This is a genomic window from Paenibacillus sp. Y301 (assembly GCF_059445505.1).
The window spans coordinates 57,672-173,014 of the sequence record NZ_JCAIUL010000005.1 but is presented as its reverse complement, the minus strand read 5'-3'; the positions used below and the strand labels follow the sequence as shown (position 1 = coordinate 173,014).

General features: G+C 40.5%; 107 protein-coding genes, 1 riboswitch and 1 other annotated feature (2 of these 109 cut by a window edge). Of the genes, 88 read left to right on the top strand and 19 right to left on the bottom strand.

The window, feature by feature from the left end:
- The 47 genes from AC1D69_RS11095 to AC1D69_RS10865 form a co-directional block, all read left to right on the top strand.
- Positions 1–888 carry the 3' portion of a DHH family phosphoesterase gene (locus AC1D69_RS11095; RefSeq protein WP_495456221.1) on the top strand. The gene continues 90 nt to the left of window position 1, outside the view, so only the last 888 of its 978 coding nucleotides appear in the window; its start codon lies off the left edge, out of view; the stop codon is at positions 886–888.
- Positions 885–1,805 carry a tRNA pseudouridine(55) synthase TruB gene (gene truB / locus AC1D69_RS11090; RefSeq protein WP_495456220.1) on the top strand — a complete coding sequence of 307 codons (921 nt, stop codon included), beginning with the start codon at positions 885–887 and terminating at the stop codon, positions 1,803–1,805. The genes AC1D69_RS11095 and truB overlap by 4 nt, the downstream gene beginning before the upstream one ends.
- Before the next feature lie 41 nt (positions 1,806–1,846).
- On the top strand, positions 1,847–2,791 hold the full coding sequence (locus AC1D69_RS11085) for a bifunctional riboflavin kinase/FAD synthetase (RefSeq protein WP_495456219.1): 945 nt from the start codon (positions 1,847–1,849) through the stop codon (positions 2,789–2,791).
- Between the two features lie 152 nt (positions 2,792–2,943).
- Entirely contained in the window at positions 2,944–3,213 is a 270-nt protein-coding gene (rpsO, locus tag AC1D69_RS11080) for a 30S ribosomal protein S15 (RefSeq protein ID WP_495456218.1), read from the top strand.
- Between the two features lie 284 nt (positions 3,214–3,497).
- Positions 3,498–5,582, top strand: a complete 2,085-nt coding sequence (gene pnp, locus AC1D69_RS11075) for a polyribonucleotide nucleotidyltransferase (RefSeq protein ID WP_495456217.1) — start codon at positions 3,498–3,500, stop codon at positions 5,580–5,582.
- Between the two features lie 157 nt (positions 5,583–5,739).
- Complete coding sequence (locus tag AC1D69_RS11070; protein WP_495456216.1) at positions 5,740–6,729, top strand: polysaccharide deacetylase family protein; 990 nt, start codon at positions 5,740–5,742, stop codon at positions 6,727–6,729.
- 74 nt (positions 6,730–6,803) lie between these two features.
- Positions 6,804–8,072: a M16 family metallopeptidase gene (locus tag AC1D69_RS11065; protein ID WP_495456215.1), complete on the top strand. Its 1,269-nt coding sequence runs from the start codon at positions 6,804–6,806 to the stop codon at positions 8,070–8,072.
- Positions 8,047–8,493: a dUTP diphosphatase gene (gene dut, locus AC1D69_RS11060; protein ID WP_495456214.1), complete on the top strand. Its 447-nt coding sequence runs from the start codon at positions 8,047–8,049 to the stop codon at positions 8,491–8,493. Before AC1D69_RS11065 ends, dut begins: the two co-directional genes overlap by 26 nt.
- A 157-nt stretch (positions 8,494–8,650) precedes the next feature.
- Positions 8,651–9,550, top strand: a complete 900-nt coding sequence (dpsA, locus tag AC1D69_RS11055; RefSeq protein WP_495456213.1) for a dipicolinate synthase subunit DpsA — start codon at positions 8,651–8,653, stop codon at positions 9,548–9,550.
- Entirely contained in the window at positions 9,547–10,143 is a 597-nt protein-coding gene (locus AC1D69_RS11050; RefSeq protein WP_495456212.1) for a dipicolinate synthase subunit B, read from the top strand. Before dpsA ends, AC1D69_RS11050 begins: the two co-directional genes overlap by 4 nt.
- 53 nt (positions 10,144–10,196) lie before the next feature.
- On the top strand, positions 10,197–11,243 hold the full coding sequence (locus tag AC1D69_RS11045; protein WP_495456211.1) for an aspartate-semialdehyde dehydrogenase: 1,047 nt from the start codon (positions 10,197–10,199) through the stop codon (positions 11,241–11,243).
- A 25-nt stretch (positions 11,244–11,268) separates the two neighbouring features.
- Positions 11,269–12,486, top strand: coding sequence for an aspartate kinase (gene dapG, locus AC1D69_RS11040; protein WP_495456210.1), 1,218 nt, complete (start codon positions 11,269–11,271; stop codon positions 12,484–12,486).
- 91 nt (positions 12,487–12,577) lie between these two features.
- The gene (gene dapA / locus AC1D69_RS11035) at positions 12,578–13,459 is read left to right on the top strand and encodes a 4-hydroxy-tetrahydrodipicolinate synthase (RefSeq protein ID WP_495456209.1); all 882 of its coding nucleotides are present in this window, start codon (positions 12,578–12,580) and stop codon (positions 13,457–13,459) included.
- 232 nt (positions 13,460–13,691) lie between these two features.
- The gene (locus AC1D69_RS11030) at positions 13,692–15,371 is read left to right on the top strand and encodes a ribonuclease J (RefSeq protein ID WP_495456208.1); all 1,680 of its coding nucleotides are present in this window, start codon (positions 13,692–13,694) and stop codon (positions 15,369–15,371) included.
- Between the two features lie 225 nt (positions 15,372–15,596).
- Positions 15,597–16,358 carry a ClpP family protease gene (locus tag AC1D69_RS11025; RefSeq protein WP_495456207.1) on the top strand — a complete coding sequence of 254 codons (762 nt, stop codon included), beginning with the start codon at positions 15,597–15,599 and terminating at the stop codon, positions 16,356–16,358.
- A complete protein-coding gene (locus AC1D69_RS11020) occupies positions 16,358–16,585 on the top strand; it encodes a YlzJ-like family protein (RefSeq protein ID WP_495456206.1) in 228 nt (75 codons plus the stop codon). Before AC1D69_RS11025 ends, AC1D69_RS11020 begins: the two co-directional genes overlap by 1 nt.
- A 74-nt stretch (positions 16,586–16,659) precedes the next feature.
- The gene (locus AC1D69_RS11015) at positions 16,660–19,344 is read left to right on the top strand and encodes an FtsK/SpoIIIE family DNA translocase (protein WP_495456205.1); all 2,685 of its coding nucleotides are present in this window, start codon (positions 16,660–16,662) and stop codon (positions 19,342–19,344) included.
- 218 nt (positions 19,345–19,562) lie between these two features.
- A complete protein-coding gene (gene sleB / locus AC1D69_RS11010) occupies positions 19,563–20,378 on the top strand; it encodes a spore cortex-lytic enzyme (protein ID WP_495456204.1) in 816 nt (271 codons plus the stop codon).
- A 120-nt stretch (positions 20,379–20,498) separates the two neighbouring features.
- A complete protein-coding gene (gene yfmF / locus AC1D69_RS11005; protein ID WP_495456203.1) occupies positions 20,499–21,779 on the top strand; it encodes an EF-P 5-aminopentanol modification-associated protein YfmF in 1,281 nt (426 codons plus the stop codon).
- 3 nt (positions 21,780–21,782) lie between these two features.
- Entirely contained in the window at positions 21,783–23,063 is a 1,281-nt protein-coding gene (gene yfmH, locus AC1D69_RS11000) for an EF-P 5-aminopentanol modification-associated protein YfmH (RefSeq protein WP_495456202.1), read from the top strand.
- A gap of 41 nt (positions 23,064–23,104) precedes the next feature.
- Positions 23,105–23,833, top strand: coding sequence for an elongation factor P 5-aminopentanone reductase (gene ymfI / locus AC1D69_RS10995; protein ID WP_495456201.1), 729 nt, complete (start codon positions 23,105–23,107; stop codon positions 23,831–23,833).
- Positions 23,834–23,933: 100 nt separating this feature from the next.
- Positions 23,934–24,191: a DUF3243 domain-containing protein gene (locus AC1D69_RS10990; RefSeq protein WP_495456200.1), complete on the top strand. Its 258-nt coding sequence runs from the start codon at positions 23,934–23,936 to the stop codon at positions 24,189–24,191.
- A 185-nt stretch (positions 24,192–24,376) separates the two neighbouring features.
- On the top strand, positions 24,377–25,153 hold the full coding sequence (locus tag AC1D69_RS10985; protein WP_495456199.1) for a DUF3388 domain-containing protein: 777 nt from the start codon (positions 24,377–24,379) through the stop codon (positions 25,151–25,153).
- Positions 25,154–25,196: 43 nt separating this feature from the next.
- Positions 25,197–26,195: a helix-turn-helix domain-containing protein gene (locus tag AC1D69_RS10980; protein WP_495456198.1), complete on the top strand. Its 999-nt coding sequence runs from the start codon at positions 25,197–25,199 to the stop codon at positions 26,193–26,195.
- 87 nt (positions 26,196–26,282) lie between these two features.
- On the top strand, positions 26,283–26,444 hold the full coding sequence (locus tag AC1D69_RS10975; RefSeq protein ID WP_495456197.1) for a hypothetical protein: 162 nt from the start codon (positions 26,283–26,285) through the stop codon (positions 26,442–26,444).
- Between the two features lie 132 nt (positions 26,445–26,576).
- Positions 26,577–27,068 (top strand): YajQ family cyclic di-GMP-binding protein, encoded by a 492-nt coding sequence (locus tag AC1D69_RS10970; RefSeq protein ID WP_495456389.1) that lies wholly within the window; start codon positions 26,577–26,579, stop codon positions 27,066–27,068.
- Positions 27,069–27,316: 248 nt separating this feature from the next.
- Positions 27,317–27,904, top strand: coding sequence for a CDP-diacylglycerol--glycerol-3-phosphate 3-phosphatidyltransferase (pgsA, locus tag AC1D69_RS10965; protein WP_495456196.1), 588 nt, complete (start codon positions 27,317–27,319; stop codon positions 27,902–27,904).
- A gap of 139 nt (positions 27,905–28,043) precedes the next feature.
- Entirely contained in the window at positions 28,044–29,318 is a 1,275-nt protein-coding gene (locus AC1D69_RS10960; protein ID WP_495456195.1) for a competence/damage-inducible protein A, read from the top strand.
- Positions 29,319–29,534: 216 nt separating this feature from the next.
- Complete coding sequence (gene recA / locus AC1D69_RS10955; RefSeq protein ID WP_495456194.1) at positions 29,535–30,596, top strand: recombinase RecA; 1,062 nt, start codon at positions 29,535–29,537, stop codon at positions 30,594–30,596.
- A 109-nt stretch (positions 30,597–30,705) separates the two neighbouring features.
- Positions 30,706–31,431 carry a regulatory protein RecX gene (locus AC1D69_RS10950; RefSeq protein ID WP_495456193.1) on the top strand — a complete coding sequence of 242 codons (726 nt, stop codon included), beginning with the start codon at positions 30,706–30,708 and terminating at the stop codon, positions 31,429–31,431.
- Positions 31,432–31,735: 304 nt separating this feature from the next.
- Complete coding sequence (gene rny, locus AC1D69_RS10945) at positions 31,736–33,277, top strand: ribonuclease Y (RefSeq protein WP_495456192.1); 1,542 nt, start codon at positions 31,736–31,738, stop codon at positions 33,275–33,277.
- Between the two features lie 70 nt (positions 33,278–33,347).
- On the top strand, positions 33,348–34,142 hold the full coding sequence (locus AC1D69_RS10940) for a TIGR00282 family metallophosphoesterase (RefSeq protein ID WP_495456388.1): 795 nt from the start codon (positions 33,348–33,350) through the stop codon (positions 34,140–34,142).
- An 87-nt stretch (positions 34,143–34,229) separates the two neighbouring features.
- Positions 34,230–34,490, top strand: a complete 261-nt coding sequence (locus AC1D69_RS10935) for a stage V sporulation protein S (RefSeq protein ID WP_068534754.1) — start codon at positions 34,230–34,232, stop codon at positions 34,488–34,490.
- A gap of 133 nt (positions 34,491–34,623) precedes the next feature.
- On the top strand, positions 34,624–35,583 hold the full coding sequence (locus tag AC1D69_RS10930) for a dipeptidase (protein ID WP_495456191.1): 960 nt from the start codon (positions 34,624–34,626) through the stop codon (positions 35,581–35,583).
- A 184-nt stretch (positions 35,584–35,767) separates the two neighbouring features.
- Positions 35,768–36,340 (top strand): phosphate propanoyltransferase, encoded by a 573-nt coding sequence (pduL, locus tag AC1D69_RS10925; protein WP_495456190.1) that lies wholly within the window; start codon positions 35,768–35,770, stop codon positions 36,338–36,340.
- Between the two features lie 197 nt (positions 36,341–36,537).
- Positions 36,538–36,864, top strand: a complete 327-nt coding sequence (locus AC1D69_RS10920) for an ArsR/SmtB family transcription factor (RefSeq protein WP_495456189.1) — start codon at positions 36,538–36,540, stop codon at positions 36,862–36,864.
- Between the two features lie 171 nt (positions 36,865–37,035).
- Positions 37,036–38,802, top strand: a complete 1,767-nt coding sequence (locus AC1D69_RS10915) for a SulP family inorganic anion transporter (RefSeq protein WP_495456188.1) — start codon at positions 37,036–37,038, stop codon at positions 38,800–38,802.
- A gap of 146 nt (positions 38,803–38,948) precedes the next feature.
- Entirely contained in the window at positions 38,949–40,541 is a 1,593-nt protein-coding gene (gene miaB, locus AC1D69_RS10910) for a tRNA (N6-isopentenyl adenosine(37)-C2)-methylthiotransferase MiaB (protein WP_495456187.1), read from the top strand.
- Between the two features lie 52 nt (positions 40,542–40,593).
- Positions 40,594–41,007, top strand: coding sequence for a YlbF/YmcA family competence regulator (locus tag AC1D69_RS10905; protein WP_495456387.1), 414 nt, complete (start codon positions 40,594–40,596; stop codon positions 41,005–41,007).
- A 90-nt stretch (positions 41,008–41,097) separates the two neighbouring features.
- A complete protein-coding gene (locus tag AC1D69_RS10900) occupies positions 41,098–41,499 on the top strand; it encodes a PaaI family thioesterase (RefSeq protein WP_495456186.1) in 402 nt (133 codons plus the stop codon).
- An 88-nt stretch (positions 41,500–41,587) separates the two neighbouring features.
- Positions 41,588–42,364 carry an NUDIX domain-containing protein gene (locus tag AC1D69_RS10895; RefSeq protein WP_495456185.1) on the top strand — a complete coding sequence of 259 codons (777 nt, stop codon included), beginning with the start codon at positions 41,588–41,590 and terminating at the stop codon, positions 42,362–42,364.
- A gap of 48 nt (positions 42,365–42,412) precedes the next feature.
- Positions 42,413–42,955, top strand: a complete 543-nt coding sequence (locus tag AC1D69_RS10890; RefSeq protein WP_495456386.1) for a cysteine hydrolase family protein — start codon at positions 42,413–42,415, stop codon at positions 42,953–42,955.
- A gap of 60 nt (positions 42,956–43,015) precedes the next feature.
- Positions 43,016–44,470, top strand: coding sequence for a nicotinate phosphoribosyltransferase (locus AC1D69_RS10885; RefSeq protein ID WP_495456184.1), 1,455 nt, complete (start codon positions 43,016–43,018; stop codon positions 44,468–44,470).
- A 464-nt stretch (positions 44,471–44,934) separates the two neighbouring features.
- Complete coding sequence (locus AC1D69_RS10880) at positions 44,935–45,936, top strand: 2-oxoacid:acceptor oxidoreductase family protein (RefSeq protein ID WP_495456183.1); 1,002 nt, start codon at positions 44,935–44,937, stop codon at positions 45,934–45,936.
- 27 nt (positions 45,937–45,963) lie between these two features.
- The gene (locus tag AC1D69_RS10875; RefSeq protein WP_495456182.1) at positions 45,964–48,270 is read left to right on the top strand and encodes a thiamine pyrophosphate-dependent enzyme; all 2,307 of its coding nucleotides are present in this window, start codon (positions 45,964–45,966) and stop codon (positions 48,268–48,270) included.
- Between the two features lie 149 nt (positions 48,271–48,419).
- Positions 48,420–49,415 carry an acrylyl-CoA reductase family protein gene (locus AC1D69_RS10870; RefSeq protein WP_495456181.1) on the top strand — a complete coding sequence of 332 codons (996 nt, stop codon included), beginning with the start codon at positions 48,420–48,422 and terminating at the stop codon, positions 49,413–49,415.
- 172 nt (positions 49,416–49,587) lie between these two features.
- Positions 49,588–50,493: a copper amine oxidase N-terminal domain-containing protein gene (locus AC1D69_RS10865; RefSeq protein ID WP_495456180.1), complete on the top strand. Its 906-nt coding sequence runs from the start codon at positions 49,588–49,590 to the stop codon at positions 50,491–50,493.
- Between the two features lie 69 nt (positions 50,494–50,562).
- Here AC1D69_RS10865 and AC1D69_RS10860 read toward each other — a convergent pair whose 3' ends face one another.
- The 3 genes from AC1D69_RS10860 to AC1D69_RS10850 form a co-directional block, all read right to left on the bottom strand.
- Positions 50,563–50,691, bottom strand: a complete 129-nt coding sequence (locus tag AC1D69_RS10860; RefSeq protein ID WP_495456385.1) for an IS3 family transposase — start codon at positions 50,689–50,691, stop codon at positions 50,563–50,565.
- Positions 50,692–50,710: 19 nt separating this feature from the next.
- A complete protein-coding gene (locus AC1D69_RS10855) occupies positions 50,711–51,004 on the bottom strand; it encodes an HTH domain-containing protein (protein WP_495456179.1) in 294 nt (97 codons plus the stop codon).
- 131 nt (positions 51,005–51,135) lie between these two features.
- Entirely contained in the window at positions 51,136–51,645 is a 510-nt protein-coding gene (locus tag AC1D69_RS10850; RefSeq protein WP_495456178.1) for a MogA/MoaB family molybdenum cofactor biosynthesis protein, read from the bottom strand.
- Positions 51,646–51,903: 258 nt separating this feature from the next.
- Here AC1D69_RS10850 and AC1D69_RS10845 point away from each other — a divergent pair, with 258 nt between their 5' ends.
- The 3 genes from AC1D69_RS10845 to AC1D69_RS10835 all read left to right on the top strand — a co-directional run bounded on the left by AC1D69_RS10845 (position 51,904) and on the right by AC1D69_RS10835 (position 55,677).
- Complete coding sequence (locus AC1D69_RS10845; protein WP_495456177.1) at positions 51,904–52,950, top strand: CobW family GTP-binding protein; 1,047 nt, start codon at positions 51,904–51,906, stop codon at positions 52,948–52,950.
- 81 nt (positions 52,951–53,031) lie between these two features.
- Positions 53,032–53,305, top strand: a binding site (T-box leader).
- A gap of 62 nt (positions 53,306–53,367) precedes the next feature.
- Positions 53,368–55,074 (top strand): arginine--tRNA ligase, encoded by a 1,707-nt coding sequence (argS, locus tag AC1D69_RS10840; protein WP_495456384.1) that lies wholly within the window; start codon positions 53,368–53,370, stop codon positions 55,072–55,074.
- Positions 55,075–55,194: 120 nt separating this feature from the next.
- On the top strand, positions 55,195–55,677 hold the full coding sequence (locus AC1D69_RS10835; protein WP_495456176.1) for a hypothetical protein: 483 nt from the start codon (positions 55,195–55,197) through the stop codon (positions 55,675–55,677).
- 127 nt (positions 55,678–55,804) lie between these two features.
- Here AC1D69_RS10835 and AC1D69_RS10830 read toward each other — a convergent pair whose 3' ends face one another.
- Together AC1D69_RS10830 and AC1D69_RS10825 are read right to left on the bottom strand one after the other, a co-directional pair.
- A complete protein-coding gene (locus AC1D69_RS10830; protein ID WP_495456383.1) occupies positions 55,805–57,814 on the bottom strand; it encodes an ABC transporter ATP-binding protein in 2,010 nt (669 codons plus the stop codon).
- A 48-nt stretch (positions 57,815–57,862) separates the two neighbouring features.
- Complete coding sequence (locus AC1D69_RS10825; RefSeq protein ID WP_495456175.1) at positions 57,863–59,620, bottom strand: ABC transporter ATP-binding protein; 1,758 nt, start codon at positions 59,618–59,620, stop codon at positions 57,863–57,865.
- A gap of 480 nt (positions 59,621–60,100) precedes the next feature.
- Between AC1D69_RS10825 and AC1D69_RS10820 the strand changes: the two genes are divergently transcribed.
- On the top strand, positions 60,101–60,400 hold the full coding sequence (locus AC1D69_RS10820; RefSeq protein ID WP_495456174.1) for a HesB/YadR/YfhF family protein: 300 nt from the start codon (positions 60,101–60,103) through the stop codon (positions 60,398–60,400).
- Positions 60,401–60,520: 120 nt separating this feature from the next.
- Here the strand turns inward: AC1D69_RS10820 and AC1D69_RS10815 are convergent, their stop codons facing one another.
- Positions 60,521–61,036, bottom strand: a complete 516-nt coding sequence (locus AC1D69_RS10815) for an ADP-heptose synthase (protein WP_495456173.1) — start codon at positions 61,034–61,036, stop codon at positions 60,521–60,523.
- A 216-nt stretch (positions 61,037–61,252) separates the two neighbouring features.
- Between AC1D69_RS10815 and AC1D69_RS10810 the strand changes: the two genes are divergently transcribed.
- The gene (locus tag AC1D69_RS10810; protein ID WP_495456172.1) at positions 61,253–63,001 is read left to right on the top strand and encodes an ABC transporter ATP-binding protein; all 1,749 of its coding nucleotides are present in this window, start codon (positions 61,253–61,255) and stop codon (positions 62,999–63,001) included.
- A 201-nt stretch (positions 63,002–63,202) separates the two neighbouring features.
- Here AC1D69_RS10810 and AC1D69_RS10805 read toward each other — a convergent pair whose 3' ends face one another.
- Positions 63,203–63,646 carry a DUF441 domain-containing protein gene (locus AC1D69_RS10805; RefSeq protein WP_495456171.1) on the bottom strand — a complete coding sequence of 148 codons (444 nt, stop codon included), beginning with the start codon at positions 63,644–63,646 and terminating at the stop codon, positions 63,203–63,205.
- Positions 63,647–63,667: 21 nt separating this feature from the next.
- Entirely contained in the window at positions 63,668–64,678 is a 1,011-nt protein-coding gene (locus AC1D69_RS10800) for a YpdA family putative bacillithiol disulfide reductase (RefSeq protein ID WP_495456382.1), read from the bottom strand.
- Between the two features lie 206 nt (positions 64,679–64,884).
- Here AC1D69_RS10800 and AC1D69_RS10795 point away from each other — a divergent pair, with 206 nt between their 5' ends.
- The gene (locus AC1D69_RS10795; protein ID WP_495456170.1) at positions 64,885–65,553 is read left to right on the top strand and encodes an HAD family hydrolase; all 669 of its coding nucleotides are present in this window, start codon (positions 64,885–64,887) and stop codon (positions 65,551–65,553) included.
- A gap of 492 nt (positions 65,554–66,045) precedes the next feature.
- A complete protein-coding gene (rsgA, locus tag AC1D69_RS10790; RefSeq protein ID WP_495456169.1) occupies positions 66,046–66,912 on the top strand; it encodes a ribosome small subunit-dependent GTPase A in 867 nt (288 codons plus the stop codon).
- A gap of 71 nt (positions 66,913–66,983) precedes the next feature.
- Here rsgA and AC1D69_RS10785 read toward each other — a convergent pair whose 3' ends face one another.
- The 4 genes from AC1D69_RS10785 to AC1D69_RS10770 form a co-directional block, all read right to left on the bottom strand.
- Positions 66,984–67,610, bottom strand: coding sequence for an FMN-dependent NADH-azoreductase (locus AC1D69_RS10785; RefSeq protein ID WP_495456168.1), 627 nt, complete (start codon positions 67,608–67,610; stop codon positions 66,984–66,986).
- 122 nt (positions 67,611–67,732) lie between these two features.
- Positions 67,733–68,593: a DUF4097 family beta strand repeat-containing protein gene (locus AC1D69_RS10780; protein WP_495456167.1), complete on the bottom strand. Its 861-nt coding sequence runs from the start codon at positions 68,591–68,593 to the stop codon at positions 67,733–67,735.
- Complete coding sequence (locus AC1D69_RS10775) at positions 68,590–69,156, bottom strand: DUF1700 domain-containing protein (RefSeq protein ID WP_495456166.1); 567 nt, start codon at positions 69,154–69,156, stop codon at positions 68,590–68,592. The genes AC1D69_RS10780 and AC1D69_RS10775 overlap by 4 nt, the downstream gene beginning before the upstream one ends.
- Positions 69,157–69,571: 415 nt before the next feature.
- A complete protein-coding gene (locus AC1D69_RS10770) occupies positions 69,572–69,811 on the bottom strand; it encodes a hypothetical protein (protein WP_495456165.1) in 240 nt (79 codons plus the stop codon).
- A gap of 741 nt (positions 69,812–70,552) precedes the next feature.
- Between AC1D69_RS10770 and AC1D69_RS10765 the strand changes: the two genes are divergently transcribed.
- The 9 genes from AC1D69_RS10765 (at position 70,553) to AC1D69_RS10725 (ending at position 80,689) form a co-directional block, all read left to right on the top strand.
- Positions 70,553–71,392, top strand: a complete 840-nt coding sequence (locus AC1D69_RS10765; protein WP_495456164.1) for a hypothetical protein — start codon at positions 70,553–70,555, stop codon at positions 71,390–71,392.
- 484 nt (positions 71,393–71,876) lie between these two features.
- Positions 71,877–72,662, top strand: coding sequence for a hypothetical protein (locus AC1D69_RS10760; RefSeq protein WP_495456163.1), 786 nt, complete (start codon positions 71,877–71,879; stop codon positions 72,660–72,662).
- A gap of 168 nt (positions 72,663–72,830) precedes the next feature.
- On the top strand, positions 72,831–73,637 hold the full coding sequence (locus tag AC1D69_RS10755) for an SDR family oxidoreductase (protein ID WP_495456162.1): 807 nt from the start codon (positions 72,831–72,833) through the stop codon (positions 73,635–73,637).
- 219 nt (positions 73,638–73,856) lie between these two features.
- Complete coding sequence (gene hrpB, locus AC1D69_RS10750; protein ID WP_495456161.1) at positions 73,857–76,370, top strand: ATP-dependent helicase HrpB; 2,514 nt, start codon at positions 73,857–73,859, stop codon at positions 76,368–76,370.
- Between the two features lie 148 nt (positions 76,371–76,518).
- On the top strand, positions 76,519–77,064 hold the full coding sequence (locus AC1D69_RS10745) for a general stress protein (protein ID WP_495456160.1): 546 nt from the start codon (positions 76,519–76,521) through the stop codon (positions 77,062–77,064).
- A 215-nt stretch (positions 77,065–77,279) separates the two neighbouring features.
- Positions 77,280–77,810, top strand: coding sequence for a GNAT family N-acetyltransferase (locus tag AC1D69_RS10740; protein ID WP_495456159.1), 531 nt, complete (start codon positions 77,280–77,282; stop codon positions 77,808–77,810).
- 13 nt (positions 77,811–77,823) lie between these two features.
- A complete protein-coding gene (locus tag AC1D69_RS10735) occupies positions 77,824–78,987 on the top strand; it encodes an acyltransferase (protein ID WP_495456158.1) in 1,164 nt (387 codons plus the stop codon).
- A 313-nt stretch (positions 78,988–79,300) separates the two neighbouring features.
- A complete protein-coding gene (locus AC1D69_RS10730) occupies positions 79,301–79,660 on the top strand; it encodes a replication termination protein (RefSeq protein WP_495456157.1) in 360 nt (119 codons plus the stop codon).
- Positions 79,661–79,687: 27 nt separating this feature from the next.
- On the top strand, positions 79,688–80,689 hold the full coding sequence (locus AC1D69_RS10725; RefSeq protein WP_495456156.1) for a Gfo/Idh/MocA family protein: 1,002 nt from the start codon (positions 79,688–79,690) through the stop codon (positions 80,687–80,689).
- Between the two features lie 86 nt (positions 80,690–80,775).
- On the opposite strand, the gene AC1D69_RS10720 is transcribed toward AC1D69_RS10725, so the two are convergent.
- A complete protein-coding gene (locus AC1D69_RS10720; protein WP_495456155.1) occupies positions 80,776–81,000 on the bottom strand; it encodes a hypothetical protein in 225 nt (74 codons plus the stop codon).
- Between the two features lie 139 nt (positions 81,001–81,139).
- Here AC1D69_RS10720 and AC1D69_RS10715 point away from each other — a divergent pair, with 139 nt between their 5' ends.
- The 3 genes from AC1D69_RS10715 (at position 81,140) to AC1D69_RS10705 (ending at position 83,045) form a co-directional block, all read left to right on the top strand.
- Positions 81,140–81,520: a DivIVA domain-containing protein gene (locus AC1D69_RS10715; protein ID WP_495456154.1), complete on the top strand. Its 381-nt coding sequence runs from the start codon at positions 81,140–81,142 to the stop codon at positions 81,518–81,520.
- A gap of 297 nt (positions 81,521–81,817) precedes the next feature.
- On the top strand, positions 81,818–82,447 hold the full coding sequence (locus AC1D69_RS10710; protein WP_495456153.1) for an NUDIX hydrolase: 630 nt from the start codon (positions 81,818–81,820) through the stop codon (positions 82,445–82,447).
- Positions 82,448–82,703: 256 nt separating this feature from the next.
- Entirely contained in the window at positions 82,704–83,045 is a 342-nt protein-coding gene (locus AC1D69_RS10705; RefSeq protein ID WP_495456152.1) for a cupin domain-containing protein, read from the top strand.
- Between the two features lie 115 nt (positions 83,046–83,160).
- On the opposite strand, the gene AC1D69_RS10700 is transcribed toward AC1D69_RS10705, so the two are convergent.
- Complete coding sequence (locus tag AC1D69_RS10700; protein ID WP_495456151.1) at positions 83,161–85,533, bottom strand: YcdB/YcdC domain-containing protein; 2,373 nt, start codon at positions 85,531–85,533, stop codon at positions 83,161–83,163.
- 302 nt (positions 85,534–85,835) lie between these two features.
- Between AC1D69_RS10700 and AC1D69_RS10695 the strand changes: the two genes are divergently transcribed.
- Positions 85,836–87,530, top strand: a complete 1,695-nt coding sequence (locus AC1D69_RS10695) for a M3 family oligoendopeptidase (protein ID WP_495456150.1) — start codon at positions 85,836–85,838, stop codon at positions 87,528–87,530.
- Positions 87,531–87,973: 443 nt separating this feature from the next.
- Positions 87,974–88,132, bottom strand: a riboswitch (cyclic di-AMP (ydaO/yuaA leader).
- Between the two features lie 343 nt (positions 88,133–88,475).
- On the opposite strand, the gene AC1D69_RS10690 is transcribed toward AC1D69_RS10695, so the two are convergent.
- Positions 88,476–88,802: a DUF3889 domain-containing protein gene (locus AC1D69_RS10690; protein WP_495456149.1), complete on the bottom strand. Its 327-nt coding sequence runs from the start codon at positions 88,800–88,802 to the stop codon at positions 88,476–88,478.
- Between the two features lie 318 nt (positions 88,803–89,120).
- Between AC1D69_RS10690 and AC1D69_RS10685 the strand changes: the two genes are divergently transcribed.
- The 8 genes from AC1D69_RS10685 (at position 89,121) to AC1D69_RS10650 (ending at position 99,025) form a co-directional block, all read left to right on the top strand.
- A complete protein-coding gene (locus AC1D69_RS10685) occupies positions 89,121–90,950 on the top strand; it encodes a sensor histidine kinase (RefSeq protein WP_495456148.1) in 1,830 nt (609 codons plus the stop codon).
- A complete protein-coding gene (locus tag AC1D69_RS10680; protein ID WP_495456147.1) occupies positions 90,928–92,517 on the top strand; it encodes a response regulator in 1,590 nt (529 codons plus the stop codon). Before AC1D69_RS10685 ends, AC1D69_RS10680 begins: the two co-directional genes overlap by 23 nt.
- Before the next feature lie 109 nt (positions 92,518–92,626).
- Positions 92,627–93,970: an ABC transporter substrate-binding protein gene (locus tag AC1D69_RS10675; RefSeq protein WP_495456146.1), complete on the top strand. Its 1,344-nt coding sequence runs from the start codon at positions 92,627–92,629 to the stop codon at positions 93,968–93,970.
- Between the two features lie 106 nt (positions 93,971–94,076).
- Positions 94,077–94,958: a carbohydrate ABC transporter permease gene (locus AC1D69_RS10670; RefSeq protein ID WP_495456145.1), complete on the top strand. Its 882-nt coding sequence runs from the start codon at positions 94,077–94,079 to the stop codon at positions 94,956–94,958.
- A 15-nt stretch (positions 94,959–94,973) separates the two neighbouring features.
- The gene (locus AC1D69_RS10665; RefSeq protein WP_495456144.1) at positions 94,974–95,816 is read left to right on the top strand and encodes a carbohydrate ABC transporter permease; all 843 of its coding nucleotides are present in this window, start codon (positions 94,974–94,976) and stop codon (positions 95,814–95,816) included.
- A 349-nt stretch (positions 95,817–96,165) separates the two neighbouring features.
- Positions 96,166–97,215 carry an ABC transporter substrate-binding protein gene (locus AC1D69_RS10660; protein WP_495456143.1) on the top strand — a complete coding sequence of 350 codons (1,050 nt, stop codon included), beginning with the start codon at positions 96,166–96,168 and terminating at the stop codon, positions 97,213–97,215.
- A 98-nt stretch (positions 97,216–97,313) separates the two neighbouring features.
- A complete protein-coding gene (locus AC1D69_RS10655; RefSeq protein ID WP_495456142.1) occupies positions 97,314–98,231 on the top strand; it encodes an ABC transporter permease in 918 nt (305 codons plus the stop codon).
- Positions 98,231–99,025 carry an ABC transporter ATP-binding protein gene (locus tag AC1D69_RS10650; protein WP_495456141.1) on the top strand — a complete coding sequence of 265 codons (795 nt, stop codon included), beginning with the start codon at positions 98,231–98,233 and terminating at the stop codon, positions 99,023–99,025. The genes AC1D69_RS10655 and AC1D69_RS10650 overlap by 1 nt, the downstream gene beginning before the upstream one ends.
- Positions 99,026–99,095: 70 nt before the next feature.
- Here the strand turns inward: AC1D69_RS10650 and AC1D69_RS10645 are convergent, their stop codons facing one another.
- Positions 99,096–99,998: an ATP-dependent DNA ligase gene (locus AC1D69_RS10645; RefSeq protein ID WP_495456140.1), complete on the bottom strand. Its 903-nt coding sequence runs from the start codon at positions 99,996–99,998 to the stop codon at positions 99,096–99,098.
- A 153-nt stretch (positions 99,999–100,151) separates the two neighbouring features.
- Between AC1D69_RS10645 and AC1D69_RS10640 the strand changes: the two genes are divergently transcribed.
- Complete coding sequence (locus tag AC1D69_RS10640) at positions 100,152–100,796, top strand: SGNH/GDSL hydrolase family protein (protein ID WP_495456139.1); 645 nt, start codon at positions 100,152–100,154, stop codon at positions 100,794–100,796.
- Between the two features lie 83 nt (positions 100,797–100,879).
- Here AC1D69_RS10640 and AC1D69_RS10635 read toward each other — a convergent pair whose 3' ends face one another.
- Positions 100,880–101,056 carry a hypothetical protein gene (locus tag AC1D69_RS10635; protein WP_495456138.1) on the bottom strand — a complete coding sequence of 59 codons (177 nt, stop codon included), beginning with the start codon at positions 101,054–101,056 and terminating at the stop codon, positions 100,880–100,882.
- Positions 101,057–101,213: 157 nt separating this feature from the next.
- Here AC1D69_RS10635 and AC1D69_RS10630 point away from each other — a divergent pair, with 157 nt between their 5' ends.
- The 6 genes from AC1D69_RS10630 to AC1D69_RS10605 all read left to right on the top strand — a co-directional run bounded on the left by AC1D69_RS10630 (position 101,214) and on the right by AC1D69_RS10605 (position 107,059).
- Entirely contained in the window at positions 101,214–102,299 is a 1,086-nt protein-coding gene (locus AC1D69_RS10630) for a LacI family DNA-binding transcriptional regulator (protein WP_495456137.1), read from the top strand.
- A 2-nt stretch (positions 102,300–102,301) separates the two neighbouring features.
- Positions 102,302–103,465 (top strand): Gfo/Idh/MocA family protein, encoded by a 1,164-nt coding sequence (locus AC1D69_RS10625; RefSeq protein WP_495456136.1) that lies wholly within the window; start codon positions 102,302–102,304, stop codon positions 103,463–103,465.
- Positions 103,466–103,490: 25 nt separating this feature from the next.
- Positions 103,491–104,228, top strand: a complete 738-nt coding sequence (locus tag AC1D69_RS10620) for a ThuA domain-containing protein (RefSeq protein ID WP_495456135.1) — start codon at positions 103,491–103,493, stop codon at positions 104,226–104,228.
- A gap of 23 nt (positions 104,229–104,251) precedes the next feature.
- Positions 104,252–105,358, top strand: coding sequence for a Gfo/Idh/MocA family protein (locus AC1D69_RS10615; protein ID WP_495456134.1), 1,107 nt, complete (start codon positions 104,252–104,254; stop codon positions 105,356–105,358).
- A 190-nt stretch (positions 105,359–105,548) separates the two neighbouring features.
- Positions 105,549–106,388 (top strand): sensor histidine kinase, encoded by an 840-nt coding sequence (locus AC1D69_RS10610; RefSeq protein ID WP_495456133.1) that lies wholly within the window; start codon positions 105,549–105,551, stop codon positions 106,386–106,388.
- Complete coding sequence (locus tag AC1D69_RS10605) at positions 106,385–107,059, top strand: response regulator (RefSeq protein ID WP_495456132.1); 675 nt, start codon at positions 106,385–106,387, stop codon at positions 107,057–107,059. The genes AC1D69_RS10610 and AC1D69_RS10605 overlap by 4 nt, the downstream gene beginning before the upstream one ends.
- A gap of 144 nt (positions 107,060–107,203) precedes the next feature.
- On the opposite strand, the gene AC1D69_RS10600 is transcribed toward AC1D69_RS10605, so the two are convergent.
- Positions 107,204–108,565 carry a TrkH family potassium uptake protein gene (locus AC1D69_RS10600; RefSeq protein ID WP_495456131.1) on the bottom strand — a complete coding sequence of 454 codons (1,362 nt, stop codon included), beginning with the start codon at positions 108,563–108,565 and terminating at the stop codon, positions 107,204–107,206.
- Positions 108,566–108,697: 132 nt separating this feature from the next.
- Here AC1D69_RS10600 and AC1D69_RS10595 point away from each other — a divergent pair, with 132 nt between their 5' ends.
- The 3 genes from AC1D69_RS10595 to AC1D69_RS10585 all read left to right on the top strand — a co-directional run bounded on the left by AC1D69_RS10595 (position 108,698) and on the right by AC1D69_RS10585 (position 111,592).
- A complete protein-coding gene (locus AC1D69_RS10595) occupies positions 108,698–109,255 on the top strand; it encodes a GNAT family N-acetyltransferase (protein ID WP_495456130.1) in 558 nt (185 codons plus the stop codon).
- Between the two features lie 36 nt (positions 109,256–109,291).
- Positions 109,292–111,094, top strand: a complete 1,803-nt coding sequence (gene pepF / locus AC1D69_RS10590) for an oligoendopeptidase F (RefSeq protein ID WP_495456129.1) — start codon at positions 109,292–109,294, stop codon at positions 111,092–111,094.
- Between the two features lie 90 nt (positions 111,095–111,184).
- Positions 111,185–111,592, top strand: a complete 408-nt coding sequence (locus AC1D69_RS10585; protein ID WP_495456128.1) for a hypothetical protein — start codon at positions 111,185–111,187, stop codon at positions 111,590–111,592.
- A 148-nt stretch (positions 111,593–111,740) separates the two neighbouring features.
- On the opposite strand, the gene AC1D69_RS10580 is transcribed toward AC1D69_RS10585, so the two are convergent.
- Positions 111,741–112,454 (bottom strand): GT-D fold domain-containing glycosyltransferase, encoded by a 714-nt coding sequence (locus AC1D69_RS10580; RefSeq protein ID WP_495456127.1) that lies wholly within the window; start codon positions 112,452–112,454, stop codon positions 111,741–111,743.
- Between the two features lie 195 nt (positions 112,455–112,649).
- On the opposite strand from AC1D69_RS10580, the gene AC1D69_RS10575 reads away from it, so the two are divergent.
- The 3 genes from AC1D69_RS10575 to AC1D69_RS10565 form a co-directional block, all read left to right on the top strand.
- Positions 112,650–113,954, top strand: coding sequence for a nucleotide sugar dehydrogenase (locus AC1D69_RS10575; RefSeq protein WP_495456126.1), 1,305 nt, complete (start codon positions 112,650–112,652; stop codon positions 113,952–113,954).
- 48 nt (positions 113,955–114,002) lie between these two features.
- A complete protein-coding gene (locus tag AC1D69_RS10570) occupies positions 114,003–115,103 on the top strand; it encodes a glycosyltransferase (protein ID WP_495456125.1) in 1,101 nt (366 codons plus the stop codon).
- 138 nt (positions 115,104–115,241) lie between these two features.
- Positions 115,242–115,343, top strand: the start of a protein-coding gene (locus AC1D69_RS10565) for an S-layer homology domain-containing protein (protein WP_495456124.1). 1,470 nt of this gene lie beyond the right edge of the window; the window shows 102 of its 1,572 coding nt (coding positions 1–102); it begins with the start codon at positions 115,242–115,244; its stop codon lies beyond the right edge, outside the window.

Below are 115,343 nucleotides of genomic sequence, written 5' to 3'. Positions count from 1 at the left end.
GGAGATGCAGTCAGTTCCACGGTAGCCGTGGGCTGGCTTCTCTCATGTCTAGGGAAGAAATTCACACTGCTTAATGAAGGTCCCATTCCACAACGTATGCATTTTCTAACGCTGTCAGATACGATTCTTAATATGGAGATTAATCCTCCTACACGTATGTTTCAGCATATTATTTGTGTGGATTGCGCTGATTTTGAAAGGGTAGGTTTAACGAAGCAATTTTTTGCTGAGGATGCCCTAATGCTAAATGTGGATCATCATCCAACCAACGATGGTTATGGACATGTGAATCTAATAAAAACGGATGCAGCTGCAACAGCAGAGATTTTATTTGATTTAATCAATCGATTTGATTTCGATTGGACACAAGAGGTTGCTACAGCTATATATACAGGGATGCTCACCGATACAGGTGGATTCCGTTATTCAAATACATCCCCCAAAGTGATGGCAATTGCTTCGGAATTACTTACTTATGGTGTGAATGGTCCAGAACTTTCTGAGAACTTATTAGAAGAAATGACTCCTTCTCAAATGAAAGTATTGATTAAGGCGCTTAGTACACTTGAAATGACACCAGATGGTCGCATTAGTTGGGTTCACGTTACACCTGAACATATGATGGAATGTGAAGCGATTAATGAAGATTTAGAAGGTATTGTGAACTATCCTCGAAATATTCGAGGGGTAGAAGTGGGAATTCTATTTAAGGTGATCAACGAGAATGCTGTTAAGGTGAGCTTACGATCCGCTGGAAATGTTGATGTTGCAGCATTTGCACAAAGTTTTGGTGGTGGAGGTCACGTGCGGGCAGCTGGGTGTCGCATAGAAGGTACTTTGGATACGATTATTCCACAAGTCATAGAACGGGTGAAACAATTATTATGAGTAATCTAGAGGGTATATTAGCTGTTTATAAACCAGCTGGGTTCACATCACATGATGTGGTAGCAAAAGTTCGACGTATTGTGAAGATGAAGCGAATCGGACATACAGGGACGTTAGATCCTGAAGTAACCGGTGTATTACCACTTTGTCTGGGTCGAGCTACACGTGTGGTTGAATATATGCAAGAGCTTCCTAAGGAGTATCACGCTACGCTACGTCTTGGCATGGCTACCGATACCGAGGACATGACAGGTAAGGTTATCGAACAAGTCGATTCTGTTTCTGTTACTAAGGAAGATGTAATACAGGTATTGAATTCTTTTAAAGGAGTTATATCTCAGGTTCCTCCAATGTACTCAGCTGTGAAAGTAGACGGTAAAAGGTTATATGAATTGGCACGAGAAGGTAAGACGGTGGAACGTAAGAGTCGTGAGGTTACAATTTATGAAATTGAAATGACTGACACTTCATGGGATGGCCCTTACCCTGAACTTTCTTTTCGAGCTTTATGTTCAAAAGGAACGTATATCCGAACGCTTTGTGTAGATATTGGTCGTGCTCTGGGACTACCTTCTGTTATGGTCAAGTTAGAGAGAACGAAGTCAGCAGGAATTGATGCAGAACACTGTTTAACTTTTGAAGACATTGAGCGATGTATGGAAGAGGGAACACTTGACTCGCATTTAATACCCGTTGATCAGGCCATACCTCAATTGCCAGCACATACGGTCTCTGAAGAGAAAACATCAGCAGCGATCCAAGGTCAACGACTTTCATATAAATCTGTAACACCTGATGTGACTAGTGAAACCCCGATTCGTCTGTATGATGTTAAGGGAAGATTTCTAGGTATATATCAGAAACAAGAAGAGACGGGGGCTATCGCTCCTGTGAAAGTGTTCTTACAGGAATCATAATCGGAAATTAGGCTATCTAACGGAATTGCAGGTGAATAGTTGTGAAAACTGTTATGTTATCTTATCCACTCTCGTCCGAAATGCTGTGTGATCGTCCAGGTTCACAGGTTGTGGCTATAGGACAATTTGATGGAGTTCATGTAGGACATACAAGTGTCATTTCGTCTGCTGTTTCCTTAGCGAAAGAGAAGGGGATTCCATCGGCTGTAGTAACCTTTAATCCACATCCTAAAGATGTAATGGGTAAAGGGGACTATGAAGGTTATTTAACACCCCTTAGAATCAAACAGGAATTACTTGCAGATATGGGTGTCGATACGATGTATGTTGCACAGTTTAATGAAGTTTTTTCTCGCGTAAGCCCACAGGAGTTCTTCACGGATGTACTTATTCAACTACATATCGATACGGTTGTTGTTGGCTTCGATTTCCATTTCGGGTACAAAGGATTAGGAGATGTGGAATTGCTTCGTGAATTGGGGCAGGGAGTAATGGAGGTAGAAGTTATTCCAGCTTTCCTGTTAAAAGGTGAGAAGGTGAGTAGCTCATCCATACGTAAGGCACTTCAGGTAGGGGATTTACAACAAGCCAATGATTGGTTCGGACGTTATTATCAATTGCGAGGTACTGTGATTGATGGTGAGAAGCGAGGTCGCACAATCGGATTTCCTACAGCAAATTTGAAATTGGATGACCGATATGTCGTTCCAGTCAAAGGCGTGTATGCTATTCGTGCATTCTTCCAGGATAGATGGATTCCTGGGGTTATGAATTTAGGCGTTAAACCAACTTTTCATGAAAAAGTAATTGCTCCTAGTTATGAAGTGCATCTATTTAATTTTGACGAAACTCTGTATGGTGAGCAATTGACTGTAGAACTTGTACATTATTTGCGTGAAGAACGGAAGTTCTCTTCTGTACAGGAATTAATTACTCAGATCCAGTTAGATGCAAAACAAGCTGAGCAATTATTAGCGTCGGAATAAGTTAGGGGTACAAGACATTTACTTTTTGCAAACAGGTGTGCTATACTAATTAACGTCATTGGAGACAGTGATATCTAACCTTAGCTTGGTTACGCGATCTCACCAACGGTAACGAGGCTAACGGCGATTATAATTGAAGGAGGTGAATAGCAATGGCATTAACTCAAGAACGTAAGCACCAATTGATTGCAGAGCACAAAACTCATGAGTCCGATACTGGATCACCAGAAGTGCAAATCGCTATTCTTACGGAGAACATTACGAACCTAATTAGCCATTTTCAGACACACAAGAAGGATCATCATTCTCGTCGTGGATTGTTGAAGATGGTTGGTCAACGTCGTAAGTTGTTGAAATACCTTAAGAATAAGGATGTTAGACGTTATAGTGCGTTGATCGAGAAACTAGGATTGCGCCGTTAATAATCCAATAATCTTACTAAATGCAGCCTGGTTGTTTACCGTATGTCCTTTTAGGAGTGACTGCGGGGCAGCCGGGTTGCTTTTAAAATATAAGGAAATACAAGTCTTTTACAGTAATGTTTTCTTATATTGATCACAGAAACGGAAACCTGAAGTGATACATTGTATCACTGGCATCAAAAGTTCAAACTTTTGATGAAGAAAGGTGTGGCCGTTTCTTCTTGTGTATTGTTATATGAAATATCAATAATAGGAAATACTGATAGAAAAAAAGGAGGGATTTCATGGAAAATCGTGTTGAAATGCAATTAGGCGGAAGAACCTTGATTTTAGAAACAGGACGTTTTGCCAAACAAGCGAATGCAGCAGTCATGGTTCGTTATGGAGAAACAGTCGTTCTGTGTACAGTAACGGCTTCAAATGAACCAAAGGATTTAGACTTTTTCCCACTTACGGTGAACTATGAGGAAAGACTATATGCTGTAGGTAAAATCCCAGGTGGATTCATTAAACGTGAAGGTAGACCAAGTGAAAAGGCTATTCTTTCTAGTCGTTTAACGGATCGCCCTATTCGTCCATTGTTTCCAGAAGGTTTCCGTAATGATGTACAAGTTGCTAATCTAGTGATGAGCGTAGATCAAGATTGTGCTCCTGATATTGCTGCGATGATCGGTACTTCAGCAGCGCTTAGCATATCTGATGTTCCTTTTAGTGGTCCTATTGGTGGAGTTGCAGTTGGTCGTAAAGACGGGCAGTTCATCATTAACCCTAACGTAGCAGATCAAGAAGTAAGTGATCTATACTTGGTTGTTGCTGGAACAAAAGATGCCATTATGATGGTTGAAGCTGAAGCAAATGAAATGCCTGAAGAAGTTATGCTTGAAGCGATCATGTTTGGTCACGATGAGATTAAGAAAATTGTTGCAACAATCAATGAATTGACAGAAAAAGCTGGTAAACCGAAAATGGCAGTTAAGCTTCATGCCGTGAACGACAGCGTTAATCAAGAAGTTCGTGAATATGCTGCAGCACAACTTAAAGATGCTGTCAAAATATCGGAAAAACATGCGCGTCAGGATGCCATTGATCAAATCAATGAAGCAACGGTAACTTTCTTTGAACAAAAGTACATAGAGACACCGGAACTGATGAAAGATGTTAAAGAAATTCTGCATGATATCGTAAAAGAAGAAGTTCGCCGTTTGATTACGCATGATAAAGTGCGTCCAGATGGACGGAAATTGGAAGAAATTCGACCTATTGAATGTGACACCAATATTCTACCTCGTACACACGGAACAGGTCTGTTCACACGTGGACAAACACAAGCACTTAGTATATGTACTCTTGGTGCGCTTGGTGATGTTCAAATTCTTGATGGTATTGATCCACAGGAATCCAAACGTTTCATGCACCATTACAACTTCCCTCCATTCAGCGTAGGAGAAGCACGTCCTCTACGTCCACCAGGTCGTCGCGAAATCGGACATGGCGCATTGGGTGAACGTGCGATGGCTAAGGTCCTTCCTTCAGAAGTTGAATTCCCTTATGCAATCCGACTTGTATCCGAAGTACTTGAATCTAATGGTTCGACTTCACAAGCGAGTATTTGTGCAGGTATTCTTGCTATGATGGATGCTGGTGTTCCTATTAAAGCACCTGTTGCTGGTATCGCTATGGGTCTAATTAAAGATGATGAACATGTTTCAATCCTATCGGATATTCAGGGAATGGAAGATCACCTAGGTGATATGGACTTTAAGGTTGCAGGTACCGCAGCTGGTGTTACAGCTATTCAAATGGATATCAAGATTGATGGAATTAGCCGTGAAATCTTGCAAGATGCTTTGAATCAAGCTAGAGAAGGACGTTTGTTCATTCTAGGCAAAATGGTAGCAGCTATTGCTGAACCAAGAACAAGTCTATCTCAGTACGCTCCAAAAATTATGACGTTGAATATTAATCCTGAACGTATTCGTGATGTTATTGGTGCTGGTGGTAAAATCATCAACAAAATCATTGAAGAAACGGGCGTTAAGATTGATATTGAACAAGATGGCCGAGTGTTCATCGCTTCTACTAACGAAGAAATGAATCAAAAAGCACGTGCTATCATTGAAGGTATTGTTCGCCAAGTTGAAGTGGGCGAAATCTATGTAGGTACGGTTAAACGTATTGAGAAGTTTGGTGCATTCGTTGAAATTCTTCCGAATAAGGAAGGTCTTGTGCATATTTCTCAATTGTCAACGGAACGCGTTGCTAAATGTGAGGATGTTATTGCTATTGGTGACTCCATCACGGTTAAAGTAACCGAAATTGATCAACAAGGACGAATTAACTTGTCACGTAAAGCAACATTGACTGTTTAATCGTTGATCACAAATAGGTTCATACATGTTTTAAATGAGAGAAAAGAGACAGAAAGCTTTATATTCTGGCTCTTTTTTTAAATTCATCTCTCTATTCATATTCCATTTGTTCTGTTCATATGATGGGACAAAGGTGACAAGGGAGATGAAATATTTCATGAATACGAGAAAGTTCGCTATTCTGCTTGCTTGTTTTACGATTGTGATCGGAATTACTCAGTTGGGTAGCGTTAAACAATTTATACAAAATGGACGAGATGGCACACCATCACAAGAGGTGTCGCTACGGTTAGACAATAGTCCAGAAGAAGATCCCTTATATCTTGAAATCAAGAAAAAAGCTGAGAGTACAAAGATAGAGCCAGTAGATGCTATCGTTGATCGGGTATGGAAGGCCATTCCTGGATATAATGGAGTGGAAGTAGACGTGGATGAAACGTACAAGCTGGCCAAAACTGCAGGGAATTCAAATTCGATTACATACAAATATCGTCAACTGATTCCGAAGGTTGGGCTTAGTGATCTTGAAGTACAACCCATTTATCGAGGTAACCCATCTAAACCGATGGTATCTTTAATGATCAACGTGGCCTGGGGTAATGAATTTATTGTACCGATGCTAAATACACTAGATCAGGAAAAAGTAAAAGCGACTTTCTTTTTTGACGGGAAATGGTTAAAGAGTAATATAGAACTGGCCAAAGAAATTCAAAAAAGAGGCCATGAATTATCCAATCACGCCTATTCTCATGCAAACATGAGTCAGTTGAGTGAAGAAAAAGCTGTTCAAGAAATAAGTAAAACTCAGAAAATTCTAGAGGATGAATTAGGTGTAGAAAAGAAATGGTTTGCACCACCTTCAGGAGATTTCGATAGTGATACGGTCCGAATTGCAAAGGGGCTAGGCATGTTTACTGTTTTGTGGACGTTGGATACTGTCGATTGGCAAAATCCCTCGCCGCAGTCCGTTGTGAAGAAAATATCTAGTAAGGTTGAACCAGGGTATCTAATTTTGATGCATCCTACATCCTCCTCCTCTCAGGCGTTACAAGGGATGATCCAAGGCATTAGAGCTAAAGGTCTGAGTTTAGGGACGATAAGCGAGACGCTCTCTTCAGATCGAGTATTAGAGCGGTTAGTTGAGTGAAGCTGATTTTTTTGGTACGATAAGGAATGCATTTATACGAAGTATCTTAGGTTGCATAATAGGAGGGCCATCGGATGGAAAAAATAAAACTTAGTAACGGCCTGAGAGTAGTCATGGAGAAAATTCCAACATGCCGTTCCGTTTCTTTCGGGATATGGGTGAAAACAGGTTCGAGGTATGAGAATCTCCAGAATAATGGTGTTTCTCATTTCATTGAGCATATGCTTTTTAAGGGAACAGAACGTTTCGATGCAAAAGATATAGCGGAACAATTTGATGCCATTGGTGGCAATGTGAATGCCTTCACATCTAAAGAATACACATGTTATTATGCCAAAGTACTAGATGAACATTTGCCTATTGCGGTAGACGTCCTTGCAGATATGTTCTTTCGCTCTAACATCGATGATCAAGAATTATCGAAAGAAAAGAATGTTATTCTCGAAGAGATTTCGATGTATGAAGATACACCAGATGACATTGTACACGACCTGATGGCGAAAGCAGTGTATGGTGATCATCCATTGGCGTACCCTATTTTAGGAACAAGGGAACTTCTTGAAGGAATGAATTCAAGTCATCTTCGCTCATATATGGATCAGCACTATACGATCGAGAACACCGTAATAAGCGTAGCGGGGAACATTGATGAACATCTTGTGGAGTTATTAGAACGCCACTTTGGTGACTTTCAGGTTCATGGAAAAGAGACTGAAATCGCTGTTCCTAAGTTCCACAGTAATGTTGTATTCCATAAGAAGAAAACGGAACAGAATCATATATGTATGTCGTTCCCAGGCTGCTCAATTGAAGATCCAAGACAATATGCTATGGTGTTGTTAAATAACGTCATAGGTGGTGGAATGAGCTCTCGCTTATTTCAAGAAATACGTGAGAAACGTGGATTGGCGTATGCTGTTTATTCTTATCACAGTTCCCATGCGGATAATGGTCTATTCACGATCTATGCGGGGACAGCTCCTAAACAAACGAAAGAGGTCATGGACCTTACGAAAGAAGTTCTATTCGATATCGCAACAAAGGGTATAAGTGATGATGAGTTGCGTAAAGGAAAAGAGCAACTGAAAGGTAGTCTAATTCTGAGTCTAGAAGGTACGGGCAGTCGTATGAATAGACTAGGGAAAAATGAGCTCATGCTTGGTAAACATCATTCACTTGATGAGATGATTGCTAAAATTGAGAAGGTATCGATGGATGATGTAGAGTCAGTGTTAGATTTAATGTTTGCTGAACCTACCTCAATAGCCATGGTTGGAGCATCAGATAAAAGTATTACAGGTATAGGGAGAGATGATTTTGTTGCATTACGTTCAAATAAATAAGTTACCAGGAAATGAAGATATTCAACTTCCTGAAAAAATGTCTCGATTAGCTTCAGGGTATGATCTGTATGCTGCAGTTCCAGAAAATGTGGTATTGCAGCCAGGTGAACGAAAATTAATACCTACTGGGTTTGCGATTGCGATGCCAGAAGGTCTAGAAGCACAAATTCGTCCACGTAGTGGACTAGCACTTAAGCATGGAATCACATGTTTGAACACGCCAGGAACGATCGATGCGGACTATCGTGGGGAAATTAGAGTTCTTCTGATTAATCATGGTGATGAGCCGTTCACGATTGTTAGGAACGAACGTATTGCTCAGATGGTGTTTCAGATTGTTCCACAAGTGGAATTGGAAATGGTTGATGAACTATCGGAGACCGTACGTGGTGACGGTGGATTCGGACATACAGGTAAATAATAATTATCAATTAAAATTTTATACCTGAAAATGAGCTTACGAATACCCTTGAGAGGGTATTCGTAAGCTTTTTTTGTCCTCACATCCATCACCCCTCCTTAGGCTTTCGCATATCATGCTGATATAGTACTGGAATTGTGAAAGGAGCGACATCCTAATGCTCACTGGAGTTAGAGTTGTGTTCCTAGGCGGGGATGCAAGACAGATTGAAGTAATTCGCAAGTGTTCACAGATGGATGCCTTAGTCTCCATGGTAGGTTTTGATGAGCTCACAGATCAGCTAGTAGACATCACAAGAGATCAATTATCTACTGAGCTATTAGAGTCAGCGGATGTACTTGTACTGCCTGTCGTGGGCTGTGACGCGGATGGGAGGGTCATGACGCTGTTCTCCTCTGAGCCATTACATCTTCTTGAGGAGCATATAGCAGCATTATCGAAGGAATGCACAGTATATACGGGAATAGCAAAACCACATTTGAGAACGATGTGTGCCGAACAAGAGATTAATCTTGTGGAACTGCTCAATCGAGATGATGTGGCCATCTATAATTCTATTCCTACTGCTGAAGGTGCTTTGATGATGGCCATTCAGCAAACCGACTTCACAATACACGGATCGACTTGTATGGTTCTGGGAATGGGACGTACGGGATTTACAATGGCCAGAAGTCTACAAGGATTAGGTGCGAAAGTAAGGGTAGGAGTACGGAGTAAAGAGCACTTTGCAAGGGCAGAAGAGATGGGCTGGGATCCTTTCATGACAAGGGATTTGGGGGAAAATGTGGGCAATATCAACTTGCTTTTTAATACGATTCCGACTATGATAGTCACAGCACAAATCCTGTCCCAGATGCCCCAAACCGCAGTTATTATTGACCTTGCTTCAGCCCCTGGAGGGTGCGATTTCCGTTATGCGGAGAAGCGAGGAATTAAGGCGGTTCTTGCTCCTGGTCTGCCCGGAATCGTTGCTCCCAAAACGGCGGGTATTATCATCGCCAATGCGTTGGTACAGTTGATTTCGGAAGAAGTCAAGATTCGGGGGGATGCAGAATGAAGTGGCAGGGAAAAACGGTAGGTTACGCAATTACAGGATCACATTGTACGCTTGAAGAAGTGATGCCACAAATATCACGATTTGTAGACGAAGGTGCTAACGTAGTGCCGATTGTTTCAAATACGGTACAAAATACAGATACGCGCTTCGGATCTTCTGAAAATTGGCTAAAACAGTTGAAAGATATAACAGGGAATGATATCATTTCTACAATTGTTGGAGCGGAGCCACTTGGACCATCTAAATTATTAGATATACTTGTTATCGGGCCTTGCACGGGTACTACGACAAGCAAGCTTGCGAATGCTATGACCGATTCACCGGTGTTAATGGCAGCGAAAGCCCAGATGCGTAACTGTCGTCCATTGGTGTTAGCTATTTCAACCAATGATGGTTTAGGTCTGAACGCAGCGAACATTGCAAAGCTGTTGGTAACAAAAAATATTTATTTTGTTCCATTTGGTCAAGATAATCCTATACAGAAGCCAAATTCCCTTGTAGCAAAGATGGATCTTATTCCTGAGACATGTTATGCCGCACTTACTGGAACACAGCTACAACCTATGATTATCGAACGGTTTCAATTTGCTTAAGCACTTATAATGAATTAGAAAATGTCATAATGAGATAAGGGGAGATACGGCAAATGAGCAATCAAAAGTTTAATGTTGCTGTTGTAGGAGCGACTGGAGCAGTAGGAGAGCAGATTATAGGCCTTTTGGAGAAACGTAATTTTCCAATTGCCAAGTTGAAGCTGTTGTCATCTGCACGTTCTGCAGGCACTGTCATTAACTTTAAGGGCCAAGATATAGTAGTGGAAGAAGCTACCCCTGATAGTTTTGAAGGAATTGATATCGCATTATTTAGTGCGGGCGGAGATGTAACAAAGGAGTTTGCTCCACATGCGGTACGTCATGGTGCTGTCTGCATAGACAATACTAATGCTTATCGAATGGACCCAACTACACCGTTGGTTGTTCCTGAAGTTAATGCGGAGAAGATTGACGAGCATGTTGGAATCATAGCGAACCCGAACTGCTCTACGATTCAAATGGTAGCTGCATTGAAACCATTGCAAGATACTTACGGTATCGATCGTATTATTGTGTCTACGTATCAGGCAGTCTCCGGAGCAGGAAGTAAAGCTATTGACGAATTGCTTCGCCAAAGCAAGTCTGTATTGAATGGCGATCAGGTTGACCCGCAGATTTTACCTGTAGGCTCACTTCCGGTTAAACACCAAATTGCATTCAATGCAATTCCTCAAATTGATAAATTTCAAGATAATGGCTATACCCTTGAAGAAATGAAAATGGTCAATGAAACTAAAAAAATCATGGGTGATGACAACATAAACGTGACTGCAACTTGTGTACGTATTCCAGTTGTGTATGGTCATTCAGAGTCTGTATATGTGGAATTAAAACAGGATTATGATATAGATGCAGTTAAAACCCTTCTTGAGAACTCCCCGGGAATTACTTTAGTTGATGATCCTTCAACTCAATCCTATCCGCTCGCTACGGATGCGGCAGGTAAACCAGACGTGTTTGTAGGACGCCTACGACGGGATTTAGGACATCAACGGGGACTGAACATGTGGATCGTTTCCGATAACCTCTTAAAAGGTGCGGCTTGGAATGCTGTACAAATTGCTGAGATTATCGTATCTAAACATTCCGCACGCTCATAAGGTATAGATATATGGAGGAATGGAAATGCGCATCTTAGTTCAGAAGTTCGGCGGTACATCTTTATCCTCTCCACAGGCGAGAGAACATGTTATTTCACATATCAAAAGAGAATTAGATGGAAATTATAATCTAGTAGTTGTTGTTTCTGCTATGGGCAGACGTGGGGAACCCTACGCAACAGATACGTTGCTCGATTGGATTGTTCAGAATGGTGATGCACTACCTGATCGTGAGAAAGATCTACTGTTGTGCTGCGGTGAGATTATCTCAGCAACAACGTTGTGTAGCTTGTTAGAACGTGAAGGAATCTCTTCAACTGTTCTCACAGGGGCACAAGCAGGTTTTGAGACAGATGATCATCACGGTAATGCTAGAATTATGGATGTTCGTCCTGCTCGTATTATTGAAGAGTTCAAAAGTCATAAAGTGGTCATCGTAACAGGCTTTCAGGGGCAGACTACTTCCGGTGATTTCACGACACTTGGAAGAGGAGGTAGTGACACCTCTGCAACAGCTTTAGGTGCTGCTCTTCACGCAGAAATGGTAGATATCTATACGGATGTAAATGGTGTGTTAACTGCAGATCCGCGTATTGTTGAAGATGCGAAACCTTTAACCTATGTTAGTTATGCTGAAATATGTAATATGGCTTATCAAGGAGCTAAAGTGATACATCCAAGAGCCGTTGAGATTGCGATGCAAGCCCAAATTCCGGTTCGTATTCGCTCGACATTCTCTGAGGATGAAGGGACACTCGTGACCCATCCTGAAGGATTCCATGATGTTCAATCTGGGGTTGTGGACCGATTTGTTACAGGTATAGCTTATGTGAGTAATGTTACTCAAATTACGGTTGACTGTAGTGATGGACCTAGCAATCTTCAATTGAAAGTATTTAAATCAATGGCAGAGAATTCAATCAGCGTTGATTTTATTAACGTTACGCCTGCGGGTGCGGTATACACTGTATTTGACCAAGAGTCAGAACGTGCGCTGACTGTACTTCAAGAAATGGGTCTTAAACCGAAGAGTTTATCAGGATGCGCAAAGGTATCTGTTATCGGCGGTGGAATTAACGGCGTTCCTGGGATCATGGCCAAAATCGTTGAATCTTTAAGTGAAGAAAATATACAAATACTGCAATCAGCAGATTCAAATACAACCATTTGGGTGCTAGTTAAGAAGGAAGACATGGTTCAATCTTTACGCTCCCTTCATACGAAGTTTGAGCTGAATCGGTAGATAATGCTTACAAAGTCAAGTTTCCTACAGAAACTTAAGGATTACGCTTACGAAGTCAAGTTTCATATTGAAACTTTTAGGAGGAACGACATTGGAATTTGGAAGATTAATTACAGCTATGGTAACCCCCTTTGATGATCAGGGCCGTATTAACTGGGATGAAACCTCCAGACTAATGGATTATCTTATTGACGAACAAAAATCAGATTCCTTGGTCATTGCTGGAACGACGGGAGAATCACCTACGTTAAGTGACGAAGAGAAACTTGAGTTATTTCGGTTTGCCGTTGATAAAGCGGGAGATCGGTGCAAAATCATTGCGGGGACAGGCAGCAATAATACTCAACATTCGATTCATTTGACACAAGAGGCTGAGAAGCTTGGCGTTGATGGGGTCCTATTAGTAGTTCCTTATTATAACAGACCTAATCAAGAAGGAATGTTTCGCCATTTTGAAGCGATTGCTAAGGGTACCCAACTTCCAGTCATATTGTACAATGTGCCAAGTAGGACGGTTGCTAGTCTCTCCGTCAAGACAACCCTACGCCTAGCAGAGATCCCTAATATTGTAGCGACAAAAGAATGTGCCTCGTTAGAACAAATTACGCTGCTTGCTTCATCAGCACCTGCGGATTTCAGAGTATATTCTGGTGATGACTCTTCAGCACTTCCAACACTTGCTGTTGGTGGTTATGGAATTGTTAGTGTAGCTAGTCATATTATTGGTTCCGACATGAAGAATATGATTGATTCTTATCTCGAAGGTAATGTAAGAAAAGCAGCTGATCTACATCAGAAATTGTTCCCTATCTTCAAGGGCTTATTTGAATGTCCGGATCCACTACCTAACCCTTCGGCTGTTAAGTATGCTTTACAGTTGCTAGGACATGATGTGGGAGGAGTTCGACTACCTCTTATTACTCCTAATGAAGATGAAGCATTATTCATCAGAAACCTTATTACTAATCTGTAATTCCCAAGAAAGAGGGATTATTTATAGGTTGGATGAGCACCTCTTTAGAGGTGCTCATTTTTTAAATAAAGGTTTATAGAATAGGGAAGCTTAACACTTACATGTAAGATGACTTGTTTTTTCACTTTTTAATCATGTATAATGGGAGCAAGTGACTGGGTGCGGTATATTTTTGAAATATAATATAAATAATGGTACACGTCCAAAACCATACAAGGAGGGTAAGATTCAATTGTCTAAGAAACTAAATAACGATAAATTGACGATATTTGCTTTGGGCGGCGTCGGTGAAATCGGAAAGAATATGTATGTCATTCAATATGCAAATGACATTGTTGTAGTGGATTCTGGATTGAAGTTTCCAGAAGAGGATATGCTCGGAATCGATATAGTTATTCCAGATATTTCTTATTTAACAGAGAATCGTGATAAAGTGAGAGGCATTTTGCTAACACATGGACATGAGGATCACATCGGTGGATTACCTTACGTGTTGAAACACCTTAACGTTCCTGTATACGGAACCAAGCTTACGCTTGGATTGGTGGAGAATAAGTTAAAAGAAGCTAATTTGCTTGGCGAAACGAAACGAATTCTTATTGATGAAGATTCCGAAGTGCAAATTGGCTCAACTATGAAAGCTACGTTCTTCAGTACGAATCACAGTATTCCTGATTCTGTAGGTATTTGCATAGCGACTCCAGAGGGGAATGTGGTTCATACCGGAGATTTCAAATTTGATCATACTCCTGTAAATGGACAATTTGCTAATTTACAGCGCATGGCAGCTATTGGACAAGAAGGTGTACTTGCACTTCTTTCGGATAGTACAAATGCTGAGAAACCTGGATTTACACCATCAGAACGTAATGTAGGTGTTGTACTCGAGGATATTTTCCGCAAAGCTTCACAACGTGTTGTCATTGCAACATTTGCTTCTAACGTACACCGTATTCAACAAGTGGTTAACGCTGCTGAAGCTACAGGACGTAAGATAACCGTTATCGGTCGTAGTATGGTCAATGTAGTATCTATCGCTTCGGAACTTGGTTATTTGATCATACCAGACGGTATGTTAATTGAACCAGAAGAAGTGAACAAGATGGCTGCTGATCGTGTTGTTATTTTGTGTACAGGTAGTCAAGGGGAGCCAATGTCTGCGTTAACACGTATGGCTCGCTCTACACATCGTAAAGTTGATATCTTACCTGGAGACACAGTAATTATTGCGGCAACGCCGGTTCCTGGTAATGAGAAATTTGTAGGTCGTACGATCGATGAGTTGTTCAAACTTGGTGCTGATGTCATTTATAGCGGTTCCAATTCTGGGGTTCACGTTTCTGGTCATGGTAGTCAGGAAGAATTGAAGCTTATGCTTAATCTGATGAAACCGAAATTTTTCATTCCAATTCATGGTGAATTCCGTATGCAACGTAAACATGCTTTGTTGGCTGAATCTGTAGGCGTGGAATCAGAGAACATTTTCATTACAGAGCTTGGAGAAATCGTTGAAATCGTGAATGGTTCAGCTCGTAAAGCTGGAAAAGTAACGGCAGGAAACGTGTTGATTGATGGATTAGGCGTAGGAGACGTTGGTAATATCGTTCTTCGTGACCGTAAACTACTTTCACAAGATGGTATACTAGTTGTAGTTGTCACACTTAGTAAACAGGATGGAAGCATCATGTCAGGACCTGACATTATCTCAAGAGGATTCGTATATGTACGTGAGTCTGAAGGACTTCTAGATGAAGCTAATCGTATTGTTTCGAGTACGCTTCAGAAGTTGATGAGTGAAAAGGTTAATGAATGGGCATCACTGAAAACAGGTGTGAAAGATGCGTTGGGGCGTTTCTTGTATGAACAAACTCGCCGCAGACCTATGATTCTTCCTATCATTATGGAAGTGTAATTTCTAAATAAATAGACGACTAGATATAAGCAAGCACACAGTCGCCCCTATTCGCAGGCAATATTGGACGGTTCCCTGCGGAATAGGGGCATTTTATGTTGTTTTGAGAAGTTGTGTTTTATCAAAAGGGTAATGTAGTTTATACATAGTATAAATGTAGTATCTTTTCTCCCATACTAGCATAGCAGGTTATGACATGGTTGATGAAAAGGAGATATGGCATCTATGACGAATCCAAAGAATGATGAGAAGACAGTACCGAACGAGAAGGAACGCTTTGAGACGGAGGTTCCAGAGCAACATAAGGATTCTCAAGTAGTTAACACGATTGAACAACTAGGACAAACAGCGGTACCCCATGCGGAATCAAATATATTTTGCATGACGATTATCGGTCAAATTGAGGGTCATGTCGTTCTACCGCCTCAGAATAAAACAACCAAGTATGAACATATTATCCCCCAACTTGTAGCAGCTGAACAAAGTAAGGAAATTCAAGGTATTGTGATTGTCCTGAATACGGTCGGTGGGGATGTGGAAGCGGGTCTTGCTATTGCTGAGATGATAGCTTCTCTTACAAAACCAACAGTAACCGTTGTGATCGGTGGCGGACATAGTATAGGGGTACCTATTGCCGTGGCAGCGACTTATTCCATTATTGCTGAAAGTGCTACGATGACGATCCATCCGATTCGCCTAAATGGACTAGTTATTGGTGTTCCTCAGACATTTGAGTATATGGAGAAAATGCAGGAAAGAGTCGTTCAATTTGTAACTTCTCATTCGAGAATTACGGTGGAGAATTTTAAGGAATTAATGTTTAGAACGGGAGAGTTGAATCGAGATATTGGGACGGCTGTTGGAGGAATGGATGCAGTGAAGTATGGATTAATGGATGAGGTCGGGGGAATTGGACTTGCGTTAGCAAAATTAAACCTACTGATTAACGATCAACAAGTTGCCCAACTGCAAGGGAGGCTACAATAATGACGTTATATACAGTTATGCCGATGGAAATTATTTGGGAAAATAGTTTCAAAGAACCCGAACCGACGGTAGAAATTGTTATCGAAAGTATACGCATGCAGGTTATGCCTATTGACCAGAGTAGCGCACAGATTGTGAGATTACTGGATTGTTCATTACAAGATTATTTGAATCCTTCATTTGCACCGGGTCAGATGATACGATATATTCCTTCTGTACAAAAATGATCCTTTGGACCGATAAACAGAACATAGGTACCCACGGGTAATTATGGTATAATGTTGTTTCGGGGGTGACTTTTTTGGCCAAGAGAAGGAAAAAAAGGAAGGTTACATTAGGTAGCATACTTAAATACGAAATATATGGGATTATTCTCATTACACTATCTGTTATTGCCTTATCCGGTGAAGCGACGGTCGGTTGGTCATTGTCCAAAATGTTTGGACTTTTATTAGGGAGATTTTATTTTGTCGCGCCATTGGTAGGGATATATTATGGACTGATGGTTATGATCAACAGAAAATGGCCGAATCGGTGGAACACGCGGAAGAGCGGGCTGTTGCTTGTTGTGTTCGCTTTTACTCTAATGAGTAGCATTTCGAGTATAGAATCCAAATTAGCACCCATATCTGGTTTAACATCGGGTAGTATATTTGCACAAGCACAATCGGACTTGCACGGGGATCTATTGAAAAGTTCCGATCAGATTGAGCATTCAATGATGGATAAGGATATTGGTGGCGGTTACGTCGGTGCTATCCAGTATGCTGCACTTTTTTGGTTGTTTGGTAGTATAGGATCAAAGTTGCTAATGATTGTCATGTTTATTATTAGTTTTATGCTGGTCACGAACTTATCCTATGTAGACTTAATTCGAATTGTCCGAACTAGGGTAATGAAAGTCGGCTCCTTTGTACATAAGCAATTTAGTATGCGTCAAGCAACCGGAAATAAGGCAACTTCATCTACAAGGGGGTTAGCAGAAAGAAACAGACGACTTCTTCCTGGGGATGATGACGATGATGATTTTGATGAAGTCATCCTTCCTAAAGTCAAAAGGAATACTCCTGTATTTTTTCAACTATTTGGTGGGAAAAGTGCGAAAAAAGATGATTCCTACACAGAAGAAGATTCTGAGAACATCATAGATGATATTGAAATGGTGGAACCTGTTCAGCGAAAAGGAAGAGTACGTAAATCGGAGAAACCAATCATTGACGAGGAGGTACAGTATACTTCTGATCCAATGCCAGATGACAAAGATTCTTCAAGAGAGAATATATCACCAACGGTACCGATTATACGTGATTTCTTTGAACATGTGAAAGCTGAGGGACTTACGGATGAAGATGATCTAGAAGAGGCCTTTACAGGACAGGAAGTTGCTGAGCTAAAAGAGTCAATTATGAAAAATTACGGTGAAATTTCAGGTGAACCTACATCTGAACATGGACAAGCTTCGGATATTTTATCAGGTCAAGAAATGACTGATGAGTTCAATGAGATTACGGACGAAGGGTCGTCAGAGCTTGTCATTGCACCGGCTCCACCTCCAAAACCTTATGTGTTACCTCCGTTCCGCCTACTTGGTAAACCTAATAGTGCAGGGAAATCTGGAGATCAAAATGATTATATGCAGACTGCTCGTAAACTTGAAGCAACGCTAGAAAGTTTCGGTGTTCGTGCTAAAGTATTAGAAGTTGTACGTGGCCCAGCGGTAACACGTTATGAGATACAACCCGATATTGGTGTTAAAGTCAGTAGGATTGTGAACTTAACAGACGATATCGCGTTGGCACTCGCTGCCAAAGATATTCGTATGGAAGCTCCGATCCCAGGGAAATCGGCTATAGGCATTGAAGTGCCCAATAATGAAGTATCCATCGTTACGATGCGTGAAGTGATGGAGACTACGATATTTCAAGAAGCAGACTCGAAGTTGTCGGTTGCATTTGGTAGAGATATTTCAGGTCAGACGATTATTGGTAATCTGGCGAAGATGCCGCATTTACTTGTAGCAGGTGCGACAGGATCGGGTAAATCCGTCTGCATTAATGGAATTATAACGAGTATTCTTTATAAGGCGAAACCGGATGAAGTGAAATTCCTCATGGTCGATCCTAAGATGGTTGAGTTGAATGTGTATAACGGTATCCCGCATCTGCTAGCACCCGTTGTGACGGATCCCAAACGAGCATCTCTAGCACTTAAGAAAATTGTAGTTGAAATGGAGAAGCGCTATGAGTTGTTCTCTAAATCAGGTACTCGTAATATCGAGGGCTATAACAAATTAATGAAAGACAACTTACCAGCTGTGCTTCCTTTCATTGTTGTTATTGTTGATGAGTTAGCAGACTTGATGATGGTAGCGGCAAATGATGTGGAAGAGGCAATTACTCGTCTCGCACAAATGGCTCGTGCAGCAGGAATTCACCTTATCATTGCTACCCAACGTCCTTCAGTGGATGTTATAACGGGTGTAATTAAGGCGAATATTCCTTCTAGAATTGCATTCGGAGTTTCTTCCAATGTGGATTCAAGAACCATTCTAGATATGGCAGGGGCTGAGAAACTCCTTGGTCGTGGAGATATGTTATTTATGCCAATGGGCTCATCGAAGCCGATTCGGGTACAAGGAGCCTATTTAACAGATCAAGAAGTGGAGAATATTGTGGATTACGTACGTGATCAAGGTATGCCAACGGAATACGACGAATCACTCGTCCCAGAGATTGAAGAATCGACGGGGAATGGAGATGAGATGTTGGATGAACTCTATGATCAAGCCGTACAAGTGATACTCGAAGCGAAGCAGGCATCGGTGTCTCTTTTACAACGTAGAATGCGGGTTGGATATACACGTGCTGCACGTCTAATTGATTCCATGGAAGCTCGAGGTATTATCGGACCTTACGAGGGAAGCAAACCACGAGAAGTGCTATTATCGATGGAGCAATATCAACAACAGAGCAGAATTAGTTCTTAAAGTGAAAAGAGTTTCCCCAATCGGGGAGGCTCTTTTTTTTTCGCAGATAGAAGCTAGTTCCAGATTCACATGTTCAAAGGAGACATATTGGGTCTAGATCGGGTAACTAAGAATCTTTCTACTGGTACTCGTCGTGTGACATGCATAGGAAGCTAATGGTGAAGTCATAATAACTTTAGGCATCCTGTAAAAACACAACAGAAAGGTAGAGCTGAACTATGAACAAATCGAAAGGCTGGATCTCTATAGGATTGGTGCTTCTGTTGTCCATCTCCACGTTCGGATTTATGAATGACACATCTCAAGCAGCAATAGAACCTTTGGATCAGTCATTTGCACCGTCTCAACCGGTATTTAGCACGAATGCACTAGGAGTTGGAACGTCGGGCCAAGATGTATATGAGCTGCAAGGACGTCTTAAGTACTTAGGCTTTTATACAGGCAAGATCGATAGTAACTTTGGAAATAACACGTTGAAATCTGTCAAATGGTTTCAATCTGAGTTCGGAATGAAGGTTGATGGCGTAGTAGGAGCTAAGACGAAGTTAAAGCTATATAATGCCACTAAAGATTGGAAACCTACGGAACCCAATAACAATGCGGGAAATAAAACAACAGCCACAAAAACGAAAAAAACAGAAGAAAAGACAGCGTTAGGTTCTTCTAATTCGATGGGGCTTTCTGAAAATGATCTGAAGATCATGGCGAATGCTGTTTATGGTGAATCCCGTGGTGAACCTTTTGAAGGCCAAGTTGCCGTTGCGGCCGTGATTCTAAATCGAGTGAAGTCACCTAGCTTTCCGAATACCCCGTCAGGCGTCATATTTCAACCAGGAGCCTTTACGGCAGTAGCCGATGGGCAAATCTATTTGGAACCTAATGAAGGTGCCAGACAGGCTGTTCAGCAGGCTCTGAATGGATGGGATCCATCGGGAGGATGTTTGTATTACTTCAATCCGAAGACAGCTACGTCGAAGTGGATCTGGACACGTCCTCAAGTGAAAACGATCGGGGAACATATTTTCTGTATGTAACAAGAAAAGAAGGCAATCGAAGGTTTGTCTTCGGTTGCTTCTTCACTTTGAGGTGGGTTAGAATGGATATTATTAACGATGTCAGATTCCATATAATAACGAATAAAGGAGATTGGGACCTTGAATAAAACAAGATTTGAACACGGTATTGCAGGTCGATTACGGATTCACGTATTGCCTACCAATCGCTTTAAAACGTTCGCCATTTCTTTGTATGTGGGGATCCCGCTTTCCGAAGAAACCGTAACTACAACAGCATTAACCCCGTTCGTACTTCGTCGGGGGACAGAGACTTATCCCGAAACAACTCAATTCCGTGAAAGATTAGAACAATTATATGGTGCGGGTTTTGGATTCGATGTATATAAAAGGGGCGATTACCAAATCGTTCAGTTTCGTATGGACACCATTAACGATTCCTTTGTACAGAGTGAGGAGAGTTTACTTGCGTCATCCTTCGCATTTTTAGGTGAGGTTGTTACACGACCTGTATTAGAAGATGGCCATTTCAAAACCGCTTACGTACAGGCAGAGAAGGAGAACGTTCGTAAAAAGTTAGAGTCTATTGTGAATGATAAAATTCGATATGCTGCTGAGCGTTGTTTGGAAGAGATGTGTCGCAATGAGCCATATCGCTTACATCCACTTGGACAACGTAAAGATTTAGATCATATTACGCCAGATTCCCTTTATCGTGCATACCAGAATTGGCTCAATGATTCCAGCATGGATCTTTATGTCGTGGGAGATACCACGCTTGAGGAAGTACAGAAGTTGGTTGAACAACACTTCCACCTAGATAATACGAATCCTGTAGCATATGAATCCAAACAGTCTCTCCGTGAAGTTAACGAGGTTCGAACTATCGTTGAGAAGTTGGATGTGAATCAAGGGAAATTGAACATGGGACTTCGTACATCGATAACCTATGGCGATGACGATTATGCATCAGCACTCATGTACAATGGAATACTTGGAGGTTATCCTCATTCGAAACTGTTCTTGAATGTTCGGGAGAAAGAGAGCTTAGCTTATTATGCTTCTTCACGTTACGATGGTCATAAAGGAATCGGCACCATTCAATCCGGCATTGAGGTTCAAAATTATGAGAAGGCTGTTGAGATCATTGAGAATCAACTAGAGGAAATGCGAACAGGTGAGATTAGCGATTTGGAGATGTCTCAGACCAAGGCTATGATTCGAAACTTGTTACGTGAAATGGATGATTCTGCTTTTGAAATGATATCTTTTGACTTCAATGGTCAATTGTCAGGAAAAGAACGCACCGTAGATCAGTTGGTTCAACAGGTAGAGAGTGTTTCGGTGGAGGATGTGCGTGCTGCAGCATCTACATTTGAATTGGATACGATCTATTTCCTAAAAGGGCAGAAGGAGGAATAGCGGATGAAAAGTATACAATACGATAATTTACAAGAAACGCTATATTACGAAGTCATGGATAATGGCCTCCATGTGTACGTTCTTCCGAAGCAGGGATTCAATAAGACCTACGCTACTTTTGCCACGAAGTATGGATCTGTTGATAACCACTTTCGTGTAGAAGGTCAAGAAGAGATAGCGGTACCTGATGGGATTGCTCATTTCTTGGAACATAAAATGTTTGAGGAACCTCAAGGGGATATATTTGCAACGTTCGCTTCGCAAGGCGCTTCGGCAAATGCTTTTACAAGCTTTGATCAGACAGTATACCTGTTCTCCGCGACAGAGAATATTGAGGCTAATTTGGAAACGTTGATTAATTTTGTACAACATCCTTATTTCACAGATCAGAACGTGGATAAAGAAAAAGGCATTATTGGTCAGGAAATTGGAATGTATGAGGATAATGCGGATTGGCGTGTGTACTTTGGTCTAATTGAAGCGATGTACAAAGTTCATCCTGTGCATATTGATATTGCGGGTACAGTGGAGTCCATAAGTACGATTACGAAGGAAACATTGTATTCTTGCTACAACGCTTTTTATCATCCAAGTAATATGCTTCTATTCGTGGTGGGTGGGGTTAAGCCTGAGGAAGTATTTGAACTTGTGAGAAACAATCAAGCGAAGAAAACGTATGAGCCACAAGGTAATATTGAACGCTTCTTTGAAAAGGAACAGGTAGAAGTAGCAGAGAAAAAACGTGTAAAAAAACTAGCTGTTTCTATGCCTAAGTGTTTATTTGGTTTCAAAGAGAAACATGTGGGATTTGAAGGGGAGGAACTACTGAAGCGGGATCTAACTACCAAGCTTATGCTTGATTTACTGTTTGGTTCAAGTACTCCGTTGTATCAGAAGCTTTATGATGAAGATCTCATCTCAGATAGTTTTGGTTATGAATATAACAGCTCACCGCAGTATGCCTTTTCAATCATTGGTGGGGATACAAGGGATCCCGATCTGTTACTTCAAAGAATTCAAGAAGAAGTAGATGTAATGGTGAAGGCAGGGTTTAAGGAATCAGACTTTGAACGCTCACGTAAAAAGAAAATGGGTGGATATTTACGGATGCTTAATTCACCCGAGAATATCGCACATGAATTTACCAAATACCAGTTCCGAGGTAGCGACTTCTTCTCCATCTTACAAGTGTATGAATCGATTACACTACAAGATGTAAACGAATGTCTACAGGAGCACATTGACTGGAGTCAAGTTGCAGTATCGGTTGTGGTTAACCCTTGAACAATGAGGTAGGGAGAGACTGGACTAAATCATTTGGGGAAATGACAGTTCTGGTTACAGGCGCTAGTAGAGGGATTGGAGCGGCTATAGCAGAGCGTTTCGCGTTAGTAGGTATGAATGTTGTGATTCATTATGGAAAGTCTCATGAAGAGGCAAATGAAGTGGCACGTCTGTGCATGTCTCATGGTGCTAAAGTTCTAACCATTACGGCTGACTTGAAAGATCGAGAACAGATATGCCGCATGCGTGACAAACTTGAAAGTCATGGCTTAATGCCGGATATTCTTGTGAATAATGCTGGAATATCCCATTATGGGATGTTGTCCGACGTAACAGAGGAAATCTGGGATGATGTGATGTCAACCAATTTAAAAGGAATGTTTCTCTGTACACAAGTTTTTATGCCATTTATGATTTCTCAGCGTTATGGACGTATCATCAACATATCATCTGTATGGGGAATCTCGGGGGCTTCTTGCGAAGTTCTTTACTCAACAAGTAAAGGTGGCGTTAATGCTTTTACTAAAGCTTTAGCAAAAGAACTAGCCCCTTCCGGAATTACAGTTAATGCTGTGGCACCTGGTGCGGTCGATACCTCCATGTTGAACCATTTAGAAAAAGATGAACTTCGAATGCTTGAAGAAGAAATACCAGCTGGAAGACTGGCACGGCCTGATGAAATATCATCTCTTGTATATTTCCTGGCTCTTCCAGAATCAGGATATATTAATGGGCAAGTGATTAGTCCTAACGGTGGATGGATCACCTAAACAAATGCTTCCAGTGTTAGAGTGAATAATGAAGACGAATTAAGGTCATATTACAACTGTTGATTTTAAATCTCATGCGTCATAGCTAAGGAGGATTTATATGTCATCAACAGTGCTTAGAAATTTTGACACATGGAAAAAGTTCTTGGGTGAACGAGTGGTGCAAGCTGAAAAAATGGGAATGAGTGAAGATACCATTTCTAAATTAGCTTATGAAATCGGCGATTTCTTAGATGAAAAAGTCGATCCACAGAATTCCTCCAACCGAGCATTAAAAGAATTGTGGGAAGTTGGGGACCAACAAGAACGGCAGACAATTGCCCGTTTAATGGTTAAATTAGCCAAAAAAAACGCATAATTCCATGAGAAAAGCTCCCAAATGGGAGCTTTTCTATAATCATTACAGAGATGCTTGCCTTTCATATTTATTTTATATATCATTAACATGACCCATGATTAGTTGGATGTGAATACAGCCTCTCCCCGATGGGATAGGGGCCTGTTTTGTCGAATATATGGGAAACGTGTTAGTGAGGTGTTAAAATGGATTTTAAAGAGTCTAAACAATGGTACATGGAGTATAGGATACATAAAAACAGACCCGGATTATTGGGAGACATTGCTTCTTTACTGGGGATGTTGGAAGTCAATATACTAACAATTAATGGTGTTGAAGGCGAAACTCGAGGTATGCTTCTTGAAACAGACGATGAAGAGAAGATTCAACTTATGGGAGCCATGCTTAAAAAAGTTGATAATATAACAATTTCTGCATTACGACCTCCGAAACTTGTCGATAAATTGGCGGTACGTCATGGAAGATATATTGACAGAGATTCAGACGATCGTAAAACTTTTCGGTTCACAAGAGATGAGCTTGGTTTGCTTGTCGATTTTTTGGGTGAAATATTTAAAAGGGAAGGCAACCATGTCGTTGGATTAAGGGGCATGCCACGTGTAGGTAAAACGGAATCTATTATTGCAGGTAGCGTATGTGCGATGAAACGCTGGACGTTTGTTTCTTCAACATTACTTCGTCAAACGATACGAAGTCAGCTGTCAGAGGATGAAATGAATCCAAATCATATTTTCATTATAGATGGGATTGTAAGTACGATTAGATCCAGTGAGAAACACTATAATTTACTACAGGATATTATGAATATGCCTAGTACTAAAGTGATTGAGCACCCGGATATTTTTGTTCAAGAGTCCGAATATACATTTGATGATTTCGATATTATTATTGAACTTCGAAATAATCCTGATGAAGAGATTGTATATGATACATTTACCAATGCCTATACGGAAGATTTATAAACCTTTAATCCATTAAAAATTATAAGAAATAGGAGGTGATGGTATGTCTGAACTGGGTCAACAATTAAGAGAGGCCAGACTTGAAAAAGGAATGAGCCTTGATGATGTACAGGAAATGACAAAAATTCGTAAGCGATATTTAGAGGCCATCGAGGCAGGTGACTATAAAGTTCTCCCAGGAAGTTTTTATGTCAGAGCCTTTATCAAGACTTACGCAGAGACGGTAGGTCTTAATCCAGATGAGCTGCTAGAGGAACATAAGGAAGTGTCCTTGTCTCAACCTGAAGCGACAATGGAACCGGTTATTCAGAAACGTTCGAGTAATCGTCCTCCTACGGAACGCAATGTGAAATGGTTGTCTACCGTGTTAATGTGGACCTTCCCTATCCTGATTATTGTTGTTATTTATATTTATGTATCTTCCTTAGATGAGAAGCCAGGTGATAAGACCGTGGACTCTGGACAGAAAATAACAGGAGATCTTCAAGATCCTTCAGTGGATAAGCCGGTTACTGAGCCCACGGGTAATGGGGGGGATACAATAACTACGCCGGATCCAGAAGCTAATGGTGGGACAAACCCGATCGTGACACCACCGGTAGAGGAGATTCCTGAGATTCCTGTGACTCCTGAAGAAGTCCCTGTGACAGTGACTCAGGATAGTAAGAAAGGTAAAGACACGATATATAAGGTGTCTGGAACAGATACTACTCCTATTCCAGTAGTGATCAAGGTTAGAGGCAAGAGTTGGGTAGAAGTTTATAGAGGATCCAGTTCTAAAGGCGAAAAATTGTATTTCGGTAATACGACTGAAGGAGAAGACTTGAATTTCGATATGGACAATCAAGGAATGTACATCAAATCAGGTTACTCTCCTGCGACTGAAATTTCTGTTGCAGGTCAAGTTGTAACGGATGGAAAGACAACATCAAGAATTCTTCTGGAACGAGATACTTCTAAATCTGATGTAAGTACTGGTTCTGATTCTACGAGCACAGATACGCCTAGTTCAACAGAACCAGACGTAGATACAGGAGAATAAGGAATAAGTAGTTACTTTATAGGGAATGATATGACTAGATTCACAAGATCTTGAGTCTTTCATTTTCCGTAAAGTGAGGTGCTTGAAATGACAGTAAGTTGGATTGTAACGGGATTAGGAATTATAGTGAGTCTTCTTGGCTACTATCTTACTCCTGGTGCATGGGGTTACGGTATTTTAGGCTTTGGTATTGCACATATATATCTAGGGATTTTGGATATGTTTCGGCAACCTTCTCGTACCCGATAACGTGGATGCTTCACAAAAAAGGTGTTCCTGTTGAGGCGTTTTCTCAAGGAGTGCCTTTTTTGTTGGATATAGACTTCATTTGAAGAATCATATATATTATGACTGGTAAGTTGATAGAGAGGACGTGGGATGATGAGCTCGGAAAATTCTTTTGATATTGTATCCAAATTTGATTTGCAAGAAATGAACAATGCCCTTACCCAAGCGGAGAAAGAGATTGAAACAAGGTTCGATTTTAAAGGGAGTAAGAGTAGCCTGAAATTGGACAAAGATACACTTGTAATTATCTCCGATGATGAATTTAAACTAAATGCAGTTATTGATATCCTTCAATCCAAAATGGTGAAACGAGGATTAACACTGAAGAATGTGGAGTACGGAAAAATCGAACCGGCTTCGTTGGGAACTGTTCGTCAGAAATTAACGTTGAAACAAGGAATTGATCAGGATAATGCTAAGAAGATAAATGTGTTGATTCGTGATTCCAAATTAAAAGTGAAGAGTCAGATTCAAGGGGATCAAATTCGCGTTACGGGTAAGAGTAAAAATGATTTGCAAGCCATTATGCAGCTGTTACGTAAAGCAGATCTTTCGTTGGATCTTCAGTTTACAAACGTAAAGTAAAGATGTATTAGGATCAAGACATGGTAGTAGCTCTTGTAAATGCTTATATAAAATAATAGATCAGCAATGTGGGTTCATGCCTTTTTGACACTGTATAACCCATATATTATACTTGTAAAGATAAATTAAGGAATATTGGGTTATATCATTGGGGGAGCATGGATAATGACAGAGAGACTCGAGAATTTGACATTTAGTTGCAAGATACGTTTGGCGGATTCAAAGACTGAAGACAGGGAGGTTATCCTGTGAATTTACCCAATCGTATTACGGTAGCTAGAATACTTCTAATTCCTGTTATGATGGTGTTTTTAATGGTTGACTTTAACTTTTATCCGGACCCGATCGTATGGCATTCTTATCAATTGCCTTATAACCAACTGATCGCAGTAATTATTTTCATTATTGCAGCCAGTACGGATGGTATTGATGGTTATCTTGCTCGAAAGAATAATATGGTAACCAATCTGGGCAAACTGCTAGATCCTCTGGCAGATAAGTTGCTGGTAGCAGCTATTCTTATTTCATTAGTTGAGATGGGGAAATGCGACAGTTGGATCGCCATTATCATTATTAGTCGTGAATTCGCTGTTACTGGACTTCGTCAGATTGCATTGCTGGATGGGAAGGTAGTCGCCGCTAGTGCATGGGGTAAAGTCAAAACGGTTATTCAGATTGTAGCGATCATTGCTATGCTGATTAACAACTTTCCATTCGAGTTTATCGATGTTCCATTTGATATTATAGCTACTTGGGCTGCTGGTTTGATCACGTTGTATTCTGGAATTGATTATTTTGTTAAGAATAAGACATTATTGAATATGTCTAACAGTTAACATTGGAATCATTCATATCTGAAATTGGGGCAGTAGGGATTTTTTCCTATTGTCTTTTCTTAAAGTACGGCATTTATGATTCTACGATGTAGGCTGTTTTTGTGGAACTTATTGAAGTGTGAAGTGGAGGTTCTTAGATATGAAGGCAGAAATCATTGCGGTAGGAACAGAATTACTGTTAGGACAGATTGTGAATACCAATGCGCAATTCTTATCCGTAGAGTTGGCGGCCATTGGAATCGATGTTTATTTCCAAACGGTCGTGGGTGACAATCTAACAAGGCTCCAGGAATCCATTCAATTAGCAAGTGAGCGTGCAGATATTATTGTATTAACAGGTGGTATTGGTCCTACACAAGACGATCTAACTAAGGATGCTCTGGCCGCCCTATTGGGACGGAAATTACATATTGACCGTTTGTCTATGGATCATGTAGCTAAGTTCTTTGCCAATCGTCAAGTACCTATGACAGAGAATAACCGAAGACAAGCATTAATCATTGAAGGAAGTACACCTCTCGAGAATGTAACAGGTCTTGCAGTAGGAAATGCACTTTCACATGAAGGCAAGCACTATATCATTCTACCTGGACCACCAAAAGAGATGGCCCCTATGTTCCATGAACAGGCCAAGCCTTGGCTCTTGCAACATGCTCTAACGAATGAAACTCCGATCTATTCAACGATGTTAAAGTTTGCGGGTATTGGAGAATCCCTTCTTGAGGATCGACTATTAGACTTAATCCAGAATCAGAATGATCCTACCATAGCTCCTTATGCAAAAGAGGGTGAAGTAACCGTTCGGATTTCTACAAAAGCTCCTAGTGAAAAGGATGCGATGGTTAAGCTTAACAAATTGGAAAAACAAATTCAGTCGTTACTTCCGGAATACTTGTATGCTTCTGAAGATGTTCCCATTGAGAAGACTATTGTAGATCTGATGACTGATCTGGGATTAACTGTAAGTGCAGCGGAAAGCTGTACTGGAGGTCTATTGATGGAGAGAATTACATCGGTTCCTGGTAGTGCTACTATTTTTCTTGGTGGAATCGTGTGTTACTCCAATGCGATGAAAGAAAAGCTACTAAACGTGCCTCATGACCTTCTTGAAGGAGATGAAGCTCCAGGAGCAGTAAGCGCAGAAGTTGCACAAGTCCTTGCCGAGCAAGTTAGAATGATTACGGATACAGATTTTGGATTGTCTGTTACAGGGGTTGCTGGTCCAGCATATTCTGAGCGTAAACCCGTTGGCATGGTATATATTGCCATTTCACAGCGTGGTAAGAAAACAGAGGTTTTTGAACTTGATTTAAAAGGTAACCGAGAGACTATTCGGCTCCGTACAGTTAAAAGCTTGTTGTATCGTCTGTGGCGTGCTCTAATGCAAAATGATAAGCTACAACAAGATAGTTGAATGATTAATATAGATAGTAGTATACTGTAAATTATACGGAAGAACCGTAGCAAAACAGATATTTTGCTACGGTTCTTTTTCTATCCTAAAGACCCGTAACAAAAAGGGGAAGGGGAATAGATGACTCAAAAAAACGAATGTATGTTCGAAAAATGCTTGGCAAACGTCTTAAAACAAGGTATCATTATATTATAAATATTGAAGGATGTGAGTCTATTGTCAGATCGTAGTGCAGCGCTGGATGTAGCGCTTCGTCAAATAGAGAAACAATTCGGTAAGGGTTCTATTATGAAGTTAGGTGAATCAACACACATGCAGGTAGAGGTTGTTTCCAGTGGATCTTTGGCATTGGATATTGCACTTGGCGTGGGTGGTTTTCCAAAAGGTCGTATTATTGAAGTATACGGCCCAGAGTCATCAGGTAAGACGACTGTAGCTTTACATGCGATTGCTGAGGCTCAAAAAGTTGGTGGAACAGCGGCATTTATTGATGCGGAACATGCGTTGGATCCTAAATATGCCAGCAATTTGGGTGTTAATATCGATGAATTGCTTCTATCTCAACCGGATACAGGTGAACAAGCACTTGAGATTGCTGAAGCTCTTGTACGGAGTGGAGCGGTGGATATTATTGTCATTGACTCTGTTGCTGCGTTGGTACCAAAGGCAGAGATTGAAGGCGAGATGGGAGATTCTCACATGGGTTTACAAGCCCGTCTGATGTCTCAAGCTTTGCGTAAACTTTCAGGCGTTATTAATAAATCGGGAACAACGGCGATCTTCATTAATCAGCTTCGTGAGAAGATTGGTGTGATGTTCGGTAATCCTGAGACTACTCCAGGTGGACGGGCTTTGAAGTTCTACTCCACGATTCGCTTAGATGTGCGTAGAGTAGAAAGTATTAAGAACGGTAACGACATTATAGGTAACCGTACGAAAATTAAAGTGGTGAAGAATAAAGTAGCGCCTCCGTTTAAACAAGCTGATATCGATATGATGTACGGTCTTGGGATTTCGAAAGAAGGAGGCATCATTGATATTGGTACGGATATGGACATCGTAAACAAGAGCGGTGCGTGGTTTTCATACGAAGGCGAGCGTTTAGGTCAAGGTCGTGAGAATGCGAAACAATTCTTGAAGGATCATCCTGAGATTTCTGATGTTATTGAGAAGAAAATTCGTGAAGCTAGCAATTTAACTAATGCTGTCGTTCCTCCTACTGCATCAGAGAAAAAAGAAGAAGAGTTGGAAGAACAAGAACTGCTAGAAATGGAATAGATTCTAAATAATTGTACTCTGATTTGGTAGGGCACCCATATGTGGAATACATAGGGTGCCCTTTGTCTTGTTTATAATTTCTCTGAGGGAAAGTGAGGAGATGTAATCAATGGAAGAATGGAATGACGATCTACAAGAGGAGAACGCTGTTTCCTTGTTCCCCGATGATCAAGAATTGATCATTACAAAGGTGGAACGCGAACCCAAGCAGAAATATCGATATCTTATATCTTTTGGACAATATGTACTGTCGATTCATGAGGATGTCATGATTAAATATAGGATGATCACAGGAAATTCCTTTTGGAAAAAGGAGCTAGAAGAAATTATACTGGTTGATGAGAAGCAACAGGGATATGTTCAGGCACTTAAGTATTTAGAGAGAAAGTCACGAACGAGTAAAGAGATAGAGATTAGACTGAAGCAGAAGGAGACGTCACAGGAAGTCATAGAGGATGTGTTAGCACGTTTAAGTCGTGAGGGTTTAGTAAATGATGCAATGTATGCCCAACAGTGGGTAGAACAGCGAATTACAAGCCAACGCAAGGGAAAAGCATGGGTTAGGCAGGAACTAAGACAAAAAGGTATAGATAAAACGCTAATTACGGAAGCACTTGATGGAGTCAGCTCTGATCAAGAATATGAGAGTGCACTTATTTTAGGAAGAAAAAAGTGGAGTCATGCCAAAGGTGAAACATTAGATAAGAAAAGAAAGACGGGTTCATACCTTATGAGACGCGGTTTCTCTGGCGAGCACGTTAGACGAGTTTTAAATCAAGTGATACAAGAAGAGGAAATTGAGGATGTAGATGATGATCATTTTGAGTTTGAATAAATAAGAATACATGGGATTAAGAGTGATTCCCTTGACAATATCTTTTCACAAATACTAAAATGTAAGAGAATCTATAATCGTATAGAGAATCTTTTTCCTTCCAAAAGAGGTTCTTTCTTATGAAAGATTTTATTGAGCTAATTCATATCAATGAATTTATCGTCAGTAGTTGGCGGACAGTGCATGTGAATATGTACAAATGATCAGTGTTGATAAGCGATTGAGTATGATGTGTAGTAATTGAATGACAACTGTAGAAAAATTCCAAGGATTCCTTGGAGGAACAAACGAGGAGGTGAACAGGATGGATACCGTGATTTGGGTCTTGATCGTTCTCTTCGTAGCCGTGATCTTTGGGTTCGCCGGTTATTTTATTCGCAAATCTATTGCAGAAGCTAAGATTTCCAGTGCTGAAGAAGCTGCCGTTCATATCGTGGAGAGCGCGAAGAAGGAAGCAGAAGCAGTGAAGAAAGAAACGGTACTAGAAGCTAAGGATGAAGTCCATAGAATTCGGTCCGAGGCTGAAAAGGACACTCGTGAACGCCGTAATGAAATTCAACGGCAAGAACGTAGATTGTTGCAAAAAGAAGAGTCGCTGGATAAAAAATTGGAAGCGTTAGAACGTAAAGAAGAACAAGTGGCGAACAAAGAGAAACGAATTGAAGAAACCCAGCAACAAATTGATACGATTTATAAGAGCCAAGTAACAGAATTAGAACGAATTTCGAATTTGACTACAGAAGATGCTAAGAGCATTATTTTGACTAATGTAGAACAAGAAGTTCGTCATGAAACTGCACAAATGATTAAAGACATTGAGCAGCAAGCGAAAGAAGAAGCAGATAAGAAGTCACGTGAAATTATTACATTGGCTATTCAACGCTGTGCAGCCGATCACGTCGCAGAAACTACGGTTTCTGTCGTAACACTTCCGAATGAAGAGATGAAAGGGCGGATTATCGGACGAGAAGGTCGGAATATTCGTGCTCTTGAAACTCTCACAGGAATTGACCTCATTATTGATGATACGCCGGAAGCTGTTATTCTTTCTGGATTTGATCCAATTCGCCGAGAAATCGCTCGTACTGCTCTAGAAAAATTAGTAGCAGATGGTCGAATTCACCCTGCACGTATTGAGGAAATGGTTGAGAAATCCCGTAAAGAAGTGGATGAACGGATACGTGAGTATGGTGAACAAGCTACCTTCGAGGTAGGTGTACATGGATTACATCCTGATCTAATTAAAATTATGGGTCGTTTGAAATTCCGTACAAGCTATGGTCAGAACGTCCTCAAGCACTCCATGGAAGTTGCATACTTAACTGGACTTATGGCAGGAGAGCTTGGAGAAGACATCGTTCTGGCTAAACGTGCCGGATTATTGCATGACATCGGTAAAGCGCTGGATCATGAAGTGGAAGGGTCACACGTTGAAATTGGCGTGGAACTAGCGAAGAAATACAAGGAACATCCAGTGGTTATCAACAGTATTGCTTCACACCATGGTGATGTCGAAGCAACATCTGTCATTGCTATGTTGGTTGGTGCAGCAGATGCCTTGTCAGCTGCTAGACCAGGAGCACGTAGAGAAACATTGGAGACTTACATTAAGCGTCTTGAAAAGTTGGAAGCGATCGCTGAATCATTTGAAGGTGTGGAGAAATCCTTTGCTATTCAAGCCGGACGTGAAGTTCGCGTAATGGTACATCCTGAGAAGATTGATGATGCAGAATCGTTCCGTCTAGCACGTGATATTACGAAGATGATTGAGAATGAACTGGATTATCCAGGACATATTAAAGTAACGGTCATCCGAGAAACTCGTGCGGTTGAATACGCTAAATAATGGTAAATATGAAAAGTGGCCACATTGGGGCCACTTTTCATATTGTTTATATTTAAGGAGGAGAATCGTTATTAACGTTTTATTTATTGGAGATATTGTTGGAGAAGTTGGAAGAAAAGCACTTAAAGCTATATTGCCCGTTTTGAAATCGAAATATAACCCACACATCATTATTGCAAATGGAGAGAATTCCGCTGCTGGTCGAGGAATTACAGAATCAATAGCGAATGACTTCTATAATTGGGGTGTTCATGGTATTACCATGGGTAATCATACGTGGGATAATAAAGATATATTTGAATTTATTGATGATGAGCCAAGAATGGTCCGTCCAGCTAACTTTCCACCAGGAACTCCAGGACTTGGGCATACGGTTATTAAGGCGAATGGGAAAGAGCTGGCGATCGTCAACTTGCAAGGACGTACATTTCTTCCTGCGATTGACTGTCCTTTTCGTAAAAGCGATGAAATTATCGAAGAGTTACGTAAGAAACATAAGTGTATCTTAGTTGATTTTCATGCCGAAGCAACTTCCGAGAAAATATGCATGGGTTGGCATTTAGATGGACGAGTATCTCTAGTAGTGGGAACACATACGCATGTTCAGAGTAATGACGATCGTATTCTGCCTAATGGAACGGCTTATTTAACGGATGCAGGTATGGTAGGACCTAGAGACGGTGCTCTAGGTATGGAAAGAGAAGCTGTTATACGTAAATTTGAGAGTCAGTTACCCGTACGTTTTGTCGTAGATACCGGGAAGTGGCACTTCCACGGTGTATTTGTGCAAATTGATGAGTCTACAGGGAAAGCTACAAAAATAGAGAAAATCCGCTTAGAAGAAGATGAATGGATTATGGAATAACAAAAAAAAAGGTATTTTTTCTCCTCTTCGGAATAACATCTAAGTATGTGGATGTGACCATCATCATTCCCAGGGGAGGATCAACTTATGGATGTATTAAAAGTTTCAGCTAAGTCCAATCCTAACTCGGTTGCAGGAGCGCTTGCTGGTGTTCTTCGTGAACGTGGTGTTGCTGAATTGCAAGCGATTGGAGCCGGTGCGTTGAATCAAGCTGTAAAAGCAGTAGCTATTGCCCGGGGATTTGTAGCGCCTAGTGGAGTCGATTTAATCTGTATCCCAGCTTTTACGGATATTGTGATTGATGGGGAAGACCGTACGGCGATTAAATTAATTGTCGAGCCTAGATGATATATGGATTTGTTATATGTTCATTACCTGTTTACTTTTTTAGAGGATAGCTTTACCCTTGTGGTAAAGATGATCTTTAACTGAAGTAAACAGGTTTTTTGCATGGGTATTTATGGTGAGGGAGGCGTTAAACTTGAGACGTGTAGTCGACTTTCATTGTGATGTGCTAAGTAAAATGACAGATGATCCTTCCATTTCTTTTATGAATGACCATAGACTTGATGTTACGTATGAACGATTGCAACATGGAGCCGTTTCACTTCAATGTTTCGCTATTTACTTATTAGAAAAGTGGGGACAACCACGATTTGAATACATATTGAATGGCATTGATGTCTTTCGAAATCGAGTGATCCCATCAGGGGAAGGTGTTGAATGGCTTCGTTGGAAAGATGAAGTGAGTCAGATAACACACGGGAAGCCTTGGGGAATGTTATCGATTGAGGGTGCAGATGGGCTTGAGGGTAACCTATTTTATGTGAAGACAGTGTATGAGCTCGGTGTACGATTTCTTGGATTGACATGGAATTATGCAAATTGGGCAGCTGATGGTGTGCTCGAACCAAGAAAAGGTGGGTTCACTAAGAAGGGGAGACAGCTTGTTGAATTGTGTAATGATATAGGGCTGCTGTTAGATGTATCCCATCTGTCCGAGACAGGGTTCTGGGAACTAGTGGAGATGACGAAGAGACCCTTTATTGCATCACATTCAAATGCTTATGAGGTATGCTCAAATGCACGGAATTTGAGTAATGAACAGATCCGAGCGATTGTAGCGATGGATGGTAGAATTGGTTTAACCTTTGTTCCTTGGTTCGTGAAGAGTGGCTCTAATGTTATAACTCCACATGACCTTATCCCGCACATTGAACATATGTGTGAGCTTGGTGCAGAGAAACATCTGATGTTTGGTTCAGATTTTGATGGGATTGAGTCATGGATTGAAGAGTTGGAGCACCCTGGTAAGTATATCCAATTCGCAGAACTATTACTTCAGTATTATTCGGAAGAGCAAGTGAACTTATGGTTGTCACAGAATGCATTATCTTATCTGGAAGCTTATCTACCCAGTAGAAAGGTAATTACAAAATAAGGATGGATAAATTAGATTTGTTAGTAAACAATATGACAAAACATGTAACAGAACTGAAGAAATTCGGAATTAGGTAACCCTAATATAAAGGGATACCTTTTTATTTTGAGCAAAAAGGATGTATAATGGATGTTGATGTCAGCTTGTAGAGAAAACTAGAGAAAAACTAAGGAGTGAAATTTTCATGAGTAAATCTGTACCTGTAGGTGTGTCGGCAAGACATATTCACCTTACGCAAGAGCATGTAGAAGCATTATTTGGACAAGGGTATCAATTAACAGAATTTAAGCCATTGTCACAACCAGGACAATTTGCAGCAAATGAAACTGTTGCTGTAATTGGGACTAAAGGTCAATTTGATAAAGTTAGAATTTTGGGACCAGCTCGTCCAGCATCACAGTTAGAAATTTCACGCACAGATTCCTTTGCAATTGGTGTTAAAGCACCTGTTCGCGAATCCGGAAATATTGATGGAACTCCAGGAGTTACCATTAAAGGTCCAGCTGGAGAAGTTACGATTGAAGAAGGTGTTATCGTGGCGGCACGTCATATCCACTTCCATACTTCAGACGCACAAGCTTGGGGTATTCAAGATAAACAAATGTTGAAAGTTCGTCTTGGTGGAGAACGTGGATTGGTTCTTGAGAATGTAGTAGCTCGTGTTTCTGATTCGTTTGCATTAGATATGCATATCGATACAGATGAAGCTAACGCATCTGGTGCCAAAACTGGAGATACAGCTGAAATTATTGATTAATCGATATTCAATAATTATTAAGGCATCATTCACACAATCTATTTGTGCGATTGATGCCTATTTTCGTATAAATAATTAAGGAATCACTCTAGTCAGGTGGATTGGGGAGGATCATCGTTGAAATTTTGTTCATTACTTTCTGAATATGTTAGAATATCTATATATTCAAATTGTTGAACATATAGGGAGAGAAGGTTATGTATCAAGAAATACAACATTTCAAATCGGACTTTTTCAAGGCCTTAGCGCATCCCCTACGTATAAGAATCCTCGAAGCTTTGGTTGAGGGTGATAAGAACGTAAATGAATTACAGACAATATTAGGTAGCGAGGGCTCTGCAGTTTCTCAACAACTATCTGTATTAAGAAGTAAAAACGTGGTGTATGGGATAAAAGATGGAACATCAGTCATCTATTCTTTGACAGATCCATTGATTAAGGATTTGCTTGTTGTCGCTAAACAAATATTTGATAATCATCTTGTAAATACGATCTCGATCTTAGAAAACATAAAAAATCAATAACTCCAAATAAAGAGAAGCATTTCGAACGAATAATTCCGTTCCCGATTTGCTTCTTTTTTTCTGGATAGATGGACGTGTTATCAATGGTATATTTCATTGACACTAATCACTTTAGGATATATGATTTTATATATATTCAAATAATCAGATATATTGATTGAGGGGTTAGTTATGAAATTCTCTTTTACAGGCAGATATTTAGGCTACAATAGGAGATCCTTGCAAAAAGACATCATATCAGGTCTTATTGTGGGTATCGTTGCCATTCCACTAGGGATGGCTTTTGCAATTGCATCAGGTGTTAAGCCTGAATATGGATTATATACTACGATCATCGCAGGAATACTCATTTCCTTGTTAGGGGGATCTAAATTTCAGATTGGGGGTCCTACGGGAGCTTTTATTCCCATCATCTTTGCGATTGTGATGCAATATGGATATGAGAATTTATTAATTGCTGGTTTTATGGCAGGGATATTGTTGTTTTTAATGGGTTTATTTAAGCTGGGTGGAGTTATAAAATTTATACCACGTCCCGTTACGATTGGATTTACTACGGGGATAGCAGTGACTATTTTTACAGGTCAAATAGCGAATTTCTTAGGGTTACAAAATCTTGAAAAACACGAATACTTCCTGTCGAATATGAAAGAGTTGGGTATGCATATTGCAACAACTAATGGGTATAGCTTGTTAGTCGCTGCAATTTGTTTGATAGCCATCATTATAACACCTAAATTATTCTCCAAAGTCCCTGGTTCGCTTGTGGGATTGTTAGTCTCGACGCTGGTAGCAGCTACCTTATTCCCAGATAAGATTGCAACGATTGGCTCAACGTATGGAGCGATTTCGAGTAGCTTACCTAGCGCACACCTGCCGGATCTTGGAATGGATAACATTCAAAAACTAATCAAGCCCGCATTCATCATTGCGATGTTAGGTGGAATTGAATCGTTATTATCAGCCGTGGTAGCGGATGGGATGGGTAATACGAAACATAACAGTAACAGAGAACTTATGGGGCAAGGGATAGCGAATATGATTACACCCTTGTTCGGTGGGATTCCCGCAACGGGCGCTATAGCCAGAACAGCGACGAATATTAAGAATGGAGCGGTATCTCCCTTTTCTGGAATTATCCATGGAGTCGTGGTCTTGTTAGTTCTCATTCTCTTCGCACCCTATGCCTCCAGAATTCCATTAGCAAGTATGGCACCTATTTTAATGGTTGTAGCTTGGAATATGAGTGAACGTAAAGCGTTTATTCATATTATTAAAACGAGATCCGCAGAAGCATGGGTCCTATCCACGACATTCATTCTGACGGTATTCACAGACCTAACGACGGCTGTTGAGGTGGGCTTGTTATTATCTGCTATCATCTTTATTAAACATATGAGCGAGCTTCTGAGCGTATCTAAGGTCTTACCAGATCACTCAGCTAAAAATGATAAGGTAGCATCGCACATCGTAAATGAAAATCATAATTGTCCCTATATTAGTATTTATACGGTTGAAGGTGCCTTATTCTTCGGTGCGGCGAATCAATTCGAAGAATCATTAATGAGCGAAATGGATCACATGCCTAAGTTGCTCATATTGAGAATGGAGAATGTACCTTACCTGGATTCTACAGGAGAATCGAACTTTGCGAATATATTAAAACAGATTGCGACACATGGAGGTCAAGTGTTGATCTCCGAGATACAGGATCAGCCTCATCAGATCCTACAAAGAACTCATTTAGAGGAATTCATCAGACCTGAACACTTTTTTGAACAGACAGGCGAGGCGATTAGTTATGCTTTAACCCATTTGGATATATCGTATTGTCAGGGATGTAAGTCTAAGGCGTTCCGGGAGTGTCATCAAAGGTGTGCGGAGGTTCTAAGAGAACCTGTTGAATATAAACCATTACAACCTAAAGCTATGGAATAAGTGAAAAATAATGAAATGGAAGTTGCTCTCAGATTTATATTTCTCCCATACGTAAGATGGATATACTCGTAACAGTTATGTTATAATTTCATATTGAGCCTAAAGAAAATTGCTATGGTATTTATTATAGAAGGAAGTGATAACCTATGAAAAAAGGGAGCCAAGAACCATCGGACTTAAAATCCGAAAAGGTGAAGGTCAAAGATTACTCTACATATTTTGATTTCTCTGATGCTAAGGTTCTATCGGAAGATGAGTTTGGAAAGAGAATTCGGATTAAGGGCCGTGAGATTAATATTAAGTCGGAACCTAACCATAGGCAGGAAAAACAACGGGGCAAAGAAGATGTTCAGGTGTTGTATGGTAATGCCGTTCCAGACGAGCTCAAGGGCATAGGAGAAGGCAAACATTATATTGTCTATACATTTGGTTGCCAAATGAATGAACACGATACAGAGACGATTAAAGGTCTTCTAGAGCATATGGGATATCGTAGCACAGAGGATCGTAAAGTGGCTGACATTATTCTACTTAATACCTGTGCTATTCGAGAGAATGCGGAGGATAAAGTGTTCGGGGAACTAGGGCACCTGATGCATTTGAAGACTGTGAAACCTGATCTCTTACTTGGCGTGTGTGGATGTATGGCTCAAGAAGAGAATGTGGTTAATCGGATTTTGCAAAAGCATGGTTTCGTCGACATGATCTTCGGTACACATAACATTCACAGATTGCCTTACTTGATTAAGGAAGCACTATTCAGTAAAGAGCTAGTTGTTGATGTATGGTCCAAAGAAGGCGACATTATTGAGAACCTTCCGAAGAAGCGCGAAGGTATGAGAGCATGGGTTAACATTATGTACGGTTGCGATAAGTTCTGTACGTATTGCATCGTTCCGTTTACTCGCGGTAAAGAACGTAGTCGCCGACCTGAAGATGTTATTGCAGAAGTGAGAGATCTTGCACGTCAAGGCTTCAAAGAAGTTACGTTACTTGGACAAAATGTGAATGCATACGGTAAGGATTTCACAGATATCACATACAGTTTCGCGGACTTAATGGACGATATGAGACTTATTGATATTCCGCGTGTTAGATTCACAACGTCGCATCCAAGAGATTTCGATGATCAGTTGGTTAGTGTACTAGCTAAGGGTGGTAATCTGGTAGAACATATTCATCTGCCTGTTCAATCGGGAAGTACGGAAGTTCTGAAGAGAATGAGTCGTAAATATTCGCGAGATCGTTACATGGAATTAGCTAATAAGATTAAAGAAGCTATTCCCAATGTAGGATTAACGACCGATATTATCGTTGGGTTCCCAGGGGAAACGGATGAACAGTTCGAAGAGACGATGACACTAGTTAATGAAATTGGATACGATTCAGCATTTACTTTTATATACTCTCCACGCGAGGGAACTCCTGCAGCAATTATGGAAGACAATGTTCCGATGGAAGTGAAGAAAGAGCGATTGCAGCGTCTCAATAGAGCGATTGAATTGAACAGTCGGTTGAACAATGAGAAGATGCAAGGGAGAATCGTGGAAGTGCTCGTAGAAGGTGAGAGTAAGAACAATGAGACTGTGTTAGCGGGTAGAACTCGTAGCAACAGACTAGTTCATTTTGAAGGTGGCAAAGAACTGATCGGGTCACTTGTGAATGTTGAGATAAGTGAAGTTAAGACATGGTATATTAAGGGGAAGATTGTAACGGAATCAATTGTTGTAAATTCATAGATAAGGAGTGATCACTGTGGCGCAAGAGCAAGGTCAATTGAATAAATATGGGATGATGTCATATGATACACGGAACTTAGTTATTCAAGAAGACGTTATGGCTAAAGCAAAAGAGTTAGCGAACTTAATATCTAGTAGTGAAGAAGTACAGCAATTTCAGCAAGCGGAAGCAAAGATTCAGAACCATGAGCGTGTACAAGATCTAATTAGTGTCATTAAGAAGAAGCAAAAGGAGATCGTAGCTTTTGAATCTTTTGGAAATAAAGACATGGTTGCCAAGATCGAGGCTGAGATTGCAGTCTTACAAGATGAGATTGATGGTATACCTGTAGTAGTAGAATTTCAGCAGAGTCAGAGTGATATTAACTATTTATTGCAGCTAGTCATATCAGTTATCCACGATACTGTGTCTGAAAAAGTAAATGTCGAAGTGGGGACAGATTCTCCTCCATCTAGTTGCGGCTAAGAATGAACAAGGTTGCGGATAAATATCCGCGCCTTTTTGTTGATGTATAAGTAAAAATAACTAAACACAGACATATAGGGGGAGCATAATATGGAAGGCTTAGACAGCATGATCTCCAAAGGTCAGGATACGTTTTGGGGATTTCTCGGATGTGAATTTATTTCAGGCAATGGACAAAAAGTGAAGATTGCGTTAAATGCTGAGAAACATCACACAAATTCGTTAGGTATTATTCATGGTGGGGTTCTAACTTCACTTATGGATCAGGCGATGGGGATGGTAGCTACAGCGGCTAAAAATGTGGATGCATGTGTAACAACAAATATGAATGTACACTTTGTATCACCAATGAAACAAGGGCGGCTTACGGTAACTGCTATCGTAATTCATGAAGCGGGACGTAGTTTAACGACAGAAGCACGTATTCATGACAGTGAAGGTACGTTAGGATGTATATCGACAGGAAGTTTCCGTGTATTAAATATCAAATAGGTATGGAAGAATATTGGATAAGGCTTGACAAATATATTTAATAGATCATAATGATAATATCAAATAGAATGTTATGTGGTGATACGAGATGAATGAAGAAGAGAATCAACCCGAAACTTATAATGCAAAGAAATATCGTACACCGGATGGTGTTCCTGCAGACATTGTTATGTTTACCCTGACGAAACGAGAACGCAAGACTGTTACGAAGACGTTACCTATTCGTGAACTTAAGGTCATGCTGATCCGTCGTAAGTCTTGGCCATATGCAGGTATGTGGGCATTGCCTGGGGGATTCTGCCAAGAAAGTGAATCCATCTATGACGCTGCTAAGCGAGAATTGAAAGAAGAAACGGGCGTAGACGGTGGTCATCTAGAATATTTAGGTGTCTACAGTCAACCGGGTCGAGACCCACGGGGTTGGATTATTAGTAATGCTTTCTTTGCACTCGTAGAAGAATGGATGTTGGAACAACGCCAAGCTGCGGATGATGCAGGAGAAGTAGGACTGTTCGGCATTCATGAAGCCCTCGATCAATTAGAGCTTGCTTTCGATCATCGTGAGATTATCCGGGATGCTTATGTAAGAATTCAACAGAAGATGTTGCAGACGACGATAGCTAAGCAATTTTTACCGAAGCATTTCACACTGAGTGAGCTATACCAAGTTATTCAGACGGTTGTGCCGGAATTTAAAGAGCCAAATTTCATTCGCAAAATCACTTCTACACGGAGTAGACAAGGTATTCTTGAAGAAGTGAAGGATGAGACAGGCAAGAAGGTTAGCTCCAATCAATATTCTCAACGCTCTGCACAAATGTATATGTTTACAGATGATGTTCCTTTATTATCGATCTATACTTGATTTAACAATCTTTACTTAACAATGAATTAATTAATGAGGAGTGGGATGATGAAAGCACTAATCGTCATTGATTTTACCTATGATTTCGTGGAAGGTAGTCTTCCCGTGGGACAGCCCGGCATAGACATTCAAGAGACTATTGCGATCATCACACAGAAGTATGTAGATCAAGGTGATTTCGTTATTATGGCCGTCGATCTTCATGAGGAGAATGATCCTTATCATCCGGAGACTGCTTTATTCCCGTCCCATAATATCCGAGGTACACAAGGTAGAGAATTGTATGGTGATTTAGCTGATGTCTATCAGCGAAATCAAGAGTCTATCTATTGGATGGATAAGACGAGATACAGTGCTTTTTGTGGGACAAATCTAGACATCTTACTCAAGGAACGTGGAATTACTGAGGTTCATCTAATCGGAGTGTGTACAGATATCTGCGTGCTCCATACGGCTGTTGATGCGTACAATAAGGGATATAGCATTACGGTGTTTGAGGACGCTGTGGCTAGCTTTAATCCTGGTGGACATGAATGGGCTCTACAACACTTCACAAATAGTCTAGGCGCTCATGTGATTAGAGGTTCATAAACATCTACTCCTTTTCATGTATACAACAAGGAACCGCAGAATAACAAGGGGGAGAACGTCGTGCAAACAGAAGATCTTGCGTTACATACTGATAAATATCAGATAAATATGATGTATGCGCACTGGCATTTAGGCACGCATGACCGTAAGGCAGTATTTGAAGCCTATTTCCGAAAACTTCCTTTCGGTAATGGTTATGCCGTGTTTGCAGGGTTGGAGCGAATTATTAATTATATATCTAATCTTCAATTTACAGAGGAAGATATACAATATCTCGCGGAACAAGAAGAAAATTATGATCCTGCCTTTTTGGATGAATTGCGTCAATTCCGTTTTCAGGGAACTATTTATTCCATGCAAGAAGGGGCTTTAGTATTTCCAAACGAACCTCTAATCCGAGTGGAAGGTAGGCTGATGGAAACACAGTTAGTGGAGACGGCACTCCTTAATTTTATGAACTTCCAGACGCTGATTGCCACCAAAGCATCACGGATTAAGCAGGTTGCAGGACAGGACATGTTACTAGAATTTGGGACACGTCGTGCACAAGAGGCGGATGCTGCAGTCTGGGGAGCTCGTGCAGCTTATATTGCGGGATTCCATGCAACATCTAATATGCTAGCAGGTAAGAAATTTGGGATTCCAACGAAAGGTACACATGCGCATTCATGGGTACAGAGTTTTAACAGTGAACAAGAATCTTTCGATGCTTATGCGAAGGTACTTCCGAATCAAGTGTCATTATTAGTGGATACGTACGATACGCTGAATAGTGGTGTACCACATGCCATTGAGACAGCTAAGTACTTATCATCGATTGGGAAGGAATTATCTGCGATTCGCTTAGACAGTGGTGACTTAGCTTATCTCTCTATTGAGGCTCGTAAAATGTTAGATGAAGCAGGTCTACCTAACGTTAAGATCGTCGCATCGAACGATTTAGATGAGAATACCATTCTCGATTTAAAGAGTCAGGGTGCCCGGATTGATACATGGGGAGTTGGAACACAACTAATTACAGCGGCTGACCAACCTTCTCTAGGTGGTGTATATAAGCTTGTTGAGCGAGAAGTAGATCATGTGATGAAACCAACCATCAAAATTTCTGCTAATCCTGAGAAGGTATCTACACCTGGTAAGAAAGATGTTTATCGGATTATTGATCGAACCAGTGGTAAAGCGTTGGCAGATTATATTTGTCATCCTGAAGAGGTTCAAATACGTGAAGGTGCACCTATTAAATTGTTCAACCCGCAACATTCCTATTTACAAAAGACGATTCGTAATTATGATGCGATTCCTATGCTTGAGCCTATCTTTGTGGATGGCAATAAAGTATATGAATTACCGACACTGGATGCGATTCGTAAATTCCATAAAGAACAGCTAAATCTATTCTGGCCGCAATATCTGCGAAAGCTAAATCCAGAAATATATCGTACGAATATTAGCGAGAAGGTATGGGAGTTAAAGAAAAACATGATGGCTGAATACATGGAAGATGAGGATGTATAAGCTATAACCTAAAAGCACGTTAAAGATCCCAAGGGATCTTTAACGTGCTTTTAGGTATGAGAAATAGTGAATGATGATGTTGCTTCTGGTATATGAACCGATGGAGCGTCCTTTGCAAAAAGGACGCTCCATCTTTTTTTTTGAAAATATAAGAATTTATAAGTATTTCTGCTTATACATAGGATTATATTTCAACGCTAAACGTTTCATCGCCGCTAAAGGACGGCGAAGCCGTTTATGCTTGTATGGATATAGATCATGAAATGTTATGTATTCGTAGAGAATTATTTCTCGGGAAAGCGCAGGAGTTGTCAAATTACATTCTTGTTCGACAAGGGATTAAAGGTGCATAGACAGGCTCCGTATCGACTGAATATGATTTTTATCATATCTAAAATTTGTGATATTTCGTTAAATGAAAGCATCTACATTTTACAGAAAATATCCTGAGAGGGGTTATGTCGGTGGTAAATCTACCAAAAGTGAATGAGCTGGGTTTCTTTGAAATTCGGTTAGAATCAATTGGAGGTCTTGGGGCAAATCTTGCTGGCAAAATGCTAGCTGAAGCGGGTGTTGAAGGAGCAGGACTGAACGGGGTTAGTTTCTCCTCATATGGTTCTGAGAAGAAGGGCTCTCCTGTTAAAGCACACATCCGATTTTGTGATTTAAATACACCCATTCGGGATACATCTCCTGTAGAGCGTCCTCATGTGGTCTGTATTTTTCATGAAGCTTTAGCTAAGACCGTCAATGTAGTCAGTGGAATTTATGCAGATAGTATAGTCTTAATTAACTCGCAGAAGTCACCTGAACAATTAAAGAGTACGCTAAATATGCTCGGAGGAACAATTGCTGTCATTGATGCAACAGGGATTGCTTTAACTGAGAAGAATCGCGTTAATATGGCTATGTTAGGCGCAATGTTCCGATTGTGTCCTTTTCTAGACCCAGATACCATGAAGGACGTTATCCGCAAATCACTTGAAAGTAAGTATCCGCAAAGTGTTGCTTCAGCATTGAACACATTTGATCGTGGGTACAACGAAGTTGCGATTCAGGAGTTCCCTTTACAAGATGGATTAACAATGCCTGAATTTGTACGTGCAGATACACCTGTGCTTGGATATGAGACACAGTCCATCGGAGGAGTGATAACGAATCCTGGGAATAGCTTTTTAAAGAATCTCAGTATTTCACGTTCTGGGATGATGCCTCATTTTGAAGTAGATGATTGTATTCATTGTGCTCAATGTGACACAGTATGCCCAGACTTATGCTTTGTATGGGAAGAGCAGCCTGATAAAAAGGGAAGACCACAAATGTTCCTAAAAGGGATTGACTTCCAGTATTGCAAAGGGTGTCTGAAATGTATTGAAGCATGTCCAACAGATGCGCTTTCTAAAGTGCTTGAAGAAGATGGAGCAGCAGATGCACAGACCGTTAAGCAAGTTTTTGATTACGTTTAGAACAATGGTGAAAGGTGGGATACTCTAATGGCTGTTAATTATGAAAAAGAACTAGCTTTATCTGAAGTGGAGCAGTTAACGGTATATGAATCAGGGAATGAAATGGCTGCTTATGCTGCATATCAGATTAATTATCATGTAATGGGTTACTTTCCAATCTCCCCCTCAACCGAGGTGGCACAGTATTTGGATTTAATGAAGGCAAGTGGACAACATGATATTAAATTGATTCCCTCGGATGGAGAACATAGTTCGGCGGGAATCTGTTATGGCGCATCTACAGCGGGTGGACGTGTATTTAATGCGACTAGTGCTAATGGATATATGTTTATGTTAGAACAGATGCCAGTACAGTCAGGAACACGTTTCCCAATGGTAATGAATCTAGTATGTCGTTCTGTTTCAGGACCTCTTAACATTCATGGAGATCATTCTGATTTATATTTCGCTTTAAACACAGGCTGGCCGATCTTGATGTGTCGCGATCCTCAATCTGTTTATGATATGAACTTAATTGCGTTGAAGTTAGCTGAGCATCCTGATGTGCGACTGCCCGTGATGGTGGCTTCCGATGGCTACTTCACATCGCATCAGAAGCGCCGTGTTCAAGCTTTTGCCCATCGCGAGGATGTTCTTAAGTTCGTTGGTGAAAAGCCTCCTGAGGGCTTCCCAAATACGTTAGATAGAGACAACCCGATCACAGTCGGTCCTTATATGAATGAACCGGATTATATTAATAATAAATACCAACAGTCACAAGCGATGTACAATGCAGGAGATGTGTTTGAGGTCATTTCTAGCGAATATAAACAACTCACAGGCAGACATTATGAAATGTTAGACATGTATTGTATGGAGGACGCTGAGGTTGCTGTCTTCCTCATGAATTCAGCTTCTGAGATCATCAAAGATGTGGTCGATCAGCTTCGTAGTCAAGGAATTAAAGCGGGTTCAATCGCACCCAATATGATCCGGCCTTTTCCACAGAAACAAATAGCAGATGCGCTTCAACATGTTAAAGCTATAACCGTTGGAGATCGTGCCGACTCTTATGGGGCGCATGGTGGAAATATGGTTAATGAGATTAAAGCTGCACTGTTCACATATGGCAATACTACTACCCAAGTGATCAGCCGTATTTACGGTCTCGGAGGGAAGGAGTTCTACGCTGAAGATGGTCATCAATTATTCAATCTCGCGATCGATGCGGCCGCAAAAGGTACAGTAGAAGTTCCCTTCGATTATTATGGTCATACGGTAGGAGAAGCAGATAAGGCTCCTAAGCGGCTACTTAAGCCTATGAAGTTTGAAGATTTAAAGACAGGTTTAATTACAGTTAAGAAGGATGAAGTCACAGGGAAGTTAAGTGTTCGTATCCCTCCTATGCGATCGTTAACGAAGAAACCGAAGCGAATATCTCCTGGACATGGTGCTTGCCCTGGCTGTGGAATATTCTCGGGATTAGAGACCTTCTTCAAAGGAATTGAAGGGGATATTATTGCCCTGTATCATACAGGTTGTGCAATGGTCGTGACTACGGGTTACCCGTATTCGTCGCATAAATCTACCTTTATCCATAATCTGTTCCAGAATGGTGCAGCGACACTATCAGGTGTTGTAGAAATGTTCTGGGAGCGGAAGCGTCGGGGCGAATTGGATCATTTAGGGTTACAGGATGACTTTACATTTGTCATGGTAACCGGTGATGGAGGAATGGATATTGGGATGGGTCCTGCCATCGGGGCAGCTCTTCGAAATCATAAGATGATCATCATTGAATATGATAATGAAGGATATATGAACACCGGAGCACAGCAGTCCTATTCAACGCCTATAGGAAATCGTACTTCGACCTCGAACATAGGGAAGGCACAACAAGGCAAGACAACCCATCATAAAGATACAGCTCAGATTATGGCTGCTACTAATATACCTTATGTATTTACGGGTTCAGAAGCATTTCCTCAAGATTTGGTGAAGAAAGCCGCAAAAGCCCAATATTATGCTCAGAATGAAGGATTAGTGTATGGCAAAATATTGATCGCATGTCCATTGAATTGGCTGTCCAATGATAATGAGGGAACTCAGATCGTGAATGAAGCAGTAGATTGTTGTTTCTTCCCACTGTATGAAGTGGAACATGGATGCACAACTATCACCTATAATCCTGAGGATAAAAATAAGAAAGTCGAGCTTCGTGAATGGTTGAAATGGATGGGAAAAACACGACATCTTCTCAAACCAGAAAACCAAGAGGCATATGACAGTTTCCAGAACGAAATCAATCGCCGGTGGCATGTGTTGAAGGCGAAACATGAGAGTCCATATTTGTAAGTATATTTTAATAAAAGAAGGCCTCTCTCCTCACTAGAAGGAATAGGCCTTCTTTTTCTCATCATGGATAAGTATAATGTGGAAATCAGTTATGTGATTAGTATTTAATCTGGTTAAAAATCTGGTTAAGAAAGGAAAGGAGCACTAAAATGAAAAAGTTTAAGGCATTTGTCATTCATAAAGATGAACAAGGGTTTCGTAGTGGTGTGGAGAGTTTAGATATAGATCAATTGCCAGAAGGGGACGTTATCGTCGAGGTCTATTATTCTGGCGTAAATTACAAAGATGGGTTAGCGAATTCACCTGAAGGGAGAATCGTGAATTCATACCCTTTTGTCCCAGGCATAGATTTAGCAGGAACGGTCGTGGAATCTAGTCATCCACGCTTTAAAGTAGGAGATACCGTCTTATGTACGGGATATGGATTAGGTGTGTCCCATTTCGGTGGATATAGTCGCTATGTGAGGCTAAGTGGGGAATGGCTGGTGTCGCTTCCTACTGGACTCACCTTCAAAGAAGCAATGAGTATAGGCACGGCAGGATTTACAGCAGCATTATCCGTGGATAGCCTTATTCTGAATGGACTAACACCAGAACGTGGACCTGTATTAGTGACAGGGGCAACAGGAGGAGTTGGTAGTGTAGCCATTACTATTTTAGCTCAGCTTGGATATGAGGTTGTCGCAAGTACTGGGAAAAGTGAGCTACAAAAAGATTGGTTACATCATCTAGGTGCCACCTCCGTGATTAGTCGCGAAGATATTATTGCCCCTCCGAAAGGTGTGCTATCAAAAGAACGTTGGGCAGCTATTATTGATCCTGTTGGTGGACCTAATTTAAACAGCCTGTTAAAAAGTGTTCAGTATGGTGGAGGTGTAGCTCTATCTGGATTAACGGGAGGCGGGAACTTCGATAGTACGGTGTATCCATTTATACTTCGGGGCATACAATTGTTGGGTATTGATTCCGTCTATTGTTCGATGGAACGGAGACAGGCGATGTGGCGTAAATTGGGAGAAGAATGGAAACCTGTTAACATGTTAGAGCAAGCTGTAAGAGAGATTTCCTTAGGTGAATTGCCAAACGTTTTAGAGTCCATTTTACAGGGTGGAGCCGTTGGTCGAACCGTAGTGAAACTGGGTTAGGATGGGCAGGACATTGCTAGAATCATAGGAAATAGACAGAGTAATGGAAGGATTTGTAACGGAGTATCTACTGGTGACAGTGGTATACTCTTTCTTTTTTTTTTTTTTTGATTAAGTGGAACCTTGGAGGTGTAATAAACGTTTATATAGGAAGAGAGCGAGGGAGTATTACATGAAGAAGATTGTATCTACATTGGTCATTCTTAGCATGCTTAGTATGGGTTCTATAGCAAATGCTGCGAAACCCATATCCATATTTATAAAAGATAAAGAGGTACAAAGTACGGTCGCGCCTATCCTTGAACAAGGACGAGTTCTTGTTCCTATTCGTGTTATAGCAGAATCATTAGGTGCTAAGGTAACGTGGGAGCAGAAGAATAACACGGTAACGATCCGTAAATGGTCTGAAAGTGTCATTCTCACGCTAGGTAAGAAGACAGCGACTAGGGATGGAAAAGCGGATGAATCAGATGTAATTACATTAGATGTTTCTGTGAAAAAAGAAAACAATCGGATATATGTACCATTACGATTTCTATCTCAGCAATATGGTTATAACGTCGATTGGGACGGTATATCCGTGTTTATTAAATCCCCATTAAGTACCAAAGAACGTTCGACTCTGTATGAAGGATCTTTAAAGGAAGCGCGTACGTTAGCTAAAAAATTAATGGGGACATCTAATGTTCATTATATGAACAAGCCATTAGTGGTTACGAATGATGATGAAGAAAATCAGAGCAGTACCTTTATATTCCCTGAGGGAGAGGCGCTTCGATGTTATGTTATACAAGGAGATACGGTGTCGCTATATGAGTTCAAGGAAGATTTCCCTATTGTGACCTGGCAAGCTCATTTGCAAAAGGGGGATCCACTTCAGCAATTTATAGATAAAAAGTTTACGGCACAGAAGGGAAACACTCCCAAGATAGATAAAGAGTTTCTCTATTATGTAACTGGAGGACAGGGAGACAGCTTGTCAGAAGAAAGTGGCAAAATTGATCTTAAAGGTGTAATTGAATCAAGTGATGGAAAAGTCTCGCTAGTATTGCCAAATGAAGTTCGTAACGAGAAATAAATAGAGACAAGTGCCCAATCGTGAACTGTGACCAGACCGTATTTGTGGAAAGTTTGAAAAAGAAGACCTTTAAGAGGCAGTTAATAGGTGACTCCTAAATTCATCGGGAGTCATTTTTTTTAATGCCCATTGATATCGTTCGGAGTTATAGTAGGCGATATAATCACCAACCCTTGTTCGCAACTCAATGAGGGTCATACATGACTTGTACTCCAAATCATCCTTCATATGGCCAAAAAAATCCGGCTTCTCCATGGGTATTGTACGAATTACGCCAACGACTTAGACAATGCTTGGGCTTATTGCGGCCGATAACATCCAAGTCAAATCCCGCTTCAAGAAAAACTTCCATTGGGGTTTGACCTTCCTTGTAGGCTTTAAGCGCAGCTAGCTTAAATGTAGACGAATACGTAATACTCTTCTCCGTCACATTCTCCACATTTGGATTCATCTCTAGCTGTCTGATCTCATTTTCGTTGAATATCTTTGAAGTGCCTCGCGTTTTGTTCATAGCTTTTCCCCCGCTTTTTTATCCATTAGTTCGATTAAAACACAAATGACCCGCAAGAGGGTCACTTTTTTCAAAGTTTCCATCTTACGGGTCACAGTTCATCGAAGGGTGTTTGTCTCTTTTTCTAATGATTATTTATGAAGTTCTCTGATGACATGACGTAGTTCTGGTATGATAATGCGCTCCATAGCTAACTTGACGGCTCCTTTAGATCCTGGCATGGAGAACACAGCTGTATTCCCTACCGTTCCAGCAATGGCTCTACTCAATATTGCGGCGGAACCAATATCCTCACTGAAGCTCAAGAAGCGAAAAATTTCTCCGAATCCAGGTAATACACGATCCAATATGGAAGACACAGCTTCAAAAGTTGTATCTCGATGGGAAATACCCGTTCCTCCTGTTAACAAGACAGCTTCTATACTTTCATTAGAGGCAGCTTCATAGATTAATTCTCTTACGCCGTCGTAATCATCTTTGACAATAACATATTTAGTGATAGAATAACCCGCCTCTTGTAAAAGGGACATCATCAATTGCCCACTTGTATCTGTTTCTTCATTCCGTGTATCTGATACAGTAATAACCATGCAAGATACGGTGTCAGGTGCTTCACTACGATGTTGTTCTACTGAATTCATTCGTTATTCCTCTCCTTAGGTATTCATCTATTTTGCATCTATTTCTTATATATAAGCATAAATCTTCCCCGATAACTCTGCAATATGCTAGTCCATATCTTTAGGTTATAGACAGAACGTCATTATTCGGAGAATGATGTGCCACTTGTATGCGGGGTATAACATCGTTAGAATGAACTATAGTTATGAGTTGTCTTTACTTTTTTCTATACAGTAAACTCGGCTAACAAAGACAGATGCATGTGGAGGAGAAGTTTAATGAATATGAATCATGTTACACCTATATATATATTGTCAGGTTTCCTAGGAAGCGGGAAAACGACATTGTTACAACGAATGGTGTCTTACTGGCAGGAACAAGGACTTCGACCAGCCGTTATTATGAATGAGATTGGCGATGTGAACTTAGAGGGTGCACTCATTGAAGAGACCGTTCCCATGACCGAAATGCTTGGTGGATGTATCTGTTGTACGATTCGAGGTGATCTTAGTCTAGAGATTTCCAATCTGATCAAGAAAGAGTCACCAGATGTCATTGTTATTGAAGCGACTGGGATTGCTAATCCTATGGAAATACTAGACGGCGTGTCGGAAGCAGCTTTATATATGAAAATTGATCTTAAAAGTGTTATTACTGTCGTGGATGCGTGCCATCTATTATCACTTTATGAGGATCAAAAGGGAAAAACGTATCGTCTGATGCAGGAACAGATTCGGTGTGCATCTTATCTTATTCTTAATAAAATTGACCGGGTAAATGAAATTCAGCAGGAGGAGTTACATAACGTTATCTCACGATGGAATGAATTCGCACCGATTATCCCAGCTGTTCGCTGTGATGTTGATTGGGTACCTTTATTTGGACAAGTTGCTCGTCCAGAGCAATGGAAGAACAAGAGTACATGTGAAGATAACCCTAATAAGGAACATCACGAAAATTGTAATCATGAACATCATGAACAAGATCATGTTCATAACCACGATCATACTCATGATGAACATGAGCATATGCATGATTCTCACGAACATGTGATGGTGTATACGCATTATTTTGATGGACCCATTGACAGCCAAGCCTTTGAGAGTCTGATTGCTCAATTACCTCGTGAAGTGTATCGTGCCAAAGGCATTATGACATTTAGTGATACTTCGGGACGATTCTTATTTCAGTATGCCTTTAGAGAATCTGATTTCTTAAAAATCACCCCACAGGGAGATGTTCCGGATGTCGTTGTATTTATTGGGGAGCATTTCTCCCAAACGGAGCTTAAGAATGCCTTGATCGATTTAGAAAAGAGAGGATAATACTCTCATTTTGTTGTTCCAAAAGAATATTTAGTATCACTATTGTATTGCTACGGCATACACATGTATAATGTTATAAATTGAACGTCTTTGAACGGGAGAGTAATGAGCGTAAACCTATACTTAGCGAGCCGGAAGTGGTGGAAGCCGGTATGTAGGAGCCTCATGAAGCGCACCCGAGAGATGGTTATTCCAACGTCGTATAGATCATTCCAATAGATCTGATCAGTAGAATAATCCGGTTGATCAACGTTAGAGATCATCAAGCGGAACAACTCAATGGGGAGAATGATATCCTCATACACGAGTGTTCAACTAGAGTGGTACCACGGGAATTATAGCTCTCGTCTCTTATTATTATAGAGATGAGGGCTTTTTTGATATTTAAAAAGTATTAAATCTGGAGGATGATTAATGATGTTAAAAGAATGGGCTTTAGAAGCAATCCAGCCACATGTCAATCTATCGGCAAAAGAAATAGAAGCTTTATTTGAACAGCCTCCCTCATCTGCCATGGGTGATATGGCTTTTCCATGTTACATGTTGGCTAAAGAGTACAGACAATCCCCACAGGCGATAGCGGTATACATTGCAAATCTGATTGATATGAAAGGTGTCAAAGCGGTAGCTGTTGGGCCTTATGTTAATTTACATTTTGACCGGAATGAGTATGCTCTTAAGATGATGGATGCATTGCAGCAATTCAATGTAGATCAATTGAACATGGGTCATGGTAAAAGAGTCATTATCGATATGTCCTCTCCTAATATTGCGAAGCCTTTTGGTATTGGCCACTTAAGATCCACCATGATTGGTGCTGCATTATACAAAATGTATCAAACAGCGGGTTATGTATCGATTAGTGTTAATCACCTTGGGGATTGGGGGACGCAATTCGGCAAGCAGATCACCGCGTATAAGCGGTGGGGTGACGATGAAGCTTTGAAGGCGAATCCGATCCAGGAGTCGTTGCGGTTGTATGTGCGTTTTCATGATGAGGCTGAACACGATGCAACTTTAGAGCCTGAAGCGAGAAATTGGTTCCGTCTGTTGGAATCAGGGGATGAGGAAGCTCTGCGACTTTGGAGATATTTCGTAGAAGTCAGTATGGAAGAGTTCAATAGAATGTACGAACGATTGGATGTTACTTTTGATCATGTTCTTGGAGAAAGCTTCTATAACGATAAAATGGGTGAAGTTGTTCAAGCGCTTGAGGACAAAGGATTATTAGAGGAAAGTGAAGGAGCACGTGTAGTAAGATTAGAGGACGCCAGGATGCCTCCATGTTTAATTATGAAATCAGACGGTACAACAATATATCCAACAAGAGATTTAGCAACGGCATTCTATCGTCATGAAGTCTTGAAAGCAGATCAGATTCTATATGTGGTCGGGGGAGAACAGAAGCTTCATTTCCAACAAGTATTTGCAGTATTAGATAAAATGGGTGCGGCGTGGGTGAAAGATTGTACGCATGTTCACTTTGGATTAATGAAATTTGAGGGGAAGAAGATGTCCACTCGTCGTGGTAAAATCGTCTATCTTGAAGAAGTGCTGGACGAAGCTATCGCCAGAGCATTGAAGATTATTGAAGATAAGAACCCTGATCTAGAAGATAAGGATCAAGTGGCACGAGATATAGGGATAGGTGCTATTGTTTTTGGTGATCTGAAGAATAATCGAGTTAACGAAGTAGACTTTTCTTTGGAAGATGCGCTGAATTTCGATGGGGAGACAGGACCCTATTTACAATATACATTCACTAGAACCCAAAGTATTTTAACGAAGAGTAATGCATTAGATCAAATTCACGAGGGTAGTCTTAACGACAATGAGCAGGGGATGTATGCAGAAGCACTAGGAGACTCAGGATGGCACCTTCTTAAGCTTCTTAACCGTTTCGAGGAGCAGTTGAGAAGAGGGATTCAGAATAATGAACCTTCTGTATTAGCTAGATATGTATTAGATGTAGCACAGGCCTTCAATCATTTCTATAGCCAGGAAAGAATTCTGAGTGAGGAAGATCAATTAAGAAAAGCACGTGTAACCTTAACACGGTTAACAGGCGAGTCCTTACAAAGAACCATGAATATCCTAGGTCTACGGACTCCAAATCGTATGTAATAACCAACGATTAGATAATATTAATAGAATCATATATTGATTGATTCCACATATTCCTTTAACATAAAGAGTAAAAAAAGCATATCTTCTTGCACAAGTTGTGTGTGAATGGAGCGGAATATGGGAAAAGAAAAGCTGCTCGATAGTGATCATTCGAAAGATGTATTTGCATATTTTGGCCTGGCTGTATATTATTCGCAAGCTTTGGAACAACAACTGGCTAACTTATTAATGCTAATGAAGTTATCACAGGGTAAGATTCCGTCAGAAGAAGATTTCACGGAACTTTATCAACGTAAATTAAGTAGTTCATTAGGCCAATTAGTACAGGAAATTAAGCATTATTTTCCGTTCTCGGAACAGGAAACGATTCAATTAAATGAAGTTTGGAAACTAAGAAATTATATTGTCCATGATTACTTCAAGGAACGAATTCATGAGACGTTTAGTCCAGCCGGTAGATCCCGTATGATTCGAGAACTCACAAGTTTTAAAGATCAAGCGCAAGCACTTGAACGTAAACTTCAGGGTTATTCTCGTGAATTGTATCGAACACTGGGTTTGGAAAAGGACTTTACTCCTATTCGTTCTGATAAATCTTAGTAATATAACGTAACAGAAAGATCCTCACGCCAACTATCGGCCATGAGGATCTTTCTTATTTTTCATGAAATGAAATTCGTTATTACCTGTATATTATTTATACGACTCCACCAGGTATGGGTTGACCTTATTGCGAAGAGAGTACTTCAACACGCTCAGATACTGTAGGCGATTCCAGAGTATTCCCTTGTTGCAGTTGATATAACTGGAAGTATCGTCCGCCGATCTGCATGAGTTCGTCATGGCTACCTCGTTCGACAATCTCCCCACGATGCAGTACTAGAATTTGGTCTGCACTTCGGATGGTGGAGAGACGGTGTGCAATAATGAATGTCGTACGGCCTTTTTTGAGAACCTCTAGAGCGGATTGAATAAGACTTTCTGTCTCCGTATCAATGTTAGCCGTGGCCTCATCAAGAATGAGAATTGCTGGATCATAGGCTAGTGCGCGAGCAAACGATATAAGTTGACGTTGACCCGCGGATAATGTGCTACCTTTCTCAACGACAGGTTCGTCAAAACCTTTGGGCAAGTGAGCAAGAATACGTTCTGCACCTACATCACATAAAGCTTTCTCAATTTGTTCACGTGTTATTTTATCATCACCAAGACTGACGTTGGATGCCACAGTACCTGTGAAAAGGTAGGGGTCCTGTAAGACGATTCCCATGTGATGGCGTAACCACTGCTTAGGGATATCCGTCACTTCTTGACCATCAATGGTGATTGAACCTTTCTGTGGATCATAGAATCGGAACAATAAATTGATGATGGAGCTCTTACCTGAACCCGTGTGTCCCACTAGCGCAACCGTCTGACCTTGTTTAGCTTCAAAAGAGATTTTTTTCAGCACATAGTCCTTTTTGTACGCGAAAGACACATCTTTGAATTCCACGTTTCCCTTATAACGAGGCATTTGGCCATCGGTCACGTCTTCGCCGGGTTCATCCATTAATTCAAATACTCTTCCTGCAGATACCATGGAAGAATCAAGTGCGGCAAGTTGGTTCACCATACCGGTGATGGGCTGGAAGAGTCGACCAAGAACATCGACAAAGGCATAGAGTACACCAAGAGACACAGCCGTTGAACCATTGAGTGAACCAAATCCGAAATAAGCTAATAGTACAGCGAATGAAAAGCTACGAAGTACGTTAACCAAGTTATGTGTAGTCCAAGAGTTTAAGTTAAGCATCTTGTTCTGATACTTCATATAATCCTGATTTAAGGCTTCGAATTCATCCTTCGTTTGTTGCTGACGTCGAAAGACACGAATAATAGACATTCCTTGAATAGATTCATTAATGATGGCATTAATCTCGCTAAGGCGCGACCGTATAATCGTATTATATTTCGTTGCGAATTTGCGATATAGAATAATCCATACGATTAATATAGGTACAACGAACAGGCATACAAGTCCAAGTCGTACATCAAGAAGAAATAGTGCAACATATATCCCTGTAATATAGACGATCCCAGAACTGAAATTAGCAAGGACGGCTACGAATAAATCCTTTACGGCTTCTGTATCATTGGTAATTCTAGAGACTACTTTACCTGCAGGTAAGTTATCAAAGAAATGAACCGGCAGTCGTTGAATGTGAGCATAGACATCTGTTCGCAGCTTCTGAATGACTTTGTTAGCAGATGACTGCAGCCAATACGTTTTGCCGAATTCAGTGAAGATAGTGACTAGTAATAAGATGAGATACAATCCAACAAGCTTCATAATGCCTGGGATTTCTGGCTTGTAGAAATCGAATATTTGATCAACGGTTAATGTTTTGGCAGGATAAGTATTCTGTACAGATCCTTTTGTAATCGTCAATTGTCCATCGGCATATGTTCGTTTTCCTTCAATGGATTCGACTGCTTGATCAATGAAATAAAAGCTTTTCCCTTTTTGAAGAATACGTACTTCTTGACCTTTTATTTCGTTCTCAGTAAATCGATCGCCTCGTTTTAATAAACGATCTTCATAAGGTACTACACCAACGGATGTGGGTGAATCGGTCTCATAAAAGGGTTGCTCAATACCTAGCATATGGCTATCAATCATAGCCTTGGCTATAAATGGACCCCCAAGTTCAGCCGCTACACCAATACATAATGTAATAATCGCGGCAATGAACATTCCTTTAGCTGTTAATGCGTACTGGAATAAGCGCTTTCCTACGTTCAATTAGGACACCTCCTCAGTGGTAAGTTTGTTCTCCACTTGTTGTCGTTCATATTGTTCTAAATACCAACCTCCGTGAGCAATAAGCTCTTCGTGTGTACCTTCTTCAAGGATCATTCCTTCTTCCAGTACAACAATCCAATCCGCATGTTCTACGGCGGATAAACGGTGAGTAGAGATAAGTGTCGTTTTACCGGCACGTTTCAGTCGAATGTTCTCAATAATTCGAGCTTCTGTTCTTGCATCGACTGCAGATAAGGCATCATCCAGAATGAGGATTTCAGGATTTCCGATGAATGCTCTTGCTAATGCAACACGTTGCTTCTGACCACCTGATAGGGCAATACCCTTTTCACCAACAAGGGTGTCTAGTCCATCAGATAATGTAGTCAGGTCTTTATCAAATGCGGCGGTTGCTATAGCATCCATAATGACATCGTCATTCGCATCTCTTAATCCATACTGAATATTCTGACGAACCGTCTTAGAGAACAATATTTGTTCTTGCGGAACATATCCTATCCAACTATGGAGTTCATCCTTAGCGATCTGTTTAATCGAGATACCTGAGATGAGAAGATCTCCATCGCCCGTTGGATATTCGTGAAGAAGTTGCTTAAGTAGCGTAGATTTACCACTTCCGGTACGTCCAACTACACCGAGTGTCTGCCCCTTTTGAAGTGTTAATTGAATATTTTTCAGATTGTCAACGGTTGATGTAGGGTAACGGAATGTTACATCGCGAAGCTCGATACTTCGTGGATCAGCGACCGAAGTAGGTTGAGCGACATCTTGAATATCCGGCTGAACGTTTAATACTTCGTCTACACGATCCAGTGAAGCGCTACCGCGTTGCATAATATTAATGAGTTCTCCAATGGCGAACATAGGCCAGATCATCATCCCAAGGTACATGTTAAAAGATACGAGATCCCCAAGGGTGATTTGATTCTTAAATACAAGGTATATACCAAAGGTAAGTCCAATGATATAACTCAGTCCTACGCAAAGACGAATGGTGGGTTCGAAAAAGGCATCAACCTTAGCTACATTCATATTTTTGCGATATACATCATCTGTTATGGTCTTAAACCGTTGCTGGTCGGATCGTTCTTGAACATAGGCACGAATAACACGTACACCGGCAACGGACTCAAGCACTTGGTCATTCATATCACCAAAGGCGTCTTGTGCTAAGGAGTACCGTTCGTGAATGATCTTTCCATAAATCTTCATCGCGAGTGCGATAAATGGAAGGGGGATGATCGCTGCTAACGTTAATTTCCAGCTAATGATGAACCCCATGGCAAACAGAATACTGAGCAAGTAAATCGTTGAATCGGTCATAACTAAAATACCGAAGCCAGCCGTCGCAGCAACAGACCGAAGGTCATTGGTTGCTCTCGCCATTAGATCACCTGTGCGATTTCGCTCGAAGAATGGAGGTGTCATGCCAAGCAAATGATTCATATAGCGTGAACGAAGCAATCGCTCGATCAGGTTGGCACCTCCAAATAATCTGTGCATCCATATGTAAGTAATAATGTAAATTACAGCTAGAATGACAATGATGGATAAGATATAACGAATGAGTGAAGGACCCGTAATGGAGCCTGAAACAATATCATCAATCGCATTTCCCAGTAAACGTGGAGGTAACAATTCACCCATCCCACATAAGATGAGCATAATCATACCGACGATGTAACGCTTTTTTTCTTGACGGAAAAACCAACCTAGCTTTTTTAAAACTGAAAACAAAATAATCACTTCCTCTCACAAGTTGAACCTGCTAATGAACTCATTATCCATGACAACAACATGAAAAAAGACACACCATCCGTGAACGGACGATATGTCTTAGAAATGCTAACTTATCATGCGTACGGTTGTTGAGCAACCGCCGCTAAAATTGGATATTCAATTCAAAGATTCTAAGAAACGGTTTATCGTTACCTAGATTGAATCCATCAGCAGGGTTACTCCAGTATTCAGTTGTAGTTGTTGAGGTAGATATGGCATATTGTAATGAAACCCTCTAAACGCTGTATTGAACACTTTACTCACCCTTTCTTAACAAATTTTGTTAATCTCGTATGGCAGAATATTATCATCATGTGAATAAGATTGTCAATTGTTTTTTGTGGATGTTTCGTCGCTGTATGTATTTTTGGCGAAGGTTCAGGTATGATAGAAAGACACAAACAGGAATATATAGATGATGTGAAGGAGTTGAGATTCATGAATATTCGAATGAGTGCAGAAGCAGCTCGTTGGTATATAAGAGAACTAAATTTGAACAAAGGTGATGCAGTTCGTTTCTTTCCGCGTTACAGTTCCGGAGGAGGGCTACATCCAGGTTTCTCGCTAGGTATCTCTGTTGAGGGACATAGTCAAGATATCTTAGCCCAAGATGTTGAAGGAATTCGTTTCTTCTTAGAAGAGCAAGATTTGTGGTATCTTAAAGGATATGATCTGGTCGTTAATTATGTAGAAGTACAAGATGATATTGATTATGTTTATGAAGAAATTCAAGATTAATACGTAAGCCCTCTTAACAATATTTATAATGATTAGTCAATATACAAAAACTCCTTTCTGTAAGGAAAGGAGTTTTTGATTGTGTATATAACTTGGGTTGATACTAAACTAGAATCGTGATTATGGGAGATTCGTAGAGATGTTCTGCTCTATAGCGTACTGAAAATCATCCATTTCAAAGACTTGAATAGGCATACCGCCTTCAATAATTCGTTGAATGAAATCGATCTGATCCGTAAGAATTGGCATCTGTAATCGTTGAGCAATTAAGAGAAGTTCTGTTTCAATGGGATCGAAATCTTCTCCGTACACCTCGGTATCAACAGCATTAACGATTGTAAATACTATCGAATCCCCTAGAGGGATTGAAGCGCTTTTGGCCCATGGAATTTGTAAGGCACGCTCAATTTTTTTGCGATTAAGCGGCTCTTCAAGATACGTCGTTAAATGCTTCATTTGTTGTTTGACGTGTTGGTCTTGATCTAAATTACTCATGATAATTTCTGGAGTGCTCTGAAGTTCGTACAATTCAAGAATGCTTGTATAAGGAACAATATATTCAACGGGTACGGATGGCTGTAGCAACTCACCATAGATAGCGACCATGACCGCTTCTATAATTAATGGTCTGGGCATGGTATTCCTCCTGATTCTGACATGAAGTTATAAAACCATTATAGAAGGGAAAAGTCAACTTTTTAAGATCTTTTATTTTTTTAAAATGGATGCTGCCTTTGAAAAAGGACAGCATTGCCATTCTACTTGTCGGATGCAATGGACCTTAGAAATACATAATAGAAGTGACTGGGCAGCAGCCTTTGTGTTGTCCGATCGAAAGGGGAAGTGCAGGTATTGAAACACTGGAAAGCCTATTTTAAATTCATCAAGCCCTATATGAAATTAATAATTGTTACCCTAATTATTGGAATGGTGAAATTCACAATCCCTCTGACATTGCCAATGATTATGAAATATGTCGTAGATGATTTATTAATTGAAAACACATTAAGTCTTCAAGAAAAAATGTCGCAACTGATGCTTATTCTTGGGGGAACCCTAATTTTGTTTGTTGTCATTAGAGGACCGGTTGAATATTATCGTCAGTATTTCGCCCAACTCATCACGAATCGTATTTTATATGATATACGCAATAGATTGTATGCCCATTTACAAAGGTTATCCCTGAAATATTATCAGAATACAAAGGTTGGCGAAGCGATATCACGATTCATTAACGATGTGGAACAGACTAAGAATATTGTTGAAGTCGGAATGATGAATATTTGGTTAGACATGTTTACGCTGGTATTCGTATTAATCATCATTTTCTCTATGAATCCTATGTTAGCTCTGGTCGCAATTGCGATGCTTCCTCTGTACGCTATTGCAGTCAAGATTTTGTATAAAAGGTTAAAAAAACTAACAAAAGATCGATCGCAAGCATTAGCTGGGATTCAATCTTATTTACATGAACGAATTCAAGGAATATCTGTCATACGTAGTTTTACATTAGAAAAGTATGATCAGAATAAATTTGAAGGTACAAATGGTAATTTTCTTAATAAGGCATTGGCTCAGACACGGTGGAATGCGATCACATTTGCGATCATTAATACCATTACAGACATCTCACCGATTCTGGTCATCGGGTATGGAGGTTATCAAGTCATTCATGGCAATCTATCAATTGGTACCTTTGTTGCATTCTTTGCCTATTTAGACCGTTTATATGCTCCATTAAGACGATTAATTAATTCATCGACGGTATTAACTCAGGCGTCAGCGTCTATGGAAAGAGTAATGGAATTGATGGATGAACCTTATGATATTGTGGATGCTCCAAATGCCAAGGTATTAGAGGGTCATGCTAAACAAATTACGTTTGATCATGTATGGTTTAAGTATAATGAGCAGAATGATTGGATACTACAAGATATCAACTTAGATATTAGAGCAGGAGAGACCGTCGCCTTCGTCGGTATGAGTGGGGGTGGGAAATCCTCATTGATCAGTCTTATTCCCCGATTCTATGACATTCAAAAGGGTAGCATATTGGTGAATGGCATGGATGTTCGAGATATAACGCAAGAAAGTTTACGTGGTAAGGTAGGAATGGTACTTCAAGATAACTTTTTGTTTAGTGGATCTGTGAAAGAGAATATTCTATTAGGTAATCCAGATGCGGATGATGAGGCTGTCATATCTGCAGCTATTGCAGCCAATGCGCATGAGTTTATTACGAACTTACCTAAGGGTTATGACACAGAGGTTGGAGAACGTGGGGTTAAATTATCAGGGGGTCAGAAACAACGCTTGGCTATTGCACGTGTGTTCCTGAAGGATCCCGATATTCTTGTATTGGATGAAGCGACCTCAGCGTTGGATTTGGAGTCTGAACATTTGATTCAGCAGTCCTTGCAGTCACTATCATCGAACCGTACAACGCTTATTGTGGCACATCGATTGTCCACCATTACTCACGCAGATACTATAGTTGTTCTAGAGAATGGAAGTATTACCGAACGGGGTACGCATCATGACTTAATGGAATTGGACGGAAGTTATGCACGATTGTACAATGTTCAGCATTTAGAAAGTTAATGGTTCTCTTATTCGATATCGTTAAAAGAAAAAAGGGAGTGTCCACAGCCGATTTTAACGGCTTCTGGTACACTCCCTTTTCTTAAAAATATAAGAATTTATAAGTATTTCTGCTTATACATAGGATTATATTTCAACGCTAAACGTTTCATCGCCGCTAAAGGACAGCGAAGCCGTTTATGCTTGTACAGATGAATCCTTCTAGGATTTGCCGATCAATAGAGATAGGATGCCTGCAGCAATAAGCGGCCCGACGGGAACACCACGAAAGAGGGCGACTCCGAGTACGGTCCCAACGAGCAACCCTGCAACGATGGTGGGGTTACTGCCCATCAGTGTCGCACCTCGTCCGCCCAAATAGGCTACTAACATCCCTATTCCTACAGCGAGTAATGATTGCCAATGTAGGAAGGAACTTGAAATGGTGGAAAGGCTCATACTACCACTAGCAAGAGGAGACATGACACCTATGGTCAGGATGATAATTCCAACGGTTAATCCATACTTCTCTAACCATGGAAATACTTGCGTGAAGCGGGTAACCCGCAACAACAGAAGTACGATCATAGCAATAGTGACAGGTGAATTGTTACCTATGATGCCTAGACCAGCCATACCTAAAAGGATAAGTGATGTGATATCCATGAACGGATCAGCTCCTTTATTCTAATGCTGTGCACTTTGGATATGTTCAGCAATCAGACGTCCGTGGACACGACCTGTTTCAATAAATACTTCATTGGCATTACTGCCTGACGCGATAACACCTGCCACATAAAGTCCAGGAACGGAGCTTTCCATGGTATCAGGGTTAAAGACTGGTTTCTCCATATCTCCGCCTAGTTGGACGCCAGAGGATGCGAGTAATTGTCGATCAGGATGAAATCCAGTCAGCGCAAGAACAAAATCATTATCTACGATGGATTCCTCTCCATCGTTCGTCGTTACGATAACAGCATCTTCTCTAATCTCAGTCACTCTGGAATCTAAATGAAGGGTAACATTTCCTTTGGTAACCATATTCTCAAATACAGGGCGAACCCATGGTTTGATATTATTAGATACCGTCTTACCACGGTAGACAATGGTCACCTCAGCGCCTACGCGGACCAGTTCCATAGCTGCATCAATAGCCGAATTGCTTCCACCGATGATGGCCACTTTCGTGCCCGTATAAGGATGTGCTTCACGGAAGTAGTGAGTTACTTTAGGTAAATCTTCACCAGGAATACCAATATAATTAGGATGATCGAAATAGCCTGTTGCAATGACGACATATTTGGCATCATGATGTAGTTCCTGGCCACGTCTATCTTTGGTATGAACGGTAAATAACCCGTTCTCATGGCGTTCAATAGAGACGGCTTCTTCATACGAAGTAATGTTCAGATTGTAATGGGCAGCAACTTTACGATAATAGGAAAGTGCCTCATGACGGAAAGGTTTATCGTTAGGTGTCGCAAAAGGAATATCCCCTATTTCTAGTAGCTCCGCTGTGCTGAAGAACTGCATATATGTAGGGTATAGATATATGGAACGTACAATATGGTGCTTTTCAATAATGTGTGTGGATAGCCCACGACGATTACATTCTATAGCAGCTGAAAGTCCACAGGGACCAGCTCCAATAATGATGACATCTTGCATGATGAACCTCCTTAGTTGATACTGAGCTATGTTACTCAAACATTATAATTCTACCGCAAATAGGTGTTGAATGCCAGAAATGTAGGAGAAATAACAGCACAAGGTCAATGTATGCCTTGGATTCTCGAATTTAGTTAACGTAATAAAGGTTCTACATATAATATGTTATGCTTAAAGAGGGTTTATGCGAAAGCGAGAAGATTTAATGGATATGATCTGAATAGGGAGCGATTTACTTGGATATAAAAGCAATTATTTTTGATCTAGATAATACACTAATGGACCGTGATATGACGTTTCATAAATACACAGAACAATTTTTAAATGAACATTTAGGACACTTAGACCAGCAAGTACAAGATGAGATTATTGCAGATTTGAAGATTAGAGATGCAGATGGATATCGGGATAAGCAATCATTTTTTGAGGAAATGGTTGATTGTCTACCTTGGAAGGATCCCCTCACAGCACATGAGATAGAAGCTTATTACAACAAACACTATATGACTCACGCAAGTAAAATGAAGTATGTAGAAGAGACGATAGCCCACTGTCAACGTCGTGGTTATCTGTTAGCTATTATGACTAATGGTCCGCATGACATTCAATATGAGAAGATGAGTCTATTACAATTAGGAGAACAGTTCCATACGGTGATCGTGTCCGAAGATACAGGGATGAGCAAACCGGATCCGAGGATCTATGAATTAGCCTTAGATCGGATGGGCGTAGCAGCTGAGAATACAATCTTTATTGGGGATCACCCAAGGAATGATATTTGGGGAGCGTATCAAGTGGGTATTCGTGGTATATGGTTACGTCGGAACCATAATTGGGACGAGTCATGGGGGTTCAAACCTTGGAGAACGATTGATCAATTAAACGAATTAATGGACATTATATAACGTAATACATGGATACTTGACAAGAGTATTCGTCAGCGCTTATTATTTCAATATATAACAGGAAAGGGAGATGATGACAATGGCCTATATTTATAACGAACAATCCAACAAACAAAATATGGCTTATTGGACGGTCTCCATTACAACGGGTAATATTAGAAGTTGAAGATAATGATTATACACTTGTAATCATATTTCAGATTCATTCTAAACCGTGGGGACCGTTATGGTTCCTGCGGTTTTTTGATGTGTCATGAGAAGAAGAGAACGAATACCTGATCTAAGATAGGTGTGATCTCTTTCATCTAGTTGCCGCCGGGAGAAAATTCCGGTGGCTTTTTTTATATGCTCGTAACAACGATCAATCAATAATGCTATACAAAATTAGGAGGAAACGAACGATGGATTTAAACATGTTAGGTTGGAATGAATATTGGGAAAAACAATGGATTACAATAGGTATAAAGGATGTTACTCTGGCACGTATCGTAGGTGACTTCGGACATACTGGAAGGTGAGGAGAGAGTTATTATACACGGTATATTAGATAGAAAGACGTGTATCTCCCGCCAAGCTGCTGGATTTGTGACCCATGAACAGATTATAGCCGCTAATGTGGATACATTGTTTCTGGTATGTGCCCTAAACGACGACTTCAATGTCAGAAGGATTGAGAGATATCTCATCATGGCATGGAATAGTGGGGTGAATCCTGTTATTCTGCTCAGCAAGGCGGATTTGTGCCAGGATGTGGATGAACGATTACGTCTATTACAAGAAGCAGCTATCGGCGTCCCCGTACATGTTGTAAGTGCACTTGAGAATCAGGGATTTGAAGACTTAACCCCTTACCTTACACAGGGTGCTACGGTCGCATTAACAGGATCCTCTGGTTGTGGTAAATCTACCCTTATTAATTGGCTGTCGGGTGAAACTTTGCAACGTACACAGGAAGTACGAGAAGGTGATAGTAGAGGACGCCACACGACGACGCATAGAGAATTGTTTATACTCCCACAAGGCGCTGTCATGATTGACACACCTGGGATGAGAGAACTGAAGTTATGGGAAGATGAGGGTGGAGTATCCCTAACATTTGCGGATATTGAAGAGATAGGAGCAACCTGTAGATTCACGGATTGTCGTCATGAAAAAGAAGCAGGATGCGCTGTTCTAAAAGCTGTAGCAAATGGTGAGATCGGAGAGAAACGACTAATGAATTATCGGAAAACACTTCGTGAACTCAAATTTCAAGCACAAAAGGAAGCAAAATCTCGAAATAAGGTGAATATTAGAGTCACCAAATCATATGAGACGCGTCGGAGAGGTTCTGATTGGTTAAGGAATGCGGAAGATTAAAAATAAATAAGACCCTCACCAATGATGGATATATCCGTCATTGGTGAGGGTCTTATCTTATGAAATGAATATTAGAAACTTAGTGCTGCTTCAGAAGCTTGTTTCAAACCCGTTTCAACAATACTTGCTGCTTGATCTGGAGATTGGTTGTGTCCTTCGATAATGATAGTAGTAAGATCTTGTACTCCGTATAGATTCATATTGTTTCTAACGAAATTAACGGCCATTTCAGCACTAGCTGCTGGACCTTCAGAGTAAACGCCACCACTTGCGTTAAGTAGTGCCACTTTTTTGTCGGTAACGAGACCAACAACACCATTGGCTGTATATTTGAAGGTTTTACCTGCTTGGCTCAAATAATCAATATACGTATGAAGTACAGCAGGAACAGTCATATTCCACAATGGGAAAGCAAATACGACTTTGTCTGACTCCAGGAACTGAGTTAAATATTTAGAAACGGTTGCAGCTGCTTGTTGTTCTTCTGGAGTTGCTTCAATACCTTGAGCTTCTTTATAGATACCTGTAATGATCGTATTATCATAGTAAGGCAGGTTCTCTGCAAATAGATCAAGTTCTACGATTTCATCGTTAGGGTGAGATTCTTTGTAGCTATCCAAGAAAGTATGATACAACTTTACACTTACGGATTGTTCGATAGGACGATTATTTGCTTTTACGAATAAGACGTTTGCCATGATGTATAAATCCCCTTTTCACTATACAATTATTACTTGCTATAAATAGTATAGTACAACAGGTGAATAGTATTTGTCAAAGTTTTTGATTATTTGTCGAATCTTCTGGTTAATAATGAAGATTATTCAGATTTGTTTGCGGTAACCTTGATATTACCAGAGTTCGTACGAACCTTAATCAAGTCATTAGATTCTCTTAAAGATTCAGGTGAATGAACACTACCTGATTTAGTAATTAGATCGAAGGAACCCTTGAAGTTAGGATCAGGAGTTACAGTTACATTACCAGATTTAGAAGACAGTTCTAAAGAAGATGGACCTTTCTGTACTAATTTAATGTTGCCTGATTGCGCGCTGAAATTTCCGATACCGGAATAATTAATGAATTTGGTATTACCTGATCTAACAGAAGCTGTTGTATCACTTTGAATATCAGTTCCGGTCAAGTTCCCTGAATGTAAGTCAATTTTAAGTTGCTTAGCGATAATAGATTGAAGTGTCAAATTACCCGAGCTTGCTGTAAGATCAACGTTCTGTGCAGTCAGATTAGAGACTGTGCCATTACTTGAATTGAAATCGACGTTAACATCTGTAAGTGGATTCTCCTTAGGTAAAGAAACAGTCAAGTGCACTTTATGGGATCTAAACGATACACTGATGAAATGAATCGAATCATCAATCATATTGATTTCTAATTTTCCATTCTCAAGGCGGATCTGTTCCAGTTGCTCAATCGTATTATCATCAAGTGCAGCTTGTATCTCAATGGATTGTGTTCCATCGCTGCTATGAATAAATTCTATATCCGTATCGTATTCGCTATTTATAACGAGATGACTTAATGTACCGGTTTCAAAATTCCACTTCTGATGATACTCGGTAAGATCATCACCAAAGTTGAATTTATTAGATGACATCCCGATAACTCCTATTATAATAAGAATTAACCCGCCTAGAGCAAGGCGAAGTGTGTTCTTCTTCATGAATAACGGCCCCCTTTAGAAATTGTGCTATTCCAATGAATAAATGTTTTCGTTACGAATTTTAATCCTCTAAAAGTAAACATAACGGCTATCCATAACCATAGTCCCACACCCATACCCACAATCGTAGCAAATAACTTAGATATAGAGAACTCATGATTAATTAGGTATTCAGGAATGAGGAGGAGAGGGCTAACTAGAGCAGCTAATGATCCAACACATAACCCTAACCATCCAGACCACAGACCAATGAATAGAGGTATGATCATAATATTGATGAAGATTAATCCAATATACACAAAAATATTACGTGTGACAGATACAGGCTTTTTCGTAGTCATTGTATTGATATAAGGGTCCTGTATCGTAAAGCTATCACCGAGAATTTCTTTGACGAGTTCAAATGGATCTCCTAGTTCATGTGCTATTTGTTCTTCCGTTTTCCCACTCTGCATACCATCGCTGAAATGGGTCTCATAATCCGCTATTAATTCTTTCCTTTCTTCATCTTTCATAGGAGTTAGATGGTTGTGTAATATAAATAGAAATTGTTTCTTATTCATGCTCAGTTCCTTCCTTAATCAAATGGGATAACAAGAATCCTTTATCATTTATGATTAGTACTATTTCTAGAGTAGTACTGATCAATAACTACTAGCTAATGAGTAAATTATATTATGGAGTGCTGATTAAAGCAATATATGGAAGCAAATAATGGTAAATATTCAATCCATATCTATGTCATATAAAAAGGAGTGATAAGGCATGTCAACAAATCGATATATACACATTATTACAACTATTTAAGATTAGAATTTATAAAGCTCAGAAGGAAGAAGAGTCGTATTTCAGGAAAAATCAACAATAGATTGGGGTAAATGAAGGATGATAGAGGGTAACTTGAACTCAAGACATTAAAAAGGACACCTCCTAGTTCAATGGAATTGTCCTTTTTAACGTCTTCACTGCTATATTATTCTAATAAAGAGATAACGCCAATGTGTCATCCTCGCTCTTACTGTGTAAAATAGCTTCTGATCCGACGATTTCGATGCTTATGAGAGAGTCCAAACATTTTTTTAATGCTCGTTTTCCATTTTGAATTTTTAGATCAAGAGTGGAGCTTAGGAGTCTTAATGTCTTTTGAACAGGTTGCTTGTTTTCTGTACTAAAATACACGGGCACTAACTTGTTTTGAAAGTTAATTAACATGGTCATTGAAATCACCCCATTCCTTTCATAAACCTATTGTAGTAATTCTTTCTTAAAATTAGCTTAAAAATAGATTATAAATAGTTAAGAATTCTAAAATAGTACTAGATTTAGTCTAAGTTGTGAACGAAATGGCCATTAAGAAGTGTATGTACCCTCATTTATATACCCTGATTTTGTTGGAATGTAACAGTTTTTATGTAAACATATCGCGCAAATTGACTGGCTTTTAGATGAATGTTACATTTAAACAAGAAAGCTCACCCCACATATATTTGTTCACTTTTCCATTTTGCTTTGAAAATGATGCCTAGAAGGCTTTTTTTTGATTCTGAGTCAATAATTGCAGCTTATGTTTAGCTATGGTTGTGTTATTGATAATGATTAAATGGCTTTGGGCTATTTCGAATGCATATCTTTGAAGGAGTAGATTTGCTGTGCGAAGGTTTCTATAAGGAGCGTTGAGATTTAAATATAACAATATTATGTGCTATATATTGATAATCGTCATGATGCGAATGACCTAAGTCACTCTATTAATATGCATCCTGTAAGGCCTCTTTTTCATAGAATCTATGACGATGTTTGATGGTAACCTCTTTTGTAAGGGGACATGATTACTATGTAATAAGAGTGTTTACTAGGAAAAAAGCCGCAATTCCATATAAAGCGAAATGGTCTAAGTAAAATATAAATTTACAATTTGCTCCCAATGGCATGTTGTAGTTTGTAGGAAGGAGGGTCATAATGTTCTCGATTCATACTTCTAAGCGAGATTCAATTATACTTGATAATAAAGAGTTTTTCTTCTTAGCAGGGATTATTGGTTCAGACCATTTACTTGGTGTGGAAAATCCTTATCAAGGATATGTTGCTGAAGAATTAGCTGAAGAATGGAAAAAAGCTCAGATATCTCTATTGGACAAGGGTTATTTAATTAAGGATGAGAATGAAAATAAGTTCTCTATACCACCCATTGTTTTTTCACGGGTAGCTATTGCATGTTTGGCAGAACGGACTTGTTGGTTCAAGTACAGTGATGGTAAGAATACCAAGGAAATTTATCTTCATGTAACGAATGAACGACTTGTTCAAGTATGTAATGATCATGATCATGATCATCATAGAAAATACTATAAATTGGATGATTGTGGGGATATTGGAGAGGCGTGTCATAAAATAATAGATAAATTTGATATGTTAGATGATTTACAGTCTGATATGCCTGCCTTAATGTTCTCACAACAACAGTTTAATGAAATTTACGAGCAATCTCAAAGTTCTGACGTGGACGTATTAATCCAAAAGCTTGCAGAAGCATCCGATGATATTGAAGGTTCGAGTCTATTAGCACAGTGTCTAAGACATCGTTCTGCTGAAGGTGAATTTCATTTATCCATCTGGACTGGGGAAGAATGGGAAACACAGCAATTAGCATTCCTAATGAATGATTCTATCAATTGGCTGATTCGCCAAAGTGTTGAATCTGACCAGGATTGGTTGATTGCTAGTCCTATGAGCAGGAAGGATTTTCAGGATACGTTACTTAAGTGGTTACAACAGTCTTCACAATCTGATCTGGGGTGATAAGCCATGTGTATATCCATTCAACCGGATGGTCTCGGCGCAAATACAGGATTGTTGAATGATGTTCTAATTATTCAGAATGGGTCCTATTCGTAATTCTTCTATTCTGTTTAGATTTGATCATGAAGACAAAGTGAGTTCTAATCCTCTATTGACTATGCTAACGTTTGCTGGGTGTCATGAGGGATGTCTTCTAACCGATGTGGTGAAGGATCATATACTCGCTGTAGACGGGCAATACTACTTATGGCTACAGCCTCACATCCGAAACCTTGGAGGTTTGTGGATTCTAAATTTGCTTTAGAACACATCTCATCTGATTGAAGATGATGTAGATGTCCTTGGACCTAACGTATTGTGATTGATTTCTTTCTTTTAAACATAATAGATTAATGGTTAGGTTTGATGAGTTATATTGATAGAAAGATTCTTTATTATGCATACAATTACGGCGATCTCGTCGATAAGGGGGTAGGACGTAAGAATGATCACAAACCCTGAAATGGTGGAATTGTTTCGTTACATAAGTTCACAGGATAAGGATCAAAACATTTCATCGTATCCAGGTTTACTTACATGTCGGTATGGTTATGGAAGGGCAAGGAAGACAGCCATCCAAGGGGAATTCGGGCATGATTTCATAGGTATACATATGAAAGGTGATATTTGCAATTTTGTTATATGTAATGGAATAGAACAGAGCAATCAAGAGGGATTGGCTGCACGTTATTTAGGGAATACGTTATTAGATTGGCTAGATTCGACGGATGACTGGTCTTCCAAGGGCTTTATATCGTATATGGAATATATCCCCGTTATGGTCATGAAAGAGTTGTATCACCCCACTAATCCATTGAGGATGGTTGAGGGAGAACAACAACAGTTGGATAGTAGTACGATGTACATATGTGGTCGAATAGAATTACCCACGGTCTCACAACCTACAGGGAGAATATGGATGGGTTGGCAAGGGGATACCCGTCTAAGGTACTGGCGAAATGATCTTGAAGTAAGTCAGTACTTTAAGGGTACGATGCTTAAGGAAGACCGGTGGTCAATGTCTGAAGGACCTTTGGGTGGGCAGCCCCACGTTTATCAAAGCCGACTAGAGTATGGTATGCCGATGAGACTTCAGTTGTATACCGACGGACTTCATGATTTAGATCCAATTCATGAGCGACTACCTGATGAGCAAATCCAGATTTTATTTGATGCACCACACACGGGTGGACTAATAGAAGAGGCAGCTTTCTTAGAATTTGAATGGTAAACAAAATTGAAGATATGATTTTTAAGAGTCGTACGTTCTTTCATTAAGGAAAGAGGTACGGCTTTTTGTGATGTTGTCTGCACCAAAAAAAATTCTTCATACAAGTGATTAAGTAACCCATAGTTTGGGGTAATCTGAGTTACAAGTACATTAAAAGGAGAGGTCAATATGAGCCAGGAACAAATAAACTCGAATCGTTTCGAAGGACAGACAGCTATTGTAACAGGTGCAGGTTCCGGTATAGGGAAAGCAACTGCGATTAAATTGGCTCAGCAAGGCGCAAGTGTGGCCTTATTCGATCTTCTTAACGATCGTACATCAGATACGGAAGTAGAAATCAATCGTATTCGGGAGGGCGCTGCAAGAGCATTCGATGTTGATACTTCTGATGCTGCTCGCGTAGAGAAGGCGGTCCTTGAGACAGTTGAATTATTCGGGAGTGTCGATATTGTTTTCGCTAATGCAGGAATTAATGGGGTTCTCTCACCGATTGAAGAGATGAAATTTGAGGATTGGCAGCAGACGTTAAACGTTAATTTAAACGGGACTTTTTTAACACTTAAATATACGATTCCTCATCTCAAGAAAAATGGAGGGAGTGTTATCATCACTAGCTCTATTAATGGTAACCGTACATTCTCAAGTTTTGGGATGTCCGCTTATAGTACTTCCAAGGCAGGTCAAGTAGCATTCACCAAAATGGCAGCATTAGAGCTTGCACGGTATAAGATTCGTGTGAATGCGATCTGTCCAGGTTCCATCTCAACGAACATTGATCAGAGCACAGAAAAGACGGATAAACTAAAGGATATTATTATCCCCGTGCAATTTCCAGAGGGAAGTCAGCCGTTAGCAGATGGTCCTGGAGATCCAGAACAAGTGGCTGATTTGGTCAGTTTTCTAGCCTCCAAAGAAGCATGTCATATCACGGGAGCACAGATTATTATTGATGGTGCAGAATCGTTATTGTGCTAATCTTCATATGTTCAAAAGGGGATGTCCCAAAAGTCATGAAAATGACTGACTAGGGTCATCCCTTTTTTTGTGTGTAGGCATTCTGAGAGAACGCTCCACGAATGGATTCTACTTTCTTTTTACATAGGTATCTATAGATATTGGATGGTCCTTCGCTATATAATAGGCAAGACTCATCATTAAGGAATCCGCTAAGGCTTTCATTTGGAGAAGATATAAATGCATGAATTACCTATAAATAAGATATTACCCCAGCTAAAAGAACATTTAAGTCAAAGCTCTGCAGCGGTTCTTATTGCAGAACCAGGCGCAGGGAAGACAACCTGTGTGCCATTAGCATTGCTCAGTGTACCTTGGCTTAAGGGTAAAAAGATAATGATGCTTGAGCCACGAAGATTGGCAGCACGTTCAGCCGCCCATTTCATGGCATCTCAACTCGGAGAGCGAGTAGGAGAGAGCGTTGGCTATCGTGTAAGAATGGATAGTAAAGTCGGGAAATCAACACGGATTGAGGTAGTAACGGAAGGGATTTTAACACGGATGTTGCAGCATGATCAGGAATTATCAGATGTAGGCATTCTCATCTTTGATGAATTTCACGAACGGAATATACAGGGGGATCTTGGTCTGGCACTAGCTTTGGAATCACAAGCCATGCTGAGAGAAGATTTACGTATTCTAATCATGTCAGCGACGATGGATGCAGCTCCGGTCGCATCTTTGCTTCACGATGCCCCTATCATTCATTGTGTAGGGCGCCAATTCTCAGTAGATACAGTCTATGTTCCTAATCCAGCTCATGTCCCGATGGAGAAGGCCATGTCATCTGTTATTAGACAAGCTTTGAGCAGTCACGAAGGGAATATTCTAGCTTTTCTACCCGGCGTAGGAGAGATTCGAAAGGTAAAGCGGGAACTAGAAGTGCTGTCATTACCTGATCAAACGGTAGTAAGGACACTATATGGGCAGTTAACGTTATCTGAACAGACAGAAGCGATCCGAATGGAACCTGATGGACGTCGCAAAATCGTGCTGGCTACCTCTATTGCTGAGACAAGCTTAACAATGGAGGGTGTACGTATTGTAGTCGATAGCGGTCTGATGAGAACGCAAGTCTTATCCTCAAGAAGTGGTATGGCTCATTTAACGACGGTTAAAGTGTCTAAGGCATCCGCAGATCAACGAAGAGGCAGGGCAGGACGTACGGATTCGGGGTATTGTTATAGGTTGTGGAGCCAGCAAGAGCATGATGCCCTTCAGAGTACGCACACACCTGAGATTCTGATGAGTGATCTCTCATCATTAGCGCTAGAGATTGCTGCATGGGGAGTACAAGATCCGAAGGAATTACGTTGGATGGATACACCATCTGATATGGCGTTTGGGCAAGCTGTTGATCTATTACAAAAGCTCGGTGCCTTGGATCAGAGTGGGCGTATAACTTCTCATGGCCAGCAAATGGCTAATGTGGGAATGCATCCACGATTGGCCCATATGATTCTGAAGGGTATTCCCCTTGGCTTGGGTGAATTAGCATGTAGACTTGCAGCGTTTCTACAGGAGCGAGATATTTTCAAAGGGAGTAGAGCCTCCAATGATTGCGATATTTCTACTAGAATGGAGCAATTGATGCTATGGGAGAATCAAGGAATGCCAAACGTGGATGATCCGACACTAGATGTGGCGGCCATGCATCGCATTATTCAGGAGACACGTAAATTACAGACGAGTGTGAACATCGTAGATGGTTCTACTGAACAACAGATAAATATGTGTGGTGTTCTCTTGTCATTTGCCTATCCAGATCGCATTGGGCAAGCACGAGGTGATGGAAGATTTCTGTTGTCAAGTGGACGTGGAGTAGAGATGTCTGTGCTTCAGCCTCTGAGTCGATCAGCATTTATCGTGGCGGCCATGGTCGATGATCGTGGAACGGAAGGCAGATTACTCCTGGCGGCTTCACTAACGGAAACTTCATTGTTTCAGTATCAAGAGGAAGTTATTCAAGAAAAAGATATGATCTTATGGGATCATGATTTAATGGGTGTTAAGGCTCGACGTAGATGGTTATTAGGTGCCATACTACTCCAAGAAAAAATCATTCCTAAGCCACCAGAGGAAGTCGTTGCTGATGCTTTACTTGAAGGAGTAAGGCAGGAAGGTTTGCAACTATTGCCATGGAATAAAGCATCCACCCAATTACGACAACGTCTTCAATTTATGCATTCCATCACACCAACGGATTGGCCAAGTATGACCGATGAAGCGCTGCTAGCAACAATGAAGGATTGGCTATTGATTTCTACTTATGGCATGAAGAATAGGAGCGATCTTCAACGCCTTCCATTGACAACTATCATCGAACAGAATCTTCTAACCTGGGATCAACGAAGGGATTTAGATAACAAAGCTCCAACTCATATGACAGTTCCAAGTGGATCTCGTATTCCAATTGATTATAGTGATTCTGATCAGCCGAAGGTTGCTGTGAAGCTGCAGGAAATGTTCGGCTTGCAAGATACGCCTCGCATTGGAGGCGGAAGGGTACCTATCACACTCCACTTATTATCACCCGCTCAACGCCCAGTACAGGTGACGTCAGATCTAGCCAGTTTCTGGGGAGGAGCTTACTTCGAGGTAAAGAAGGATCTTAAAGGGCGGTATCCTAAGCATTATTGGCCAGATAAACCATTAGAGGCGACTCCTACGCATCGAGTAAGACCCCAGAAGTAGCTAGAGGTTTAAGGAAGATATCGCAGGGATATCTCAATTCAATATAGAAGTTAATCACATCGAATAATGGATCTGTTTACTTTAGTAGAGATGGGGGTAAGTATAGAATGAGTCACTATTACCCAGTATCTTGAAGGAGGATTTAATAATGGATAAGAAAATTGTTGGTGTGTTTGATACAGAACAAGAAGCTTCTAGAGCCATTGAAAATTTGAAAAGTCAAGGGATTGGGATTGACCACATCTCAGTAATTACAAAAGATAGAGAAGATTTAAGACATATATCGGAAGACACCGGAACGAAGGCTCCTGAAGGCGTGGCTGCGGGTGCTGCAACAGGAGGGGTACTTGGAGGTGTAGCTGGACTTCTTGCAGGTATAGGAGCATTGGCGATCCCTGGCATTGGGCCGATTCTAGCTGCAGGTCCTATTGCTGCTACGTTAACTGGATTAGCAGTGGGTGCGGGAGCAGGTGGATTAGTTGGAGGATTAGTGGGCCTAGGTATTCCTGAAGATGAGGCTAGTGAATATGAGTCCTATGTTAATAATGGGAAGATTCTAGTGCTTGTAGATGCGGAAGGACCTGGAACGGATGTATATAACGTATTCCGTGAAGGTCGTTCACTTAATGCCAATCGCTATGATTCTCAATTAAATGATCGAGTAAGTACACCACCATATAAACCATATGTGTAATAGATCGTTTTGAAAAAGTGAAATCATATAATTTAAGCTAATGCTAGCCCATGGAAGATTCTTAAAGGTAGAATGATGGCGGTATCTCATTCTCAAGAATCAACTGTGGGCTAGAGCTATTTATTTTTAACATCAGTGAGTAAGATAAAAATATATACTTATTAAAAGTATATTAGAGCATCTAATTTATCTCGAAAGCTGAAGGAGTTATTGAAATGTCGATTGATATGAGTAAAAGTGATATGAACGATCTAACATTCAGTATCATAGAAGAGGAAGACATTGAAGCGTTAACCGTAATTATGACTAGGGCATTTGATGAGGATGCTCGGATTCATCTCGGAGAAGGTCGGACGGATGGTCCAAAAGGATATAATAATGGTGAACTTCTAAGAAAATTGGCCCTTAACTCATCGAGTGAAGCGTTTAAAATTCGATTACACGGAGAACTTATTGGGGCATATATCATATGTCTTAATGATAATGGGGATAATTACCTAGATAATATATTTATCGATTCATCTGTTCAGAATATGGGGGTAGGAGGACTAATCTGGGGAGCCATTGAAAGAAGGTATCCTCATACTAAGAAGTGGATGGCAGAAACTCCAGGTTTCTCTAAGAGAAATCATAACTATTACATCAATAAATGTGGATTCCATCTCGTAGAGATTCTGGATCAAGGTGATGTGGAGAATGAAAGATATGTCTTACATAAAGATATGAGTAGTGTTAAATCGTTATAAATAGGAGAGTTTAATGGCACATAAAGAAAGAATTACTGAAATAGAACTGTTGCGTGGAATGGCCTTTCTAGCTGTGGCATTACAGCATAGTGTTGCCCATTATTCGGTTGTCCAAGGAATTGGGCTTCAAGATGGTGTTCTTATGACATTATGGATCATGATGGCTAAGTTTGCGGTACCCGTATTTATTTTTATTACTGGGATGGTATTGTTCTACAACTACGAAGGTCATTTTAACTATTTGACATTCTTGAAAAAAAGACTGAGTGATATTATCGTTCCATACATCTTCTGGTCTTTGATCTATTTTTCACTCAACTACGGTTGGACAGAAGGATTCATTCAGCAAGGTTGGAAATGGATACTGATGTTGTTTACGGGGAAGACAAGTTATCATCTGTGGTACGTCGTTATGATCTTTCAATTCTATTTGTTATTTCCAGTATTTCGTTATTTGATTTTAAAAGTGAGAACTATGATTCGACCGAGGGCATATGTAGGCATCCTTCTTTGTTTAGGGCTGGTATTTATATGGCTTACGGATAATATTTTTACAATGGGTGATCTCATGGCTAACTTTCAGATCCCTGTGATTACAGCTATGTTTACAAAATATGTGGATCGTAATTTCTTGTTTTTCTTCTTTTATTTCGTTCTAGGCGCTTGCGCTGGACTTCGCCCAGATCTATGGAGAGAATGGATTCGTAAAGGGAAAAAGCTCTATGTAAGCTGCTTTATCCTCTTTTTCGGGTACTATACATATATCGTCGTAGAGAGCTTCCAAACAGCGAATGGACTTGCGATTACCTTTAACGCCGTGAATTTATTAAGACCTCTAATCGTCATCTTTTTAGTGAGTTCCATTTGTGTATTCTATCACTTGGCGATGAAGATGAATGAGCGTGGCGGAATACGAAGTAATCAATTGCTACTGTCCATAGGAAAATATTCCTACGGAGCTTACTTAGCCCATGCGCTCATGTTAAGAGTAAGTTATCGATTCGATGCTGCGTTATTTGCTCACTGGCCAGTTATTGTTAGAACATTCATGTCTTATGTCATTTGTGTATTGTTCTCTTATCTTGTGATGTTGTTGGTATCAAGGGTTCCTTTTGGCAAATGGGTAGGAGGAGTGCCTCTTAGAAACAAAAAGAAGGTACAGACCTCATTGAAATAAATAAAGTAAAGCAAAATCATATAAAACATATAAAGAGACTGATTCCCAATTTCCGTTAGATGGAGATTTGAATCGGTCCTTTTGTGTAACTAATTAGGTGAATAACACAACATATGAATAATTCATAATAATAAAATGGAAAAGTGTTCCTAGTTGCTATTTCTATTCTCTCAACATCAACGTTGTTATACTCATTGGAATGCATGTTCAATTGGATAATCCATGAATAAATCATATTGTGCAATTTGGAAAATAGTTGTTTATAATGAGATTGTATTGGTTAATGAAGGAAATAAGAAAGGGGAACTTATCCATGGCATTCATGATTGCCCAGCGAGCATTTATCAAAGTATACCTGATCACGATGGTTGAACAGAAACGAGTATATGGTTACCAAATGCTAGAGGAAATGCGAAAAGAGTTTAGTAACTATGGTTATTCTCCACCACAAAGTGAAATTTACCGTGCGCTCCATGAATTAGTACAAGAAGGGGTATTATACCGAACGAAGCAGTTGAAGGGAAATGACCCACGGGTTGATTTTCAAGAGATTGTATTGTATCACTTTACTGACGATGGTGCAGAGAAAGCAGAGTTGTATAAGAAACAGGTCAAGATGGATCTGGATCGTTGCCTTGGGATACTAAATAAAGCAGCAAACGATAACTATTAATGTGTTGTAGGGGAGGGTGAGATCAACATGAACAGAAAACTTCGTTGGGGCATTCTAAGCACATCTAGTATTGCACGATCTGCTGTTATGCCTGGCATTCATCAATCTGAACGTGGAGAGATCATCGCTATTGCTAGCAGAGATGCGGATAAAGCAGCTGACGTCGCTGTAGAATTTAATATTCAACGTTCTTATGGAACCTATGAAGAGTTACTAGCCGATGAGGATGTTGATGCGGTCTATATTCCCTTGCCTAATCATTTACATAAAGAATGGACGATCGCTGCAGCCAAAGCCGGAAAACACATATTATGTGAGAAGCCAGTGGCCTTAAACGCGCATGAAGCTGCTGAAATGGTGGATGTATGTCAACGTGAAGGAGTGATCTTCGCTGAAGCGTTCATGTATCGATATCATCCCAAACATGCAAGAGTCAAAGAGATTATTGCAAGTGGCGAAATTGGGGAGATTAGAGCGCTACATGCTAACTTTACTTGTAATCATTCAGATGATCTTCAGAATGTTCGATACAAGAAGTCCATGGGCGGAGGTTCCATTTATGATGTGGGATGTTACCCCATTTCGATGGCACGCATGATCTTAGGGCAAGAACCTACAGCTGCAACTGTACATGCCTTCTTCTCACCAGAACACGATGATGTCGATATGATGGCAAGTGGAATGTTGGAATTCCCGGGTTCTATCGCTTTGACTTTTGATTGTGGATTATGGGCGTTCTCGCGTTGCTATTATGAAGTCTTGGGTACCGAAGGTAGCATTGAACTTCCTAATGCTTTTGGTTGGGAGAGAACGAATGAACCTCCTCAGATTCTAGTACATACAAGTGAAGGAACTCGGGAAGAGAGAGGTGGGGTAATGAATTCATTTACCTTAGAGGCTGATGCATTTGCAGATGCTGTCCTTGATGACATTCCTCTACCTTATTCTCCAGCTGATGCAGTGAACAATATGAAAGTGATTGATGCCTGCTTACATTCAGCAAGAACCTCACTAAGAGTGAAATTGTAATTTAACTGAACAAGTTGTAAAATATATAAAGCCCCGATTCCAGATTGTTTCTGGAATACGGGGTTTTCATAAGTTGCATTCATAAGTTACATTCCTTCTTGATAATCCTTCACATCTCCTTTAGATGCCATAGCGGGTGAATTAGAAGTTCCATACTCTTCAACATGTTCCCAAACATCAGCGTCATCGAATTTACCTTTATTATGCTGGCGTTTCTCTCCTGCACCGGATGGAGGAGGGGTTATTACTTCTTCTTCGATTGGACGATCCTCGGAGTTGTTTTGTCTAGGAGTGTGCTCGACACAGTACATGGTATATGGTAATGATGTTCTTCCAAAAAGAAAGGACAGTTTCTACTTGAACGTGAAAATGATATATAATTTAAAAGGTGCCATTATAATTACACATTCAAACACAACTTAGATAGTATAATCATAGGGGGTATTCTCATTGGATGAGCATATGCAACGCAGACTAGACAAACAAAAGAAACTTTTTAGTCAATTAGGAATTCATTTGGATGCTCTTTCAATACATGAAAAAGTGTTCAGTAATAAACTTAGAGGGTATGATCCTGATGAAGTGGACTCCTTTCTAGACGAAGTGATTAAAGATTATGAACGATTCTATGCTACGATTGCTGACTTAATGGATAAATGGCAGGAACAGCAAATCGTGATGCGTGAGTTAAAAGCCGGAATCAAACCAGAGCCTGTTATGACACACACTATAGATCCTAAGCAATTAGATGACGTAATAATAAATTTGGAACATAATATTAAGCAATTAAAACTCAAGATCCGACCTGAACAGGATTTCTTTATTGATTAAACTGGATGTCTTTTTATTAGTTTAAGAAGCCAGTTGGGTTTAAATAGGTAAATATAGTTATTTGCTTTAACAGGAAGATTTCCCGTTAATGTAACTCGGTAACTCGGGAACGCAGCCAGCGTTCCAATGGTCCACTATCATCAAAAGGGCTTCGTTATAACCTTGTGAGAGAAGGGCTTTTTAGCTATATGTATTTTAAAGTATGGATGTTTGATCCTATTCTGCTATGATGGGATGAATCGGGCTATATCTAGACTCTAGTCCGTGATTGGAATTCGCATAAATAAGGAGAAGCTTATGTCTTTATATGAAACTTTCGATATTTTCAATGATAGGATGGAAAGGATAGGAACTGCGAGTCGGCAGGAGGCACATCTTCAAGGTTTATGGCATCAAACATTCCATTGTTGGGTGTATAGAGATATTAGAGGACATGGTCCAAGCCTATTGTTTCAATTACGTGATGCTGAGAAAGATACCTATCCTAATCTACTTGATATTTCTTGTGCCGGTCATTTGTTAACTGGGGAGAGTGCTGTGGATGGATTAAGAGAGCTGAAAGAAGAACTTGGACTTGACGTCTTATATCCTGATTTACGTTCATGTGGCATCTTTATTGAGGATAATACGATAACAGAGACTCTGATTGATCGTGAATTTTGTCATGTGTATACCTATGAATGTTCTAGGGATGTATCTGAATATGAATTTCAGACAAGTGAGGTTTCGGGTCTCTACTTCATTCCGATCCATCATTTCCAACAGCTTATTCAAGGAGAGATAGATTCAGTATTAGCAGAAGGGATCTCACTGAATAAGAGTACGGGAGAACGGTACGAAGAGAAAAAGGCTGTCACCATAAGCGATTTCGTTCCACATCCGAAAGCTTATTATGACTTGATTATAAGTGAAATTCAGAGCTTATGAGTAGGTTTATTAATGATGTTACCCCAAATGAATATAAACGGATTTCAATATAGATGAAGTAAGTTGTGAAAGCCAGTAACGGAGTAACAGAGGGCACATATTTTTGTGCATCGTATCGATTGAGAATTATTATCATTTATTGTGATTTGAAACACAAACCCAACTCCCCATCTTCATTAATATAAGGGTAAGTCCTAGATCATACGATCTGAACAAGAGAAGTAAAAGTCCTTATTACGAAATGGAGAGTTCAACTATGGAAAAGAAAGAATTGCAACTCGCAAAAGAATATAATCAAGATAAATTCACCAAACGCATTCTGTTTAAGAGTGGAGAGAGCGTTGTTTTTGTACTAAATTTCATGCCGGGACAAGAATTACCTACACACCAACATCCAGGAACAGCCGTATTTATTCTAGTGCTTGAAGGAACTGGAACGGTAACGGTAAATGGCGAAGAATCCTTCTTAATAAAGGATGATGTTATTTCTTGTGAAGGAGACGAGCATTTCTCATTCAAAAATACAGGAAGTACTCCGACTAGTCTCTATGTTGTTCTTAGTAAAATTCCCAATGAAGACTATGCACAGAATGTATAATCATAATTCATTGTGATCGATTATCATAATAAAGAGGAAAGAGCCTCTATGACTCTTTCCTCTTTATTATTGTATGATGATCCTTTAACCGGGTTCAATGGTGTGCTATAAGATGTTAGCGCTGACCAATAGTTGAATCCGTTTTGCCTTGAATTTCTACGAGTTTCATCAGGGTAGTTGCAGCTTGAGCTTTGGTCACTTTTTGTTGTGGATGAAATGCACCATTCTCACTTTCCATTAGACCAAGATGGAGGACAAGTGCAACAACCCCTTTATTAGTGATCGCTGCAGCATCACTAAGTTGGTTGATAGAAGTATCTTCACCTAGATAAGTTGCCAACTTACTATAGTTCACAATAGAAGATAACATGACAGCTAATTGTTCCCGAGTCAATTCTTTAGCAGGTTGGAAAGTTGTATTCTTCTCGATCCACTTACTATCCACGGCATAGTTTACTACATTATAAAAGGAATTGTCTGGTTCAATGCCTGCAACGACTTTTTGTTCCACTCCACTATAATAGCTCTGGTAATAAGGGGTTATGGACTTAACCAGCATAGTAAGCCATTCACCTTCGGCGATCACTTGATCGGGGGATAACTTACCCTCTGAATTTGGCGAAATAATGCCATACTCAACAAGCGTAGTAAGTGCCTTTTCGGCTGAGTGTCCTTTAATATCCGTTGGGACAATTGAGGATACCCGTTGTCCTAAAACTTCATATGGGGTAACCCATTTGCGAGTGACTGCATCTAAGACTTGAGAAGATGTAGAAATATCGCTCGGTGTTGGTGTATACACCAGTCGTATCTCTCTTTTGGAATCTGCACTGGAGCTATAATAGGGTCCTCCATAGGTTGAATATTGCAATTTCATGTTTGAATATTGTTTGCGATAGGCTTCTATCGCTTCTGTCTTCGTGACTGTGATGGCGGGAGTTTCTTTTAATTTCTCTAATCCTGTTGAACGGTTCGTATTATAGGATTGAAGTCTACCATAGTTATCGAAAGTAATGGTTAAGTTTTCACTGACGGGTGTTCCTTTGTAAAAACGTTGGAATTCATATCGATATTGGTTACCATTGATGCTCCAAGCATCTTCATGATTGATTAACTTCAATTCAGTACTGGCATTAGGGTACAATTTGTTGACGAGGTTAATAGCCTTCTGTTTGGCTGATTCTTTCGTCAATTTTGTCAATCCGGGAGGAGGCGTTACATCTTTATTCGAACTGCTGGATTCAAAGGTGTTATTTTGAAATTGTGTTATTTCGCCAGTGTCTGCATTAATGTCAGCATAAGTATGTGCAAAGAAACCATTATTTGAATTATTAGATCCCCAATTTAAGGTCCATAACTGTTGTTCAGAATTCGAATAACTGGGATGAAAATATGAATTCTGTACTACATGGTCCGCAGGAAGTATGGCTACTGCCAGTACTAGCTTGGTGGCTTCTTCAGCAGTTAGTTGATCTTTCATGTTGCGTGGTTTAAAACGATCTTTGGTTTGAGGGATATCTGAATATGTGATAGGTGTGGGAGAGATGTAGGTACCTTCATGGGATATTCTCTTACCCGTAATAGCATCGATAGCATAGGTTGAATAATCGACGGGACGGTAGCCTAGAATCCAATCCGTAGTCCGTCCATTCATTTGAATTGGAATATAGAACAGGCTAACATCTAAGTCATCGTTGAACTGTTTATCCGCTTCAATTTGAGTTATTTTAGCTGTTGAGGTCGGATACGTTAAGTTGTCGGAGGGCTTTGAGAACTGCACGATATTTCCATTAGCATCAATAACTACACTAATACTTTCAGCTTGAGTGGGAATACCATTCTTCAAAGTTGTGAAATAAAATGAATATTGCAGAGGACCAAAGAGAGCACTACTTTGGAAACTTGAGTTATAATCCTCTAAATGAAGGTCTGATAGTGATATGGATGTAGCAGCCTTTGCAATAAAAGCCTTAGCTTCTATTAATGCTTCTTCTTTAGATAGTTTAGGAGGATAATAGGCAATATTCTCATTGTTGTTCGGTAAGGAGATGTATACATTGATTAAGTCCCCTGTCATCGCATCTACAGAAGTACTAAAACCGTGAATAGAATTCCCATCCTGGTAGTTCCATTGAATATCCCAGACCATCTGGTTCTCAGGGAGGGGGAAGCTGTGGTTATTCCCTAATGTGATCGAGGATGTTGTAGTATCCTTAAGGATGGGAAATAGCAACTTGATCTTTTTAACAGCATCTTCCTTCGAGAATTTAGCCTTTGTGGGATCTGGTGTGACAGAGCCAGGCGCTGTAACTTCTCCAGCAGCGATGGCTAATTTTATCTGATCAGAAGAAAGCGATACGGTTGTAGATGAACTACCCTCAGCTGCAAACACTAGGCTTTGAGGCAGAAGAAGCGAACAGGTCACGGCGCTTACAAGTACTACTTTAACCATTGGATACTTTAATGAATGAGTTTTTCTTTTCAACAAGAGATATCATCCTTTCATAGTTAAATCTTCCAAATAATTATAGTTTAAATTGGTTAATAATACCAACCATAATCCACTTTTAAATATACTATGAGATTACGAAATTATACATGATGTGAAATATTAATATGAACCACTGAATCTTTTCTTCTTTAGTTAAATAGAATTCTAGATGATATATTTGTGGTGATAACCTGTAAAATAATAAGAAAGTTAAATTTAAACCATTTTTTATGACATTTTGCCGCGATAATTTATTATAATAGAAATGAAGTTCGTATAAGAAAGGATGGCAGATACATATGAAATTTAATGAATATCATTATGAACGACCTGAAACGCAGGTCATCGAACAGCAGTTCAAGGCCTTAATAAGTGAATTTATTAGTGCCGACAGTTTTGAACAACAAGATCAAGTGATGAGTGCCATTAACAAACTTCGTAGTGGGGTTGAGACGCAAGGAACATTGGCGTCCATTAGACATTCTGTGGACACCAATGATGAATTTTACAAGGCGGAGCAGGATTTCTACGATGAATTTGGGCCTGTTTTTCAGGAATATGTGACTGATTACTATCGTGCACTAGTCAATTCGAAGTTCAGAAGTGAACTAGAGAACAAATGGGGAGGACAACTGTTTCAGTTGGCAGAACTCTCATTAAAGACATTCAAACCAGAAATCATTGAAGATCTTCAATTGGAGAATAAGTTAACGACAGAATATTCACAACTTATTGCTTCAGCAAAAATCCCTTTTGAAGGGGAAGAACGAACGTTACCACAGTTGCAACCGTTTGAACAATCAACGGATCGTCAGATGAGACGTGCTGCTGCTGAAGCGAGATATACGTTCATGGCCGAGAATGAAGAGCAGTTCGATCGTATTTATGATGAATTAGTCAAAGTGCGCACGAAAATCGCAACAAAACTTGGGTTCGCCAATTACACGGAGTTGGGTTATGCCCGAATGAACCGTACTGATTACAATGCGGAAATGGTCGCGAATTTCAGGAATCAAGTGGAGGAATACATTGTTCCAGCTGCAACAAAGCTAAGAGCACGTCAGACTCGTCGTATCGAGGTGGATCAACTGGCTTATTATGATGAAGGATTTAGTTTCAAGACAGGGAATGCGATACCCAAAGGAGATCCGGATTGGATCATTGAGAATGGCGTGAAGATGTATCGTGAATTATCACCTGAAGTGAACGAATTCTTTACGTATATGGTTGATAATGGACTCATGGATCTTGTCAGCAAGAAAGGGAAACAAGGTGGGGGTTATTGCACATACTTAAGCGAATTTGGATCTCCGTTCATTTTCTCCAATTTCAATGGAACGTCAGGGGATATTGACGTCCTTACGCATGAAGCAGGGCATGCATTCCAAGTATATGAGAGCCGACATTATAGCATTCCAGAGTATAACTGGCCTACAAACGAAGCGTGCGAGATTCACTCGATGAGTATGGAATTCTTTACGTGGCCATGGATGGATCTATTCTTCAAGGAAGATGCAAATAAATACCGTTTCAACCATTTAGCTGAATCATTGTTGTTTATTCCTTACGGTGTAGCCGTTGATGAATTCCAACATTTCGTATACGACCATCCAGAGGCAACTCCAACGGAACGTAAGACTGCTTGGCGCGACATTGAGAAAAAGTATTTACCACATCGTAATTATGATGGAAATCATTATTTGGAAAGTGGCGCTTTCTGGCAGAAGCAATCTCATATTTTTCAAACACCATTTTATTATATCGATTATACCTTGGCACAAATCTGTGCATTCCAATTCTGGAAGAAGATGCATCAGGATTCAAAGTCAGCTTGGGCTGATTATTTGAAACTGTGTCAACAGGGAGGAAGTCAATCCTTCTTAGGCCTTGTTAAGGTAGCAGATCTTATTTCTCCATTCGATGATGGCTGTGTGGCATCGGTTATTGGTGATATTGAGAGCTGGTTAGATGGCGTGGAAGATAACAAGTTATAATCTGAATTAAGAGAATTGTATATTATGGGGAACCCACATATGGAAGCTGCATATGTGGGTTTATTATTGTGTTAGAAGGGAAAATAGGCTTGTGAACGATTGAAAAGAAATGAACGTTCTATCGTTAGGTTATTCGAGGGGTTCTGTAAGTTTGCAGATAGGTCAAGTAGTGCAGATTCTGCTATCATCTGTCTATAGGATCCCCAGGTTTCTTTATTGCTTTGAATGAAGACAAAGGCGTCCTCAATGGATAGACCTCTGAATGACCAATTTTAAATTTGGAAACTTCACTTGATTCAGATAAAGGGTCAGTTAATTTCAGCATACATCATTCTCCTATTATATGAGATTTACAGACAACACAAAGAGCCCGAAGTGGAGAATCTCTACTCTCGGGCTTTACGCACAGTTAATAAAACGAACTGTGGAGGCACATGAGGGTGGTTCTCTCTCAATTACGCTTACGGGGAGTTAGCTGTCGGATTCGGGCTTGAGAGTGCCCTACCTAGTGATTAAGCACTAGGATTCACCCCGTGAAACCATGATGATAGTTTCGGTTGGGTCCCCCGTTCCCCTTGAAGGGAATTAAGCGTTCGATTGGATCGTGTATATAGTAGTTGAGATGAATATACGCTGAGCAAGAAAGAAAGTAAAATCCAAAAAACAGACTTTAAATGCAACGATCTAGCTTGAAATGTACTTGGAAGCGATTTCAGTGGGGGCTGTCATTGATTCTCTATACGAATTCCTTGTAAATCTACTGTTCTTGCATTTTGGAAGAGAAATGGAGAAATAGAGTGGGGAGAATAGAAAATGAAAGAGAAGAGACGATTAGATTGACCAATACAACCAATCGTCCCTTATTTAGATGGTGATCACTATTTACAGAAGTTTTCATCGAGTGTATGATGTCACTTCTCACTTTTTTGATCATGAAAGGGGGGGTTAAGGATTCGTTTCTTGATAACGTATGGTGCGTAATTCATTCGTATCAGGATTAAATCTAATCGTTACTAAGACTCCAATTGTCTTATTATTTTTATTGAGAATCAATTTGAAGATTTCTTCCGTTGTATCGTCAGAGATCTTCTTGCTGCCTATATGGAGGTAATCCTTAACCGAAGCATTGTATTTCTTACTCGTCTCTTTCACTGCAATGCTGCCCCACTTGGCATATGAAGGTTCCGCTTGAATAATATCTGAGTTGAATAAGATGATCGATGCTGTCATCGTGATTACCAATAAATAGGCAAATTTTTGAGTGATGGTCATAGTCTGCGCCTCCTTCAACGTTTTAGAATCAGATATAATATTTGAAAATGGCACTCATTCTATTCATACAATGGAAGTCGCTTAAGAGGAGTAGTCTCTCATATATCAACTGAGCTGTGAATAATCTAGGAGCCCCTGTATTCAATAGAAGAAGTATCGGATTCACTGAAAAAACGGATGACCATTTACTAAGCACATGTTTCTAGATAGGATACTTATGACCCATGTTTTGTAAAAAAAATATGTCGAGATAAGTACCTGTTATATGTATTATAAGTGTGGAAATGTGCTTTTTATTTTGATAGAGGAGGTTTCTATTTGCAATTACTAAAGCGATTACATCCTTCAAAGTGGCTTAGCAATCAATTGATTCGCAAAAAGATTATGTTTATCTATATGCCCCTAATTATTGTACCTTTATTTATTTTAGGTTTTGTTTCGTATCACGTCTATACAGAAGCTATCGTCAAGAAGACAGAGGAAAGCATCTCAGACAAATCCACATTGATTATTACGCTCGTCAATGGCATGCTGACGAACACGGAGAGCGCTGCGAATATGTTGACGTTGAACCTAAATAAGGTCATCGTCGAGGAGCGAGTTGATAGAGTTGATCAAGTATCCGATTTACAACTTTACACGCAAATTACGAACCAGCTAAGCTATGCTCTACTCGTTTTCCCAGACGTGGAGTCGGTGGCTTTTATCAATAAGAATAATCAGGTCTATGGTTCTTCACTTGCGATGGAGAGAAATGCGGAGATGCTACGGGATAATGAGATGATACATAGATTGGAGAATTCGAATGGTTCTAATATTTGGTTCCCTATGGAACGACGAAATTACTTGGTTACAAGCCCGGAAGAGCCGGTTCTCACACTGGGTAAACGCATCGTAAACATAAATACAGGTGAGCAGCTAGGCTATCTAATCCTGAATGTCCGAGAAAGTACCTTGTCAGATATCTATCGAAATATAGGTTCTATTCAAGCGGGATCGTTTATTATATCCGACTCGGCAGGTTTTGTGGTCTCGGCTTTGGAAGTGGACAAGGTGCTTCTTCCGTTGCAAGAAGGATCATTAAGAGATTGGGTGTTGGGACCTCAACAGCCCAATGTCATTCAGCGATCGCCTGAAGGAAGAATGCTGCTGGTAAGCACCGATATTAGAAAACTAGATTGGAAGCTGATCTCCTTGGTGCCTTACGATAGATTAACCGAAGATACGGGAAAGATTACCCGCTTAATCATTCTCATTGGTTTCATTTGTTTGTTGTTTGCTATTCTTGGAGCAGGATTGCTATCCAAATGGATCGCCAGCCCGATCATCAGTCTCTCACGGCACATGAAGCATGTTAATGAAGGGAATCTGGATCAACACCTTCAAATTAACTCAAGAGACGAAATCGGGATACTAGCCTCAGGATTCAATATGATGATGAATAGGGTTAAGGAGTTACTCATGAATATTAGTGTTGAGCAAAGAAAAAAAAGAGAGTATGAACTTGCCCTCATTCAGGCACAGATGAAGCCGCATTTTCTGTACAACACACTTGATGTTATCTATACGCTGTCAGAGATGGGGAGGGTGCGTGATGTGCAGCGAACGACGAAGGCGCTTGCTGACTTCTACAGAGTTGCTCTAAGCAATGGAAGGGATCAGATTACTCTCCAGGAAGAGCTCAATAGCGTGCAAGATTATTTAGCTATTCAACGGATTCGCTATTCTGATGTGTTTAATTTCAAGATCGACATCCAGCCTGAGATTCTATCCTGCATCATTCCTAAACTTGCGATTCAACCACTTGTGGAAAATGCGATTTATCACGGACTTAAGACGAAAGGGTCTTTTGGTGAGTTGGAGATTACCGGATGGAAAGAGGCTGACAAGGTCATTCTGAAGGTGAAGGACGATGGAGTAGGAATACCTGAAGAACGATTGTATTCTCTGATAACTGCAATGAAGGATCAAGAGAAACCGATTGGCTATGGGCTCAGTAGTGTGCATGAACGAATCAGGCTATATTTTGGAGAAGAGTATGGGTTGCATATCACAAGCATATTGGGGAACGGCACAGAGATCACAATTGAGATTCCTTACCAGATTCAGTTAGGAGAAATCGTATATGCAAAAAATAATGGTTGTTGATGATGAGGCTATCTTCCGTGAGTATTTGCGTGGGGTGTTAGACTGGGAGACTCTTGGTTTCGAGATTAATGTAGAGGCAAGGAATGGACTTGAGGCACTGGAACTCTGCAGTAAGCACCCTGTGGACATTGCGCTTGTTGATATAACGATGCCCTTCATGGATGGATTGGAGTTAACTGAGAAGCTGAAAGAGCAGTATCCTGGGATAAGCATAGTACTTATTACAGGTCATAATGAATTTGACTATGCAAGAAGAGCCGTCAGACTTGGTGTAGAAGACTACATTTTAAAGCCATTTTCAAAGGATGAGTTATTGTTGACTCTCTTGAAGTTACAGAGGGTGCATCAGAAAACACAAGTTGAGAATCTTACACTTAAGGAGAATAACCAGATGATGAAGGAAAGTCTCCTCAATCAACTGATTAGTAAGGAATATAATCTTACGGATGATGATGTCATGAAACGCCTTGCCCATTTCAATATTCACGTTCAGAACCCGTGTTTTATTGTCGCCTGTATCGAGATTGATCATATGGATCGTAAGTGGGAGAAAGTAAGTGAACGTCTTCTGATGAAATACGCCGTTACGAATATCTTGAATGAGGCCCTTGAAGAGAGTTGGAATCATGATATCTTCAACGGACCTGAGGGGCGAATTGTATGTTTGGTCGAGCATACGAATAATCTTACAAATATCACACCTCCTTTGGAAGGATACAAGAAGCTAGGTACATTAATTAAAAAGTACTTAAATTTCACAATTACAGTTGGCGTTGGCCGTAGTAAAGAGGGATTTAAAGGCATCTCCAGTTCCTATAAAGAAGCACTTGAGGCGCTCCAAAACAAGTTTGTACTCGGTCATGACCGGGTCATAGCATATGGATCCTCCTTGACAGAGATTGGGAAGCAAGCATTCTATCCTAATGAGGTAAATGAAGAGTTACTCATGGAGCTGCGTATGAGAAATGCCGAACGAGTTCAGCAAATATTGGATGGTGTATTTGAATCTATTCGTGCAAGACGACTATCAATTGATTATGTGTATGTGATTTGTATGGGTCTTATTGCAGTGAATCTGTCTTATATTACAGAGCTAGGACATCCCATTGAGGACTGCTTTGGAGAAAATTTCTTTCCATATAGTGAAATTCATAAGTTTGAATCGGCTGATATGACATTTGAGTGGATCAAGCAATTATTTGACGTGGTCATCCAATATACGAGTAAGTATAAGAATACAAGATCCTCAAAAATTTCTCAGTCCGCCAAGTCATATATTGAGCAATGCTATACCGATCATGAGCTCCAGCTGGAGCATGTAGCAAAGCACGTATTTATTAATGCAAGTTATCTTCGTGCAGTGTTCAAGAAAGAATATGGAATGACGGTAAGCGACTACGTTACACAGTATCGGATGAAGAAAGCGAAGGAAATCCTAGGGCAAGGTGGAACACGCCTGTCTAACATCGCAGAGATGGTTGGGTATAGTGATGCTGGCTATTTTAGCAAGAGCTTTAAGAAATTCTATGGATATTCACCGAGTGAGTATGGAAAAACGCGAAGTTAGTGGATATTTCTGCGCAGATAGTACCAAAAGTAAGCAGTTTTTTCATTATCATGAATAGTGACAATCTCTATACTTAAGGTAGTAAGTCATATTTGAAAGGGGTAATAAAATGAAGAAACTCGCAATGGGGTTGGTAAGTCTAAGCCTAATATTTGTAAGCGCTTGCGGTTCAGCAGGTAGTGCAGCAAATGAACCAGCTAAGACAACACCAGTTGCCAAGGAAGAAGCAAAGGCTACAGAAGAGGCGACGACTGCACCGCTAGAGGCTGTCAAACTTCGTATTTATGCCCAATATTCTGACGATGACACAAAACTTCCTTATGATTACGCTGTTGCAGAATTAAAGAAAGAAATGCCGAATGTTGAATTGGAGTTAGAAGTTCAGGCTCAAGATGATGGACAGAAGATCAAAACGTATGCAGCAACCGGAAATCTTCCAGATATTTATCAAGCGAATATGAATATTATTAATACCTTTAAGAAATCTGGAAACATATTGATGCTTGACGATTACACTGATCTGTACGATTTTAAAGACAAAATGTTCGAGAGCACTATGAATACGTTGATTACCGATGACGGACATGTGTACGCCTTTCCATATGCAGGCAATGAATTTATGCTTCTATACTATAATAAAGAGCTATTCGAGAAAAATAATGTAGCACTTCCTACCACCTATGATGAACTCATGACTGCAGTTGAAACCTTTAATAAAGTAGGAATAACACCACTGGCGTTATTCGCTAAAGAGAAGTGGCCAACGGTTGCCCTTTACGATATGTTCGCTACACGAGTTGACCCGGGTGGTATTCTGAAGCTACAAAGCGGTGAAGCAAGTCCAAGTGACCCAGCATACAAGCAAGCAGCGGAAGAAATAATCAAACTAGTCAAAGCGGGTCTGCTACCCAAAGGTGCAACCAACCTAAATTATGATCAAGCAGCTTCATTGTTCTATGAAGGGAAGTCCGCAATGTTCTTTAATGGTCAGTGGGAGATAGCTACCTCAACTGAAAAACTTGGTGATAAAGTGGGATGGATGTACTTCCCTGGTGTCGATGCAGCATCCTATGAGCAAAACAAATATGCCTTTATTGGAGGAGGAGGACCTGCTGGTTACGCCGTCAATCCGGATACTAAAGATCCCGAACTTGCAGCCAAAGTAGCAGCGTTCATCTCTCTGAAATATGCTGAGTACAAATACACTGAGCGTGGTCAACCGATGGTTGCAACGAAGGTTGATAAAGCTATTGTTATGGAATATCCGCCAATGATGACGCAGCTTACTGAAGATGTCGCTAAGATAACAAGCACCACTGCATTCGACTGGGGCTTGTCCGATGCTAAATTCAAGGCCGCTATTGAAGATGCTACGCAAAGTTTGATGACCGGTGGCTACAGTGTTGAGCAATTCATTAAAGATGTAAGTAAGGCAATTCCACAGACTAAGTAGCCAGTGATATGAAATAGAACTCGCTCAAGGTAATGATCGAGCGGGTTCTATCTGTATTATATGTCAATTCTTGAATTGGATTGAGACTCGTAAGGGATGTGAAGACATGAAGAAATTCCTGGGTAATAAGGTAGCCATAACATTATTTACGCTACCTGCTCTCATTGTATATACAATTATGGTAATGTATCCACTTGTGCAAACCTTTTTTCGGAGTTTGTATCAGTGGGATGGACTTACAGCGGGAACCTTTATATGGTTTGATAACTACAAGGAACTGCTTGAGGATAGTGTATTTCACACCTCTGTTTATAATGGACTTATTTTTGCAGCCATCATTACTATTACTCAGATTTGTATTGGATCAATTCTTGCGTTTGCTGTAGCGCATGGCAAGTATAAAGGACGTAAAATTCTCAGGGTTAGTTATTTTATCCCGGTTGTTTTATCGATTACGGTAGTCTGTCAATTATGGTTGTCCATCTACAACAGTGAATACGGCTTGCTGAATAAGGTATTTGGTATCTTGGGACTTGATTATCAGCAAGACTGGTTATCGAACGGGAAGTCAGCAATTATCGCGATTGCTTTCGTCAATGCATGGCAATACATGGGCTACCATTTTGCCTTATTACTTGCAGGGGTCAGGTCTGTACCGGAACAATACATGGAGGCCGCTCGAATTGATGGTGCGAACAAATTCCAGGCCATCACAAAAGTCATGATTCCAATGATGTCGGAAACGTATAAGTTCTGTCTGATCTTTGCCGTCACGGGAGGCCTCAATGCTTTTGCAAATATGTATATTATGACCAGCGGTGGACCAGGAACTTCTACCTACACGCTTACCTACCTGATGTACCGCTCTGCCTTCCGTGTTGGAGAGTTCGGTTATGGTAGCGCTGCAGCAGCAGTGTTGGTCATCGAATGTCTGCTTGCAACACTCATTATTAACCGCCTGGTTGCCAGGGAACGAATCTCCTACTAAAGGAAGTGTGTAATTATGATCTGGTTTACAAAGCTGTTAAAAGGTAAATGGCTTCTTACGTGCTTTATGTGGCTGTATGCTCTTTTGTCAGTCTATCCATTGCTATGGATGATCTTTTACTCTCTCAAGAATAATGATGAGATTTTTGTAACCAATCCATTTGGGTTTCCCACCCATCTGCGGTTTGAAAATTATGTGGATGCTTGGTCCAAATATAATGTTCCAGTCTATTTCATGAACAGTGTTATTGTAGCAACAGTGACGGTCGCTGGAGCAATTATTTTGTCTGTGATGTTCTCCTTTGCAGCGGCTCGAATGCAGTGGCGGTTGTGCGGGATTGCACATACCTATATCATGATCGGCATGTTCATACCAATACAGGTTATAATGATTCCACTAGCCATTATGGTTCGGGATTTGCATCTTGCTAATACGTATGGCGCGCTCATTGTTCCTTATATAGCTTTTAACTTGTCCTTTAGTTCTATTGTTTTTTATGGTTTTTTTCGTAGTATACCCATCGAATTGGAAGAGTCAGCTTGTATTGATGGAGCAAGTATTTATCGCACATTCTTCAGCATCATGTTACCTATAATCAAACCGGCACTCGCTACCATGGTCATCTTTATCTTTCTCAATTCATGGAACGAGTTTACAATGGCTGTTATTCTAATTTCTAATGAAAACCTGAAGACGTTACCATTGGGCTTACTGTTCTTCCAGGGAGAATTCACGACCAATTGGGGGGCTATGGGAGCAGCAATGACGATTGCCAGCTTGCCTACCGTGCTGATCTACATGCTATTCAGTGAACAAGTGGAAAATGCGCTTACTGTTGGTTCAGCGGTTAAGGGATAGATCAAAAGAGGAAGCAAATCAAACGTAGTTCAAGCTGATTAAACGAGACTTTTCACGAGTTCTATTTAACTTGTGGGAAGTCTATTTTTCTTATATCCAGATTTATCCTTAATGCTACTCCATTTGGTATAAGATGCTAGTAATTTGTAGAGAAAGCCTAGGCACAGGAAGTCATGTAGCTTGATATATATCAATTGACGGATATACTAGAGAGATATATTATATTAAATAATAAATACGCCGTTTTTTTTGCACTGAAACTTTAGCGCGTTGTATTATAACAGCGGTGAAGCATGTCTGTTTTAGTCGAATACTGTAGGCTGTTTTGAAATGAAAAGGGGGATTTGGGATGAAGAAGAAACTGTGGGTTTCACTTATGATGTCTGTCATCATGTTGACAGCGGTGGCATGTGGTAATAACTCGGCAAAAGAAACCAATGGCACGACGGGTACGGATGCAGGAAGTAATAATAGTGCGGATAAGAAATCGTATAAGATTGCTATTTCGCAAATTGTAGAGCACCCTTCATTGGATGCTACACGGGAAGGATTCTTGCAAGCCTTGAAGGATGCCGGAATAACAGATGGTGATAATCTAAAGGTTGACTACAATAATGCACAGAACGATCAGACGAATAACATGACGATTGCTCAGAAAATAAATTCAGAAGATGCCGATCTGGTTCTAGCGATTGCTACACCATCAGCACAAGCGGTGGTACAGCAGGTTAAGGATAAGAATATATTGTTTGCCTCGGTATCTGATCCGCTTGATGCAAAGATTGTAAGTAATCTAGAGAAACCTGGTGGTAAAATTTCAGGAGGATCAGATACTAACCCTGAAGCAACGACGAAATTGATGGACTTTGTTGCTGAAAGTTTCCCTGATATAAAAAGCGTTGGACTGGTCATTAATGAAGGTGAACCCAATGCCGTTATGATGTCTAAATTGGCAGAAGAGGCTCTTGCGAAACATGACATTAAGTTAGTAAAAGCAGCGATTACGAATACATCTGAGGTAAAACAAGCAACGGAATCCTTAATCGGTCGAGTGGATGCATTCTATATTACGCTTGATAATAGTGTCGTGAGTGGTGCAGATGTAATCATTCAAGTAGCGAACGAGAAGGATATTCCTTTCTTCTCAAGTGACCGAGATACCGTTGAGAAGGGCGCCTTTGCTACGGTAGGGTTTAAATATTTCGATCATGGTTATCAAGTTGGCCAGATGGCTGTAGAAATTTTGAAGAATGGCAAGAATCCAGGAGATATGCCCGTGGGTATGCAAGAGAAACTGGATCTTATCTTGAATTTAAAAGCAGCGAAGGAACAAGGAATCGAAGTGACGGATGATATGAAGGCGAAAGTACAAGATGCAGAGAACAATATTATCCAATAAGTATGTGAAAAAGGTTAAGACTTTGCTTGTGTAAGAATGATTTGGAGTGGCCGATGATTATCGTCCACTCCCTTTACGTCTAAGAGGAGGTAATCATAATGTCGATGGACTCATTGTTGGGTGCAGTTGAATCCGGATTGTTATATGCATTTATGGCACTCGGTGTCTACATGACATTTCGGATTTTGGATTTTCCTGATTTAACGGTAGATGGAAGCTTTACGACAGGGGCTGCTATTGCTGCTGTGATGATTAACAATGGGTATTCCCCTATTCTTGCTAGCCTATCGGGGTTTGCAGGTGGGCTACTTGCTGGCATGTGTACTGGACTATTGCATACGAAAGGTAAAATCAACGGACTTATGTCAGGAATTCTGATGATGATTGCACTGTACTCTATTAATATGAGAATTATGAATAAGCCTAATATTTCTGTATATGGTATGGAGACTCTGTTTACTTCAGCCAAACCACTTATCATGATACCGATTGTGGTTATTATCGTGTTGATGTTATTGAATCGGTTCTTGTACTCGGATCTGGGATTAGCTTTAAGAGCAACCGGAGATAATGAACGGATGATTCGAAGCTTCGGTTCGAACACAGATTTCACCAAGATTGTTGGGATCAGTTTGTCTAATGGACTGGTGGCACTCTCAGGAGCGCTCATTGCTCAACAATCTTCTTTCGCTGATATCAATGGTGGGGTAGGGATGATTGTTATTGGATTGGCTTCCGTTATTATTGGTGAAGCTGTGTTTGGAGCAAAGAATGTTATTCACCATACCATTTCTGTCGTTCTAGGTTCAATTGTCTATCGTATTGTGGTTGCTCTGGCACTTCGAGTAGAGTGGTTAGATGCCTCTGATATGAAGCTCATTACAGCGGTTATCGTTATTATCGCACTCGTACTTCCGTCTTCGCGACGTATATTGAAGCAGAAGAAAATGGCCAAAAGACGATCAGCCCAAATATTGAATAGCAGACCGGACAAAACGATTGGAGGTGGTGCATAATGCTTCAACTAAACCATGTAGCTAAATTGTTCAATCCAGCGACACCGGATGAGAAAATTGCTCTTTTTAATATACAATTACATTTGAAACCAGGAGACTTCGTGACAGTCATTGGAAGTAATGGAGCGGGTAAATCGACCTTAATGAATATTATTTCAGGCGTCATGAAGCCCGATACAGGTCAAGTGAGAATTGCAAATGAAGATATTACCCATGTGCCAGAATATCGTCGGAGTCGATGGATTGGTAGAGTCTTTCAAGATCCGATGGCAGGAACCGCACCACATATGACCATTGAGGAGAATCTCGCGATGGCTTATGCACGTGGTAAACAGCGTGGATTATCATTAGGAGTGAAGGGGAGCAAACGCTCTTTGTTCCGTGAACATCTGTCACTGCTTGGGATTGGCTTAGAAGAACGTCTCCATGCAAAAGTAGGAATGCTCTCAGGTGGTGAACGTCAAGCGTTGAGTCTGCTCATGGCAACATTCACGAATCCACAAATTTTGTTGCTCGATGAACATACAGCAGCACTAGATCCCGCTCGTGCGGAACTGATCACTCAGTTAACGGAGCGAATTGTACGTGAGAAGAACCTAACAACGTTAATGGTCACACATAATATGGAACAGGCCATACGTCTTGGAAATCGTCTTATTATGATGGACAGTGGTCGAATTATATTAGATATTAATGAACACCGCAAGAAAGACTTAACCGTTGAGCGATTGCTTGGAGAATTCGAACAAATAAGTGGACATAAACTGTCCGATGATCGTCTTGTATTAGGTTAAGATATCGCGACATAAGCTATAATCTCACACTCGAAGGGTGGGGGTTATAGCTTTTTAATTTTAGTTAAAGTCATTTAAGTCCCTCGATCGAAATAAGCTTAGGATGTCGTAATTGCCCTGCGGATGTGATCTCAAGGCCAGTAACCTGTGCGCGAAGCGGGGTGTTTAACCATAATACAGTCGACTTCCGTAACCCTTCTGGTAATACGTCAAAATAATATTGTAGCTTACCTGTAGCGGGCAACTTCCTTATTTGTTCTTTTAATGAATGATTTAGACCCGAGGAAATTCTACCAAAATACGCTCCATCTCTTCTCATAGCAAGGCTAGACAAGGCACCATCTTTCATTAAAATACCAACAATCTCTATATCCATCTGGATTGACGTCTTACACTTGAACCAGTCGTGATGATGTTTGCCTTCTCTGTAAGGACTAGTCACTTTTTTGGCAACGACGCCTTCTAATTGTTGTTCTACTACCCAATTCCACAGTACCGCTCCATCCCTAAAAGTATCTGTAGTGTAGAGAGGGTGTTTCCAACCTTTAGATAATTCTTTCAGGCGTTGATCACGTTCATCAAATGGGTGTTTTCTGAGGTCATGTTCTCCAGCTTGTAAAAGATCAAACACAATATAACTGACGGGCTCACGTTCGGCTGCTATGGTAATATGTTTGGTGTCACGCATTCTACCGCGTTTTTGCAAATGCTGAAAACTAGGTTTACCCGTAGTAGGATCTAATAATATCGCTTCTCCATCTAGAACATACTTTCCGTCCATGGCTGAAAGAGCTTGTACTAACTCCGGAAAAACTATATTTAGGGATAACATGTGTTTAGAGTAAATGTCTACTTTTCCGTTCTCAATATGTGCGATAACTCGATAACCATCCCATTTCAGTTGATAGATCCATTCCTCGCCAACCGGAAGTGTGGATTGAAGAATAGGGGACATGGGCGTAAAAGGTTTCATATGTCTGAACTCCTCACTTTAATACCTAATGTTGTGTCATCATCCAATAGTAAATTATTAACGGAAGTGAGTGTAGCTATACGAATGGTCTAGCGCGAAATTGTATGATATATTTCTAATGAAAATATAATTCACCTAAATAGGAGACCTCATATGTTCAAAAAAAATGCAATCATACTATTTCAAGGGGATTCAATTACCGACGGGAACCGTGGTCGTGATGAAGATCTAAATCATGCCATGGGTCATGGATACGCACATCTTATTGCAAGCCGTGTAGGGTATGATCAACCAGAGCAACAGTACACTTTCTTCAATCGAGGGATTAGTGGGAATCGGATCGTTGATCTGTATGGTCGTTGGCAAGAGGATACGTTAAATCTGAAACCAGATGTGTTAAGCATTCTTATTGGTGTAAATGATGTGGGCATGGAATTCTCTCAAGCATGTGGCGTGTCCGCAGCTAAGTATGAGAAGGTATATGCTAATCTAATTGAAGAAACGAAAGCCGAGTTACGTGATATTGAGATCGTTGTTTGCGAGCCGTTTATTTTACCGGTAGGTTATGTCAAGGAGAATTGGAAGTCGTGGTATGATGAAGTCTCGAAGAGACAAGAAGCGGCCAAAAGAATATCCGAAACCTATGGAACGATATATGTACCTCTACAAGAGGCTTTCAATGACGCATGTAGCCAAGCAGATGAATCATACTGGATATGGGATGGCGTGCATCCAACTCCTGCAGGTCACGAGCTTATTGCGAGACAATGGTTAGACACCGTGAAGAATAAGAAGTAAATAAGTCTACGTAAATCGCAGAAAAGGTGTGTCAGAGAATGCTACCTCTAACATACCTTTTTTCTGTAAAATACATTTAGAGACTACCGATGATCTCTTCGACGACAACGAACAAGTACATCTTCGCCGGGTCTCAAATTGATGACGCGGGTGTTTCTTCTCTCTTCGTCACGGCGGTGACGGCGACAACGGACAAGCACATCTTCGCCTCTTCTTAAGTTAATTGTACGATCAACTTTAGGCTTTACTTTCTGGTTCATAGGATCTCCTCCAATAAATATTATTTCTACTACAATCACAATATATGAGAATTCAAAAAGAAAGATTGGGTTTCTATGATTATTTAATATGTTGCGATTTAAAAGGATTGCATTAATTGATTCAAAAGTATTGACATGAGGATTCTCTCGTGAGAAAATGTACGCGCGTACATTAATGGTGATTGGAGGGCTTATTATCGCATCCCGCAAGGAAGTGGCTGATCTTGCCAATGTATCTGAAGCAACAGTATCCAGAGTTCTAAACAACGTAGGATCTATGAGAGAAGAGACAAGGCAAAGAGTATTGGATGCTGCTAAACAACTGAATTATATTCCAAGCGCACTGGCTAGAAATTTTGCTACAAGTAAAAGTGGGAATATAGGTGTTATCCTGCCTTATGTACCGAAGGTTAATTTGTTCTCGACCTATTTCTTCTCTGAAATTCTAAGTGGAATTGGGAGTGAATCACGCGAATTAGGGTATGATCTGTTGCTCTTGTTTCGACCACTAGATGATGTGATGAATTATACACAATTATTTCATACACATAAGGTGGATGCTCTCATTGTCTTAGGAGCAACGGATGATTCGGTAGAATTAGAAGCTTTGCAACGTTTAAAAGATGAAGGTAGACCTTTCTGCTTAATAAATCAACATGTGGATGGCGAAGAATTCAGTGAAGTGGATGCTACCCATGAGAAGGGGAGTTATGAAGCAGTAACTCACCTCATTCAACAAGGATATAGAAAAATCGCTTTTATCAATGGACCAACCGAATATTCCAATAGTCGTGATCGCTCCACAGGTTATCGTAAGGCGCTGCTTGACCATGGGATAGAGGTTAATGAATCCATATTGTTCACAGGTAACTTTAGTCGCAAAAGTGGGTATACTGCCGCATCGTCAGTCCATGCTAGGTTAAATGAAATTGATGCTATATTTGCCTCGAACGATCGGATGGCTATTGGCATGCAACAGGGTTTAAGAGATCTAGGCATACCGTGGAACGAACTTCCAGGGATGATAGGCTACGATGATTCGGATGCAGCTGAAATGACTACACCATCGTTGAGCAGTGTGAGCGTACCCTTTTTTCAAATGGGGAAAATTGCAGCAGAGAAACTGCTACAGCCTCTACGACAATCATCAGCAGAATTACATGAACATTTCCGTATTCAACTACCGACGGAACTCATTGTGAGGGAATCATCATCTCGTCGAATATATTCAAAGGGGGAATAAGAATGAAAGAGCTCCGTATTGGTATGGTAGGTTACAAATTTATGGGTAAGGCTCATAGTAATGCTTATCGTGCACTCCCAATGTTTTTTCCTGATACGAAGATCAAGCCCAAAATGTCAGTTATTTGTGGTCGTGATGAAGAAGGTGTGACACAGGCAGCGAAGCAATTTGGTTGGTCCGAGGTTGAGACTGATTGGCGGACGTTGGTTGAGCGCGAAGATATTGATCTGATTGATATTAATGCACCAAGTAATGTACATAAGGAAATTGCTTTGGCTGCAGCCCGTGCGGGTAAACATATTTTTTGTGAGAAACCACTAGCATTAACGCTTGCAGATTCTCGTGAAATGTTAGCGGTTGCTGAAGAGACTGGCATTAAACATATGATCGGTTTTAATTATCGTTTTACTCCAGCAATTCAGTTAGCTAAGAAGTTAATTGACAGTGGTCGATTAGGTGAACTTTATCATTTCCGAGCCTGGTTTCTGCAGGACTGGATTATAGATCCAACATTTCCGTTAGTATGGCGTCTTCAGAAAGAAATTGCAGGCTCAGGTTCCCACGGTGATCTAGGTGCGCATCTGATTGACTTCGCTCATTATTTAGTGGGGGATATGAAAGAAGTTATGGGCATGAGTGAGACTTTCATTCGTGAACGCCCACTCGCTAGTGAAATGACGGGATTAACTGCAAAAGGAAGTAGTGATGGACCCAAGGGTCAGGTCACGGTTGATGACGCTACGATATTCATGAGTCGTTTTGTAAACGGTACCATAGGAGTATTTGAATCCACTCGATTTGCTGCAGGGCATCGGAGTACGAATTCCTTCGAGATTAATGGGAGCAAAGGAAGTATTAAATTCGATTTCGAACGTATGAACGAACTGGAAGTCTATTTCACGGATGATGAAGAAGATGTACAAGGTTTCCGCCGTGTTCTCGCAACAGATCCTGCCCATGCGTATTCAGAAGCTTGGTGGCCAACAGGACATACCATCGGATTTGAACATACATTCACACATGAAATGTTGGAACTTATGAATGCCATCAATGAAGGACGACAACCTTCCCCGAATTTTAACGACGGAGTGAAATGTCAGGCCGTGCTAGAGGCAGTTGAACGTTCAGTAGAAGAGCGGCGCTGGGTGTCTATTTCAGAAATGTAAACTAAACCGGTGAGGAGTGTTTTATATGAAAAAGGCGTTGATCGTATGGGGTGGCTGGGATGGTCATGAACCAGAACAAGTGGCGCAATTATTCAAAGATATTCTAGAAAAGGAACAATTCGAAGTAGAAGTATCAGATACGTTGGAAGCGTATTCTGATCTAGATAAACTTATGAGCTTGGATCTAATTGTGCCCGTATGGACCATGGGTGAAATTAGAAATGAACTTGTAGATAATGTACTGGCAGCAGTAGAGAAGGGCGTTGGAATCGTAGGTTGTCATGGAGGCATGTGCGATTCCTTCCGTACCAACGTGAACTGGCAGTTCATGACTGGGGGGCAATGGGTAGCTCATCCAGGGAATGATGGCGTTGAATATATCGTTCATATGAAATATAGCTCGAGTATGTTATTGGAAGGTATAGAGGATTTCGAAGTTAAGAGTGAGCAGTATTATCTTCATGTGGATCCTGCAGTAGAAGTCTTAGCATCAACGATATTCCCGGTAGTAAAAGGACCGCATTCGACGAATGGAAGCGTTGAGATGCCTGTTGTGTGGACGAAGCGTTGGGGAAGTGGAAGAGTCTTCTACAATTCCTTAGGTCATCATGCAGATATTATCGAGATGCCGGAAGTGACAGAGATCATGCGTCGTGGGTTCCTATGGGCAGCAGAGGGTAGATCAATGGCTGAGTATCAGAATGGTGGTTCGGATTCAGTTCAAGGAAGTTCATACACAGGAATGGCAGATAGTAACTATTAAGCATTCAGGAGGGGAATCACAGAATGAATACAATCAATGTAGGGATTATCGGGTGTGGAAAGATCAGCAGTATTTATATGGAGAATTACAAGAAATTCGAGATCATTCATGTCGTGGCATGCGCTGATATTGATATACAACGAGCTCAGGAGCAAGCTTCTAAATATGGCATACCCAAAGCTTATTCCCCTGAAGAGTTGTTAGCTGATCCCGATATCCAGTTAGTCATTAATCTGACGATTCCTGCAGCCCATGCTTCAGTATGTTTGCAAGCGCTTGCGGCAGGTAAACATGTTTATGTGGAGAAGCCCCTGGCGGTTACACGCGAAGAAGGACAACGCGTATTACAAGTAGCGAAAGAAAAGGGGCTCCGTGTCGGATGTGCACCTGAAACATTCTATGGCGCGGGAATTCAAACAGCGTTACAATTATTGAACGATGGCGTGATCGGACGACCTATTGGTGCAACAGCATTTATGATGAGTGGTGGTCATGAAGGATGGCATCCTGATCCTGAGTTTTATTATCAGGCAGGAGGTGGACCCCTGTTCGATATGGGGCCGTATTATTTGACAGCACTTATACAATTGTTGGGCCCAATTAAACGAATTACCGGAATTACAGGTAAAGCGCTAGAGGAAAGAACCATTACAAGTGAGAAGAAGCAAGGTCTAATGATTCCGGTTGAGATCCCTACACATGTGGCTGGTGTAATGGAGTTCGAAGAGGGAGCGATAGGAACCCTCATTATGAGCTTTGATATATTTGGTGGAAGCAGTCTACCACCGATTGAGATCTATGGTACGAAGGGTACATTACAAGTACCCGATCCTAATCAATTCGGTGGAAGTGTTAAATATCGCTTGATGGGTGAATCGGAATGGATTGAACAACCTTTATTATTTGGTTATGAGGAGAACATAAGAGGTATTGCCGCTGCTGATATGGCCTACGCAATCCAAAGCGGACGTCCACATCGTGCAAGTGGTGAACTAGCTTATCATGTTCTGGAGGCGATGTGGGCGTTCCACGATGCTTCCGATGAACAGAAGCATTATGACATGCGTAGTACATGTTCAAGACCAAGTCCCATGTATAAAGATCTTGAACCTTTTACATTGGATCAATAAGTAGAATGCTATTAAATAAGAGCCTCATGACGGCATACCTGCCGTTATGGGGCTGTTCTAATGAATGGGTGCATGTATAAATAAAGGGCGATGAGATGTATTCTGAATATTTCTCAGATATAATTACAATCATATCAGCATTTACTTTACGTACCCCAATCAAAATAAGAATGAGCCAAGGAGAACAATAATGTCTTACAAACAGATTAAATGGATGATCCTCTTTCTACCTACATTAACGGTGGGTTTATGGGAATATGTGCGACATACCCTATTAATACATTATGTGTCGATGGACCTTGGAAACGTTCTTAGTCCTGTTATTGTGTATCTTACGAGTCTAACGTTATTGATGCCTCTATTTCGAATGCTAGAGCATAACCAAGAGGAGTTAAATCGAGAGCGAACGGAGAAGGCAGCGTTAGAAGCTAGAGAACTCTTATCAAGAGAACTGCATGATGGCATAGCACAGTCTTTATTCTTATTGTCAGTTCAAATCGATCGCGCTAGTGCTAGAACATCTACGGTAGAGGAACAGGAAGAAATCCAAGAAATACGTAAGACGGTTCACGAAGTCAATCGATATGCTCGCCAGGCCATAACTAATTTGCGTTATCCAGCTACGATCGAGAAGAATGTATTCGAAGATTCCATGAAAGCAAGAATTAGGCATATGGCTCAAGAGACGTTAACAATTCCACCTTCTATTGAATGGGCAATTCCCGATCATTTGCTAAATTCTAAAGAAAAGATTGAGATGTTAGCCTGCATTCGTGAATCTTTACTTAATATCGAAAAACATGCGAAAGCAAACACCATTTCCATCCGTGGAGAAGGATCTGATTCATCGTGGATCGTATCTATCGAAGATAATGGGGTAGGGATGCAAGATGACCTGAATTTATATAAGGACCGTTATGGATTACGAATTATGATGGAAAGAGCACAAGAACTGGGATGGCGAGTGACCATGCCTGTGGTGCCTCTTGGAACAGTCATCGAGATCAGAAAGGAGGCGTTAACATCGTGAGTGTATACCGTGTACTTATTGTTGATGATTCTCAGCATGCTAGAGAAGCCATGATAGATATTCTAGCCGAAGATAGTGATTACGAAGTCATTGGAATCGTGTCTAGTGGTGAAGAAGCGATCGCTATAACAGAGCAACTTATGCCAGACCTCATCTTGATGGATATTCAAATGCAAGGCATAGGAGGTCTTGAGGCAACTCGGATTATCAAATTACAATATCCGTATGTCAAAATCGTTATGATAACGGTGTCTGATGATATCACGCATTTATTTGAAGCTTTAAAACAAGGAGCGCAGGGCTACTTGCTCAAGAATCTTTCTCCCTCCACATGGTTGGCGTATTTACATGCCATTATGCGTGATGATGCACCTCTTAGCCGTGAACTTGCTTTTCAAATATTGAAGGAATTCCCGATATCCGTAGCGAGTGAGGATCATATTCCGCTGACTACCAGAGAGAGAGAAATATTGAATTGGGTTGCGGCAGGCATGACAAATAAAGAAATTGCAACACAACTTGGTATTTCGGATCAGACGGTTAAGAATCATTTGAAGAATATTTTACAGAAACTTCACTTGGAGAACCGAGTACAATTAACCCGTTACGCGGTAGAAAAAGGGCTGGTGAATCGTAAATCTGGACTATTTCATAAACGAAAACGCAATTAAAAAGAGCTTCGCTTGTCCTTTATAGGATTAGCGAAGCTCTTTTAAAATATAGAATCCACAAGTATCTCTGCTTATATGCAGTTTGTACTTCAACGTTAAACGTTTCTTCGCCGCTAAAGGACGGAGTAGCCGTTTATGTTTGATTTATCCAATTGTAATTTTGCCTTCTGGGTATCGGAATGATTCTTTCTGAGGCTTAGGGCTTAGTGCATAGGCTAAGGTCAGAGGACCAAGCCGGCCTAAGAACATTAGAAATGTGATTGCAATCTTCCCAACCGTTGATAGATCAGGGGTCAATCCCATGGAGAGACCACACGTCCCAAAGGCAGAGGTAGCTTCAAAAAGAATCGTTAGAAATTGGCGATCTTCCGTAACGGATAATACCATGGTAAATGCGATGACGAGTAGAAAAGATAATAGTGTAAGTGTAATTGCTTTGTACACAACTTCCTTCGAAATTCGACTTCGGAAGAATACAACATCATCTCTACCTCGAGCCATCGTATACATGGCCCCTATGAGGATGGCAAAGGTCGTGACTTTAATACCACCACCTGTTGAACCAGGTGCTGCGCCTATGAACATCCAGATAATCATGAAAAACTGTGTGGATTGATGCAATTTAGGAATGTCTAATGTTGTAATCCCACCAGAGCGCGTAGTGACAGATTGCAATGTAGAGGCCATGATTTTATCCGAAGGATTAAGACCTTGTAAGGTATGTTCATTCGAGTATTCGAAAATAAAAATAACGACAGACCCGATCACAACTAGTGCAATGGATACCGAAAGAACAACTTTACTATGTAGGGACAATTTTCTTGACTTGCGAAACCCAAGTAGATCGGAGATGACAATAAAACCAATTCCGCCAAGAAAGATGAGTAGAATAATCACGATATTTACAAAAGGATCATTTACGTAAGAATTGAAACTACTGAATGGACCATGAACGGTTCCAAGGATATCTAGTCCAACATTAGTAAATGAAGAAACACTGTGGAATACGCCATAATATAAAGCTTGCCAGATAGGCATGTCCAATGAGAAGCGAATCGCTAATAACAGTGCTCCTACTAGTTCGATCGAGAGAGAATAGAAAATAACTTTGCGCATGAGACGCACAATACCTTCCATGCTGCCATGATTCATCGCTTGCTGTAGAACAAGTCGTTCTTTCACAGAAATCCGTTTGTTGAATACCAAAGCGATCAGGGTAGCCATGGTCGTGAAGCCTAGTCCTCCAATTTGACAAAGACTCAGAATTACGATTTCCCCAAAAGTAGATAGTTGTGTCCCCGGGTCCACAACTGCAAGCCCAGTGACACACGTGGCTGAAGTTGCCATGAATAAGGCATTCATGAAAGATAACGGGGATGTAGATGATGCAATAGGTAATGCCAACAGAATAGTCCCAATTAGAATAATGATGGCAAAGCCAAATACTAGTATCTTTGGGGGTGTTAAAAAATAACGATATAGTTTATTTTTTGGTGTGAATTGCATTTGATTACTCACCTTCTAGAATGTCATTCTTCTCATTATAGTGTACCCATGAATGATAAAACAGTCCCAAACTCCCAATATTTATTATCGTGGGGTATAATAGCATGACAGAAAGTTTTGGAGGGATACATCATGATAAGACCAGCAAGAAAAGAAGATAAACTTTTTGTAACGCGATTACTTTATGATGCATTGCATGACGTTGCGCATCAATTGACGGGACAAGAGGACGAAGAAGATGTCCTTCAGGTTCTAGGACAATATTTCATTCAAGAAGAGGGTCGATTAAGTTACCATCAAATGGTCGTGAAAGAAGTGAATGGTGAGGTTGCGGGAGTTGTTGTTTCTTACGCAGGCTCTGATGCGATTGTATTGGATAAACCGATGATTGATTACTTAAGAAAGTTAAAGAACAACCCTAGTCTTGTGTTAGACAAGGAAGCGGATGAGGATGAATTTTATATAGATACGCTCTCTGTATCTCCTGCATATGGCAGACAAGGCATTGGTAAGGAATTAATGCTTGCTGTTGAGAATGAAGCCATGAAGCGACATTTCACCAAAATTGCGCTGGCGGTAGTTAAAGACAATGAGGGTGCTTATTCTTTGTATCAGAGATCAGGTTATAAGGTGGATAAAGAAATTCCGATCAATGATCACATGTATTATCATATGGTTAAGGAAATATAATGAAATTAAATATGCGGATGTGAGAGGTGTAATTAGATGGGAGAACCGATTAAGAAGAGATCTGAAGTGCTTGAAGAAACGACATGGAATTTAGATGATCTTTTTACAAGTATGGAAGCGTGGAAAGCTGAACTGAAATCGATCCGCGAGGATGTAGGGAATGTAACGCAGTATAAAGGTCGCTTAAGTGAAGGATCTGAAATATTGTTAGCATGCCTTAATGCTCAAGAAGAATTACACGAGCGTGTCTCACGTGCTGCTTCATTCGCGAGGTTACGTCAGACGGAGGATAGTACCAATTCGGACAACTTAGTAAATTCTGCTAAGTCGGGAGATATGGTATCGAGTATTGCATCCGCACTGTCTTTTATCAAGTCTGAGATCATTGCTTTACCTGATGGAACCGTAGAACAATATTTAGAAGAGAACATTGGACTAGCGGATTACAGCAGAAGCTTGAAATTATTGCTAGATTCGAAGTCTCATCGTCTTAGCTCAGAAACCGAAAGTGTTCTTGCATCGATGAGTGAAGTTCTAGATTCCCCGTATCGCGTCTATCTTCGAGCTAAGTTATCGGATATGACGTTTGAGAATGCAACGGATGAGAGTGGGAACTCACAGCCCGTATCGTTCCCTTTATATGAGAATAAATATGAGCAATCTTCAGATACAGTACTTCGTCGATCTGCCTTTGCTTCCTTTAGTCGTTCTCTTCGTACATATCAGAATACATTTGCCGAGGCTTATGCGACGGAAGTCAAGAAACAAGTCGTATTATCGCGACTACGTGGGTATGGATCTGTAACGGAAATGCTCCTACAACCACAGCAAGTGACAACTCAAATGTATGATCAAATTCTTGACACCATTCAAGAGCAATTGGCTCCACATATGCGAAGATATGCGAAGTTGAAGCAACGTGAGTTAGGACTAGAGAAATTGTATTTTTCAGATCTAAAGGCGCCTCTGGATCCGGAGTTTAGTCCAACAACGACTTATTCCGAAGCATGTAACATGATTCAAGAAGCATTGGGTGTTCTAGGGCCAGAATACGGAGAAATTGTGAATTCCGCGTTTAACGAGAGATGGGTAGATTATGCTAACAATGTAGGTAAATCTACTGGAGCATTCTGTTCTTCTGTCTATGGTCAACATTCGTACATCCTTATGACGTGGGCAGATAATATGCGGGGTGCATTCACGCTAGCACATGAAGTAGGTCATGCGGGACATTTGATGCTTGCGGCTAGAAATCAACGTTCAACCAATGCGCGACCGTCCATGTACTTTATCGAAGCACCATCAACAATGAATGAACTTCTACTTGCAGATCATTTAATGACGAATTCAGATGATGACCGTATGAAGCGTTGGGTTATTCTGCAACTTCTGAACACGTATTATCATAATTTTGTGACACATCTGCTTGAAGGTGAGCTTCAACGTCGGATCTATCGCTTAGCTATGAATGATGAGCCTATTACCGCTAAAGTTCTATCGGAACAAAAAGGAGATGTGCTCAAGTCATTTTGGGGTGATTCCGTTGAAATTGATGAAGATGCTAAGTTGACATGGATGCGCCAACCTCATTATTATATGAGTCTATATCCATACACCTATGCCGCTGGATTGACAGCTTCTACTGCCGTTGCACAGATTATTCGTGAAGAGGGTCAACCTGCTGTGGACCGATGGTTGGATGTTCTCAAAGCGGGAGGAAGTATGACGCCATTAGAACTTATGAAGTTAGCTGGTGTCGATATGTCTGATGCAGATCCAATTCATCGAGCTGTCGATTATGTAGGTTCACTAATAAATGAATTAGAATCTCTCTTTTAATAAATAGATAGATCACGTATGTACAACGTCCATACTCTTTCTTCATTACTATCATATACTAGGATATCTTGATAGTGAGGAGGAATGAGAATGAGTACGTTTTTGGATATGAGAAGTTCTATGAATTCATCTGTTTCGGGAGCACCTAATACAGAATTAACTTCTACGCCAGAATTATTTGGAGTTATTGGTCTGCAGACAGGTTTTGTACCAAATCCCATAATTACCTTAAATGGTAATATTTGTTTTGTCGGTGAAGCTGGTGATGAGTATATCATTGAGATTGTCCGTGGAGCCACGTACGTACCTTCGAATGTTATCTATCAGGCAGAAGGATCCATAAGTAGCACAAACGAATACGAGATCATATCGTTTCTTGCACAAGATTTAGCTGCCCCAGCCGCTGCAGAAAGTGTATATTCATCCTACGTATCTGGAGCCTCAACAACGATACGTAACGGACCAGAGGTGTTCTTTGGAAAAGCAGCAACGCCTTGATCCCCATGTTCATATTTTGGAGATAGTTGTAAGAACGTTCCATGTACGATTTGGAGCGTTTTTTTTGATGCCCTTATAAAGTACAATTTACCCACCTCATCTGATGATAAAGTGAGGGGGGAGTTTGTACTTTAACGTGTTTATTCAGTTAATTAGCTCTTCCGTTTATTAATATATTTGAGGCCTTACCGAAATCAAAGGCAACCTTCCCCGTAAGGGTGGCGGTACGCTCAGCTAGAACAACGGCATTTACTCCACAAGTGAAGAGAGCCACATCGAATTCACTCTTGTGATCTACGATCCAACGAAGCGTGTCTGACATTTGTTCGTATTGCCCGAAAGGAATTGTTTGTGAAATCTGGAGTGTGTAAGGTGGCGATTCCAGAACAGACTTCACTTGTAGATCTTCCCTTGTAACGATTAGTAGTCGCTGATTCTTCAACATACTCCAGAACGTGGGTGTATCAACTAATTGGCGATTCAGACAAGCATGGCATGTAAGGAGGGGAGAGATACCAAAGTGAGAAAAAACTTGATCCGTTAACTCTCTTTTTAAATAGGAGGGGGCATTAATGCTTATATCATCATGGGGTAGAATGCCTACGATATCAGCCCGCTGAACGGAGTAAGCTACTTCATCTCTTAATTTAAAATTAGGAAGAAACAACCCCTTTTGACCTCGATTAGCCTTCATTGACCATCGTTCTTGAAGTACCTGATCAATGGGCCACACTGTATCTTGTGCTAATACAAGATTCTCTCCGTCTCCAATACGTACGAGCGATAGCGCTTGACGGGTCGATAATGCATGTTCTATTCGAGTTAGAACCTCATCTAATTCAAGATATCTGCTTTGTTGCATGATCTCCCTCCTAACTGTTGTTCCTATATATATATGTTGCTACAGCAATGCATACTGTGTCATTGACTATCTTCTATAAATTTATACCTATTTAACAATAGAGTTAATGAAGGTGTCCTATCAGATTAGACAGTGGAAACATATATTGTGAAGAACTAAGGGTTTAATTATGTAATGCCAAGGAGGGTGGCTTGGGTGGATATTATTAACAGAATTAAGGACCTTTCGGCTAGAGTCGTCGTTATTGGTCTTGGATATGTAGGGTTACCGATGGCAACTGAGATTGCAATGGCTGGTTATAACGTGTTCGGAATCGATATCGATCCAGTTAAAATTGCAGAATTACACAATGGACGATCTTATATTATAGATATTGAAGACCAAGTTATTGCATCGATAGCTGGGAATTTCCATGTTGGAACGCAATATGATGTCATTCGTCAAGCAGATATTATCATTATCTGTGTTCCTACACCATTGGCGAGGGGGAATCAACCGGATACAACATATATAGAATCTGCTATCCAGATGTCGCTTCCTTACCTCAAGAAGGAAACGCTAATTATTCTGGAGAGCACCACATATCCGGGGACGACGGAGGAGCTTATACGTCAGGTCGTGGAAAATACCAATGCGTGGTCTGCTGGAGACGATTTCTACGTCTGTTATTCTCCTGAAAGAGTGGATCCAGGGAGCAAAGATTATCACGTTAAGAACACACCGAAGATTATAGGAGGAAGTACACCGAACTGTCTGAAAGTTGGGGTTGAATTCTATGGGGGAATTCTTGATCGTATCGTTCCAGTCAGTTCTACAATGGTTGCGGAGACAGCGAAGTTATTTGAGAATACATTCCGCAGTGTGAATATTGCTCTTGTGAATGGAATGGTTCCTATGTGTGAGAAGGCAGGGTTTAGTATTTGGGAAGTGATTGATGCGGCTGCTACTAAACCATTCGGCTATATGACATTCTATCCGGGTCCTGGAATCGGTGGACATTGTATCCCAATAGACCCACTCTATTTGGCATGGAAGTCAGAGCAATATGGCATTCCACTAGAGTTTATTCAACTTGCAGATCGAACGAATCATAATATGACTCTTTATTTGGTCGAACGAATAACAGAGATGTTAAAGAGTGAGGAGAAGTCTATTAACCGTGCAAGAATTGTTCTTGTTGGGATGGCTTATAAAAAAGATATTGATGATGTAAGGGAATCACCTGCCATGGCATTATTTCAAAAGTTGAGAGAAGAAGGCGCTGATGTGTGTTATACAGATCCTTTTGTTTCTCAGTTTAGGTTAAGTAAAGAAATCATAACTTCGGTTGCTCCAGATCCAATATTATGGTCTGAATCCGATATGGTCGTAATCACAACCGATCATAGTAAGGTGGATTATCAGAATATAGCGGACCACGCCCCAATGATCTTTGATACACGAAATGTAATGAAGACATGCCAAGGTGGTCGTATTGTGGTATTAGGAAATCCAGGCTAATACTCAAAATGGAGATGGAATCATCATTGAGTGAGGAGGGCGTTACTCGTGAGCGCAGATGAGAAGTCGACGATAACCATCAGTCTATGTATGATTGTTAAGAATGAAGAGAATACACTCGCAAGGTGTTTAGATTCGATTGCTGATATCGTTGATGAGATTATCATGATCGACACAGGATCTACGGACCTCACATTAGAGGTTGCTGCTCGGTATACAGAACATATACATTCTATATCATGGACTGACGATTTCGCAGCTGCCCGTAATGAATCATTTAAAAGAGCCACGCAGGATTATATCCTGTGGCTAGATGCCGACGATGTCCTATTAGAACGGGACCGTGTACTGTTACGTAAGTTAAAGGAGCATTTGACCTCCAATATCGATGCAGTTATTATGGATTATCACTTAGCAGAAGATGAAGCGGGCCGAGCGACGTTTGCATCTCGTCGAACGCGACTAGTGAAGCGGGATAAGGGATATCGTTGGTATGGGTGTATTCATGAAGACCTAGATATAAGTCGTGGGAACGTTGTATTCACTGATATAGCGATCACACATCGCCGGTCTGAATCGGATCACACAGAACGCAATCATCATATTATGACAAAGTGGTTGACTGAAGAAGAACCACTTGAGGGTCGTATGTTATATCATTACGCGAATGAATGTTGTGATCGACAGGAGTACCCACAAGCTATAACTGCATTTGAGAAGTTATTATCGGAATCGGCGGGGTATCGAGAAGATCGGATTGGGGCTTGCTTAAGATTATCTCAATGTTATGATCAATTAGGAGACATGGAGAATAAGCTTCATAGTCTATTTCGTTCGTTCCGCTATGACAGGCCACAGAGCGATATTTGTTGTGCTATTGGTGAGTGCTTCATGACATGGAAGGAATGGCATACAGCCATTCACTGGTACGAACAATCCGTAGAGCAACAAATCCATAGACATGGGTTGAGACCTGTATCGTTAATCTGTTATACTTGGTTGCCGCATATTCGGTTGAGCTACTGTTATGCGAGTATTGGGGATATGAAACGTTCCTATGAAAACAACGAAAAAGCCCTTATATATTTACCTGAAGACATAGCTCTACTAGGTAATCGAACAAAGCTTAAAAACGCGCTGGGATTATGATAATCTTCCAATATTTGATCGTAAAAGCCTATGCTTTAATTTGATAGGATAGAAGAGCACCCTATTCTATTATAAAGCGAGGCTTTTCTTTTGATAAAAAACCGAATACATTCATCAATCTATAAACTTAGTACACTCATGCTACTCATTATTTTTATGGGAGTGGGTACTGTACCATCGACCATTTCAGCTAATACAAGCAGCAAGCTTCCTTTTGATGATATTTCGAATAGTTATGCT

Bases quoted from the DNA above. Each gene is read 5' to 3' on its own strand.
- truB (WP_495456220.1), top strand. From the start codon at position 885: ATGAGTAATCTAGAGGGTATATTAGCTGTTTATAAACCAGCTGGGTTC.
- rpsO (WP_495456218.1), top strand. From the start codon at position 2,944: ATGGCATTAACTCAAGAACGTAAGCACCAATTGATTGCAGAGCACAAA.
- pnp (WP_495456217.1), top strand. From the start codon at position 3,498: ATGGAAAATCGTGTTGAAATGCAATTAGGCGGAAGAACCTTGATTTTA.
- AC1D69_RS11070 (WP_495456216.1), top strand. From the start codon at position 5,740: ATGAATACGAGAAAGTTCGCTATTCTGCTTGCTTGTTTTACGATTGTG.
- AC1D69_RS11065 (WP_495456215.1), top strand. From the start codon at position 6,804: ATGGAAAAAATAAAACTTAGTAACGGCCTGAGAGTAGTCATGGAGAAA.
- dpsA (WP_495456213.1), top strand. From the start codon at position 8,651: ATGCTCACTGGAGTTAGAGTTGTGTTCCTAGGCGGGGATGCAAGACAG.
- AC1D69_RS11050 (WP_495456212.1), top strand. From the start codon at position 9,547: ATGAAGTGGCAGGGAAAAACGGTAGGTTACGCAATTACAGGATCACAT.
- AC1D69_RS11045 (WP_495456211.1), top strand. From the start codon at position 10,197: ATGAGCAATCAAAAGTTTAATGTTGCTGTTGTAGGAGCGACTGGAGCA.
- dapG (WP_495456210.1), top strand. From the start codon at position 11,269: ATGCGCATCTTAGTTCAGAAGTTCGGCGGTACATCTTTATCCTCTCCA.
- AC1D69_RS11025 (WP_495456207.1), top strand. From the start codon at position 15,597: ATGACGAATCCAAAGAATGATGAGAAGACAGTACCGAACGAGAAGGAA.
- AC1D69_RS11020 (WP_495456206.1), top strand. From the start codon at position 16,358: ATGACGTTATATACAGTTATGCCGATGGAAATTATTTGGGAAAATAGT.
- sleB (WP_495456204.1), top strand. From the start codon at position 19,563: ATGAACAAATCGAAAGGCTGGATCTCTATAGGATTGGTGCTTCTGTTG.
- yfmH (WP_495456202.1), top strand. From the start codon at position 21,783: ATGAAAAGTATACAATACGATAATTTACAAGAAACGCTATATTACGAA.
- ymfI (WP_495456201.1), top strand. From the start codon at position 23,105: ATGACAGTTCTGGTTACAGGCGCTAGTAGAGGGATTGGAGCGGCTATA.
- AC1D69_RS10990 (WP_495456200.1), top strand. From the start codon at position 23,934: ATGTCATCAACAGTGCTTAGAAATTTTGACACATGGAAAAAGTTCTTG.
- AC1D69_RS10985 (WP_495456199.1), top strand. From the start codon at position 24,377: ATGGATTTTAAAGAGTCTAAACAATGGTACATGGAGTATAGGATACAT.
- AC1D69_RS10980 (WP_495456198.1), top strand. From the start codon at position 25,197: ATGTCTGAACTGGGTCAACAATTAAGAGAGGCCAGACTTGAAAAAGGA.
- AC1D69_RS10975 (WP_495456197.1), top strand. From the start codon at position 26,283: ATGACAGTAAGTTGGATTGTAACGGGATTAGGAATTATAGTGAGTCTT.
- AC1D69_RS10970 (WP_495456389.1), top strand. From the start codon at position 26,577: ATGAGCTCGGAAAATTCTTTTGATATTGTATCCAAATTTGATTTGCAA.
- AC1D69_RS10960 (WP_495456195.1), top strand. From the start codon at position 28,044: ATGAAGGCAGAAATCATTGCGGTAGGAACAGAATTACTGTTAGGACAG.
- AC1D69_RS10950 (WP_495456193.1), top strand. From the start codon at position 30,706: ATGGAAGAATGGAATGACGATCTACAAGAGGAGAACGCTGTTTCCTTG.
- rny (WP_495456192.1), top strand. From the start codon at position 31,736: ATGGATACCGTGATTTGGGTCTTGATCGTTCTCTTCGTAGCCGTGATC.
- AC1D69_RS10935 (WP_068534754.1), top strand. From the start codon at position 34,230: ATGGATGTATTAAAAGTTTCAGCTAAGTCCAATCCTAACTCGGTTGCA.
- pduL (WP_495456190.1), top strand. From the start codon at position 35,768: ATGAGTAAATCTGTACCTGTAGGTGTGTCGGCAAGACATATTCACCTT.
- AC1D69_RS10920 (WP_495456189.1), top strand. From the start codon at position 36,538: ATGTATCAAGAAATACAACATTTCAAATCGGACTTTTTCAAGGCCTTA.
- AC1D69_RS10915 (WP_495456188.1), top strand. From the start codon at position 37,036: ATGAAATTCTCTTTTACAGGCAGATATTTAGGCTACAATAGGAGATCC.
- miaB (WP_495456187.1), top strand. From the start codon at position 38,949: ATGAAAAAAGGGAGCCAAGAACCATCGGACTTAAAATCCGAAAAGGTG.
- AC1D69_RS10905 (WP_495456387.1), top strand. From the start codon at position 40,594: ATGATGTCATATGATACACGGAACTTAGTTATTCAAGAAGACGTTATG.
- AC1D69_RS10900 (WP_495456186.1), top strand. From the start codon at position 41,098: ATGGAAGGCTTAGACAGCATGATCTCCAAAGGTCAGGATACGTTTTGG.
- AC1D69_RS10895 (WP_495456185.1), top strand. From the start codon at position 41,588: ATGAATGAAGAAGAGAATCAACCCGAAACTTATAATGCAAAGAAATAT.
- AC1D69_RS10890 (WP_495456386.1), top strand. From the start codon at position 42,413: ATGAAAGCACTAATCGTCATTGATTTTACCTATGATTTCGTGGAAGGT.
- AC1D69_RS10875 (WP_495456182.1), top strand. From the start codon at position 45,964: ATGGCTGTTAATTATGAAAAAGAACTAGCTTTATCTGAAGTGGAGCAG.
- AC1D69_RS10870 (WP_495456181.1), top strand. From the start codon at position 48,420: ATGAAAAAGTTTAAGGCATTTGTCATTCATAAAGATGAACAAGGGTTT.
- AC1D69_RS10865 (WP_495456180.1), top strand. From the start codon at position 49,588: ATGAAGAAGATTGTATCTACATTGGTCATTCTTAGCATGCTTAGTATG.
- AC1D69_RS10860 (WP_495456385.1), bottom strand. From the start codon at position 50,691: ATGACCCTCATTGAGTTGCGAACAAGGGTTGGTGATTATATCGCCTAC.
- AC1D69_RS10855 (WP_495456179.1), bottom strand. From the start codon at position 51,004: ATGAACAAAACGCGAGGCACTTCAAAGATATTCAACGAAAATGAGATC.
- AC1D69_RS10850 (WP_495456178.1), bottom strand. From the start codon at position 51,645: ATGAATTCAGTAGAACAACATCGTAGTGAAGCACCTGACACCGTATCT.
- AC1D69_RS10845 (WP_495456177.1), top strand. From the start codon at position 51,904: ATGAATATGAATCATGTTACACCTATATATATATTGTCAGGTTTCCTA.
- argS (WP_495456384.1), top strand. From the start codon at position 53,368: ATGTTAAAAGAATGGGCTTTAGAAGCAATCCAGCCACATGTCAATCTA.
- AC1D69_RS10835 (WP_495456176.1), top strand. From the start codon at position 55,195: ATGGGAAAAGAAAAGCTGCTCGATAGTGATCATTCGAAAGATGTATTT.
- AC1D69_RS10830 (WP_495456383.1), bottom strand. From the start codon at position 57,814: ATGTTCATTGCCGCGATTATTACATTATGTATTGGTGTAGCGGCTGAA.
- AC1D69_RS10820 (WP_495456174.1), top strand. From the start codon at position 60,101: ATGAATATTCGAATGAGTGCAGAAGCAGCTCGTTGGTATATAAGAGAA.
- AC1D69_RS10815 (WP_495456173.1), bottom strand. From the start codon at position 61,036: ATGCCCAGACCATTAATTATAGAAGCGGTCATGGTCGCTATCTATGGT.
- AC1D69_RS10805 (WP_495456171.1), bottom strand. From the start codon at position 63,646: ATGGATATCACATCACTTATCCTTTTAGGTATGGCTGGTCTAGGCATC.
- AC1D69_RS10785 (WP_495456168.1), bottom strand. From the start codon at position 67,610: ATGGCAAACGTCTTATTCGTAAAAGCAAATAATCGTCCTATCGAACAA.
- AC1D69_RS10780 (WP_495456167.1), bottom strand. From the start codon at position 68,593: ATGAAGAAGAACACACTTCGCCTTGCTCTAGGCGGGTTAATTCTTATT.
- AC1D69_RS10775 (WP_495456166.1), bottom strand. From the start codon at position 69,156: ATGAATAAGAAACAATTTCTATTTATATTACACAACCATCTAACTCCT.
- AC1D69_RS10770 (WP_495456165.1), bottom strand. From the start codon at position 69,811: ATGACCATGTTAATTAACTTTCAAAACAAGTTAGTGCCCGTGTATTTT.
- AC1D69_RS10765 (WP_495456164.1), top strand. From the start codon at position 70,553: ATGTTCTCGATTCATACTTCTAAGCGAGATTCAATTATACTTGATAAT.
- AC1D69_RS10760 (WP_495456163.1), top strand. From the start codon at position 71,877: ATGATCACAAACCCTGAAATGGTGGAATTGTTTCGTTACATAAGTTCA.
- AC1D69_RS10755 (WP_495456162.1), top strand. From the start codon at position 72,831: ATGAGCCAGGAACAAATAAACTCGAATCGTTTCGAAGGACAGACAGCT.
- hrpB (WP_495456161.1), top strand. From the start codon at position 73,857: ATGCATGAATTACCTATAAATAAGATATTACCCCAGCTAAAAGAACAT.
- AC1D69_RS10745 (WP_495456160.1), top strand. From the start codon at position 76,519: ATGGATAAGAAAATTGTTGGTGTGTTTGATACAGAACAAGAAGCTTCT.
- AC1D69_RS10740 (WP_495456159.1), top strand. From the start codon at position 77,280: ATGTCGATTGATATGAGTAAAAGTGATATGAACGATCTAACATTCAGT.
- AC1D69_RS10735 (WP_495456158.1), top strand. From the start codon at position 77,824: ATGGCACATAAAGAAAGAATTACTGAAATAGAACTGTTGCGTGGAATG.
- AC1D69_RS10730 (WP_495456157.1), top strand. From the start codon at position 79,301: ATGGCATTCATGATTGCCCAGCGAGCATTTATCAAAGTATACCTGATC.
- AC1D69_RS10725 (WP_495456156.1), top strand. From the start codon at position 79,688: ATGAACAGAAAACTTCGTTGGGGCATTCTAAGCACATCTAGTATTGCA.
- AC1D69_RS10720 (WP_495456155.1), bottom strand. From the start codon at position 81,000: ATGTACTGTGTCGAGCACACTCCTAGACAAAACAACTCCGAGGATCGT.
- AC1D69_RS10710 (WP_495456153.1), top strand. From the start codon at position 81,818: ATGTCTTTATATGAAACTTTCGATATTTTCAATGATAGGATGGAAAGG.
- AC1D69_RS10705 (WP_495456152.1), top strand. From the start codon at position 82,704: ATGGAAAAGAAAGAATTGCAACTCGCAAAAGAATATAATCAAGATAAA.
- AC1D69_RS10695 (WP_495456150.1), top strand. From the start codon at position 85,836: ATGAAATTTAATGAATATCATTATGAACGACCTGAAACGCAGGTCATC.
- AC1D69_RS10690 (WP_495456149.1), bottom strand. From the start codon at position 88,802: ATGACCATCACTCAAAAATTTGCCTATTTATTGGTAATCACGATGACA.
- AC1D69_RS10680 (WP_495456147.1), top strand. From the start codon at position 90,928: ATGCAAAAAATAATGGTTGTTGATGATGAGGCTATCTTCCGTGAGTAT.
- AC1D69_RS10675 (WP_495456146.1), top strand. From the start codon at position 92,627: ATGAAGAAACTCGCAATGGGGTTGGTAAGTCTAAGCCTAATATTTGTA.
- AC1D69_RS10670 (WP_495456145.1), top strand. From the start codon at position 94,077: ATGAAGAAATTCCTGGGTAATAAGGTAGCCATAACATTATTTACGCTA.
- AC1D69_RS10665 (WP_495456144.1), top strand. From the start codon at position 94,974: ATGATCTGGTTTACAAAGCTGTTAAAAGGTAAATGGCTTCTTACGTGC.
- AC1D69_RS10660 (WP_495456143.1), top strand. From the start codon at position 96,166: ATGAAGAAGAAACTGTGGGTTTCACTTATGATGTCTGTCATCATGTTG.
- AC1D69_RS10655 (WP_495456142.1), top strand. From the start codon at position 97,314: ATGTCGATGGACTCATTGTTGGGTGCAGTTGAATCCGGATTGTTATAT.
- AC1D69_RS10650 (WP_495456141.1), top strand. From the start codon at position 98,231: ATGCTTCAACTAAACCATGTAGCTAAATTGTTCAATCCAGCGACACCG.
- AC1D69_RS10645 (WP_495456140.1), bottom strand. From the start codon at position 99,998: ATGAAACCTTTTACGCCCATGTCCCCTATTCTTCAATCCACACTTCCG.
- AC1D69_RS10640 (WP_495456139.1), top strand. From the start codon at position 100,152: ATGTTCAAAAAAAATGCAATCATACTATTTCAAGGGGATTCAATTACC.
- AC1D69_RS10635 (WP_495456138.1), bottom strand. From the start codon at position 101,056: ATGAACCAGAAAGTAAAGCCTAAAGTTGATCGTACAATTAACTTAAGA.
- AC1D69_RS10630 (WP_495456137.1), top strand. From the start codon at position 101,214: ATGTACGCGCGTACATTAATGGTGATTGGAGGGCTTATTATCGCATCC.
- AC1D69_RS10625 (WP_495456136.1), top strand. From the start codon at position 102,302: ATGAAAGAGCTCCGTATTGGTATGGTAGGTTACAAATTTATGGGTAAG.
- AC1D69_RS10620 (WP_495456135.1), top strand. From the start codon at position 103,491: ATGAAAAAGGCGTTGATCGTATGGGGTGGCTGGGATGGTCATGAACCA.
- AC1D69_RS10615 (WP_495456134.1), top strand. From the start codon at position 104,252: ATGAATACAATCAATGTAGGGATTATCGGGTGTGGAAAGATCAGCAGT.
- AC1D69_RS10610 (WP_495456133.1), top strand. From the start codon at position 105,549: ATGTCTTACAAACAGATTAAATGGATGATCCTCTTTCTACCTACATTA.
- AC1D69_RS10600 (WP_495456131.1), bottom strand. From the start codon at position 108,565: ATGCAATTCACACCAAAAAATAAACTATATCGTTATTTTTTAACACCC.
- AC1D69_RS10595 (WP_495456130.1), top strand. From the start codon at position 108,698: ATGATAAGACCAGCAAGAAAAGAAGATAAACTTTTTGTAACGCGATTA.
- pepF (WP_495456129.1), top strand. From the start codon at position 109,292: ATGGGAGAACCGATTAAGAAGAGATCTGAAGTGCTTGAAGAAACGACA.
- AC1D69_RS10585 (WP_495456128.1), top strand. From the start codon at position 111,185: ATGAGTACGTTTTTGGATATGAGAAGTTCTATGAATTCATCTGTTTCG.
- AC1D69_RS10580 (WP_495456127.1), bottom strand. From the start codon at position 112,454: ATGCAACAAAGCAGATATCTTGAATTAGATGAGGTTCTAACTCGAATA.